The 111,056-nt window shown below is 66.9% G+C and carries 109 protein-coding genes and 1 tRNA gene (2 of these 110 running past the window's edge); 51 read left to right on the forward strand and 59 right to left on the reverse strand.

Annotated features, from left to right (window positions below; translation table 11 throughout):
* A protein-coding gene (gene ald / locus LGT36_RS12055; protein ID WP_226095853.1) for an alanine dehydrogenase crosses the window boundary here: on the reverse strand, nt 1-655 show its 5' portion. The gene continues 437 nt to the left of window position 1, outside the view; only the first 655 of its 1,092 coding nucleotides appear in the window; it begins with the start codon at nt 653-655; its stop codon lies off the left edge, out of view.
* Nucleotides 656-765: 110 nt separating this feature from the next.
* Between ald and LGT36_RS12060 the strand changes: the two genes are divergently transcribed.
* Entirely contained in the window at nt 766-1,299 is a 534-nt protein-coding gene (locus tag LGT36_RS12060; protein ID WP_226095854.1) for an Lrp/AsnC family transcriptional regulator, read from the forward strand.
* A 16-nt stretch (nt 1,300-1,315) separates the two neighbouring features.
* On the opposite strand, the gene LGT36_RS12065 is transcribed toward LGT36_RS12060, so the two are convergent.
* The gene (locus tag LGT36_RS12065) at nt 1,316-2,614 is read right to left on the reverse strand and encodes an MFS transporter (RefSeq protein WP_226095855.1); all 1,299 of its coding nucleotides are present in this window, start codon (nt 2,612-2,614) and stop codon (nt 1,316-1,318) included.
* Nucleotides 2,615-2,722: 108 nt separating this feature from the next.
* Between LGT36_RS12065 and LGT36_RS12070 the strand changes: the two genes are divergently transcribed.
* The 4 genes from LGT36_RS12070 (at nt 2,723) to LGT36_RS12085 (ending at nt 5,592) form a co-directional block, all read left to right on the forward strand.
* Nucleotides 2,723-3,352 (forward strand): DUF805 domain-containing protein, encoded by a 630-nt coding sequence (locus LGT36_RS12070; protein WP_226095857.1) that lies wholly within the window; start codon nt 2,723-2,725, stop codon nt 3,350-3,352.
* 6 nt (nt 3,353-3,358) lie between these two features.
* Nucleotides 3,359-4,024, forward strand: coding sequence for a LysE family translocator (locus tag LGT36_RS12075; RefSeq protein ID WP_226264647.1), 666 nt, complete (start codon nt 3,359-3,361; stop codon nt 4,022-4,024).
* Between the two features lie 70 nt (nt 4,025-4,094).
* The gene (locus LGT36_RS12080; RefSeq protein ID WP_226096431.1) at nt 4,095-4,763 is read left to right on the forward strand and encodes an SDR family oxidoreductase; all 669 of its coding nucleotides are present in this window, start codon (nt 4,095-4,097) and stop codon (nt 4,761-4,763) included.
* A 154-nt stretch (nt 4,764-4,917) separates the two neighbouring features.
* Nucleotides 4,918-5,592, forward strand: coding sequence for a TetR/AcrR family transcriptional regulator (locus LGT36_RS12085; RefSeq protein ID WP_226096432.1), 675 nt, complete (start codon nt 4,918-4,920; stop codon nt 5,590-5,592).
* 110 nt (nt 5,593-5,702) lie between these two features.
* On the opposite strand, the gene LGT36_RS12090 is transcribed toward LGT36_RS12085, so the two are convergent.
* Both LGT36_RS12090 and LGT36_RS12095 read right to left on the reverse strand, forming a co-directional pair.
* Nucleotides 5,703-6,797 carry an inositol-3-phosphate synthase gene (locus LGT36_RS12090; protein ID WP_226096433.1) on the reverse strand — a complete coding sequence of 365 codons (1,095 nt, stop codon included), beginning with the start codon at nt 6,795-6,797 and terminating at the stop codon, nt 5,703-5,705.
* Nucleotides 6,798-6,811: 14 nt separating this feature from the next.
* On the reverse strand, nt 6,812-7,384 hold the full coding sequence (locus LGT36_RS12095) for a PadR family transcriptional regulator (protein WP_226096434.1): 573 nt from the start codon (nt 7,382-7,384) through the stop codon (nt 6,812-6,814).
* Nucleotides 7,385-7,619: 235 nt separating this feature from the next.
* On the opposite strand from LGT36_RS12095, the gene LGT36_RS12100 reads away from it, so the two are divergent.
* Nucleotides 7,620-9,908: a transglycosylase domain-containing protein gene (locus LGT36_RS12100; RefSeq protein WP_226096435.1), complete on the forward strand. Its 2,289-nt coding sequence runs from the start codon at nt 7,620-7,622 to the stop codon at nt 9,906-9,908.
* 65 nt (nt 9,909-9,973) lie between these two features.
* Entirely contained in the window at nt 9,974-11,203 is a 1,230-nt protein-coding gene (locus LGT36_RS12105) for a hypothetical protein (RefSeq protein WP_226096436.1), read from the forward strand.
* Nucleotides 11,204-11,225: 22 nt separating this feature from the next.
* Here the strand turns inward: LGT36_RS12105 and LGT36_RS12110 are convergent, their stop codons facing one another.
* Nucleotides 11,226-12,266, reverse strand: coding sequence for a GNAT family N-acetyltransferase (locus LGT36_RS12110; protein ID WP_226096437.1), 1,041 nt, complete (start codon nt 12,264-12,266; stop codon nt 11,226-11,228).
* A 168-nt stretch (nt 12,267-12,434) separates the two neighbouring features.
* On the opposite strand from LGT36_RS12110, the gene rpsF reads away from it, so the two are divergent.
* The 5 genes from rpsF (at nt 12,435) to dnaB (ending at nt 15,803) form a co-directional block, all read left to right on the forward strand.
* Nucleotides 12,435-12,725, forward strand: coding sequence for a 30S ribosomal protein S6 (gene rpsF, locus LGT36_RS12115; protein WP_226096438.1), 291 nt, complete (start codon nt 12,435-12,437; stop codon nt 12,723-12,725).
* A gap of 34 nt (nt 12,726-12,759) precedes the next feature.
* Nucleotides 12,760-13,254, forward strand: a complete 495-nt coding sequence (locus LGT36_RS12120) for a single-stranded DNA-binding protein (RefSeq protein WP_226096439.1) — start codon at nt 12,760-12,762, stop codon at nt 13,252-13,254.
* A gap of 46 nt (nt 13,255-13,300) precedes the next feature.
* The gene (gene rpsR / locus LGT36_RS12125; protein ID WP_226096440.1) at nt 13,301-13,537 is read left to right on the forward strand and encodes a 30S ribosomal protein S18; all 237 of its coding nucleotides are present in this window, start codon (nt 13,301-13,303) and stop codon (nt 13,535-13,537) included.
* A gap of 11 nt (nt 13,538-13,548) precedes the next feature.
* Complete coding sequence (gene rplI, locus LGT36_RS12130) at nt 13,549-13,995, forward strand: 50S ribosomal protein L9 (protein WP_226096441.1); 447 nt, start codon at nt 13,549-13,551, stop codon at nt 13,993-13,995.
* A 446-nt stretch (nt 13,996-14,441) separates the two neighbouring features.
* Complete coding sequence (gene dnaB / locus LGT36_RS12135; RefSeq protein WP_226096442.1) at nt 14,442-15,803, forward strand: replicative DNA helicase; 1,362 nt, start codon at nt 14,442-14,444, stop codon at nt 15,801-15,803.
* 63 nt (nt 15,804-15,866) lie between these two features.
* On the opposite strand, the gene LGT36_RS12140 is transcribed toward dnaB, so the two are convergent.
* Nucleotides 15,867-16,331 carry a cupin domain-containing protein gene (locus LGT36_RS12140; RefSeq protein WP_226096443.1) on the reverse strand — a complete coding sequence of 155 codons (465 nt, stop codon included), beginning with the start codon at nt 16,329-16,331 and terminating at the stop codon, nt 15,867-15,869.
* 125 nt (nt 16,332-16,456) lie between these two features.
* Here LGT36_RS12140 and LGT36_RS12145 point away from each other — a divergent pair, with 125 nt between their 5' ends.
* From LGT36_RS12145 to LGT36_RS12155, 3 genes are all read left to right on the forward strand, one after another.
* Nucleotides 16,457-17,245 carry a carbon-nitrogen hydrolase family protein gene (locus LGT36_RS12145; protein ID WP_226096444.1) on the forward strand — a complete coding sequence of 263 codons (789 nt, stop codon included), beginning with the start codon at nt 16,457-16,459 and terminating at the stop codon, nt 17,243-17,245.
* A 59-nt stretch (nt 17,246-17,304) separates the two neighbouring features.
* Complete coding sequence (locus LGT36_RS12150) at nt 17,305-17,904, forward strand: redoxin domain-containing protein (RefSeq protein WP_226096445.1); 600 nt, start codon at nt 17,305-17,307, stop codon at nt 17,902-17,904.
* Between the two features lie 155 nt (nt 17,905-18,059).
* Nucleotides 18,060-18,671, forward strand: a complete 612-nt coding sequence (locus tag LGT36_RS12155) for a redoxin family protein (RefSeq protein ID WP_226096446.1) — start codon at nt 18,060-18,062, stop codon at nt 18,669-18,671.
* 4 nt (nt 18,672-18,675) lie between these two features.
* On the opposite strand, the gene LGT36_RS12160 is transcribed toward LGT36_RS12155, so the two are convergent.
* The 3 genes from LGT36_RS12160 to LGT36_RS12170 all read right to left on the reverse strand — a co-directional run bounded on the left by LGT36_RS12160 (nt 18,676) and on the right by LGT36_RS12170 (nt 23,003).
* The gene (locus tag LGT36_RS12160; protein ID WP_226096447.1) at nt 18,676-19,566 is read right to left on the reverse strand and encodes a cytochrome c biogenesis CcdA family protein; all 891 of its coding nucleotides are present in this window, start codon (nt 19,564-19,566) and stop codon (nt 18,676-18,678) included.
* A 142-nt stretch (nt 19,567-19,708) separates the two neighbouring features.
* Nucleotides 19,709-22,228, reverse strand: a complete 2,520-nt coding sequence (locus LGT36_RS12165) for a lysylphosphatidylglycerol synthase transmembrane domain-containing protein (RefSeq protein ID WP_226096448.1) — start codon at nt 22,226-22,228, stop codon at nt 19,709-19,711.
* Nucleotides 22,229-22,298: 70 nt separating this feature from the next.
* Nucleotides 22,299-23,003, reverse strand: coding sequence for an MOSC domain-containing protein (locus LGT36_RS12170; RefSeq protein WP_226095437.1), 705 nt, complete (start codon nt 23,001-23,003; stop codon nt 22,299-22,301).
* A 325-nt stretch (nt 23,004-23,328) separates the two neighbouring features.
* Between LGT36_RS12170 and LGT36_RS12175 the strand changes: the two genes are divergently transcribed.
* Both LGT36_RS12175 and LGT36_RS12180 read left to right on the forward strand, forming a co-directional pair.
* The gene (locus LGT36_RS12175; protein ID WP_226095436.1) at nt 23,329-23,871 is read left to right on the forward strand and encodes a sigma-70 family RNA polymerase sigma factor; all 543 of its coding nucleotides are present in this window, start codon (nt 23,329-23,331) and stop codon (nt 23,869-23,871) included.
* A 1-nt stretch (nt 23,872) separates the two neighbouring features.
* On the forward strand, nt 23,873-25,132 hold the full coding sequence (locus LGT36_RS12180) for a hypothetical protein (protein WP_226095435.1): 1,260 nt from the start codon (nt 23,873-23,875) through the stop codon (nt 25,130-25,132).
* On the opposite strand, the gene LGT36_RS12185 is transcribed toward LGT36_RS12180, so the two are convergent.
* A complete protein-coding gene (locus LGT36_RS12185) occupies nt 25,129-25,974 on the reverse strand; it encodes a CPBP family intramembrane glutamic endopeptidase (protein ID WP_226095434.1) in 846 nt (281 codons plus the stop codon). The genes LGT36_RS12180 and LGT36_RS12185 overlap by 4 nt on opposite strands.
* A gap of 78 nt (nt 25,975-26,052) precedes the next feature.
* Between LGT36_RS12185 and LGT36_RS12190 the strand changes: the two genes are divergently transcribed.
* Together LGT36_RS12190 and LGT36_RS12195 are read left to right on the forward strand one after the other, a co-directional pair.
* Complete coding sequence (locus LGT36_RS12190) at nt 26,053-26,616, forward strand: RNA polymerase sigma factor (RefSeq protein WP_226095433.1); 564 nt, start codon at nt 26,053-26,055, stop codon at nt 26,614-26,616.
* A gap of 1 nt (nt 26,617) precedes the next feature.
* Nucleotides 26,618-27,385, forward strand: a complete 768-nt coding sequence (locus tag LGT36_RS12195; protein ID WP_226095432.1) for a hypothetical protein — start codon at nt 26,618-26,620, stop codon at nt 27,383-27,385.
* A 28-nt stretch (nt 27,386-27,413) separates the two neighbouring features.
* On the opposite strand, the gene purB is transcribed toward LGT36_RS12195, so the two are convergent.
* Both purB and LGT36_RS12205 read right to left on the reverse strand, forming a co-directional pair.
* A complete protein-coding gene (gene purB, locus LGT36_RS12200; protein WP_226095431.1) occupies nt 27,414-28,853 on the reverse strand; it encodes an adenylosuccinate lyase in 1,440 nt (479 codons plus the stop codon).
* 51 nt (nt 28,854-28,904) lie between these two features.
* The gene (locus LGT36_RS12205) at nt 28,905-29,300 is read right to left on the reverse strand and encodes a phage holin family protein (RefSeq protein WP_226095430.1); all 396 of its coding nucleotides are present in this window, start codon (nt 29,298-29,300) and stop codon (nt 28,905-28,907) included.
* A gap of 36 nt (nt 29,301-29,336) precedes the next feature.
* On the opposite strand from LGT36_RS12205, the gene LGT36_RS12210 reads away from it, so the two are divergent.
* The 6 genes from LGT36_RS12210 (at nt 29,337) to LGT36_RS12235 (ending at nt 36,215) form a co-directional block, all read left to right on the forward strand.
* Nucleotides 29,337-30,431 carry a histidinol-phosphate transaminase gene (locus tag LGT36_RS12210; RefSeq protein WP_226095429.1) on the forward strand — a complete coding sequence of 365 codons (1,095 nt, stop codon included), beginning with the start codon at nt 29,337-29,339 and terminating at the stop codon, nt 30,429-30,431.
* Nucleotides 30,432-30,515: 84 nt separating this feature from the next.
* Nucleotides 30,516-31,277: a hypothetical protein gene (locus LGT36_RS12215; protein ID WP_226095428.1), complete on the forward strand. Its 762-nt coding sequence runs from the start codon at nt 30,516-30,518 to the stop codon at nt 31,275-31,277.
* A 133-nt stretch (nt 31,278-31,410) separates the two neighbouring features.
* The gene (pdhA, locus tag LGT36_RS12220) at nt 31,411-32,541 is read left to right on the forward strand and encodes a pyruvate dehydrogenase (acetyl-transferring) E1 component subunit alpha (protein ID WP_226264648.1); all 1,131 of its coding nucleotides are present in this window, start codon (nt 31,411-31,413) and stop codon (nt 32,539-32,541) included.
* Entirely contained in the window at nt 32,538-33,605 is a 1,068-nt protein-coding gene (locus LGT36_RS12225; protein WP_226097348.1) for an alpha-ketoacid dehydrogenase subunit beta, read from the forward strand. The genes pdhA and LGT36_RS12225 overlap by 4 nt, the downstream gene beginning before the upstream one ends.
* An 8-nt stretch (nt 33,606-33,613) precedes the next feature.
* A complete protein-coding gene (locus LGT36_RS12230; protein WP_226097347.1) occupies nt 33,614-35,137 on the forward strand; it encodes a dihydrolipoamide acetyltransferase family protein in 1,524 nt (507 codons plus the stop codon).
* Nucleotides 35,138-35,231: 94 nt separating this feature from the next.
* Entirely contained in the window at nt 35,232-36,215 is a 984-nt protein-coding gene (locus LGT36_RS12235; protein WP_226097346.1) for an IS481 family transposase, read from the forward strand.
* A 43-nt stretch (nt 36,216-36,258) separates the two neighbouring features.
* Here LGT36_RS12235 and LGT36_RS12240 read toward each other — a convergent pair whose 3' ends face one another.
* Nucleotides 36,259-37,662 (reverse strand): UTP--glucose-1-phosphate uridylyltransferase, encoded by a 1,404-nt coding sequence (locus LGT36_RS12240; RefSeq protein ID WP_226097345.1) that lies wholly within the window; start codon nt 37,660-37,662, stop codon nt 36,259-36,261.
* Between the two features lie 53 nt (nt 37,663-37,715).
* Complete coding sequence (locus LGT36_RS12245) at nt 37,716-39,515, reverse strand: MDR family MFS transporter (protein ID WP_226097344.1); 1,800 nt, start codon at nt 39,513-39,515, stop codon at nt 37,716-37,718.
* A gap of 400 nt (nt 39,516-39,915) precedes the next feature.
* Here LGT36_RS12245 and LGT36_RS12250 point away from each other — a divergent pair, with 400 nt between their 5' ends.
* The 5 genes from LGT36_RS12250 (at nt 39,916) to lepB (ending at nt 47,802) form a co-directional block, all read left to right on the forward strand.
* Complete coding sequence (locus tag LGT36_RS12250) at nt 39,916-41,757, forward strand: cytochrome c oxidase assembly protein (RefSeq protein WP_226097343.1); 1,842 nt, start codon at nt 39,916-39,918, stop codon at nt 41,755-41,757.
* 1,398 nt (nt 41,758-43,155) lie between these two features.
* A complete protein-coding gene (locus LGT36_RS12255; RefSeq protein WP_226097342.1) occupies nt 43,156-45,264 on the forward strand; it encodes an EAL domain-containing protein in 2,109 nt (702 codons plus the stop codon).
* A gap of 42 nt (nt 45,265-45,306) precedes the next feature.
* The gene (locus tag LGT36_RS12260) at nt 45,307-46,581 is read left to right on the forward strand and encodes a DUF4190 domain-containing protein (RefSeq protein WP_226097341.1); all 1,275 of its coding nucleotides are present in this window, start codon (nt 45,307-45,309) and stop codon (nt 46,579-46,581) included.
* 120 nt (nt 46,582-46,701) lie between these two features.
* Nucleotides 46,702-47,307, forward strand: a complete 606-nt coding sequence (locus tag LGT36_RS12265) for a DUF6448 family protein (RefSeq protein ID WP_226097340.1) — start codon at nt 46,702-46,704, stop codon at nt 47,305-47,307.
* 9 nt (nt 47,308-47,316) lie between these two features.
* Nucleotides 47,317-47,802 carry a signal peptidase I gene (gene lepB / locus LGT36_RS12270; protein WP_226097339.1) on the forward strand — a complete coding sequence of 162 codons (486 nt, stop codon included), beginning with the start codon at nt 47,317-47,319 and terminating at the stop codon, nt 47,800-47,802.
* On the opposite strand, the gene LGT36_RS12275 is transcribed toward lepB, so the two are convergent.
* Together LGT36_RS12275 and LGT36_RS12280 are read right to left on the reverse strand one after the other, a co-directional pair.
* A complete protein-coding gene (locus LGT36_RS12275) occupies nt 47,759-48,436 on the reverse strand; it encodes a Crp/Fnr family transcriptional regulator (protein WP_226097338.1) in 678 nt (225 codons plus the stop codon). The genes lepB and LGT36_RS12275 overlap by 44 nt on opposite strands.
* A gap of 74 nt (nt 48,437-48,510) precedes the next feature.
* Nucleotides 48,511-49,968 (reverse strand): arsenic transporter, encoded by a 1,458-nt coding sequence (locus LGT36_RS12280; RefSeq protein ID WP_226097337.1) that lies wholly within the window; start codon nt 49,966-49,968, stop codon nt 48,511-48,513.
* 113 nt (nt 49,969-50,081) lie between these two features.
* Here LGT36_RS12280 and LGT36_RS12285 point away from each other — a divergent pair, with 113 nt between their 5' ends.
* Entirely contained in the window at nt 50,082-50,426 is a 345-nt protein-coding gene (locus LGT36_RS12285; RefSeq protein ID WP_226097336.1) for a helix-turn-helix transcriptional regulator, read from the forward strand.
* 45 nt (nt 50,427-50,471) lie between these two features.
* Here the strand turns inward: LGT36_RS12285 and LGT36_RS12290 are convergent, their stop codons facing one another.
* The 4 genes from LGT36_RS12290 to LGT36_RS12305 all read right to left on the reverse strand — a co-directional run bounded on the left by LGT36_RS12290 (nt 50,472) and on the right by LGT36_RS12305 (nt 53,184).
* The gene (locus LGT36_RS12290; protein ID WP_226097335.1) at nt 50,472-51,389 is read right to left on the reverse strand and encodes a diacylglycerol kinase family protein; all 918 of its coding nucleotides are present in this window, start codon (nt 51,387-51,389) and stop codon (nt 50,472-50,474) included.
* A gap of 112 nt (nt 51,390-51,501) precedes the next feature.
* A tRNA-Gly gene (locus LGT36_RS12295) sits at nt 51,502-51,575 on the reverse strand.
* Between the two features lie 50 nt (nt 51,576-51,625).
* Nucleotides 51,626-52,555: an aldose epimerase gene (locus LGT36_RS12300; RefSeq protein WP_226097334.1), complete on the reverse strand. Its 930-nt coding sequence runs from the start codon at nt 52,553-52,555 to the stop codon at nt 51,626-51,628.
* A 71-nt stretch (nt 52,556-52,626) separates the two neighbouring features.
* Entirely contained in the window at nt 52,627-53,184 is a 558-nt protein-coding gene (locus LGT36_RS12305) for a hypothetical protein (RefSeq protein ID WP_226097333.1), read from the reverse strand.
* A gap of 230 nt (nt 53,185-53,414) precedes the next feature.
* On the opposite strand from LGT36_RS12305, the gene LGT36_RS12310 reads away from it, so the two are divergent.
* Nucleotides 53,415-53,657, forward strand: a complete 243-nt coding sequence (locus LGT36_RS12310; protein WP_226097332.1) for a DUF6458 family protein — start codon at nt 53,415-53,417, stop codon at nt 53,655-53,657.
* Nucleotides 53,658-53,671: 14 nt separating this feature from the next.
* Here the strand turns inward: LGT36_RS12310 and LGT36_RS12315 are convergent, their stop codons facing one another.
* The 11 genes from LGT36_RS12315 to LGT36_RS14190 form a co-directional block, all read right to left on the reverse strand.
* Nucleotides 53,672-54,949, reverse strand: coding sequence for an MFS transporter (locus LGT36_RS12315; RefSeq protein WP_226097331.1), 1,278 nt, complete (start codon nt 54,947-54,949; stop codon nt 53,672-53,674).
* Between the two features lie 87 nt (nt 54,950-55,036).
* Entirely contained in the window at nt 55,037-56,026 is a 990-nt protein-coding gene (locus LGT36_RS12320) for an NAD(P)-dependent alcohol dehydrogenase (protein WP_226097330.1), read from the reverse strand.
* 76 nt (nt 56,027-56,102) lie between these two features.
* On the reverse strand, nt 56,103-58,277 hold the full coding sequence (locus LGT36_RS12325) for an MMPL family transporter (RefSeq protein WP_226097329.1): 2,175 nt from the start codon (nt 58,275-58,277) through the stop codon (nt 56,103-56,105).
* 261 nt (nt 58,278-58,538) lie between these two features.
* Entirely contained in the window at nt 58,539-59,219 is a 681-nt protein-coding gene (locus LGT36_RS12330; protein WP_226097328.1) for a DUF4386 domain-containing protein, read from the reverse strand.
* A gap of 140 nt (nt 59,220-59,359) precedes the next feature.
* Entirely contained in the window at nt 59,360-59,605 is a 246-nt protein-coding gene (locus LGT36_RS12335) for a helix-turn-helix transcriptional regulator (protein WP_226097327.1), read from the reverse strand.
* A gap of 1 nt (nt 59,606) precedes the next feature.
* A complete protein-coding gene (locus LGT36_RS12340) occupies nt 59,607-60,101 on the reverse strand; it encodes a hypothetical protein (protein ID WP_226097326.1) in 495 nt (164 codons plus the stop codon).
* The gene (locus LGT36_RS12345; RefSeq protein ID WP_226097325.1) at nt 60,098-60,592 is read right to left on the reverse strand and encodes a hypothetical protein; all 495 of its coding nucleotides are present in this window, start codon (nt 60,590-60,592) and stop codon (nt 60,098-60,100) included. Before LGT36_RS12345 ends, LGT36_RS12340 begins: the two co-directional genes overlap by 4 nt.
* 397 nt (nt 60,593-60,989) lie before the next feature.
* The gene (locus LGT36_RS12350) at nt 60,990-61,595 is read right to left on the reverse strand and encodes an ATP-binding cassette domain-containing protein (RefSeq protein WP_226097324.1); all 606 of its coding nucleotides are present in this window, start codon (nt 61,593-61,595) and stop codon (nt 60,990-60,992) included.
* Entirely contained in the window at nt 61,592-62,386 is a 795-nt protein-coding gene (locus LGT36_RS12355) for an ABC transporter permease (RefSeq protein ID WP_226097323.1), read from the reverse strand. Before LGT36_RS12355 ends, LGT36_RS12350 begins: the two co-directional genes overlap by 4 nt.
* Nucleotides 62,364-63,407 (reverse strand): ABC transporter substrate-binding protein, encoded by a 1,044-nt coding sequence (locus tag LGT36_RS12360; RefSeq protein WP_226097322.1) that lies wholly within the window; start codon nt 63,405-63,407, stop codon nt 62,364-62,366. The genes LGT36_RS12355 and LGT36_RS12360 overlap by 23 nt, the downstream gene beginning before the upstream one ends.
* A 14-nt stretch (nt 63,408-63,421) precedes the next feature.
* The gene (locus LGT36_RS14190) at nt 63,422-66,598 is read right to left on the reverse strand and encodes an NAD(P)-binding protein (protein WP_304515551.1); all 3,177 of its coding nucleotides are present in this window, start codon (nt 66,596-66,598) and stop codon (nt 63,422-63,424) included.
* Nucleotides 66,599-66,850: 252 nt separating this feature from the next.
* On the opposite strand from LGT36_RS14190, the gene LGT36_RS12380 reads away from it, so the two are divergent.
* Complete coding sequence (locus LGT36_RS12380) at nt 66,851-67,732, forward strand: helix-turn-helix domain-containing GNAT family N-acetyltransferase (RefSeq protein ID WP_226097321.1); 882 nt, start codon at nt 66,851-66,853, stop codon at nt 67,730-67,732.
* 15 nt (nt 67,733-67,747) lie between these two features.
* Here LGT36_RS12380 and LGT36_RS12385 read toward each other — a convergent pair whose 3' ends face one another.
* Complete coding sequence (locus tag LGT36_RS12385) at nt 67,748-68,161, reverse strand: DUF1801 domain-containing protein (protein WP_226097320.1); 414 nt, start codon at nt 68,159-68,161, stop codon at nt 67,748-67,750.
* Nucleotides 68,162-68,170: 9 nt separating this feature from the next.
* On the reverse strand, nt 68,171-68,782 hold the full coding sequence (locus tag LGT36_RS12390) for a GNAT family N-acetyltransferase (RefSeq protein WP_226097319.1): 612 nt from the start codon (nt 68,780-68,782) through the stop codon (nt 68,171-68,173).
* Between the two features lie 183 nt (nt 68,783-68,965).
* On the opposite strand from LGT36_RS12390, the gene LGT36_RS12395 reads away from it, so the two are divergent.
* The gene (locus tag LGT36_RS12395) at nt 68,966-70,579 is read left to right on the forward strand and encodes an ABC-F family ATP-binding cassette domain-containing protein (protein WP_248642086.1); all 1,614 of its coding nucleotides are present in this window, start codon (nt 68,966-68,968) and stop codon (nt 70,577-70,579) included.
* Nucleotides 70,580-70,583: 4 nt separating this feature from the next.
* Here LGT36_RS12395 and LGT36_RS12400 read toward each other — a convergent pair whose 3' ends face one another.
* Nucleotides 70,584-71,639 carry an aldo/keto reductase gene (locus tag LGT36_RS12400; RefSeq protein ID WP_226094681.1) on the reverse strand — a complete coding sequence of 352 codons (1,056 nt, stop codon included), beginning with the start codon at nt 71,637-71,639 and terminating at the stop codon, nt 70,584-70,586.
* Nucleotides 71,640-71,740: 101 nt separating this feature from the next.
* On the opposite strand from LGT36_RS12400, the gene LGT36_RS12405 reads away from it, so the two are divergent.
* Nucleotides 71,741-72,544: an HAD family hydrolase gene (locus LGT36_RS12405; RefSeq protein WP_226094680.1), complete on the forward strand. Its 804-nt coding sequence runs from the start codon at nt 71,741-71,743 to the stop codon at nt 72,542-72,544.
* A gap of 32 nt (nt 72,545-72,576) precedes the next feature.
* On the forward strand, nt 72,577-72,987 hold the full coding sequence (locus LGT36_RS12410; RefSeq protein ID WP_226094679.1) for a MerR family transcriptional regulator: 411 nt from the start codon (nt 72,577-72,579) through the stop codon (nt 72,985-72,987).
* A 79-nt stretch (nt 72,988-73,066) separates the two neighbouring features.
* Here the strand turns inward: LGT36_RS12410 and LGT36_RS12415 are convergent, their stop codons facing one another.
* The 4 genes from LGT36_RS12415 to LGT36_RS12430 all read right to left on the reverse strand — a co-directional run bounded on the left by LGT36_RS12415 (nt 73,067) and on the right by LGT36_RS12430 (nt 75,517).
* Nucleotides 73,067-74,095 (reverse strand): hypothetical protein, encoded by a 1,029-nt coding sequence (locus LGT36_RS12415; protein WP_248642088.1) that lies wholly within the window; start codon nt 74,093-74,095, stop codon nt 73,067-73,069.
* Between the two features lie 4 nt (nt 74,096-74,099).
* Nucleotides 74,100-74,720, reverse strand: coding sequence for a hypothetical protein (locus tag LGT36_RS12420; protein WP_226264444.1), 621 nt, complete (start codon nt 74,718-74,720; stop codon nt 74,100-74,102).
* Nucleotides 74,721-74,814: 94 nt separating this feature from the next.
* Complete coding sequence (locus LGT36_RS12425) at nt 74,815-75,168, reverse strand: nuclear transport factor 2 family protein (RefSeq protein WP_226094669.1); 354 nt, start codon at nt 75,166-75,168, stop codon at nt 74,815-74,817.
* Between the two features lie 76 nt (nt 75,169-75,244).
* The gene (locus LGT36_RS12430) at nt 75,245-75,517 is read right to left on the reverse strand and encodes a hypothetical protein (RefSeq protein ID WP_226094670.1); all 273 of its coding nucleotides are present in this window, start codon (nt 75,515-75,517) and stop codon (nt 75,245-75,247) included.
* 86 nt (nt 75,518-75,603) lie between these two features.
* On the opposite strand from LGT36_RS12430, the gene LGT36_RS12435 reads away from it, so the two are divergent.
* Complete coding sequence (locus tag LGT36_RS12435; RefSeq protein ID WP_226094671.1) at nt 75,604-76,026, forward strand: hypothetical protein; 423 nt, start codon at nt 75,604-75,606, stop codon at nt 76,024-76,026.
* Nucleotides 76,027-76,039: 13 nt separating this feature from the next.
* Here LGT36_RS12435 and LGT36_RS12440 read toward each other — a convergent pair whose 3' ends face one another.
* The 4 genes from LGT36_RS12440 to LGT36_RS12455 all read right to left on the reverse strand — a co-directional run bounded on the left by LGT36_RS12440 (nt 76,040) and on the right by LGT36_RS12455 (nt 79,863).
* On the reverse strand, nt 76,040-77,158 hold the full coding sequence (locus tag LGT36_RS12440; RefSeq protein ID WP_226094793.1) for a winged helix DNA-binding domain-containing protein: 1,119 nt from the start codon (nt 77,156-77,158) through the stop codon (nt 76,040-76,042).
* A 101-nt stretch (nt 77,159-77,259) separates the two neighbouring features.
* Nucleotides 77,260-78,186, reverse strand: a complete 927-nt coding sequence (locus tag LGT36_RS12445; RefSeq protein ID WP_226094794.1) for an NAD-dependent epimerase/dehydratase family protein — start codon at nt 78,184-78,186, stop codon at nt 77,260-77,262.
* 114 nt (nt 78,187-78,300) lie between these two features.
* A complete protein-coding gene (locus tag LGT36_RS12450; RefSeq protein ID WP_226094795.1) occupies nt 78,301-78,891 on the reverse strand; it encodes a TetR/AcrR family transcriptional regulator in 591 nt (196 codons plus the stop codon).
* 33 nt (nt 78,892-78,924) lie between these two features.
* Nucleotides 78,925-79,863 (reverse strand): EamA family transporter, encoded by a 939-nt coding sequence (locus tag LGT36_RS12455; protein WP_226264443.1) that lies wholly within the window; start codon nt 79,861-79,863, stop codon nt 78,925-78,927.
* Nucleotides 79,864-79,909: 46 nt separating this feature from the next.
* Here LGT36_RS12455 and LGT36_RS12460 point away from each other — a divergent pair, with 46 nt between their 5' ends.
* The 4 genes from LGT36_RS12460 to LGT36_RS12475 are packed head-to-tail and all read left to right on the forward strand — an operon-like array spanning nt 79,910 to nt 82,110.
* The gene (locus tag LGT36_RS12460) at nt 79,910-80,401 is read left to right on the forward strand and encodes a MarR family winged helix-turn-helix transcriptional regulator (protein ID WP_226095548.1); all 492 of its coding nucleotides are present in this window, start codon (nt 79,910-79,912) and stop codon (nt 80,399-80,401) included.
* Nucleotides 80,402-80,454: 53 nt separating this feature from the next.
* Nucleotides 80,455-80,796 carry an ArsR family transcriptional regulator gene (locus tag LGT36_RS12465; RefSeq protein ID WP_226095547.1) on the forward strand — a complete coding sequence of 114 codons (342 nt, stop codon included), beginning with the start codon at nt 80,455-80,457 and terminating at the stop codon, nt 80,794-80,796.
* A 55-nt stretch (nt 80,797-80,851) separates the two neighbouring features.
* Entirely contained in the window at nt 80,852-81,862 is a 1,011-nt protein-coding gene (locus tag LGT36_RS12470) for an SRPBCC family protein (protein ID WP_226095546.1), read from the forward strand.
* Complete coding sequence (locus LGT36_RS12475) at nt 81,859-82,110, forward strand: DUF4287 domain-containing protein (protein ID WP_226095545.1); 252 nt, start codon at nt 81,859-81,861, stop codon at nt 82,108-82,110. Before LGT36_RS12470 ends, LGT36_RS12475 begins: the two co-directional genes overlap by 4 nt.
* 81 nt (nt 82,111-82,191) lie before the next feature.
* Here the strand turns inward: LGT36_RS12475 and LGT36_RS12480 are convergent, their stop codons facing one another.
* From LGT36_RS12480 to LGT36_RS12505, 6 genes are all read right to left on the reverse strand, one after another.
* The gene (locus tag LGT36_RS12480) at nt 82,192-83,316 is read right to left on the reverse strand and encodes a DNA topoisomerase IB (RefSeq protein ID WP_226095544.1); all 1,125 of its coding nucleotides are present in this window, start codon (nt 83,314-83,316) and stop codon (nt 82,192-82,194) included.
* Between the two features lie 129 nt (nt 83,317-83,445).
* The gene (locus LGT36_RS12485) at nt 83,446-84,267 is read right to left on the reverse strand and encodes an ABC transporter permease (RefSeq protein WP_226095543.1); all 822 of its coding nucleotides are present in this window, start codon (nt 84,265-84,267) and stop codon (nt 83,446-83,448) included.
* A gap of 14 nt (nt 84,268-84,281) precedes the next feature.
* Nucleotides 84,282-85,118 (reverse strand): ABC transporter ATP-binding protein, encoded by an 837-nt coding sequence (locus LGT36_RS12490; protein ID WP_226095542.1) that lies wholly within the window; start codon nt 85,116-85,118, stop codon nt 84,282-84,284.
* Nucleotides 85,115-85,681 (reverse strand): TetR family transcriptional regulator, encoded by a 567-nt coding sequence (locus tag LGT36_RS12495; RefSeq protein WP_226095541.1) that lies wholly within the window; start codon nt 85,679-85,681, stop codon nt 85,115-85,117. The genes LGT36_RS12490 and LGT36_RS12495 overlap by 4 nt, the downstream gene beginning before the upstream one ends.
* A gap of 121 nt (nt 85,682-85,802) precedes the next feature.
* The gene (locus LGT36_RS12500) at nt 85,803-86,273 is read right to left on the reverse strand and encodes a hypothetical protein (RefSeq protein WP_226095540.1); all 471 of its coding nucleotides are present in this window, start codon (nt 86,271-86,273) and stop codon (nt 85,803-85,805) included.
* Between the two features lie 131 nt (nt 86,274-86,404).
* Entirely contained in the window at nt 86,405-87,214 is an 810-nt protein-coding gene (locus tag LGT36_RS12505; RefSeq protein WP_226095539.1) for an SDR family oxidoreductase, read from the reverse strand.
* 160 nt (nt 87,215-87,374) lie between these two features.
* Here LGT36_RS12505 and LGT36_RS12510 point away from each other — a divergent pair, with 160 nt between their 5' ends.
* Together LGT36_RS12510 and LGT36_RS12515 are read left to right on the forward strand one after the other, a co-directional pair.
* Nucleotides 87,375-87,803 (forward strand): cupin domain-containing protein, encoded by a 429-nt coding sequence (locus LGT36_RS12510; RefSeq protein WP_226095538.1) that lies wholly within the window; start codon nt 87,375-87,377, stop codon nt 87,801-87,803.
* A 131-nt stretch (nt 87,804-87,934) separates the two neighbouring features.
* Entirely contained in the window at nt 87,935-89,221 is a 1,287-nt protein-coding gene (locus tag LGT36_RS12515) for an ATP-binding protein (RefSeq protein WP_226095537.1), read from the forward strand.
* Between the two features lie 4 nt (nt 89,222-89,225).
* Here LGT36_RS12515 and LGT36_RS12520 read toward each other — a convergent pair whose 3' ends face one another.
* Both LGT36_RS12520 and LGT36_RS12525 read right to left on the reverse strand, forming a co-directional pair.
* A complete protein-coding gene (locus LGT36_RS12520) occupies nt 89,226-90,290 on the reverse strand; it encodes an NAD(P)-dependent oxidoreductase (protein ID WP_226095536.1) in 1,065 nt (354 codons plus the stop codon).
* A gap of 230 nt (nt 90,291-90,520) precedes the next feature.
* The gene (locus LGT36_RS12525; protein WP_226095481.1) at nt 90,521-91,093 is read right to left on the reverse strand and encodes a TetR/AcrR family transcriptional regulator; all 573 of its coding nucleotides are present in this window, start codon (nt 91,091-91,093) and stop codon (nt 90,521-90,523) included.
* 154 nt (nt 91,094-91,247) lie between these two features.
* On the opposite strand from LGT36_RS12525, the gene LGT36_RS12530 reads away from it, so the two are divergent.
* A complete protein-coding gene (locus LGT36_RS12530; RefSeq protein WP_226095482.1) occupies nt 91,248-91,832 on the forward strand; it encodes a dienelactone hydrolase family protein in 585 nt (194 codons plus the stop codon).
* 53 nt (nt 91,833-91,885) lie between these two features.
* Here LGT36_RS12530 and LGT36_RS12535 read toward each other — a convergent pair whose 3' ends face one another.
* Genes LGT36_RS12535 through LGT36_RS12545 form a run of 3 tightly spaced genes read right to left on the reverse strand, consistent with a single transcriptional unit; the run spans nt 91,886 to nt 95,147 of the window.
* Complete coding sequence (locus tag LGT36_RS12535) at nt 91,886-93,697, reverse strand: carbohydrate-binding domain-containing protein (RefSeq protein WP_226095483.1); 1,812 nt, start codon at nt 93,695-93,697, stop codon at nt 91,886-91,888.
* Between the two features lie 11 nt (nt 93,698-93,708).
* Nucleotides 93,709-94,446, reverse strand: a complete 738-nt coding sequence (locus LGT36_RS12540; protein ID WP_226095484.1) for a polyphosphate polymerase domain-containing protein — start codon at nt 94,444-94,446, stop codon at nt 93,709-93,711.
* Nucleotides 94,443-95,147 carry a DUF4956 domain-containing protein gene (locus LGT36_RS12545; protein WP_226095485.1) on the reverse strand — a complete coding sequence of 235 codons (705 nt, stop codon included), beginning with the start codon at nt 95,145-95,147 and terminating at the stop codon, nt 94,443-94,445. Before LGT36_RS12545 ends, LGT36_RS12540 begins: the two co-directional genes overlap by 4 nt.
* A 317-nt stretch (nt 95,148-95,464) precedes the next feature.
* Here LGT36_RS12545 and LGT36_RS12550 point away from each other — a divergent pair, with 317 nt between their 5' ends.
* The 3 genes from LGT36_RS12550 to LGT36_RS12560 all read left to right on the forward strand — a co-directional run bounded on the left by LGT36_RS12550 (nt 95,465) and on the right by LGT36_RS12560 (nt 99,571).
* On the forward strand, nt 95,465-96,151 hold the full coding sequence (locus LGT36_RS12550; RefSeq protein ID WP_226095486.1) for a response regulator transcription factor: 687 nt from the start codon (nt 95,465-95,467) through the stop codon (nt 96,149-96,151).
* Nucleotides 96,148-97,842: a cell wall metabolism sensor histidine kinase WalK gene (locus LGT36_RS12555; RefSeq protein WP_226095487.1), complete on the forward strand. Its 1,695-nt coding sequence runs from the start codon at nt 96,148-96,150 to the stop codon at nt 97,840-97,842. The genes LGT36_RS12550 and LGT36_RS12555 overlap by 4 nt, the downstream gene beginning before the upstream one ends.
* 295 nt (nt 97,843-98,137) lie before the next feature.
* Nucleotides 98,138-99,571: an MFS transporter gene (locus LGT36_RS12560; protein ID WP_226095488.1), complete on the forward strand. Its 1,434-nt coding sequence runs from the start codon at nt 98,138-98,140 to the stop codon at nt 99,569-99,571.
* Between the two features lie 100 nt (nt 99,572-99,671).
* On the opposite strand, the gene LGT36_RS12565 is transcribed toward LGT36_RS12560, so the two are convergent.
* Complete coding sequence (locus LGT36_RS12565; RefSeq protein ID WP_226095489.1) at nt 99,672-99,992, reverse strand: hypothetical protein; 321 nt, start codon at nt 99,990-99,992, stop codon at nt 99,672-99,674.
* 715 nt (nt 99,993-100,707) lie between these two features.
* On the opposite strand from LGT36_RS12565, the gene LGT36_RS12570 reads away from it, so the two are divergent.
* Nucleotides 100,708-101,897, forward strand: a protein-coding gene (locus LGT36_RS12570) for an IS3 family transposase (RefSeq protein WP_370634249.1) whose coding sequence is annotated in 2 segments (ribosomal slippage) — nt 100,708-100,974 and nt 100,977-101,897 — 1,188 coding nt in all. Because the reading frame shifts where the segments join, the coding sequence is not laid out codon by codon here.
* A gap of 14 nt (nt 101,898-101,911) precedes the next feature.
* Here LGT36_RS12570 and LGT36_RS12575 read toward each other — a convergent pair.
* Together LGT36_RS12575 and LGT36_RS12580 are read right to left on the reverse strand one after the other, a co-directional pair.
* Nucleotides 101,912-103,351 (reverse strand): HNH endonuclease signature motif containing protein, encoded by a 1,440-nt coding sequence (locus LGT36_RS12575; RefSeq protein WP_248642090.1) that lies wholly within the window; start codon nt 103,349-103,351, stop codon nt 101,912-101,914.
* A 364-nt stretch (nt 103,352-103,715) separates the two neighbouring features.
* Nucleotides 103,716-104,270, reverse strand: coding sequence for a hypothetical protein (locus LGT36_RS12580; protein WP_226094880.1), 555 nt, complete (start codon nt 104,268-104,270; stop codon nt 103,716-103,718).
* A gap of 185 nt (nt 104,271-104,455) precedes the next feature.
* Between LGT36_RS12580 and LGT36_RS12585 the strand changes: the two genes are divergently transcribed.
* A complete protein-coding gene (locus tag LGT36_RS12585; RefSeq protein WP_226094882.1) occupies nt 104,456-105,985 on the forward strand; it encodes a hypothetical protein in 1,530 nt (509 codons plus the stop codon).
* Here the strand turns inward: LGT36_RS12585 and LGT36_RS12590 are convergent.
* A complete protein-coding gene (locus LGT36_RS12590) occupies nt 105,982-106,965 on the reverse strand; it encodes a hypothetical protein (protein WP_226094883.1) in 984 nt (327 codons plus the stop codon). The genes LGT36_RS12585 and LGT36_RS12590 overlap by 4 nt on opposite strands.
* Nucleotides 106,966-107,124: 159 nt before the next feature.
* Here LGT36_RS12590 and LGT36_RS12595 point away from each other — a divergent pair, with 159 nt between their 5' ends.
* On the forward strand, nt 107,125-108,132 hold the full coding sequence (locus LGT36_RS12595; RefSeq protein ID WP_248642061.1) for an IS481 family transposase: 1,008 nt from the start codon (nt 107,125-107,127) through the stop codon (nt 108,130-108,132).
* Between the two features lie 33 nt (nt 108,133-108,165).
* Entirely contained in the window at nt 108,166-109,788 is a 1,623-nt protein-coding gene (locus LGT36_RS12600; protein WP_226094707.1) for a hypothetical protein, read from the forward strand.
* Here the strand turns inward: LGT36_RS12600 and LGT36_RS12605 are convergent.
* Entirely contained in the window at nt 109,785-110,222 is a 438-nt protein-coding gene (locus tag LGT36_RS12605; protein WP_226094709.1) for a DUF4190 domain-containing protein, read from the reverse strand. The genes LGT36_RS12600 and LGT36_RS12605 overlap by 4 nt on opposite strands.
* A 76-nt stretch (nt 110,223-110,298) precedes the next feature.
* Nucleotides 110,299-111,056 carry the 3' portion of an MFS transporter gene (locus tag LGT36_RS12610; RefSeq protein ID WP_226264498.1) on the reverse strand. Its footprint extends 580 nt past the window's final position, so the window shows 758 of its 1,338 coding nt (coding positions 581-1,338); the start codon falls outside the window, past its right edge — the gene reads right to left on this strand; the stop codon is at nt 110,299-110,301.

The following is a 111,056-nucleotide window of genomic DNA, read 5'->3' on the forward strand; positions in this document are numbered from 1 at the left end:
TGGAGGCAACGGTCCGCACTCTCCCGCGCAGCACGTCGTCGATGTGGCGCAGCCGTGGAACCGACAGGTCAAGCACGGTGACGTCGGCGCCCATCCCTGCCGCCTGGCCGATCGCACCCCAACCGGCGACCCCTGCGCCCAGCACCGCGACTTTGGCGGGCCTGACTCCCGGGACTCCAGAGATGAGCACGCCCCGACCGCCTTGGCTCGACATCAGGTGGTAGGAGCCCACGTGCGCTGCCATGCGCCCCGCCACCTCGGACATGGGCGCGAGGAGAGGGAGCGAGCCGTCCGCTAACTGCACGGTCTCGTACGCGATGGCGGTGGTGCCAGATTCGACGAGCGCGCGAGTGAGGGGCTCGTTGGCAGCGAGATGAAGGTACGTGAAGAGTGTGAGGCCGGCGCGCAGGTAGCCAAACTCCGACGGAATCGGCTCCTTGACCTTCAGCACCGTCTCGCAAGACCACGCATCCTCGACGCCGACAATGCGGGCGCCAGCGTCGACGTACTCGTCATCGCTCAGAGAACTGCCTTGCCCTGCTCCCGCCTGGATCAACACGTCGTGTCCGGCCGCGACGAGCGCGTGGACACCGCCGGGCGTCACGGCGACGCGGGTCTCGTTGTTCTTGACCTCAGCAGGGATGCCGATGCGCATGGTGGTCTCCTTGGGGTTGCGACCCACCCTTCAAGTTTCGAAGATTCTGCGCCGATTGCAACCGGTCTCGCATATCCTCTGTGCAACTGCCGGAAATGGAGAAGAATGCAATGAATTCAACGTCCCATGAGGCCCTTCCGCCGACGAATCTTCGGCTCGACGCCCTCGATGAACGCATTTTGTGGGAGCTCACCAAGGACGCGCGGCTGCCCAACGCGGCGCTGGCCGAACGCCTCCACGTCTCCGCCTCCACCACCCACGCGCGAGTGCGCGCCCTGCGCGCGGCAGGCATCATCAAGTCGTCTCATATCGAGGTGGACTACGAGGCCCTCGGCTTCACGGTTCAGAGCATCGTCGCGGTCAAGCTCAGGGCCCAGGCGCGACCGCAGGTCAAGTCCTATGCGCGCCAGGTGATCCAGTTGCCCAACGTGTTGTCGGTCTACTTTGTGGGCGGGTCCTTCGACTTCCTGATCCACGTCGCGTGCACCTCGACCTCTCAGTTGCGCGACTTTGTGGCGAGCAACCTGAGCATGGATCCCGTGGTCGCCTCGACGGAAACCCACCTCGTGTTCGACCACCTCATCGGAGCGGAGCACAAGAAGGGCGCCGACGGCTTGGCCGCCATGCGTAAGGCCCTCGCCTAACGACACGCCGGGCTTCTCAGGCCTCAGCAGTGATGTGCGGAACGCGAGGCGCCCGCCAATACGCGGCCGCGCACGCCGCGTAGGCGACCACGAGCGCCGCCATCACCAGTTGCGAGTAGCCATTCGCGGGCAAGACCAAAGCGCCGATGAAGGCCGCGCTGATGAAGGCCGTGTTGTAAGCGACGTCGTACAGGGCGAAGGCTCGGCCGCGGAAGGCGTCGTCCGTGTCCCGTTGCACGATCGTGTCGACCGCGATCTTCCCTCCCTGGATGCCGAAGCTGACAATGACGGCGGCGCTGAGAAGAGCCCAGGGCTCGGAGGACACGGCCAGCAGTGCCTGCCCGGCACCACCAAGGGCGAGGCAGACGATGACCCAGTCGTGGCGCTCAATCCGGTGGGAGAACGCTGGCGTGACCACGGCGGCGAGACCAAAGCCGACGGCGGCGAAGCCGACCACGATGGCGAACTTGCCGATAGCCCCCTCTGGGTCTGAAGGGTCGTCCAAGACGTTGCGCGAGATGAGGATGGACGCGACAAACATGAGGCCGTAGAGCAGGCGTGCCGCGGCCATGACTCCGAGTGCGTGGAAGGGAGTGGCGCGCTGCCGTAGATGTCGGTAGCCGTCGCGCAGTTCTTTGACGACGTGCGCAGCCTCCTCAACAACGTGCTCGGCCTCGAGCAGCTTCACCGGCCCGAGCGAGCGCTTCGACAGCGCCGTTGCCGCCCATGAGGATAAGCCGAACGCCAGGCCAGCGGCACCGAGCGCGAGCAGCGCCTTGTGGTCGTCCGAGACGCCCGGCACCACGAAGGCGACAATGCCGCCGATCGTCCCGCCAAGCGCGGCGGCGATCGTGCCCAGCGTCGGCATGATGGCATTGGCCGCGAGCAGATCATCCTTGTCGACGACCTGCGGGATGCCTGCTGACAGCGCGGCAAGCAGGAAGCGATTCACCGACAGCGTCGCCAACGCGAGGACGTAGAGGGAGAGCCGCGGCGCATCGGCGACCACGGCTGCCACGATGGCGCCCACCATCGCGAGGCGCATCATGTTGCCAGCCAAGACGATCCGCTGCCGATGCCACCGGTCAATGAAGGGGCCGACGAAAGGCCCGATGAGCGTGAAGGGCGCAAACAGCACGGCGAAGCCGATCGCGATGTCGGCCGGCGTTGTCGCGTTCTCGGGCGAGAAGAAGAACGCGGTGGCGATCCCAAACTGAAAGGCCCCGTCCCCCGCCTGTGAGACCACGCGCACCCGGGTGAGCCGCCGAAAGCCCTGAGACTTCCACAGGTGGGCCAGGTCGGAGGAGTAGGACATGGCATAAGGCTAGGGCGTCGGGTATGTCACTCTCGCCGCAGCCACTGACGTGCTCGCCTGCGCCGCCGAACGCCACTAGCGTGGTGCCACACGTGAAAGGTGGCACCCATGACATTCGGTCAGGCCGTCAAGTCGGTCCTTGGGCAGTATGCGGTCTTCACTGGGCGCGCGCGGCGTGCCGAGTACTGGTGGTTCGTGCTCTTCACCAACCTGGTGCAGATCCCCGTCCAGGTGATCTTCTTCATCGCGTACTTTGCAGCGTTCTTGCCCGCGCTTGACCAGACGAACGCCGACGGCAGCATCGCCTCTGGATCGGCTGAGGACATCAATTGGGGCCTCCTCGTCGGTGGTGCCGTGCCGTGGGTGCTCGTGACGCTCGCGCTCATCATGCCGTCGATTGCCGTCACCGTGCGGCGCCTTCACGACACGGGACGCTCTGGCGCCTGGTACCTCCTCGTGTTCGTTCCTGGCGGCAGCATCGTGGTGCTCGTGTTCTCGTTGCTGGAGGGTGACGCTTACGAGAACGCATACGGGCCGGACCCCAAGGCCGCCGAACGGTACGTGGGCCCCGGTGACGGCCAGCCCCAGCAGTATGGCCAGCCCCAGCAGTACGGCCAGCAGGGCCAGCCACAGGCGTACCCGCCGCCCCCAGTTCAGTCCTTTCCCCCGCCCCCGCAGGGTCCGCTGGCTCAGCCTCCCGCTCAGCCTGATGACCCCTTCGCCGCTCCGGGTCGGTAACCCGTGATGTCGGCAGGCACGCTCGCCGCTTTCAGCGCGCTCGCGTTCGTGATCATCGTGATCCCCGGCCCGAGCGTCCTGTTCATCGTGGGCAGGGCTCTGCAGCACGGCAGGCGAGACGCGCTGCTGTCCGTCGTGGGCAACACGGGGGGAGCTCTCGTCCACGCGATCCTGGTGGCCGCGGGCATCGGCGCCGTCATCGCGGCGTCGTCAATCGCCTTCGTAGTGCTCAAGTTCGTGGGCGGCGGCTACCTGTTGTACTTGGGTATTCAGGCGGTGCGGCATCGGCGCGAAGGCCTCGACTTCGCCGCTGGCAAGGATGGGCAGGCGGCCGACGCCGTGGTCGCCTTGCCCGACAGGCCTTTGCGGCGAGTGCTGGGCGAGTCTTTCGCGGTGGGCGTGACCAACCCCAAGACGCTCGTCTTTGTGGCGGCGGTGCTGCCCCAGTTCGTCGACCCCGCAGCGGGCCCGGCGTGGACGCAGATTCTGGCGCTGGGGGCCCTCTTCGCCGCGATTGCGTTGGTGAGCGATGGCGCGTATGCGCTGGCGGCGTCAGGTGCGAGGAACTGGTTCGCGCGCTCGCCTCGCCGTCTCGCGCGCATGCGCGCCGCCGGGGGCGTCATGATCGGATCGCTCGGAGTGGTGCTGATGGCGTCGCGCCGCGTGGCCTGAGCCGCGCCCGGCTCTCCCAGGGAGAGACGACGAGGGGAATAGGCACGGTCGCCGCGTCGTCACAGTGGGTATGACACTCACAGGAACCCCCACCCGCGTGGCGATCGTTGGCGGCGCTGGCAAGGTATCGCGTCAGTTGATCCCCCTCTTGCTCGAAGCTGGCATCGAGGTGGTGCCGCTCGCGCGCCGCGATGAGCAGTTGGCCGAACTCAAGCAGGTGGGTGCGGAGCCGCGCAGGCTCGACATCGAGGAGGCATCCGCGGACGAGTTCTTGGCGGCCTTCGAGGGCTGCGATGGCATCGTGTTCTCCGCGGGAGGCGGCGCTGACGGCAACGCCGAGCGCAAGCGCACGGTTGACCTGCAGGGCTCGCTCAAGTCGATGGAGGCCGCGAGGGCGCTGGGCATTGATCGATTCGTGCAGGTGTCCGCCATGGGCGTCGACCAGCCGGTGGAGGACTCGGCGAGCGAGGCGTGGAAGGCCTACGTGCAGGCCAAGAGGGACGCCGACGCCGCCCTGCGCAACACGCAATTGGCATGGACCATCATTCGGCCGGGCGGGTTGACGGACGACGATGGCACCGGCTTGGTGACGCTGGCGAGCGAGGTGGAGCGAGGGACGGTTCCACGCGCCGACGTGGCAGCCGTGATCGCGGCGTGCCTGACGAACGAAAACGCTGTTGGCCAGCAGTGGGAACTCGTGTCCGGCTCGACCCCGGTGGCCGAGGCGGTCTCCGGGTAACTCAAGGCCCCGCACTTCAGGAAGCCCCGGTCGCTCCGGCGACCGGGGCTTTGCCATGCGTGCGCTCCACGAGCGGGCTTGCACTCCTGGGAATGAACACGTTCAGTCGCGACGTTCATCAGGTATCGACTGAACACGTTCAAGGGAGCGCCCCATGCCCACACTCGACAGCGCCACGCGCGAGCGCATCGTTGCCGCCGCATCAGAACTCATCATGGACCGCGGCTACGACAAGACGACCATGCGCGGCATCGCGGAGCGGGCCGATGTCTCGCTCGGCAGTGCCTACTACTACTTTGGCGGCAAGGAAGAGCTCGTCCAGGGCTTTTACCTGGACATCGCGCGGCGGCATCACGAGTTGCTGCAGGGGCGGATCGCAGGGGTGACGTCGTTCAGGGCTCGGCTCGACGCGTGCTTCGAGGCGTTCCTGGACGCTTCGGACGAGTATCGGTCCATCTCCGATTCGCTGCTGAGCCTCGCGATCGTCCCGACGAGCCCACTCAGTCCCTTCAGCGCGCAGAGCCGCCCGGCCCGCAATCAGTTCTTGCGCACCTTCGAGGAGCTGGTCGAGGGCTCTGACCTCAAGACCGATCCGCGCTTGCGCGAGGCCCTGCCGGAACTGCTGTGGATCATCCAGATGCTGGTAGTGCTCGGCTGGGTGCAAGACCTGTCCGCGGGACAGCGGGTGACCCGGACCGTGGTGAAGCGCTTGGTGCCTTCGCTCGCTCGGCTCTTGACGGCCGCCAGGCTTGCGCCCTTCCGACCCTTCGTGACCGACGCGCTTGAGAGTCTCGCGATGGTGCGCCAGCGAAGCTACAGCGTCGTGTAGAGACACAGCGGGGAGCAGGGACCGCAGCGGTACGGCGCCATATGACGAGGAATGCAAAGGGCCGGGCCACCAGAAGGTGACCCGGCCCTGTTGCTGCCAGTGGGGAACGCTTAGCGCTCGCGCGTACCCGCGATGAACTCCTCGAGGTGCTGGCGGCCGAGGGTGTCCTCGGTCTGCACGGGCGGGGACTTCATGAAGTAGGTCGCGGCCGACAGGATCGGGCCGCCGATGCCACGGTCCTTGGCGATCTTCGCGCAGCGCATCGCGTCGATGATGATGCCTGCCGAGTTGGGCGAGTCCCACACCTCGAGCTTGTACTCAAGGTTGAGGGGCACCTCGCCGAAGGCCGAACCCTCGAGGCGCACGTAGGCCCACTTGCGGTCATCGAGCCATGCCACGTAGTCGGACGGGCCGATGTGGACGTTGCGCGAGTTCTTGAGGCCGGCCAAGGGTCCGGTGTCGATGTTCGACGTGACGGCCTGGGTCTTGGAGACCTTCTTCGACTCGAGGCGCTCGCGCTCCAGCATGTTCTTGAAGTCCATGTTTCCACCGACGTTCAGCTGGTACGTGCGGTCCAAACGGACGCCGCGGTCTTCGAACAGGCGAGCCAGCACGCGGTGCGTGATGGTGGCGCCCACCTGGGACTTGATGTCGTCGCCCACGATCGGGACGCCCGCGTCCTGGAACTTCTTGGCCCACACGGGGTCGGAGGCGATGAACACTGGCAGCGCGTTGACGAACGCGACATTCGCGTCGATCGCGCACTGGGCGTAGAACTTGGCGGCCTCTTCGGAGCCGACGGGCAAGTAGCAGATCAGCACGTCGGCCTCGGTGTCCTTGAGGACCTTCACGATGTCGACGGGAGCGTCGTCTGCCTCGACGATGGTCTCCCTGTAGTACTTTCCGAGGCCGTCAAGGGTGTGACCGCGCTGGACCTGGATGTCCGTCTTGGGGACGTCACAGATCTTGATGGTGTTGTTCTCCGAGGCCTGCGTCGCCTCAACAAGCTCCTTGCCCACCTTGAGCGAGTCAACGTCGAACGCCGCCACAAACTCAATGTCGGAGATGTGGTAGTCCCCGAGCTGGACGTGCATCAAGCCAGGAACGGTGTCCCCAGGCTTGGCGTCCTTGTAAAACTCGACGCCCTGAATGAGGGACGTCGCGCAGTTACCCACGCCCACGATGGCAGCGCGCAACTTGGCCATTTTTGTCTCCTTGTCTAGCCCGCGGATGCGGGATCGTCCTTACCGCGGGTTGCGGATCGTTCGTCTTCGATGAGTTGGTCGAGCCACTCGACCTCACGCTCGACCCGTTCCAGCCCGTGCCTTTGCAGTTCGGCTGTGTAGCGGTCGTGGCGTTCGCGCATGGCCTTCAGGCCCTGCGAAATCTCTTCCAGTCGCTCGGACAGACGGCTGCGGCGTCCTTCGAGAATGCGCAGTCGTGTGGCCGAGTCGGTCTTCTCAAACATGGCAAAGCGCACGTCAAAGGCGTCGTCGTCCCAGGACGATGCTCCTGACGACGCGAGCTCTTCAGCAAGTTGGGCGGTGCCAGCGTCGGTCAAGCGGTAGGCAATGCGCGAGCGCCTGTTCGTCGAAGGGTCGGTGCCCTCGTCGTCGACCGAGATCAGTCCCTCAGCGACCATGCGCTTGAGTGCTGGATACAGGCTGCCGTAGCTGAGCGCGCGGAAGGGGCCAAGGGAGGCCCCGAGCCGCTTGCGGATCTCATAGCCATGCAGCGGCTTCTCTGCGAGGGTCCCGAGAATGGCGAGGGTGAGCACGTCGGTGCGTCCCATTGCCATCCTCTCGCTCGCTCGATCGTGCGCCGATGCATCGGCGCGGTGTAAAGAACAGTTATATCGCCCCGATACATCGAAAGCAAGCCTGAGACGCGCCTCAAGGAAGAAAAGCCCTGATGGGTGAGGGAATCGCCTGCCCACGCGTCGGCCGTGACAAGACTGCAACCGCATCGTCGCCAAGGCGTAGCCGTGGGAACCAGGCGTCGCGGCCCCCCGTTCGTACACTGACATGGTGAGTGAGAACGGCCGACAGCCGCAAAGAAGAAGCACCCGACCCGCTAGCGGCGCCTCGGGGGCCCAGCCGACGCGACGCACAACCAAGCCGCCGAGCGTCCAGCCGCGCTCGGGCGTCGCGAGAACATCCGTCAAGAACCCGAGCGCCACGACGCGCACGGGGGCAGGCAAGGGCGGTACCGGCGGCGGCAAAGGCGGCGGCAGGGGGGGAAACGGCGGCAAGGACGTGCGCGTCGACAAGCACGGCGAGCCCATCCCCGCGTGGAAGTTCTGGCTGCGCCGCATCGGCGTCGGCGCTCTTGCTGCGGGTCTCGCGACGGCGCTCCTCGGGTTCATCGGCCTGTTCATCCGCTACCAGATGCTTGACGTTCCCGAGCCGGACGCCTTCGCACTCCAAGAGGCGTCCACCGTCTACTACGCGGACGGCACCACGGTGATGGGTCGCCTAGGCGAAGCCGAGCGCGACATCATCGACATTACGGACCTTCCTGATTACGTGCCGAATGCCTTCGTCGCGGCAGAAGACCGCAGCTTCTACACGAACCCCGGCGTGGACTTCGTGGGGACGGGCCGCGCCCTGGTGAAGACCGTCGTGTTTGGCAAGCAGCAGGGCGGATCCACCATCTCGCAGCAATATGTGGAGCGTTACTACGTTGGCGCGACGACGACCGACATGGTCGGCAAGATCGACGAGGCGCTGCTGGCCCTCAAGATCAACCAGACGCAGGACAAGGAAGAGATCCTCGGCAACTACGTCAACACTGTCTACTTTGGCCGTGGCGCATACGGCATCGAGGCGGCGGCCCGCGAGTACTACGGCAAGCACGCTTCGGAACTCACTGAGTCCGAGGCGGCCCTGCTCGCCGGCATCCTTCCCGCGCCCTCGCGTTGGGACCCCCGCCTCAATCCTGAGCAGGCCGAGTACAGGTGGAACTATGTGCTGGACGGCATGCTTGAGCTGGGGTACATCGAGGCCGACGATCGCGACAGCATGGTCTTCCCCACCACGATTGAGTACTCCAACAACGACATCTACGGGGGCACCCAGGGCTACCTGCTGCGCGCCGCCATCGAGCAGGTCGAGAAGGAAACGGGCATCACCCAAGAGGAGATCGAGACCCAGGGCCTCAGTGTTGTCACCACCTTCGACCTCGCGACTCAGCAGGCGATCGAGGCGGCGGTGGCGCAGATGCCGGAGGACGCAGCACCCAACCTCAGGGTCGCGGCCGTCACCATGAATCCGGAGACGGGCGCTGTGACGGGCATGTACGGCGGCGCCGACTATCTGCAGGTCCAGCGCAACGCCGTCACTCAAGACGTGGCGCAGGCAGGCTCGACCTTCAAGCCCTTCACTCTCGTCGCCGCGCTGGAAAGCGGCATCTCGCTTGATTCGGTCTACAACGGGGCCAACAGGAAGACGGTCCCTGGCTTTGATGGTCCCGTCACCAACTACGCGGGCGAGAACTACCGCGATATTGACTTGGTGCAGGCGACCGCCAGTTCGGTAAACACCGTCTATACCCAGCTGAACGTGGAGGTCGGTCCAGACAAGACGCGCGAGGTGGCCGTGAGGGCGGGTATCCCAGAAGACACCAAGGGCCTCGGGGACAATCCTTCTAACGTGCTTGGCTCCGCTTCGCCCCGCGCGCTTGACCTCGCATCCGCGTACTCGACCTACGCCACCGGTGGGCTGAGCACCGAGCCGTACATGGTGGCCCAGGTCATGCTTGCGAACGGCGATCTTTACTACGAGCACCAGTCGACTCAGGATCGGGTGTTCGATCCAGACGTGATGGCCGACGCGACCTATGCGATGCAACAAGTGGTCAACTACAACTCGGGTTCTGGCCACTTCGCCGCCGAACTCGGGCGACCTGTCGCCGGCAAGACGGGAACCTCGAACGACAACCGCTCGGCGTGGTTCGTCGGCTTTACGCCCCAGCAGGTCGGGGTGGTGGGCATGTATCAAGTGGGTCCAAACGGCGAGGAAGAGCAGATCACCCCGTTCGGAGGCTTCCCGCAGATCACAGGCGGTTCCATGCCGGTGCGCATCTGGACCTGGATGATGGGCCCGATCCTCCAGGATCTGCCCGTCGTGGACTTCCCGCCGCGCGCAGGTGTGGGCACGGCCAATACTCCCGAGCCGAGCCCGACGCCGTCACCCACTCCGTCGCCAAGCCCCGAGCCGAGCCCGACGCCGTCACCCACGCCGTCGCCAGAGCCGGAGCCGGAACCGACGCCCACTCCTGAGGTGCCTCCCGTGGTGGATCCGCCCCCGGCGCCATGACGCTTCCGCTGCGGTGAGTACCCTGGCACCACCGCCTTGCACGAACAACCCTCACGGAGAGTGACATGAGCGCTCGCGCCGCCGCGCCTGAAGTTGACGTCGTCTTTGTCGGTGCCGACATCGGGGTGTACGCCATGGCCCGTGCTTTTCACGCGCGCACCGGCAGGCGATCCACGTTGGTCGCAGGCAAGGCGCTCGCGGCCGTACGGTACTCCTCGATTCTTGACGTGGTCACGCTCGCCGACGCGCTTGACGAGGCGGAGATCATCGCGACTCTCACGAGGGTCGCCGAGAGCAGCGCCAGGCCAGTGATCTTGCTCACCAACTCCGACCACTTCGCGGGCATCATCGCGCGTCACGAGGACGCCCTGAGGAAGCTGTACTTTGTGCCGATGCCGTCGCTCGAGACGATCGACAGAGTGGCCGACAAGACGTCCTTCATGTCCATCTGCACCGACCTTGGCATCCGGGTGCCTCAGGGCATCACGGTTGACCTCAGCGCGGCTGATTGGTCGGAGCCCGCTCTCGACGGGATGACCTTCCCCTTGATCGCCAAGCCAGCGGTGTCTGCGGAGTACGTCGACGTGAAGTTCGCTGGCAAGAAGAAGGTGTTCGTGTTGGACACCCCCGAGCAGGTCGGCGCGCTGTGGACCACGCTCCGGGGTGCGAACTACCCTGGCGAGTTCCTGTTGCAGGAGTTCATCGCTGGCGGCGACGAGACCATTAGGTCGGTCACGATGTACGTGGATGGTGCCGGCAAGGTGTCCTTGAAGTGCGCCGCCCAGGTGCTGCTTGAGGAGTGCGCTCCCCACAAGTTGGGAATCCCCGCCGCCATGATCACCATGGTCGACGATCCCCTCTTCGATGCCGCCGAGCGATTCCTCTCAGCGGTCGACTACCGCGGCTTCGCCAACTTCGACGCCAAGCTCGACCCCGTGACGGGCGAGCCGGTCTTCTTTGAAGTCAACACACGCATCGGCCGCAACAACTTCTACGTCACTGCCGCAGGGGTCAACGTCATGGATCCCGTGCTCGACGACTTTGCCGGCGTCCATGACGGCACAGTCAGGGTGCCTCAGGGCGTCATCCTGTATTCGACCGTGCCGCCGCTGTTGCTCAAGCGCTACGTGACGGACCCTGCGCTGTGGGCACGCGTCAAGAGCGTCATGAAGGCAGGCATCGCCCGGCCGATGATGTACCGAGGGGACCGGTCAGCCAAGCAGCGCCTTCATGCCTGGCTTGCGGAGTGGGCGCAGTGGCGCACCTATCGCAAGTACCGCCCGCAAGCGTCGTGAAGGGCTGCGCCCGGACGACGCTCTAGCGCCTCCCGCGCAGCGCCCGCTTGGCAGCGAGCGCCAAGGAGAGGCCTCGGTAGGTTAGCTTCTTGATGGGCACGTCCCACGAGGGGGCGACGGGGGTGGTGGTCTCCGCGAACTGAAGTTTGAATTGGCGCACGCCCATGAGTTGCGGCGCCTTGGCCGAGCCGACGCCCATCATGTCGTAGCGCTTGCCGCCCTCAGCCTTGAGGGACATCAGGATGTGCCACTTGAGGCGCAGCGCCGCATTGGTCTCGAAGCCCTCTGCGTTTGACGCCCCGTAGTAGTCCTGGCCAACGCCGTCGTAGAACGTCGAGAGCACCCACGACACGGCGCGGCCTGGCTCGCCAGGGCCATCGGTGCGCCGCGCCACGAACAGTCTGGCGGCCTCGCCGAGCGCGGTGAGCATGGTGAAGTACACGTCGGCTGGATAGATGCCGAAGGAGTCACGCACCGCCGTCTCGCGGTAGATCTCGTACAGTTCCGCGAAGTCCTCGCGGGAAATGTCCCGCTCCTCGCTGAGTGCGAAGCCCTCGTCCCGCAAGGTGCGCCGCAGCTTCTTGCGGCCGGTCTTGCCCATGGCGGCCATCACGTCGTCCTCTGAAGGCGTCAGGTCCACCTCGACCGTCTCGTCGTACGTCACCGACTGGAGAACCGGGCGGAGGTCTGCCGCCTCGTCGTGGAAGTGCAGGCGTGCAAAGGCGATGTGGGGCGCGTGACGCGCGAGGTGGTTCCGCAAGGCTTCGCGCAAAGACTTCTCAGCCTCTGGCGTCGGTGAGGCGAGCCAGACGGGACCGTGCTTCGCCCACAAGTAGCGGAAGCCCCTACCCGTGTATTCGGTGAGCGCCATGACTGCGACCGCTACGCCGTCGGCGTTGTAGGCCGCCAGGCGACCCCATGGCGTGCGTCCCGCGATGGCGGCGTCGAAGGCGTCCCAGACGCCTGCTTGCTCGACCGGCACCGGCTGGCCCGCAGCATGGACGAGCTCCTCCAGCGTCGTCGCGTCGATCGGCTCGAGCCGGAACGGTCCTGTCTCAGTCACGCGTCGAGCCTACTGGCGCTGTGGATCATTTCCCGTGGACTGCCCCGACAAGGTACGCTTGCTGATCGTGGTTTGGCCCGTCCACCTGGGCGGTCCGCCACTACTTGCGTCACCCTCCTGCTACGGAACGTCCGTAGCCGTTTTAGTCCAGAGGAGGTGGGTTCTTACATGCGCCAGTACGAAATGATGGTCATCCTCGACCCCGAGATCGATGAGCGTACGGTCAAGCCGTCACTCGAGAAGTATCTCGCCGTGGTCACCAATGACAAGGGCACCGTCGACAACCTCGACGTATGGGGCCGACGCCGTTTGGCCTTCCCCATCAAGAAGAAGAGCGATGGCGTCTACGCGGTCATCAACTTCACCGCGGAGTCCGCTACGGCGAAGGAGCTCGAGCGTCAGCTTGGTCTGAACGAGACCATCCTGCGCCTCAAGCTGCTGCGTCCCGACGCTCACTAGCACCGGAAACTCCACGAGACGACAGGGATAAGACATGGCAGGCGACACTCAGATCACCGTGGTGGGCAACCTCACCGGAGACCCCGAACTGCGATTCATTCAGTCAGGGGCAGCAGTGGTGAACTTCACCGTCGCGTCCACCCCCCGCACGTTTGACCGTCAGTCGAACGAGTGGAAGGACGGGGACACCCTGTTCATGCGCTGCTCCCTGTGGCGCGAGGCCGCTGAGAACGTGGCCGAATCGCTCACCAAGGGCATGCGGGTCGTCGTGACCGGCAGGCTGGTGTCGCGCTCGTGGGAAGCCAACGGCGAGAAGCGCACGGTCATGGAGATGCAGGTCGACGAGGTCGGCCCGTCCCTCCGTTACGCCACTGCCAAGGTCACGCGCACTCAGCGTGGCGGTGGCCAGGGTGGCGGCGGTGGCTTCAGCGGCGGCGGTCAGGGCGGCGGCTACGCCAACGCCCCTGCCGGCGGTGCTGACAACGACCCGTGGGCATCGGCTCCGTCCTCAGACGAGCCTCCGTTCTAACAGCGACGACGAGTCGCACCACTTCTTGATGTAAGGAAAGACAAGCATGGCAAAGATCGACACGCGCAAGCCGCGTAAGAAGGTCAACCCGCTCAAGGCCGCCAAGGTCAAGACGATCGACTACAAAGACACCGCGCTGCTGCGCAAGTTCATCTCCGACCGCGGCAAGATCCGTTCGCGCCGCGTCACGGGTGTCACCGTTCAGGAGCAGCGCCAGATCGCCCGCGCCATCAAGGTCGCGCGCGAACTCGCCCTGCTTCCCTACGCCGGCTCCGGCCGTTAAGGGGAACTGACATGGCAAAGATCATCCTCACGCACGAGGTTGCCGGTCTCGGCACCGCGGGCGACGTCGTCGAGGTCAAAGACGGCTACGCCACCAACTTCCTGATCCCCCGCAAGCTGGCCACGCCGTGGTCTGCAGGGGCAGAGAAGTCCATCGAGTCAATGCGCAAGGCGCGCCGCGGTCGCGAACTGGCAAGCATCGAAGAGGCCCAGGCGGCCCGCGATGCCCTCCAGTCGAGCCCCGTGACCGTCCAGGCCAACGCCGGTGAGTCCGGCCGCCTCTTCGGTGCAATCACCACGACCGACATCGCGGACGCCATCGGCACCCGCGCGCTCGTGGACAAGCGTCGCATCCAGATCGGTCAGCCGATCAAGGCGCTTGGTGACTACCAGGTCAAGGTCGCGCTGCACGAAGGCGTGACGGCGACGGTTGCCGTCAAGGTGGTAGCCGCCTCTTAACGGGCGATTCGACACGCCCCGGGCGTCCCCATTCTCGCTCTTGCGAGAGGGGATTCTCGGGGCTTTGTCGTCCCTGCCCGCCGTCCCGTCCACGCGCCCATCGAGCCACACGCGACACGCCGGGTCGCGACACGCCGACGATTTCTCCCCGGGGTTTTCCCCATGCTGACCCCTCTCAAAAGCCCTGGTAAACATGCCTCTCTTGACGCTGGGCCTTCGCAACTCACAGGCTCATCCACAGGAAGCGCGCGACTGTCCCCATGCGCGGGAGCCTGTGTCCACCGCCGTCCACTGGCCGTCCACTGAGACTCGGTTTGTGGCGCGCGGCGCGCCTTCACTACGGTGACGTGGCACACCCAGGTGGCGGGGTCTTGTCTGACCGACGTGGGACGCTTGTCTCATCACCACGCTGGGACCAAACGCAACAGAATGGAGGCGGATAGCGCGTGTCAGTAGACGAACTCGAAGCCTCCTATTCATCGCGCGGTCTCGAGCGCACGCCGCCACAGAACCTGGACGCGGAGCAATCGGTTCTTGGCTCCATGATGCTCTCGAAGGACGCGATGGCGGATGTCATCGAGTCAGTGCGTGCGGATGACTTCTACAAGCCCGCTCACGAGACGATCTTCGACACGGCGATCACGCTGTACAACTCCGGAAACCCCGTCGACGCCCTCACCGTGGGCGCGGAGCTCCAGAGGTCGGGTCAACTCGCACGGGTGGGTGGCGCGGAGTACCTCCACACCCTCATCTCGATCGTCCCGTCAGCCGCCTCGGCTGGTTACTACGCGCGTTTGGTGCGCGAACAGTCGATCCTGCGCCGCCTTGTTGAGGCCGGCACCCGCATCGCCAACATGGGTTACGACGCCGACGGCGCTCAAGTGGACGACGTTGTCGACAGCGCGCAGGCCGAGGTGTTCGCCGTCACCGAGCGGCGCAACTCCGAGGACTACCTGCCCATCGGCGAAGTCATGGAGCATACGCTCGAAGAGATCGATGCCGCCTCGAGCCGCGACGGCCAAATGCTCGGCATCCCCACGGGCTTCAGGGACCTGGACGACCTCACGGGCGGCTTCCAAGCGGGACAGATGATCGTGATCGCGGCCCGTCCGGCCATTGGTAAGTCGACGCTCGGCCTCGACATCGCGCGGGCCGCCTCGATTGGCGCAGGCAAAGCATCCGTCATCTTCTCGCTCGAAATGAGTCGCGAAGAGATCACCAAGCGCATGCTCTCGGCCGAGTCGAAGGTGAAGCTCACCCAGCTCACCAAGGGTCCGATGAACCCGAACGACTGGGAGCGCCTTGCGAGCACCGCGGCTCGCATCGCCAAGGCGCCCATGTTCATCGATGACAGCCCCAACATGTCCCTCATGGAGATCCGCGCGAAGTGTCGTCGGCTCAAGCAGCAACACGGTCTCAGCCTCGTGGTGGTCGACTACCTCCAGCTGATGTCCTCAGGGCGCAAGGTCGAGTCTCGTCAGCAAGAGGTCTCCGAGTTCTCGCGCGCGCTCAAGTTGCTGTCCAAGGAGATCCAGGTGCCCGTCATCGCGATCTCACAGCTGAACCGTGGCCCAGAGCAGCGCACCGAGAAGAAGCCGATGCTCTCAGACATGCGTGAGTCAGGCGCGATCGAGCAGGACGCCGACATCGTCATCCTGCTGCACCGCGAGGACGCCTACGACTACGAGAACCGTCCAGGCGAGGCGGACTTCATCGTGGCCAAGCACCGAGGCGGTCCCACCAAGACCATCTCGGTCGCCTTCAAGAAGGACTACGCGCACTTCGCTGACATGGCTCCGGACTTGTAGCGGTCGTTCTTCGCGCGCCACCCCCTGCCACGGGGGCGGGTGCGGGCGGCCGTCAGGCCAGAGTCAGGCCTTCTTGTCTGGACGCTCCGAGCCGGGCTGTACCGACCACTCGGCAGGCTCGTCGTCTGTTTCGTCGTCGTCCGCCTTGGTGACGTGAATCTTGCCAGGCGCGTGATGCTGGGGGGCGTAGATCGTGTACACCTGCATCGGCTCATCGCCGATGTTGGTGATGTTGTGCCAACTTCCCGCGGGCACCAGCACGCACCAACCGTCCGAGACCTCCTGATCGAACGTCAGGTTGTCCTTGCTGGGACCCATCTGGGCGCGACCCTTGCCGCCATCGAGTCGGATGAACTGGTCCGTCTCAGGATGCGCTTCGAGGCCGATGTCCCCTCCGACAGGAATCGACATGAGGGTGACCTGGAGGTACTTGCCGCTCCACGCCACCGTGCGGAAGTTCGAGTTCTCGAGGGTCTCCGTCTCGAGGTCGAACGATTGCGGATCCGGGCCGATGTCCTTGATGGTCATGATGCGAACTCCTTGGTAGGCGCCTGATTTCGACCCTAACACCGGGGCGCGAGCGTTGTCGGGTGTGGGGCGGCTATGGTCGGGATGTCCGCCGCCTCGGCGCGAAGGAACAAAGGAGGCTCCCGATGGTGAACCCGAATGCGCTCCGCATCGGCATGGGCCAAATACTCGTGATCCCTGGTGCTGTGGACGACAACCTGACCCGCGCCGTCCACATGATCGACGAGGCCGCCCGGCAGGGGTGCGCGATCGTCGTGCTGCCAGAGTGCCTCGACGTGGGCTGGACCTCGGCCATGGCGCCTGCGCTCGCTCAGCCGATTCCTGGGCCAGCGGCGGCTCGCTTGGCAGCAGCGGCGGCCGCAGCCGGAGTGATGGTGGTCGCAGGCCTCACGGAGCGCGATGGCGACCACCTCTTCAACGCCGCAGTGCTGATCGGCTCCGACGGCGCCATCCTTGCGAAGCATCGGAAGATCAACGAACTGGACTTCGCACGCAAGGTCTACCACGCGGGGACATTCTTGCAGGTGGTCGAGACGGAGCACGGCGTGATCGGCATCGACATCTGCGCCGACAACGCCTACCCGTCGCTCGCGTTGGGAAGGGCCCTCGCCGCCATGGGAGCACAGATCCTCTTGTCGCCCTGTGCGTGGGCGGTGCCTGCTGACTTCGACAACAGCGTCAGGCCCTACGGCGATGAGTGGGTCACCGCGTACGGCGCTCTCGCGCGCGAAACGGGGATGCCAGTGATCGGCGTCAGCAACGTCGGCCCCGTGGTGGGCGGCGAATGGGACGGCTGGCGTTGCATCGGGGCGTCGCTCGCGGTGGGACGGGACGGCGAAGTGGTCGCCCAGGCGCCCTTCAGCGACCGCGACGAGCAACTCGTGGTGGTCGACATCGCTCTCGATCGCCCATAGCCCGCGGGAGCCCTCGACTTGTAGTCTGAGCGGCACACCCCATGAAGGGAGCGTCAGCCATGACGCCCATGTCCCGCCCCGCTCCGCTCGTCGCCCTCACGTTGGCGGCACTTGCCCTGGTCGCGTGCGGCTCCCCTGCCGACGAGCCCGTCGACGCCACCCTTGATCCGGCGACGCCTGTGGCCGCTGCCGCCTCGCACGACGTCACGCCCACGACCGATGCTGACTGGGCGAACCCCGACGCCCCCGACCTGTTCAAGTTCATGGCGACCGACCTGATCTCGGGAGAGCAGATCGACGGCACCGACCTGCTGTACAAGGACGTGGTGCTGTGGTTCTGGGCACCGTGGTGCCCCATTTGCGACGCGGAGGCTGGCGCCCTGGTGAACGCCATGAAGGAGTTCCCGCCCGACGTGACGGTGTTGGGCATCGCAGGGCTTGGGGACGTTCCCACGTCGGAGACGTTCATCGCCGACCACCCTGGGGTGGAGCAGTTCGCCCACATCTACGACGAGGACGGCTCGATCTGGCAGGGCTTCAAGGTGACCGGCCAACCGACGCTGGTGCTCATCAACCAAGACGGGGAGTCGCAGTCCTACTCGGGCGGCTACGGCAAGAACGACATCGTCGACAAGGTGGCGTGGTTGGCGGAGGGGTAGGTGGACTGCGCCCTTGCGCGGCGTCCCCTCGCGCAGGGGTGCCGTGTGCGGGCCCATCCGGGGCCGCGTTCACTCCGAATGCACGGTGTGCGTTCGTTGACGTACCCGTGTCCCCAGGTGCCCTCCGAGGGCTCCCGTCGAAAGGCAATGTCGAGATGAGTGTTCGCTTCGTTCCCCGCTGGGCGGTTGCCGCAGGCGCCGCCACCGTGCTCCTCAGCAGTTGCGCCACGAGCGAGCCTGACCCTCAGAATGCCTCGGTACCGCCAGCGATGGAGGACGCGGCGACGTCTCCTGACGCCACGCAACACGCGACAGGCGACGACGACGCGATGGTCGGGGAAGCCGACGACGTGGTGGTCAACGACAAGCTCACATTCCAGGCCACGACCGTTTCCGGAGAGGCCTTTGACGGCACCGATCTCGCGGGGACCGACACGATCCTGTGGTTCTGGGCGTCGTGGTGCCCCACGTGTCAGGCTGAAGCGCCGGGCGTCGCCGCGGCGGCGGCACAATTGCCAGAAGGCGTGACGATGTACGGCGTCCCTGGCAAGTCTGACCAAGCCGGCATGGAGAACTTCATCGACTCCTATGACCTTGACGGCATCGAGCACATTGTCGATGGCGATGGGAGCCTGTGGTCAACCTTCGAGGTTCCGTACCAGCCAGCGTTTGCCCTGATCAATGACACCGGCGAGATCACGGTGATCCAGGGCTCGATGGGACGCGACGGCATCCTCGATGCGGCGAACTCCCTGCTGGAGGGTTGAGACCTCAGCGGCTCACAGCGTCGGTGCGACGGGCGTCGCGCCTGGCGATCAAGAACACCGCGACGACGGCGGTAGCGACGAGCGTCACCAGCGTCACCAACACTGGGGTGCCCCAGTCAGCGATTCCGCTGGAGATCGAGCCCTGAATGCGCGAAGAACTGAGCAGCACCTCATCGAGGGCACGCACTCCGTAGCGAGGCAGGATCTCGGCGAGCCCGTACAGGATCACCCAGGCTCCCGCGAGCACCATGATGACACCGCCGGTGCGCAGGATGGCGCCGGTGCGCTTGCGTAGCGCCTTGCCCACGGCCGCCCCCGCAAACGCGGCCCCGAGCGAGACCACCATGACGGACGTGCCCATTCCGGTTCCGTAGATCACGAAGGGTGCCACGGCGCCGACGGGCCCCGACGCGTCGAGTGACTGGGTCACCACTGCGAAGAAGGGGGCGATGGTGCAAGACAGGGAGGCGAGGGCAAAGGAGACGCCGTAGAGCACTTGAGACCACGCGTCGGCCTTGGGTGCGCGACCGGAGAGTGTCCTCACGCGCAAGCCAGGCACCTCGTGACCCAGGGCCATGGCGATGCCGAAGCCGATGAGCACCACGCCCAGCGTCACTGTCACGTAGGGCAGGTACGGCAGCACCGAGCCTTGAAGGGCCACGTTGACCGCCCCGAACAGCAAGCCGAAGCCGGTGAACACCGCGACGAATCCTGCGGTCATCGCCAGGCCAAAGACGACGGCGCGGCGTAGCGCCTGGGCTCGGGTGAGGCGTTCGTCGGCGCTGCCAGTGACAATCACCGTGATGTAGGCGGGAAGCAGCGCGAAGCCGCACGGATTGAAGGCGGCCACGGCCCCGAGGAGGAGGGCAAAAGCGGCGGCGGTCGAGTCGATCATCGTCGTCTCCCTCTCGGTGCTCCGCCGGGGCGCGGCACGCACTGCGTCAGAGCCTATTCTCTGCCGCCGCCCGGACGGATGGGTGGAGCGAGTGGAACGCGCCAAGAGGAGCCGCGCCTATGACGCGCCCGTTGCGAGTCCGCTACAACTCGCCTGTCCGCTGCAGGAACCTCATGGCGAGGTAGCCCAGCGGGATGCGCGCCCAGTAACTGAAGAGGCGGAAGAGCACCACGACGGACGCCGCGATCTCCTTGGGAAGGCCGGCAGAGATGAGCCCGGCGGTGAGCGCACCCTCGACCACGCCTAGGCCGCCAGGAGTGGGCACGATCGCGCCCGCAGCGTTGCCGAGCAAGAACAGGACGGTGACGTCGATGAGGGCGAGGTCTTGGCCGAAGGCGCGAAGAGTCGCGTCGAAAGCGCCGACGTAGGCGATTGTCAGCAGCAGATTGCCACCGAGCCCGAGGGCGAGACGCCATGGCTGGCTCAGCACTTGAGCGAGGCGAGGCCACGTCTGACGGACCAAGGGTCGTAGCCTCCCGAGAGCCCATCCACGCACGCGAGGAACGACCATCGCCAATGCGATCACGGCCGCCGTTCCCACCACGCCGACGAGCACCGAGCTCGAGGGCAGCGCCGCGAGGGTGCCCTCCGAGCCGGTGATGAGCGACAGCGTCACGAGGCCGACCACGGTGACCACCACGGCGCTCACCTGGACGAGCGCGACGGTCGCGACGGCGAGAGGGGCGGACACCTTGCGACGAGTTAGCAGCCGCATGTTGAGTGCGGCGGGGCCAACCCCTGCAGGGGCTGCGAGCGCGAGGTAGGCGGCCGCGACCTGAGCGAGCAGGGCCCTGCTCCACGGAAGCTTGATGGGCGAGAACGCCATGAGGGCGACGGCCGCGCCAAAGAACGTGGCCATCGACCAGCCGAGAGCGACCAACAGCCACCAGGGGTTGGAATCGCTCAACGCACCAAGGACGTCCTCCGTGTTGAACGACGCGAACACCAAGTAGGCGGCGACGATGCCAGCGGCGATCGTGAGCACGGTGCGCAGTCCAAAGCGAGCGATCTTGTCCGGCTCGACGTCGGCATCGGGCAAGCGCTCGACGATCTCTTTTCGTAGCCCGCCAAGGTCCACGTCGGAGGTGCTCAACGCCGCGCGTGTCGAGCGCGGGAGGACGATCGTCTGCAGCATCGGCGCGAACTGCTCCACGCCCTCGTCCCCGAGAGCCCTGAAGGCCGCCGCGACCGCCCGGTCTGCGCCCACGATGGGCGCGAGCATCGCGACGAGCTGCGCCCTGTCGATCCTCTTGGCCAACTCCGAGGTGGCGACCTCGCCCAGTTCCCAACTCGTGAGCCACACCGTCGGGACGTCTACCAACTCGTCGTGACCCACCATGACGGTGTCGGCACTCAGTGAGCGATGCGAAATGCCGACCTTATGTGCCTTCAAGACTTGGTCCCAGACGGCGTCGACGGTCTCGTCGGTGACCTCGGCTGAGTCGAATTGCGACAACGGCCTGGCGGAGAGCGGTCGCTGGTAGATCACGATCATCGTGTCGCGTGCCTGAGACATGCCGAGCACCCTGGCCGTGTGGACGCCGGCTCCTCGAGCGGCGTGAGAGACCAGAGCGGTCGCCTCCGCGGAGTGGCGCAAGGACACATCCGCGCGGGCGTCGATTCCGCGCAGTCTCAGCGAGGACCACAGTTTGGTGAGGAAGCCGGCAGCGTGTTGGTCGGCGTCGAGAGCCACCACGATGAGGTGATGGTTCTCGATCGTGGTGAGGGCATACACCCTGCCATGGCGGGTGCGACCGAGAGCCGTCGAGAGCTCGTCCTGATCCTCATCGGTAGCCTCGCCGTTCGGGTCGGCGCGCACGAGGCGCTTGGGGATGAACCCTGCCCTCTCGATGCCCTCCACGAGCGAGTCGCCGTAAGCGCGGTCGGTGGTCGAGCCCAGTGCGTAGCGCAGCCCAAGGCCAGCAAGGCGCCCGATGAGCACCGTGATGAGCGCGGCGGGCAGGGTGACGATGCCGGAGATGACGGCTACGGCCAGCGCGGCCCACAGGATGTTCCACGAGATGGTGAAGGTGCGCCGAGTGCCTCGCCTGCCGGCGACCGTGAGCAGCGCCGCGACCCCGGCGATGTAGGCGGGGAGGGTGACCTCGGCGTCGTCGCCGAAGCCGACGGACAGCGACCGCACCACCTCGTCGGAACCGACCGCCTGCGCGAGATAGACGGCGCCGACGGTGAGCGCGAAGCCCGCAGCCGAGGACCCGATGGCCTCGAGAATGCGGCGGGGCTCGCGGCGCAAAGCGAGGTCGACCACCACGGCGGCTGGCAGCACGAGCGTGACGATCCCAGAGAAGAGGTTGACGGGCGCGACCAGTAGCCGCTGCAGAACCTTGGAGATGCCCTGAACGTCGTCAGTGATGCCTTCGGTGGTGCCGTGGGCGTAGGCGCCAAGCAGCAGCACCAACACGATTCCCAGCCCGACGCCCAGCAGGCTGATGAGGTCGGCCATGCGGTGGACGCGCGTCTCCGGGTCGTCGACGATGTGCACGGCTCGTGGGGTGGTCTTGGAACGGGACGACGCTGGAGAGGAGGCCGCGGAATCGCTACGGGCGCCGCCCGGCGATGCGGGCGGTACGTCGGCGGCCATGAGGCGAGTCTAGAGTGGGCGGCGGCCTATCGGCACGACGCCGATGGCGGGTCTGCGGACGGGCTGGGGGCTACTGATCGCCGGCCGGTTGCAACGTGACCTCGTCGCCGACGGCGACCGCCCCGCGAGACGCGACATCGCAATAGACGGCGAGGCGAGCGTCTCGCCGCTGACCCAAGGGAACCAGCCACTGCGTCGTGCCCTCGACGCCGTCTTGAGCCAGGTCTACCGTGCGGCACCGCAAGAGCCGGCCCATCGGGTTCAGGAGCACGCCGCCGATTTTGATGGTCGAACCAATCCAGCCCTCTTCTTCGAACGGCTCCGTCGTTTCGACCACGATGTTGACCCGGAGGCGCCGAGGGTCGGCGTCCACGCCCAACTCCCGCGCGCACCACTCAAGAGTTGCCGTGCCCACCAGCGATACCGCGCCGTCGTCAAAGTGAGGAACGTCCGTCTCGTGGGCGACGCGAACCTGGGTGCCGAGGGCCTCGGTGAGGGCGGCGTCGACGGCGGGGTTGCCTGCGTCGCCGATGCGACCGGAGGCGTCGGCGATCACCACGCGCCGGCCCTCGGTGCGGGCTTCAAAAGCGAAGATGCCGTCGTTCCTGGCCATGCGCTTGGTGTTCTTGCCTGACAGGAGCTTGTCATCGGCGTCCCTCACCGCGAAGATCCGGTCGCCTGAGATCCCTCTGGTCACCACGTGCGCGACGGCGAGCGACTCGCCGCCCATCGACTTCACAGGGTATCGGCGCAGAGACACAACGCGGAGGCTCATTGACCCAGACTAGGGGTGCAAACGGGCGGCCCCCGCCCCTGCGTCGCCCTGGCCCTCGCGTCGGCCCCGCCCCCGCGCCGGCCCCGCCCTCGCGTCGGCCCCGCCCCCGCGCCGGCCCCGCCCCCGCGCCGCGCCCGCCACCCCGCCCAAACAGACACTGCGAACCAAACTGGACGACGACACCCCGCGGCCGACGCTCGGGTGGGGCCCGCGTCGGCCTGTCGCGCGCGAGATCGGTTCGCAGTGTCCGGCACGCGGGAGTTGCCCCAACGATTCGCGGCCCTCACCTCGTTCTCAGGGTGACAATGATCCACAAGGGGGTCCGATGGCGCGCTGGGAGCCGATGCTCGAGCAGGTGATGCGCGAACGCGCGCCTCGCCTGTTGGCTTACGCGGCGATGCTCACGGGAGACGACGCCGAGGCTCACGACGTGCTTCAAGACGCCCTGGTGCGAAGCTTCTCGCGCGGGCGGCGATTCGACCACATCAACGCGGCGGAGTCGTATGTGCGGCAGGCGATCGGCAGCGTGGTGATCGATCGCTCCCGCAAGCGCCGGCCGGTGCCGCGCGCGCCAGAGGATCATCCGCACCTGCCAGCGCCCTCCTCCGACCGTGACACCGTCATGGACGTGAGGCGGGCGTTGCGAGAACTAACCCCCCGGGAGCGCACGTGCATCGTGTTGCGTTTCTACGACGACCTGACGGTGCCGCAGATCGCCGCGAGGCTCAATCTGGCGAATGGCACCGTCAAGCGCTACCTGTCCGACGCGTCGGCGCGCTTGGCGGGGATCTTGGGGACCGAGGTCGACTGGGACAGCGGTCAGCAGGTGGTGCGCGTCGTGGTGCATTCAAGTAAGGGAAGGAACTGACATGGATGACTTCAGGGACTTGATGACGGCGCAGATGGACGACGCCGCGGCGAGGTTCGCGGACGAGGACTTCGCGGCGCTCTACGGCGGTGCGGTGGTGAGCAGGGTGCGCCGACGGCGGACGGTGCGCGCGGCGGGCGTGGGCGGAGGGACGATGCTGACGGCGGGAGCGCTCGCGCTCGCCGTGACGCAGTTGCCGGCAAACCGCGCCATGAACCCTGCGAGTGGCGGCCCGTGCGTGACGATCACACCCTCCGTGACGGAGTCGCGCCAGCTTGAGACGCAGGCAGACGGCGGCTCGTGGGTTCTCATGGACAGCAGCACGGGGGAGATCATCGTCTCGGCGGAGTTCCAGGCAGACGGCGCCTGGTTGGTGACGCATGCCTCCGGGCTCACTGAGGTTGCCGAAGTGAGCCCAGCTGGCACCCTCGTGATTGCGATGGACGACGGCGGGGTTGTGACGCTTGCGGTCCCCGCGGACAACGACATTGTCGAGGGCAGCTTCGTGGCACCGCCCGCTGAGGAGGGCGCGACGGGGGAACCCAAGACCGTTACTTCCGGCGACTGCGTCACCGAGAGCCCTTTGCCGACTCCCAGCGCTTTGGAAGAGCGCCCGTCCGCCACGGCGGCGCCAAGCCCGACGGTTGCGGCGCGGGTCGAGGACATCACGAGCCCCTTCCAGTGCGGCTTCGAGTTCCCTGTTCCCGAGTACGCGACGGAGCAACTGTCCATCGCGGTGGAGCCCGTGTCCAACCAAGAGATCGGCGCGGAGCTCAACCGCAGGTTTGGCGCCGGCGCGCCGGCGTCCGAGGTGGAAGCGGGCAATGGCATGTGGGCCACCATCACAGGAATGCCCGGCGGGTCGGGCGCAATCGTCACGGAGACGAGCGTGCTTGATCCCCTCGATCCTGGCCGCACCTACGTCGCTGGCAGGCAGTGGACGGAACGATTCATCGCGGAAGGCGTGTCCGTTGTGGGCACACGTGACGGCACCGTCGTGACGACGGTGGTTCCGGAGGAGTCGGGCCTCACTCCAGGGTTCATCTCCGACCGAGTCCGCGAGGGGGCCGACCTCGAGGCCTTCGTCTTTGACCGCACCGCACTCATAGCGTGCGACGTTGACGTTGACCTCAACGTCGATTCCCTGTCCTACTATCTGGTCGCTGGCTATGCCATTGGCGACGGCTCGACCGTTTCCGAGCCGATCTATGCCTGGCAGGAGGCGCCCGCGCCGGTCTTCGGCGCGGACGTGAAGCCCTAGACGTTCAGCCAATCGAGCAACGACTCGGGCGCGACCTCTGGCCCCACGAAGGCGACCACGTCCATGAGCGAGTGCGCCGCGATCATCGGCAGCAGCCGGCCGGTGCGGTGATAGGCCCAGGCGAACACGAGACCCATCACCACGTTGCCGAGCGCCATGGGCCAGCCTTGGTACAGGTGGTACGCGCCGCGTAGCACCGCCGACGTGATGATGATCGCCGTTACGGACCACTTCAGGTCCTGCAGCCTGGTCATGAGGTAGCCGACCACCAGCACCTCTTCGAGGATTCCCCACGAGGCGGCCGCCATGAGCAGGATGGTGGCGGCCCACCACTGATCGGGGAGCCCGGAGGTGTCGACCCGGACGGTCTGGCCGATCGCGCGACCGAGCGCGTACAAGCCGATCCCCGGTATCCCGATGAGCGCGGCCAAACCGGCACCGAGGGCGAGATCCTTGCCCCAGCGTCGGCCGTTGCCCGCCAAACCGAGGCGCCGCGCCCAGCTGCGCCCGTGCGTGGACAAGAGGTAAAGCGCGAGGAGCACCGGCACGAGCCGGAAGCCAATGGCGAGGATCTGGCGGATCAGGTCGAGGTATTCGATGTCCGAGCGAGAGGGGTTGACCTGGGCAGTCTGGCCGCCAATTGCAACCTCTCGTTGGTAGCGCTCGATCAGGTTGATGATGGCCCACACGGCCGCTTGGCCGAGGCTCAGCGCGAAGACGATGATGATCTCGGCGCGAATGCGGCTAGGCGTCTCGGTGGGGACGGGGCCTGGGTCTTCTATCACGGGGGTGTTGGTCGCGGCTGCTGGGGGCGCGGCGGTCCCGGGCGCGGCATCGTTCATGACGCCCACTGTAATCAGCGCGCGGCGGCAACCCTGCGACGCCACCCAACGATCAGTGCCACCACTCCCGTTGTGTGCGTGACAGGCTTAGCGACGGAGGCGGATGTGGCACGGTGGGAGCCGGTACTCGACCAGGTGATGCGGGAACGCGGCGCCGGTCTGCTCGCCTACGCGCGGCTGCTCACGGGTAGCGAGGCCGAGGCGGAGGACGTGCTGCAGGATGCCCTCGTCCGCTCCTTCTCAAGGGGCCGCGCGTTCACCCACGTCAACGCCGCGGAGGCGTACGTGAGGCGAGCCATCCCTTCCGTGTTCATCGACCGCTTGCGACGTCGGCGCACGCGTGACGGGGCCGACGAACGGCAGGCCCGCTCCACCGGGGAGGCCGTCGAGATGGGGGACCGTGACGCGGTGCTCGACGTCCGCGCGGCGCTCGCGAGCCTGCCCCCACGCGAGCGAGCTTGCACGGTGCTGCGCTTCTACGACGACCTCACGGTGCCGCAGATCGCGACCCAATTGGGGCTCGCCGAGGGAACCGTCAAGCGGTACTTGGCCGACGCGTCGGCGCGGCTGGCCGGGGTGCTCGGAGACCACGACGACGACCGAGTGCCGGTCGTCACCCACTCACGGACGGAAAGGCGCTGACATGGGGAACTCATTTCACGCAGCAATGGACGACCTGGTGGCGGACGACGCGTCGCGCATGTCAGGAGCACGGTTCGCCGATGCGCGGGGCGCGAGCATTGCGCGCAGGGTGCGCACGCGCCGGACGGTGAAGGCGGCAGGCGTCGGCGGGGCGTCCGTGGTGGCCGTTGGCGCGCTCGCGGTGGGAGCCACGCAGGCGCCTTGGCGAGCACTCGACCCGCAGAGCGCCTCCCCTGAGCCCGCGATAGCACTGAGCTCGCCTTTCGAGTGCGGATTCGTCATGGATTCGCCTGTGCACACCAGCCGGAGCGTCGAGGTCAAGGCCTCGGGACTCACCACCGTGAGCGCTGCGGAGGCGGCGACGCAAACAGTCACGGCGCCGGGCCACGGGAGCGTCCCCTTCGTCGAGGCGCGCGGCCTGCACGATCCCGACGAGTACTCTGCGGGGGTCATCGGTGATCCGAGCAGTGCCAGGGGCGGCAGGGGCGACACGGCGATCGGCGTTGGCGTGGTTCTGGTTGAGAGCGGGGTGGTCGTTGGAACGCAAGACGCCAATACGCCATTGGTCCCATATCCCGTGGCACACGGGCTGGTGGACGACGACGGGGTGAGTGTCTACGTTGTCGATCCGGCGTACTTCTCCACGTGTCCCGGGGTCGCTTCCCTCGAAGACGCGGTGATGTACGCGGTGGCGGGCAGTATCACCTTCGGTTTGAAGTCAGAGCCTGCCGCGCTCGCGTATGCCTGGCAGCCGCTGACATCGCCGTAGCGTTCCGCGACCCGGCGAGCGAGTGTGCCTACGCCAAGTATTCGTCCACCAGTTTCTCTGCCAAGCCGACGTACGACGCTGGAGTCAGGGCGATGAGGCGCTCGGCGGCGTCGGCGGGAAGGCCAAGTCCTGCCACAAAGGTGCGCACGTCGTCGGCGTTGATGCGACGGCCGCGCGTGAGGTCGCGCAGAGTCTCGTAGGGGTTGTCCATGCCGGGCACGCCGGCGATCGCGGCGGCGCGCATGGCCGACTGGATGGGCTCGGCGAGCACCTCCCAGTTGGCGTCGAGGTCGGCCTCGAGCGCGGCGGGGTTGACGTCCAGGCCGGCGAGTCCGCGGCGCACGTTGTCGATCGCGAGCAGCGAGTGTCCGAACGCGACGCCGATGTTGCGCTGGCTGGTCGAGTCGGTAAGGTCGCGCTGCATGCGGCTGGTGACCAGGGTGGCGCCCAGGGTGTCGAGCAAGGCGGCGGAGATCTCGAGGTTGGCCTCGGCGTTCTCGAAGCGGATGGGGTTGACCTTGTGCGGCATCGCGCTGGACCCGATCGTCCCCTGGCCGCGCACTTGCGCGAAGAAGCCCAGCGAGATGTAGGTCCACACATCCGTGGCCAGGTTGTGCAGGATGCGGCCAAAGCGGGCGACGTCTGCGTACAACTCCGCCTGCCAGTCGTGCGACTCGATCTGCGTGGTCAGCGGGTTCCACGCGAGGCCCAGCCCCTCGACAAAGGTGCGAGACACTTCGACCCAGTCGGTACCGGGCACTGCGGCCGCGTGGGCCCCGAACGTCCCTGTCGCGCCGTTGATCTTGCCCAGGTACTCGGCGCCCTCGACGCGACGTAGCTGGCGCGTCAAGCGGTGGGCGACGACTGCGAGCTCCTTGCCCAACGTCGTCGGCGTGGCCGGTTGGCCGTGGGTGCGGGCGAGCATCGGCTGGGACTTGGCGGCACGAGCCATCTCCGCCAACTCGCCCACCAGGCCCTGCGCGGCGGGCAGCCACACGTCGCGCACTGCGCCCTGAATCATCAGCGCATACGACAGGTTGTTGATGTCCTCCGACGTACACGCGAAGTGGACCAGCTCGCGTAGCGGCTCCAGCGAAGTGCCCGCGATGCGCGCCTTGATCACATACTCGATCGCCTTGACGTCGTGCACCGTCTCGCGCTCAAACGTGGCGTGCTCGGCGATGGTTGTGGCGTCGAAGTCTGCGGGGATGCCGCGCAGCAGCTCAGTCTCGGTCGCGGTGAGCGCGCGCACCCCCGGCACCGCGCCCACCTCGCACAGGTGAATGAACCACTCGACCTCGACGTGCAGGCGCATGCGGTTAAGCGCCGGCTCTGACAGGTAGTCGACCAGCCCGGCGACGGCGCCGCGGTAGCGGCCGTCGAGCGGGCCGAGCGCGATGGCCGGCTCCAGGCCCGCGAGGGACACCGTAGGGATCAGCGGATGGGCGGCAGCATTCGGCGAGGTCACGGCGTCATTGTTTCACGGGAAACACTCCGCGCCAGGGAGTGGCGGCTCGCGCTAGTCCTTCTTCTTGGCGCCGGGGATGATCGCCTCGAGCAGGCTGCTGACCAGCGCGATCACGACGGCGGCGAACAGGGTCTTCCAGAAGCCGCCCACCGTCAGCGTCGCGAAGTCGATCTTGTCCGTGATCCACGACGTCAGCCACAGCATGAACCACGCGATCACGAACGAGAACAGCCCAAGCGTGAGGATCTGCACAGGGAACGTCAGCACCTTGATGAGCGGCTTCAGGATCGCGTTGAGCAACACCAACACCACGCCGATGCTGAGGAAGACCAGCGGCCGATGCCACCAGTCTCCGTTCTCGCCACCGGTCACGGCAATGTCGAGAGGCAGTTCGGTGGCCACCCACACGGCCACTGCGGCAATCGCTGACTTGATCACAAATCTCATGCATCGATTCTGGCACGGCGCTGGCATGCTTGGACAATGGTGCTACCAGAACCTTTACCCAACGTTTCCTCGTTGCCGCGCTACGTGCCCGGCGCTCGCGGCTCCGCTTCGGGCCCCGCGCCCATCAAGCTCTCCTCCAACGAGAACGCGCTGGCGCCGTTGCCTTCCGTCGCGCAGGCCATCGCCACCGCTGGCGGCTCGGTCAACCGCTACCCCGACATGTTCGCTGGGGAGTTGGTGAACGCGCTCGCGGAGCGTCAGGGCGTGGCACCGGAAAACGTCATCGTGGGTGCCGGCTCGGTGGCGGTGCTCGCGCACCTGCTCCAGGCCTACGCCGGGCCAGGCCGCGAGGTCGTCTATGCATGGCGCAGTTTCGAGGCCTATCCCATTCTCACGGCGCTTACCGGAGCGACCCCCGTGACCGCGCCCCTCGCGCCGGACGGACGGCACGACCTCGACGCGATGGCCGCGCTCATCACGGATGACACGGCAGCGGTGATGGTTTGCTCTCCCAATAACCCGACCGGGCCCGCGGTCACGGCCGACGAGTTTGCCGCGTTCGTCGACAAGGTTCCGCCGTCCGTCCTTGTCGTTCTTGATGAGGCGTATGTGGAGTTCGTGACGGACGCTTCCGCCGTGGACGGCAACCGCTACATCGGCGACGACGCGTGGAAGGCCCATCCCAACGTCGTCGTGCTGCGCACCATGTCAAAGGCCTACGGCCTGGCCGGCCTGCGCGTCGGCTTCGCCTTTGGCCTGTCCGATGTGCTCGCTCCTGTGCGTGCGTGCGTGACGCCGTTCTCGGTCTCCTCGGTAGCGCAAACGGCGGCTCTCGCCTCGCTCGCGGCACAGGACGAGTTGTTGGCGCGCGTGGAGGGCATCGTTGCCGAGCGGGAGCGCGTGGTCGCGGCCCTTGCCGCCGACGGCTGGTCGGTGCCCGACGCTCAAGGCAACTTTGTGTGGATTGGAGCCCGGGAACGCACCGGTGAACTGGTCGCGCACCTCGGCTCCCAGAGCCCGGCGATCTTGGTGCGACCCTTCGCTGACGAGGGGGTTCGCATCACGATCGGGGACCCAGAAGAGAACGACGCCGTGATCGCTGGACTCGCGGGCTTGGGCTGGCGCGTGTAGAAACGAGGTAGGTGCAGGTGGCGTCCCCGCTGCCAGTGCCCGACGGAAGTCGTCACGACTGACGCCCCAAGGAAAGGACCGATCATGCTTAGCTCTGTCAGGGTTTTGGCCCCAGAAGACAGCGAGGAGGTGGGCACCAGGGTCGCTGATTTCCTTGAGACGGCAGGGTGGACCGCCCTCATCGTGTCCATCGCGGTGCTCGTTCTCACGCTCATCGTGGGCGTTGCCATCGCCAAGAAGGCCGGCTACTCGGGATGGTGGGGAGCGCTCGCCGTACTCGTGCCCGGCCTGGGGTTCATCCTGTTCCTGTTGTTCGGCATGTTGAAGTGGCCGGCGCTCAAGGAGCGTGACGAGGCGATCGGCGTGATCGAGGCGAACGACCTCATGTTGCCCAGCAGGGAGCGCGCCGCCATCAAGGAGGCCGAGCGACGCAAGCAGATCGAAGAAGAAGCCAGGCGTCGCATGGACCAGGCGCGGCTGGATCGGGAGAAGGCCGAGGCGGAGAGCGCGAGGTATCGCAGGGTTCAGGCCGACAAGAACGCGACCGCAGCGGTCACTCCCGGCGCGGCGACGGCTGGTCCGCTTGCTGCGGCACCCGCAACTCCTGCCCAGAAGCAGCTTGCCGATCCCCCTGCCCCCAAGCCGGGCGACGGCCCTGCGGCCCCGCCGCCGGCCAAGGGCACTGAAGGCGCTGCCGACGCTCCTGCCGCCAAGCCTGCCGATGGCGCTGCCGACGCTAGTGCCAACAAGCCCGCCGACGCCGACTCGCGGAAGCCGCGCAGCACAGCGACCAAGAAGCCCGCAGCGAAGGCCCCTCCGGGTCAGGGGCCAACAGAGGACAAGTAGGCCTGGGCGGCCGCTCCCGTGGGTCGATCACTTGCCAACCTACGGAACCGTAGCCTACGCTTGCGTAGGTTACCGAGCGGTGCCTCCGCGCGGGACCACTGACCCACATCGTTGAGACCGCAAAGGGGTGCGCATGGCAGGCATCGGGCCGCTGTCAGAAGAGGGACTCGTCCGCCTCCTTGACCACAAGGGCGAGCGAGTCGAGGATTCGAGGTTTGGTCCCTACGCCGCCGACATCACGGCCGACGACTTGCGCGGCTTCTGGCGCGACATGATGCTCACGCGAGCCTTCGACAACGAGTCGACCAGCTTGCAACGCCAGGGCGAACTGGGCCTCTGGGTCGCCTCGCTCGGCCAGGAGGCCGCCCAGATCGGCTCCGCGAGCGTGTTGCGCGATCCCGACTACGTGTTCCCCAGCTACCGCGAGCACGGCGTCGCCTTGAAGCGCGGTATCGACCTGCCCGAGATCCTGCGGACCTTCCGCGGCCACCAGCACGGAGCGTGGGACCCGGCGGCACACAACTTCCACCTCTACACCCTGGTGATCGGCGCGCACTCGCTGCACGCCGTCGGCTACGCGCAAGCCATGGACTGGGACGGGCTGGTCGGCTCCGGCAAGCCCGAGTCCGACGGGGCCGTGATCTGCTACTTCGGAGACGGCGCGACCAGCCAGGGCGACGTCAACGAGGCGCTCATCTTCGCCTCGGTGAACAACGCGCCCATCGTGTTCTTTGTGCAGAACAATCAGTTCGCCATTTCCGAGTCCACCACGCGCCAGTCCAAGGTGCCGCTCGCTCAGCGGGCCGACGGCGTGGGCATGGAGAACGTGAGGGTCGACGGCAACGACGTCATCGCCGTGCACGCCGTGACGGCGTGGGCCATGGAGCACGCTCGCTCTGGTGCCGGCCCTGTCATGATCGAGGCCCTCACCTACCGCATGGGCGCACACACCACGTCTGACGACCCCACCAAGTACCGCACCAGGGCCGACGAGGACTACTGGCGCGAGCGCGACCCGATCGCCAGACTCGAGGCTCACCTGAACGCCCTCGGCGAGTTGCCTGAGGAGTTCGTGGAAGCCGTCGCGGCCGAGTGCAAGGAGATGGGCAAGCGCACGCGCGAGGCCGTCCGCTCGTGGCCCAAGCCCCCCAAGCACCTGATCTTTGAGCACGTCTACGCGGAGCCCCACGCTCGCGTCGAGGCGGAGCGCACCTGGTTCGAGAACTACGAGGCGACGTTCGCCGACGCGGAGGTGGCCCGATGACCGCAACGTTGCCTTCACAGGACCAGGCCGCCTCGGAGGCGCCCACGACGGTGCGCACTCTCACCCTCGCAGGCGCCATCAACGCGGGATTGCGTGCCGCCATGGATCGCGACCCCAAGGTCGTGCTGATGGGCGAGGACATCGGCGCGCTCGGCGGAGTGTTCCGCGTGACGGACGGATTGCACAAGGACTTCGGTGAGCGCAGGGTGATTGATACCCCGCTAGCCGAGTCTGGCATCGTCGGCACCGCGATCGGCATGTCGATGCGCGGCTACCGTCCGGTGGTGGAGATTCAGTTCGACGGCTTCATCTTCCCCGCCTACGACCAGATCACCACGTCGCTCGCCAAACTGCACTACCGCTCTCAAGGCCGCGTCTCGGTGCCCGTCGTCATCCGCGTGCCCTACGCCGGAGGCATCGGCGCGATCGAGCACCACTCGGAAAGCCCAGAGGCCCTGTTCGCGCACACGCCAGGCCTCCGCATCATCACTCCAGCCACGCCTCAAGACGGCTTCGACATGATCCAGCAGGCGATCGCGTCGCCGGACCCGGTGATGTTCTTCGAGCCCAAGGCCAGGTATTGGGACAAGGGCGAGGTGGACACCGCACGCGTGGCCGGCCAGTTGGGCGCCGACGCTGGCGCTTCTGCGGGCACAGCGGAGATGAGCAGTGCCCGCATCGCGAGCCCTGGCACCGACGTGACGCTGCTCGCATACGGGCCGACGGTGCGGCTGGCTTTGCAGGCTGCCGCCGTCGCGGCGAAGGACGGCATTTCGGTGGAGGTCATCGACCTGCGGTCCATCTCGCCGATCGACTTTGACACCGTGATCGCCTCGGTCAAGCGCACCGGGCGTGCAGTGGTGGTGCACGAGGCGCCCGTGGCCTTCGGCACCGGCGCCGAGATCGCGGCCCGCATCAACGAGCTCGCCTTCTTCCGGCTCGAGGCACCCGTGCTGCGCGTGGGCGGCTTCCACACCCCGTACCCTGGCTCCACCCACGAGCACGACTACCTTCCCTCACTCGACCGAGTGCTCGACGCAGTCGACGCCGTGATGGCCCACTAGGAGTTCCGATGCCCAAGTTCCAGAGTTTCCCGTTGCCAGACGCGGGCGAGGGTCTTACCGAGGCCGACGTGGTGACGTGGCGCGTCGCCGTGGGCGACCGGGTGGAGATCAACCAGCCACTGGTCGAGATCGAGACTGCGAAGTCCCTGGTCGAGCTGCCGTGTCCTGTTGATGGGATCGTCACTGAACTGGTGGCGAGCGAGGGCGATACCGTCGAGGTGGGCTCGCCCATCTGCATCTTCGACATCGACCCCGACGGTCCGCCGGCGCCCGAGGGTGAGGCCCCCGCAGTCGCCGACCCGCCGCCTTTCGCGGACCACGCCGACGCCGCCCCCACCGCCCCCACCGCCCCCTCGAACCCCGCCGCCCCCTCGGACACTCCGAACCAAACCCGGGCCGACGCGCCGACCGGAACCGGCGTCGGCGAGGCTTCTCCCGGCGTGTCAGGCGCCAATCCGGTTCGTACTGTCGGGCAGGGTGGCGGGGCAACGGCCGACGCTGGGGGCACACAGAACGAGGGCTCGGGCGCCGTGCTTGTGGGTTACGGCGTCAAGGCCGACGCGGTGCACCGCCGCCCCCGCAACGTCGAGGTGGTGGAGCAGATCGGCGGCGTAGGCGACACCGACTACCCCGTGCTTGCGAAGCCGCCGGTGCGCAAGCTCGCCAAGGAGTTGGGCGTCGACCTCACCACGATCACTCCGTCCGGCCCAGGAGGGCTCGTGACGCGGGGGGACGTCGAGCAGAAGGTCAAGGCCACTGCGGCGCAGAGGCTCGCCACCTACGCGAACGACGATCAGCCGTGGCTCGAGACCGGCTACTCGAACGACGACGGCCGCTCGACGCGCGTTCCCGTGAAGTCCGTGCGCAAGCGCACGGCCGAGGCGATGGTGCAGTCCGCCTTCACCGCGCCGCACGTGACGGAGTTCCTCACCGTTGACGTGACCGAGACCATGAACCTGGTGGCCAAGCTCAAGGCGGACAAGGACTTCGCCGACGTGCGGGTCACCCCCCTGTTGTTGGTCGCCAAGGCGCTGTTGCTCGCGGTGCGTCGCCACCCCGAGGTCAATGCCTCGTGGGACGACGAGCGTCAAGAGATCGTCTACAAGCACTACGTCAACCTCGGCATCGCCGCGTCGACGCCCCGCGGCCTCGTCGTGCCCAACATCAAGGACGCCCACCGGCTGCCCCTGCACGCGCTCGCGACCGAGTTGCAGCACCTCACGGCCGAGGCACGCAGCGGCAGGGTCCCGCCCGCTCGCATGGCCGATGGCACCATCACCATCACCAACGTGGGAGCGCTCGGCATCGACACAGGAACCCCGATCCTTAACCCCGGTGAGTCGGCGATTCTCGCGTTTGGCGCGATCCGCCAACAGCCGTGGGTTCACGAGGGCGAGATCCAGATTCGCTGGGTCACTCAACTCGCGCTCAGCTTTGACCACCGCTTGGTGGACGGCGAACTGGGCGCGCGGTTGCTGTACGACGTGGGCCGCGTGATGAACGACCCGGCTCACGGGTTGGTCTGGGCCTAGCTGTACTGACCCGGATCGTTGTTGACGTAGGAGAGACCTCCGGGGTCGAGTTGGAGCTGTCTAGTTCTTCAGCTCGATTCCACGGAGGTCTCTCATGTCCCACGCTAATGCCCGCCTGACTCCGGCCGGCAGACTCGTCATGGTCCAGCGCATCCAAACTGGTCGCGCAGTCGCCCATGTTGCAGCCGAGATGGGCATCTCACGCACGACCGCGTGGCGGTGGTGGCGTCGGTTTCGCGAACTTGGCCCGGCGGGCATGGTCGACAGATCGAGTTGCGCCCGCTCGCACCCATCCCGCACGAGTGCGTGCATCGAGACACGGGTGCGGATCATGCGTCACCTGACCCGACGCGGCCCGGTGTTCATCGCAGGCAAACTTGGGATGCACGCCTCAACCGTTGGTCGCGTCCTTCACCGTCACACAGTGCCGTTGCTTCGGGACATCGACCCGGTCACCGGGACGGTGATCCGTGCCGTCCGCCGCTCCGCGCGGCGTTACGAACACGACCATCCGGGCTCCCTGATCCATATCGACGTGAAGAAACTCGGACGCATCCCAGACGGCGGTGGATGGAGGTCGGACCCGACACAGAGCCCCGCTGTTCATCGAACGTCCCATCACCAAGTCGGCTACGACTACATCCACACCGTGATCGACGACCACTCCCGCGTCGCCTACGCCGAGATCCACGACGACGAGAAAGGCACCACCGCAGCAGGTGTCCTCGAACGCGCGATCGCGTTCTACGCCACGCTCGGCGTCAACATCGAACGCGTCATCAGCGACAACGCGTTCGCCTACCGACACTCCACCGCATTCCACGCCGTGATCGCCGCGCACGGCATCACCCAAAAGTTCATCAAGCCCCACTGCCCCTGGACCAACGGGAAAGTCGAACGCCTGAACCGGACCCTCGCAACCGAATGGGCTTACGCCCAGCCCTGGACATCGAACACCGACCGCGCGTCCTCCTTGCAACCATGGCTCGACCACTACAACCTAGACAGAGCCCACCTCGGCATCGGCGGAGCCTCACCCATCGACCGAATCAACAACGGTCGAGGTCAGTACACCTAGCCCACACCGCGGCGTCGGCCGTCGCCTGGGCTGGCGAGGGGGCTCAGCCCTCCATCACCACGCCGTCGAGCAAGGCGCCGTCTGGCACCGCATTGCGCTGCCCGTCGCTGTCCTGCAACACCACGGTCCCGCGCACAATGACGCCCTTGCCGAACGTCCAGTCGCCCTTGACGGTCAGCGACGATGCCTCGCGTAGTGACGGCGCCCCGTGCGGGAAGCGGGCGTCAAAGTCGGCCATCGTCTTGTAGAAAGCGGGGTCGAGGTCCACGAGGGGCGCCCGGCGCACCGCTAGTCGCAGGGCCCCGTCGTCCTCGAGCTCGTAGGCGTCGGAGCGCAGCACCAGCAGATCGTTGGTGGTCTTGACGGGCAGGAACCTGTCGCGGCCCACCACGATCGCGGTGGCGCCCTCGAACACCTCGATCGCGGCACCCATCGCCGTCTCGATCTGGAAGACCTGCGGCGACGCCTTATCCGTCGGGTCCACGTTCTTGGTGTTGCGGATGAGCGGCAGGCCGAGCACGGCGCCCCTCTCGGTGAGCGCGGTATTCAACTTCTGCAGGTCCCACCACAGGTTGTTGGTGTGGAAGAACGGGTGGTGGTGTTCGTCGGTGAAGAAGTGCATCTCGTCTTCGGCCGTCTGCGCGGTGTCGCGCAGGATCAACTGACCGTCGGCCTTGCGCACCGCGAGGTGGCCGCCCTTGCGGTCTGCGGCCGTGCGCTCGCACAGTTCTGCGGCGTAGGGCGCGCCTGACGCAGCGAACCAGCCGGCGATGCGCGCGTCGGGGACGGCGCCGAGGTTGTCGGAGTTGGACACTGAGGCGTAGCGGAAGCCCGCCTCAAGCAGGGCATCGAGCACGCCAGACGCAAGAATCGCCGTGTAGATGTCGCCGTGGCCGGGAGGGCACCACTCAAGGTCAGGGTCGGCTGGCCACTCGACGGGTGTGAGACCGTCCACGAGCAACTTGGGCTCCTTGTTCTGCACGAAGTCGAGCGGCAAGTCGTCAAGTTGAAGGCCTGGGTGCGCAGCAAGCGCCGCGAGAGAGTCGTCGCGAGTGCGGAACGAGTTCATCAGCACGAGCGGCAACTGAGCGCCGGTGGCAGCTCTGGCCTTCTGCACCTGCCCGACGATGACGTCCAGGAAGCTCTGCTCGTTGCGCACGGGCAGGAGCGACTTGGCCCGGTCCATCCCCATCGAGGTGCCGAGACCGCCGTTGAGTTTGATGACCGCGGTCTTCGCCAGGGCGGCCTTGCCCGCCTCCTCGTCGACGGCGACATTCGCGAGGTGCGTGGGGTCGGTGAGCGGCTCGATGGTGTCCTCGAGGATCAGGCCGGTGGCCCCCGCCTCAAGTTCGCCGTAATAGTGACTGAAGACGTCGATCGCGGCCTGGTTCACGCCCGCCGCGCGCATCTTGTTCTGGGCAGCTGTCAATCCGGGTGCATCGCTCATACTCCGAGACTAGAGAAGAGACCCGCCTTCGCGCGATTCTTCGCGACAGCCGGTTACGCCTCCGGTCGGCCCGACGCGTCGGCTGGTTCGGTAGCGTCCCCGTCCCGAGCGTCGGCCGTGGCGTCCTCGCGACCCTCACCATCAACGTCGGCGCGACCCTCGCCTTCAACGTCGGCGCCGCGACCGCCGGCGGCCTTGGCCGCCTCCTCGTCCCGCATCGTCTCCAGGCCGGACTTCTCCTGCAGCGGCACGTGAGGAATGAACAGCGCGAACAGCAGCCCGCCGATGGCAATGAAGCCGGACATCAGCAGCACTCGGGTGATCGCGTCGGCGAAGCCCTCTCGGATGGGGGCCGCGAGTACGGGGTCGGCGTCCTGAAGGAACGACGTGTCGTCGAGCGACAGGCCAGCGTCCTCGCCTGCGTCAAGAGTGCCTGCTTGAAGCGTCGCGATGATGGCGGCATTGGTGGGGTTCTCGGCCGTGGCGGGATCCGCGATCACCTCCTGGAACTGCGCGGTCTGGGACGCGGCGGAGAGTTCGTCGCCAATGTCGGACGCGACGGTGCCGAACATGACGGAGAGGAACACGGCCGTGCCGAGCGAGCCGCCGATCTGCCTGAAGAACATCACGGAGGCGGAACCGGTGCCCATGTCGCGTGGCTGCACCGCGTTCTGCACGGCGAGCATGTTCGGCTGCATCACGCCGCCGAGGCCGAGTCCGAACAGGGCGGCGCCGACGAACAGGTGCCACAGCGGGCTGTCGGCCGAGAGCGTGGACAGGTCAATGCAGGCGATGACCAGCAAGGAGGTGCCGATGATGGGGAAGATGCGGTAGCGGCCGGTCTGGTGGATAACCCGCGCGGAGATGCCGGCCATCATCATGATGCCGATCGTCATGGGAAGCATCGCGAGGCCAGAGGCTGTGGGCGACATGCCCTTGGAAATCTGCGTGTAGAGCGGGAGTCCCGCCATGCCGCCGAACATCGCGAAGCCCATGATGAAGTTGAGGCCGGTCGAGACAGAGACGGTGCGGTTCCTGAAGATGCGCGGCGGGAGAAGGGCGTCGTCGCCAGCGACCAGTTCGGCGCGCACAAAGCCGACGATGCCGGCGAGGGCGAGGCCGATCAGCGTGAGTACGAGCGGGGACGTCCAACCCCAGTCCCTGCCCTGCTCGACCACCAGCAGCATGGGCACGAGCGCGATCACCAGCGTGGCGACGCCCCACCAGTCGATGCGCACCCGCTTGTGGGTGGCTGGCAGGTGGAGCACGCGCAGAATGACCATCAGTGCGACCGCGCCGAGCGGCACGTTCATGAGGAAGATCCAGCGCCAACCGGCGAAGCCGAGCAGCTGGTCGGCATCGGCAAAGAACCCGCCGAGCACAGGCCCAAGCACTGAGGCGACGCCCCACACTACAAAGAAGAACGCCTGGTACTTGGTGCGCTCGCGGGGCGAGAGCATGTCGCCAAGAATGATGAGCGCGAGGGCCATGAGGCCGCCGGCGCCAAGACCCTGAACGCCACGGTAGGCGGCGAGTTCGTACATCGAGGTGGCGGTGCCGCACAGCAGCGAGCCCAGCACGAAGGCGCTCAGCGAGAACACGTACAGCGGCTTGCGGCCGAAGATGTCCGAGAGCTTGCCGTACAGCGGGGTGGAGATGGTGGCCGCGATCATGTAGGCCGTGGTGACCCACGCCTGGAGGGTGAGGCCGTTGAGGTCGTCGCCGATGGTGCGGATGGCGGTCGCGACGATCATCTGGTCGAGCGCTGCCAGGAACATGCCCACCATGAGGCCGCCGACGATGAGGTTGATCTGGCGGCGACTCAACAGCGGTGCTGGGGCGTTCGTGGTCACACTGGTTCCTTTCAGGCGCCTGCTGACGATGCGGCGGGGACTGCCGCGGCCGTGCGGCGGGGTTGGCACGGGGCGGGGTTCGCTCGCGGCGTGCAACGGAGGCAGTCTACGCTCCGTGTGACGCGCCCCGCCGTCGGCCGCGCCCCAACCCACCCCACCGTCGGCCTGGCCCAGCCCGCCCCGCCGTCGGCCGTGCCCCAGCGTCGGCCGAAACCACGCCGCCCGCACCCACCCCCCGCAAATGGCTTGATCTGTACCGCGACACGCCGCGGCGCGCCCACAAGTGGCTTGATCCGTACCGGCGCCACGGCGCCGCGGTACAGATTCAGCCACCAACCGCCTGGCAGCCCCCCGGAGCGGTACGAATCACGCCATTTGCTGGGACGCCTACGCTAAACACATGATCCTGGTGACTCTCGCCGCCATTGTCCGCGACGTGGGCGTGGCAGCGGTGGTGGGCGGACTCCTGATGGTCGCCGCCGTGGTGCGCGGTGCCGCCGCCGAACGAGCGGCCCTCGTGGCACGCATCGGCGCGCTCGTGTGGGTCGCCGCCGCGAGCGTCTTCCTGATCGCCTCTTACGTTGACATCGCGCAAGTAAGCGTCACCGCGCCAGACTTCGGCAGCCAGCTGTGGAGCTTCGTCGCGGACATCGACCTTGGCCGCGCGTACGGACTCAACGTCCTCGCCGCCGTGGTGACCTCGATCATCGTGACGCTGGTGCGCACGCCCTCGGAGGCGGCATGGGGGCTGGTGCCGGTCGCCTACGGGCTCGGCGTGCAGGCGATGACGGGGCACGCGGCTGGGGCGGAGGACCACCACCTGGCCGTGACCTCGCTCTATGTGCACCTCGCCTCGTCCGCCGTGTGGCTAGGGCTGCTCCTGGTCGTGTTCGTGTCGCGCAAGCCGCTGGCCGGCGACGCCAAGGCCGCCGTGCAACGCGTCTCGCGAATGTCGCTGTGGGCCGCGTCGGCGATCGTGGCAACCGGCGCGGCGAACGCGTGGCTGCGCGTGGGCTCCGTGACCGACCTGGCAACCACCACCTACGGCCGGATGCTGGCGCTCAAACTGCTCCTCATGTCAGGAGTTATTGCCTTGGCCGCCTGGCACCGGCGCGCGACGATGCCACGCCTGACATCGGCCGACGTGAGGGCCAGGTTCTACCGAGTGCTCGCCTGGGACGTGGCGCTCTTGGCAGCGGTGGCTGGCATCGGCGGCGTGCTGTCGCGGACCGCGCCGACCATCCCCGTCGTGCTCGTCCCCGACCCCACTCCCGCCTTCGTCTTGACCGGCTATCCATTACCCCCACGCCCCGACGCGCTGCAATGGATCCTTCAGTGGCGACTCGAGATCCTTTCCGCGATGGTGATTCTCGCGCTCGTCCTGGTGTATCTGCGCTGGGCGAGCAGGCTGCGCCGACGCGGTGACGACTGGCCGTGGCAACGGACCGCCGCGTTCCTGGTGGGCATGGCGGGAATCGCCTGGATCACTCAAGGTGCGCCGGCTGTCTACGGAATGGTGACCTTCAGCGGGCACATGATGGAGCACATGCTGCTGGCCATGGCGGTGCCGCTGCCGATCGTCTATGCCGCACCGGTGACCCTCGCACTGCGCGCCCTTCCGAGCAGGGGTGACGGCACTCGCGGTCCTCGCGAGTGGATGCGGACCATCGTGGAGTCGCGGTGGATGCGCTTCATCGCGCACCCCGTGGTGGCTGCGGTGAACTTCGCCGGCTCACTCGTGGTGTTCTACTACTCACCGCTATTCGAGTTCGCGCTACGCAACCACGCGGGGCACTTGTGGATGATCGTGCACTTCACGCTCGCCGGCTACCTGTTCGCCAACGCCCTGGTGGGAATCGACCCGGGGCCAACCCGCCCCGCGTATCCGATGCGCGTGCTCTTGCTCTTCGCGACCATGGCGTTCCACGCCTTCTTTGGCGTCGCGCTCACCTCCTCAGAGGTGCTGCTTGCCCCCAGGTGGTACGGGCTCATGGGCAGGGATTGGGGCGCCGACGCTATTACCGACCAGCAGTACGGGGGTTCCATTGCGTGGGGGCTTGGCGAGCTTCCCGTGCTCATCCTCGCGATCGGGGTGCTCGTGGCGTGGCGACGCGCGGATGCGCGTACGGCCAAGCGCAAGGACAGGGAGGCAGAGCGCTCAGGCGACGCGGACTTGGGTGCCTACAACGCGATGCTGGGCGGCCTCGCGGCGTCAGAGGACGAGAGGCCGCCCTCTCGCTAGCGACAAGGGCCGACCGCGCGGCCGAGGCAAAACGGCGCCGACGCCGTTGAATCATTGCTCGCGACCGTATCCACAGATTTTGTCCACAGCGGTGTGAGCAACACGGGAACGCCCTGGGAAAGCCGGTGGATAGAACTGTGCACAGCGGATGTGAAAAACTCCTGCCCATTCTGCCTTGCGCACGGTGCCTCACCTCCGCTACTACTGGGGAATCGAGGTATTCACCACTCGTGTGATCGGGGTTTCGACTCCGGTCATCCACACTGAGTTTGGGCGCTGGCAGGTCAGGGTCGAGGCAAGGGGGAGCGGGGGGTGAGGTCCTCGGACGCGTCGGACAACGGCAGTCCACGTCGCGAGGCAGAGTCTCGGCTCTGCGTCTCGAGCTGTGGGTGACGGCACAGGGACTGGCGGCTCCTCGCGTCGACCGATAGGTCGTCTTCTTCGGAAGGCGAAGCCGTAGCGTCAATCACGGCCGTCGGCGGTGCTCCACGGGGCAGCGTCGAGAACTTGAGGTCATGGCAGGGCCCCTCGAGCGCTTACATCGAGGGGCCCTTCGCCTGTCCCCACCAACGGTGCCCTTCCACGAGTAGTGCGCCATGTCGCATGTGCGGCGCCCCGGCTGAACGCCGCGCGGCGCTCCTCGGGCGAGTGCAAGTGGCCAACGCCACTGAGAAAGTGCCCGCGCGAACGCGGACAAGGAGCCGACCTTGGGGCCTTGCGCGCCTCGTCAACCGGGCTTCCCTCCACAGATTTCCTCCACAGCCCGGTGGATTTCTTGCTACCAGACCGGCAAAACGGTGGATAAACCTGTGCAATAAAAGTGGAAAAAGAAAACGTCGATTTCCGCTTGCGCAGGCCATTTCGCAGGAGTAGACATGGCTTATTCGAACCGCACGAAGAGGAACAAAGTGGTCGGGGCAACCTGGCCACAAAGGGACTTGAGTCGGATCGGAGTGGTTCACAGGATGTTGCTCCTGCCTCGCGGGATCTCTTCGGAGAAGACGCGGGGGCCGTCAGTCACGAGGCGGCAGCGACGGGCCGTGAATCGCAGAGTGAGGAGGGTTCCGCTTGCGGGGCTCGCCGGTCGGATTCGTTATCCATCGGTTGCGTCAGGCGCCTAGCGCGTGGCGTGATCCTCGACTCAACAGCAAGGCCCCCCGGACGCTTACTCCGGGGGGCCTTTGCTGTATGTGACGAAACGGATGAGACCGGCTCGCTCACACAAACGCTAATCCCACGGCCGGCTCGTGCGGCCCTGCGACACGCGCTTCGCCGCAAGTAGCGCCTCCACGACTCGCCTCCACGCCGGCCAGTTCCGCCGCGCTCCTCGTGAACTAGGCTCACAGGTAGGCGGGGGTGACCGATTTGTCACCTAAGCCGTGAGCGGAGGAGGTGTTCGTGGGCGACACCGAGCGCGACAGCGAAGCCGCTCGTTCCGAGTCAGCGGCGGAGCGACTCGCGCGCCTTGAGACGATTCTTGAACTCGCGCCCGTCGGCATCGGCCTGGTGGATTTTGAGGGCCGCACCACCATGACCAATAGCGCCCTCCACCGCATGCTCGGCTACAGCGCAGAAGAGTTTGCGACGATGCCGTGGAAAGAGTTCACGCACCCTGACGACATCGAGCCGAATGCGGTGCTGTCCCGCAAGCTCGCCGCGGGGGAAATCGACCACTTCACGATGGAAAAGAGGTTCCTTCGCAAAGGCGGAGGCTACCTGTGGACCGCCCTGACCGTGTCGCTCGTGAGGCGTGCGGATGGCACTCCCGATTACGAGATTGGAATGACCCTCGACATCACCAAACGCAAGCGCCTCGAGAGCGATTTGCGTGCGGCGGAAGAGCAGTTCCGACTTCTCGTCGAGCGCGTTCCTGCCGTGGTGTACGCGATGGAGGTGGGCGAGCAGACCACGGGGAGCTACGTCAGCCCCCAGATCGCACGCATGCTCGGCTTCGCCCCGGAAGAGTGGCGAGAGGATCCCGAGCTCTGGATCCGGCAGCTCGATCCGGCTGATCGCGACGAGGTGCTGGCGAGCAGGCTGCACATGATGCACGCGACCACCGACCCCGAACCGCGGTCCGACACGTACCGCCTCCACCGTCGCGACGGCACGGTCGTGTGGGTGCGAGACGACACCATGGTGCTCCGCGACCAGAACGGCGTGAAGTCCTTGCACGGCGTCATCGTTGACGTGACGCAAGAGAAGGACCTGGAGCAGCGCCTGGCGTATCAGGCCTATCACGATGCGCTCACTGGTCTTCCCAACCGAAGCCTCTTTCGCGAGAGCGTCTCCAAGTCGCTAGCGACCGCGGGCGATGCGGACCGCCGTTGCGTGGTCATCTTCATCGACCTCGACCGTTTCAAGACCGTCAACGACAGTTTCGGCCATGCCTCCGGCGACGAGGTGATCAGGGCGGCGGCCCGCCGCATCGACGCATGTGCGCGCGAGGGCGACACGGCAGCACGTCTGGGCGGCGACGAGTTTGCACTCTTGCTCAAGAACTCGGATGTGGAGCAGGCGTCGGCGCTTGCCAATCGGATCCTCGTCGCTCTCCACGACACCCCGATCGAGTTCAGCGGCGGCACTGTCTTGGTGGGGGCGAGCATCGGTATTGCCGCCGCGGGCCCTACGGACACGACCGAGACGCTCCTCCGCAACGCCGACCTTGCGATGTACGAGGCGAAGCAGCGTGGCCGCGGCCGCCACACCGTGTACGAGCCGGGAATGCACAAGGGCGCGGTGGCGCAATTTCGTCTCGCCGCCGCCCTCCAGGTGGCAGTCGCGGCCGAGGCAATCTCGCTGGTCTATCAACCCATTGCCAACCTGCATACCGGCGTCGTCGTCGGCATGGAGGCCCTTGCTCGGTGGAACGACCCCGACCTGGGTGACGTCCCGCCCTCCGAGTTCATCCCCGTCGCAGAGCAGACGGGCCTGATTCAAGAGATCGGCAGGCAAGTCGTGAGGGGGGCGTGCGGTGATCTTGTCCGGTGGCGCCGGGAGACGGGCGGCCATGCGTACGTCAGTGTCAACGTGTCGCCTCTTCAACTTGACGACGACGGTTTTGCTGGCTTTGTGGTCGCCACTTTGGCGGAGCATCAGTTGGAGGCGGCAAGCCTCGTGCTTGAGGTGACGGAGGGGCTGCTGCTCCACGAGCACAGCCGGGAGACCCTGCGGGAGCTGCGTGCGCTGGGAGTCCGCGTGGCGATTGACGATTTCGGGACCGGCTACTCCTCGCTCAGTTACTTGAGGGAGTTGCCCGTGGACATGGTCAAGCTCGACCAAGGCTTTGTGAACCCCGCGGTGCCAGCGGTGGGAGACTTCGCCTTCCTCCAGGCGGTAGTGCGGCTCGCGGAGACCCTCCACATGGTGACCGTTGCGGAGGGAATCGAGACGTCTGCGCAACTGAGCGAACTGCGGTCGATGGAATGCGCCCTCGGACAGGGCTACTACCTCGCGCGACCAGGGCCGATCGCGCGCATACCGACGTCGCTGACCACGTTGAGCTAAACGTGGACGCGTTGGACGGGCGGCGGCTCCTAGATCGCTAGCATGAGTGCATCAGCGGCGGATGAGGGGCGCAACGTGAGTGACCACAACCAGTACGACCCCTTCGCGTCGCCCGACGCTCAGCCGGGTATGGGCGAACCGTCGCGTGACGGCCAGGCACCGTCCGGCCAGCCGGGGATGAGTGAACCTTCGCACTACGGGCCGACGCCGTCGACGCAGCCCGGTATGGGCGATGTGGCGCCGATGCCTGACCAGGGGTACGCCTACGGCACCGGATCCGCCTACGGCTACGGAGCGCCATCACCTTACGGCGGCGCGGCGCCAGCGAGCTCGAGTCAGAAGAACTACCTCGGCGTCCTCTCGCTGGTCTTTCCGTTCGTGTCCCTTGCCCTAGTGGGCATCATCATGGGCCACTTGGGTCTGTCAGCGGTGAAGAAGGGGACGGCCAATAATCGTGGCGTGGCGCTCGCCGGCACCATCGTGTCCTGGGTCTTCACCGTGGTCGGCGGTCCGATCGTGCTCGCTGCTATTGCGCTACCGCTGTACGCCAGCCAGCAGGACGAGGCATACGAGGCGGAGGCAAAGTCCGACCTCCTCAACATCAGGGTCGCGGTGGCAAGCCACTTGGTCGACAATCTGGATGCGCCCGTGGTGTCCATCGACGGCGACCATTACTCGGTCGGCGACCAGACGGTGCCCAAGTCGCATTCCGTCGAGGATGTCGAGTTGGTCATGCTGGACGGCGGCGAGTACGACATCGACTTCTGCGTGGCCGTGACCTACGACGGCGGCAAGGAGTTGTCGCTGTCAGAGTCCACCCGCTTTGTCGAGGGCCTTTGCCCCGAAGCCACGGAGAACCCCGACCTGGTCAGCGGTGACGGCAGCGACGACGATGCGGTCACCCCGCAGCCCACCGGAGGCACGACGGAAGCCGACGTCGTGCCCTTCACCGATCTCGCCGTCGGCGATTGCATTGCCGACCCTTACGACAACCTGATGGAAGACCCTTCTGGCGGCACCTGGATCACCGGCGTGACCATTGTCGACTGCGCCGAGGAGCACTACGGCGAGATCTACGCGGAGTTCGACGTGAGTGCGGACGCGTACGTCGAGGACGACATCTACGACCAGGCAGACCAGCTGTGCTACGACGCTTACGAGGGCTTCATGGGCATCGGCTATGCCGACTCGGTGTACTACTACGAGCCGTATTACCCGAGCCCGCAGGGCTGGAAGCTTGGCGACAGAGAGACCACGTGCGTTGTCACGTCACTCGAGTCGGACACGGTGGGGAGCCTGCAGGGCTCCGGCCTCTAGTTGCTGTGATCAGGCTCGCTCGTCGCGGGAGTCAGGTTCGCCCTGTGACTTGATCTGCGTCAAGGCGTTCTCGCCACCGTCTCCGTAGCGTCGGGGGTGACTCAACAGAAGGAGCACCCCATGTTCACTCAGAACATCACCACCCTGCTGGCCCATCTCAGGCCAACCGACGTCGAAGCCCACTGCGACACGGCCGATGGCCCGGCCGCCACAGACGGTCGCAAGGCCCTCGACACCGGCAACATCAATCACGCGCTCAAGTGGATCCCGGCCGAGGGCGAGGATGAGTTACGCGGCGTGTTCAGCAAGGCGTTGCGAGTGAGGACGCTCGGGGCCGATGCGGGCGACCTCGCCGACCGACTCTTCCTCGAGACCCTTGTCCGCCTGCACCGCATGGGTGAGGGGGTTGGCTTCACCGGCGTGCAACCAACAGGCACCGCCATTGATCCGGTGGTCAAGGCCGCCGACGAGGCGCTCGCCTTTGGCACGGACGATCGCCTGTTGCCGATGGTGCCCGAGGAGCGCCGGGAGGAACTCCACAGGCGCTTCCACGCCGCGAACGCCGCCGCTTCCTTTGACGCCGACGACGTGGCGGCTGGCCGTCGTTACCTCGCCGCTTACGTGGACTTCTTCAAGTTTGCCGAGGGCGACGACCACGATCACGGGCACGACGCTCGGGGCGGGCAGTGCCACGACCCCCGGCAAGTACCTGCCCACGCCCACTAGGACGGCGCGATGAGTCGACTCGTCAGAGTGGTCGGCGGCTCCATGGCTCCCACCTTCCGCCCGTCCGACCTGCTGCTCACTCGGCGGGTCGGACGCGGCGGCAGGGGCGTCGGACGTGGGGAAGTGGTGGTGTTTCGACACGGCGGTGCGGTGATGATCAAGCGCGTGGTGGGCGTCGGCGGCGACAGGATCGCTCTGGAGGCCGGCAAGCTGACGATCAACGGGGATCCCGTCGACGGCCAGCCCGCTGTGCGCGGGGCCTACCGGCACACGTGGACGGTCCCGCCCGGCACCTACTTCGTGGCCGGGGACAACGCTGCGGTGTCCGATGACTCGCGCGTGTGGAGCGAGCCCTTTGTGGGGGCCGCGCATGTGCAGGCAGTGGTGACACGCAGGCTGGCGCAATGGCCGGCGCGCTCGCCGCTTCCTGGGTGGCGCGGAGTTCGCGGTTTCATGCGCCTGCTGCGAGCTGCCGCAACGCGTCGGATCGCGTGATGGAGACTGATCGTCCCGACCCGATCCTGATGAGTCCCTGCGTGGCGAGCGACGCGAGCGCGCGGCTGAGGCTCTCTGGCGTGGTGTCGATGAGCGACGCGATGTCCTTCTTGGCCATCGGCAGATGTACAGTCTGAGCGCCGTCGACATTGGCCCCCGGCAGGCCGAGCAAGTACCCGGCGAGACGGCTCTCGACATCGCGCGATGTGAGCGAGTTGAGGCGGTCTTCCGTCGCTGCCAGCCTTGCGCTCACGGTCGCGAGCATCCGCACCCCCGTTTCCGGGTACTTGCGTACCAGCGCCAGGAGGTCATCGTGACGGAAGGCGCAGACCTGACAGTCGTCCAGTGCGGCGGCAAAGTCTCCAGGGGGTTGACCGGTGAACACTGCCGTCTCTCCTGTGAACTCGCCGGGCCCCAGGACCCTCACCAGCTGCTCCGTTCCATCGGGGGAGATACGGAAGATCTTGAGGCGGCCCGTGTGCACCACGAGCAGGCGGGCGGCCTCGTCCGAGGCGGAGTACGCGAGCTCGCCCACCTGCAGGCGCACCGGGCGGGCCACCCCGGCGACGCGCCGTTGCTCGTCCTCCGTGAGTCCGGCGAAAATCGGCACTCGCGTGACGCACGTGTCGACCATCGTGACAGCGTATCCGGCGAGGCGGCGAGGCGGCGGTGCGGACGCGGTGGCGCAGTGGTCCCGCTGCGGCCCTGTTAGGCGCCGATCAGGCTCAGCCAACCGACGAGCGCGAGCAGCGTGATGGCCAACACGGGGATGGTCAGGACGATGCCCACCTTGAAATACGTTCCCCATCCGATGTGCATCCCCTTGCGGTCGAGCACGTGCAGCCACAACAGCGTCGCGAGGCTGCCGATCGGAGTGATCTTGGGCCCAAGGTCGGAGCCGATGACGTTGGCGTAGATCATGAACTGCTGCGTGAGACCCGTCGCGCCTGACGCCTCAATGCCGAGCGCGGCTACCAGCACGGTGGGCATGTTGTTCATGATGGAGGACAGGCCCGCGACGAGGAACCCAGTTCCCCCCGCGGCCGCGAGAGGGCCATGGTCGCCGAACCACGCGAAGACGTCGCCGAGCGAGTCGGTGAGTCCTTGGTTGCGCAGCCCGTAGACCACCAGGTACATGCCAAGGCTGAAGAGGACCACCTGCCATGGCGCCGACTTCAGCACTGGCATCACGGGGATGCGGCCCGGCGCGGTGGCAACGGGTGCTGCGGTGGAGCCGGCGGCCCCGGCGTCGGCGTCGCCAACGCCCTCCACTTCGATCAGGGCGGCCCGAGCGTCGGCGTCGCCGGCCCCTGAAGATACCTGGGCGTGCGCGTCGACGGGCGCCGTCCTTGCGAAGGCCCAGGTGGGCTTCCTGGCCGCGATCAGCAAGATCGCGACGGCGCCGAGCCCGGCGACGGCGGCGATGGGAACGCCGAGGGGGTCGGCCGCGAAGTAGCCGACGAGGAGGGCGGCCAGCACCACCCACCCAGCCCTGAAGGTGAGGCGGTCGTGGATGGCGTCGGCCGGCCGCGCAAGGTCGGCGACGTCGTACCTGCCGGGGATGGACTTGCGGAAGTAGATGCGCAGCACAAGCAAACTCGCTGCGAGCGAGACGATGCTCACCGGGATCATGACGAGGGCGTAGCGGGCAAAGCCGATGTCGAAGAAGTCGGCCGAGACGATGTTGACCAAGTTCGACACGACGAGCGGCAGGCTGGTGCTATCGGCCACGAAGCCGGTGGCCATGACGTACGCGAAGGCGGCCTTGGGGTCGAACTTGAGCGCCAAGAGCATCTGATAGACGATCGGCGTCAGGATGAGGGCAGCGCCATCGTTGGCGAAGAAGGCTGCGATCGCGGCCCCAAGAACGACGATGAGGTTGAACAGCATCCGCCCGTTGCCGCGGCCCCACCGCGCGACGTGCAGGGCGGCCCACTCGAAGGTGCCTGCCTCGTCGAGCACCAGCGAGATCAGGATGATGGCCACAAAGGTGAGGGTCGCGTTCCACACGATGACCCACACGTCTGGCACGTCGCTGAACTGCACGACGCTGGTGATGAGCGCGAGCGCCGCGCCGCCGAGGGCGGTCCAGCCGATGCCGAGCCCGCGCGGCTGCCAGATCACCAGAGTGAGGGTCAGGACGAAGATGATGACGGCGATCAACAAGGGCTTTCTCCACGTTCTGGTCAGGGGTAGAGCGACTCGGGCGCCGAGCGGGACTCACACACATCATGATCCGCTGATATAACGCTTCACTGATGCACGGTAGCGTATGAACCATGAGCCAGGTCACCACCCCTACACCGCGGGTGCCGTTCCCCGCTTCTCTGGCAGGCCAGTTCGCGCTGCTCGCTGACCCGTTGCGGCTGAGGATCGTGGAGGCGCTCGCGAGTGAGCAGTTGTGCACGTGCCACCTGATCGACGTCACTGGCGCGCGCCAAAGCACCATCAGCAATCAGTTGCGGGTGCTGCGGGAGGCCGGCGTGGTGACCAGCGAGGCGGAGGGGCGTTACACCTGGTATCGGCTTGCGCCCGGCGGATTCGCCGACGCTCTACGCGCCCTGTCAGGGGTTGTCATCCAGGGGCCCGAGGCTCCACGGCTGCGCCCCGCCTGCGCGACGTGAGGGTAGTGCCCGCGCATCGCCGCGTTGCCAGCGGGTCTTGCGCCGTCACTCGCGAAGCTCGCGGCGCCCCGCCTCGCCGTCAGGGCTTGGCACGGGAACGCACAGCGTGATCGACTTTGGGCGCACCTTGATCTTGAGTTTCTTTGCCTTCTTGCGGACTCCCCCATCAAGCTCGTAAGCAGTCGGTTTGTCAAAAGTCACCTTGATGCGCGATCCGCGCGCGGTGACAACAAACGGGGAGTTCTCCGTGCGGCCCAACACCATCGTGCCGAGGGTGCGAATCCACTGCGCTTGACTCTTTGCGGTGACGATGCCGACCTCGAGGAGGCCGTCATCCGGGCGCGACCCGTCGAACACCTCGACCCCGCCGAAGACCTCTCTCACGTTACCCACCAGCACACACGTGATCTTGCCCTCGTGGAACTTGCGACCCTCCACCTTGACCTTGGCTTTCACCGGGCTTGCCTCAAGGTTCTTAGCGCCCGACCACAGGTATGCGGCACGTCCAAAGCGGTCCTTCAGCCCGTCATCGGCGCCTTGGATCATCAAGGCGTCGAGCCCCGCGCCGGCCATCACTGCGAAGTGCTCGCCGTTGACCTTCCCCGTGTCGAGGGCCCGCCGCTCTCCGTGAAGGCCGATTTCCACGGCTTGCGAGACATCTTGGGGTATTCCGAGGTTGGTGGCGAGTAGGTTCCCCGTTCCAGCGGGCAGGATGGCGATGGCCGAGTCGGAGCCAGCCACGACGTCAATGCACCGCCTGACCGTGCCATCGCCGCCCCACACAAAAATGATGTCGGCGCCCTTGGCGAGGGCCTGCTTCGCACACTCCGGCGCCTGCTTACCCCTGGCGACCTCGTACCACAGGGGTTCGGGGAATCCTGCGTCGTGGAGGACGCTGCGCAACTCGCCAAGTCCTCCACCAAAAGTCTTCTTTGCGTGGGCAACGACAGCAATAGTGGTCACAGTCATCCTTCCGCGGGGACCGCGTCCCCGGCTAGGCGTCCTGGCGTGAGTCGGATGCATGGGCGGAGGGCTGGCAGGGTCGACGTGCGGGTTGTTTGCCAGCGACGATATGTGGAGCGGGTGACGGGAATCGAACCCGCGCTATCAGCTTGGGAAGCTGAAGTTCTACCATTGAACTACACCCGCATGCGCCCTGGGCGCGGTACCCATTCTAGGCCCACACGCCAAGCGGGACGTCAAGCGCGAGGTTGGGCCACCAGGGTGAATGCCGTCGACCTGGTCTCGCCGGGCTGCACGAGGAACACGCCAGTGCCCTCCGCCCCTTGAGCCTCGAGGTTGAATCCGTCGTTCCCGTTGGTCACCGGCTCGACCGCAAAGTACGGCACGTCGACCGGCAAGTAGACCACGGCGTGCTCGAGCAGGGCCCCGGCCTCGATATCGACCGTCAGGGCTCCCGGGTAGTCGATGGTCGCCAGCGTGGAGGACGTCCGGTGCGTGAAGCAGCCGTCCATGAACTCCTCGCCCAAAGGCTTCATGTCGCGGAAGTCGAGGCGGCCAGAGACCTCTTGAGGGGCCCCTGTCGGCAGGCAGCCCACTACCGGGTAGGAGGTCATGCAATTGATCTGCAACTGCGTCGGCTCCCCGCCGGTCAACTCACGTGAGGCAAGCTCCCTGACAAAGTACGGGTGGTGACCAAGCCCTGCCGGGAACGTCTCGTGCGCGTCGTTGGTGATCTCCATGTGCCACGTGAAGCGCTCTTCGTCCAACTCATACGTGAAGCGAGCGGTGAACGGCCACGGGAAGTTGACGCCGTACACTCCGCGCGACACGAACTCGAGCGTGGCCGACGTGGGCGTCTGCTCCACGACCGCCCACGGGAACTCGATGCCCGTGCCATGAATCGCGGTGCCATCTTCGAAGTTGACGCGCAACTGGTATGTCTTGCCCGCCCACTGGAACGCGGCGTCCCTGATGCGGTTCGACCACGGAACCAAGGGGAACGACGCCGTCGACCAGACGTCGTCAAGGGCGTCTGCTTGGGTGGGGCGCAGCACGTCGACCCACTCGCCCCCTACCCGCACGCGGCCGAACGCGACGGAGCCGCCGGTGGCGGGAACGAGCCCCACCTGCCAGTAGTCGTTTTCCAGGGTGACGATGTTGGTCATGGTGACATTGTGACTGATGAGACCCGCGCCAGCCCCGACCTAGTGCCCAGCCGTGTCGCGAGCGTCATCGGCTACCGGTTCTGAAGGGCGTCGAGGCCCACCGCAACGGCCTGCAGCAGACGGGTGTCGTAGCCCTCGGCCGTGACGGTCACTTGGTACGTGTCGCGCAGGCCCCACTTGCGGACGATCTCCATGACGGGGCGATCTTGCGCCAAGAAAGCGAAGTCATACGGAATGAAGCCGAAGTCTGTGAAGCGCCGAATGATGGCGTACACGGCCGACTTCTCTTGGCCCCTGACTTGCGGCTGGCCCGGCTGGTCGATGAGCCACGTGGAGTTCAGCAGCGAGGCCGCGAAGTCCTTGTGGAAGGTGCCGATGGCCTGGCCTGCACCGTCGTACACGTCCACAACGGACCTGATGTCGAGCACGTTGCGCGCCTTGAACGTGAACAGCACGCTGCTCTTGGAGTCATCGGTGTAGAAGACCACCTCTTCACGCATCTTCATGCGCTTCTGCTGGGCAAAGCCAAGCATGGAGGTGGGCTGCCATTGGGCGTCGACGCTCCAGATCTCGTATCGGTTGACCATCGCTGCAAAGCGCTGCTTGATGAGGAAGTTCTGCTCTGTCATAGGGGCGACGTTAGCGTGACCACGGCAGGCTCAGCGCCAGGCGCGCGAGGCGGCCGACGCTGGGCGGGGCAAGTTGGCACGCTGCGGCCGCAGCACGGCCCCTTACGGGAGGAATGCTCGCTTTGCACGCCGTGTTGCCCCTAGTAACGCCCTTGTGGCGGACGCCGTCCGGCGCCAACGTCGGGCGCGCGTGGCACGACCGTGGCACGACCGAAAGACAGGAGGAACTCATGGCTATCGGTACCGGCATTTTCTTGATTGTGGTGGGCGCCGTGCTCACCTTCGCCGTCAACGCCACCGTGGATGTGGTGAACCTGGATGTGATGGGCTGGATCAGCATGATCGCTGGTGCGCTCGCGATCATCGTCTCGCTGATCGTCAACGCCCAAAGCCGTCGGACAACGCACCGCGAGGTCTACCAGGACCGCGCCGCGACCCAGCGGCCGCCAGAGTCAGGCACGCGCGGCGTCTAGGCGAGGTCGGTCCCTTAAGGGTCCGGGATCTGGACCTCGGGGATCGCGGTGACCTTGAGGAACGGCCGTCGTGGCGACAGCGCCACGTCGAGCCGTCCCTTCACCACTTGCCTCGCCAAGACGGCCACCACGACCGCGAGCGCTGTGATCGAGCCAACGGCAATCGCGAGCCTGGGCCCAAGGTGCTCGCCGACCCAACCAACGGCGGGTGAGCCCAGCGGGTTCGCCCCCATCAGGACCATCATGTAGAGCGCCATGACGCGGCCCCTCATGGCAGCAGGCGTGGTGGTCTGCACCGTCGCGTTCGCCGCGGTGAGCATCGTGAGGGCGGTGAAACCCACAGGGATGCCCGAGAGTGCGTACGTCCAATAGGTCGGCATGACGGCCATCACTGCGCTCGCGGCAGCGAAGCCAGCAGCGGCCATCACGACCAGCCGCGCCGACGGCGCCTCGCGGCGAGCCGCCATAATCGCGCCAGTCAGCGACCCGATCGCGAGGATTGTGCCGAGCATTCCGTACGCCTCGGGCCCCTTGTCGAACTCGATGCGCGCCATCATGGCGCTCGTGAGTTGTAAGTTGAGACCGAAAGTGGACACGACGCTCACCACCACAAAGATGATCATGAGGTCGCGCCGCCCCCGCACGTAGCGGAGGCCGTCGATCACCTGGCCCGGCGAGCGCGGCGCGCGCTCCTGGGCGTGGAAATCGCCCCCTCGCATCACGGCGAGCGCGACGAGCGTGGCCGCGAACGTCGCCCCGTTGATGATGAACACCCAGCCGGTGCCGACCACCGCGATCAGTACTCCGGCGACTCCTGGCCCGATCAGACGTGCCGCGTTGAAGGATGCGGAGTTGAGGCCGACGGCGTTGGCCAGTTGCTTACGAGGAACTAGGTCCCCGACGAAGGTCTGGCGCGCCGGGGCGTCGAAGGCGGTGACGATCCCGAGGGCAAGGGCAAAGCCGTAGACGTGCAGGAGTTCTGCGGAGCCAGCTAGGACGAGAACGCCGAGGCCGAGCCCCAGTGCGCCAGAGAGCGTCTGCGTCACCATCAGCATCTTGCGGTGGTCGACCCTGTCGGCGACCACGCCCGTGAACGGGCCGAGCAGCAAGAACGGGAGGAACTGCAGCCCCGTCGTGATACCTACCGCCACGCCAGAGTCGTCGGTGAGCACCGTCAGCACCAGCCAGTCTTGGGCGATGCGCTGCATCCAGGTGCCGAGGTTCGACACGAGGGCGCTGGCGAACCAGAGCCTGTAGTTGAGGATGCTGAGCGAGCTGAAGGTGTTTCTCATTCCTAGTGGGAAACGGTACGCCTCCGCCAGGGCATTCCTCCGTCCTCAAGTCCCGGCGACCCGGCCCCGCTACTCAAGCCCGGCTGGCTACGGCACCGAGACGACCACCTTGCCTCTAGCATGACGCGAGGCGACGCGCTCCATTGCCTCGCGGCCGTGGGCCAGGCTGAACATCGTGTCGACGGGAACCGTCAGGGATCCGTCGGCGAGCATGTCCGCCAGAAGGGCGAGATCCTCCCGGTTCGGCGACGAGTAGAAGGAGCCGATGCGCTTGCGGAGCACCTTGCCCCGCCACATCGCCTTGACCACGCGGGCGAGGGCTCCACCATCGGGGCCTCGCTCTCCGCTGTTGGGCAGCAGGATCCCAGTGGGGGTTGTGAGCTTCTCCAGCGCGAGCATGCGGTCTGCTCCCACGTTGTCGAAGATGAGATCGAAGCGCTCCTCCAGATCGAGCACGCTCTGGGTTGCGTAGTCGATGACGCGGTGTGCTCCGAGGTCTCTTACTTGCTGCGCCTTCGCTGCGGAGCACACCCCCGTCACGGTGGCCCCGGCAGCGGCGGCCATCTGCACCGCGAAGGAGCCGATGCCGCCGGCGGCGCCGATGATCAGCACGTGGTCGCCGGGCCCAACCGGCCGCACCCTCAGCCCATGGAGCGCCGCGAGGCCCGCCATCGTCGTGCCCGCCGCGGCCTCAAAGGTGACGCCCGCCGGGATCCTCGCCAGGTCGTCGGCCGCGGCAAGGGCATACTCGGCGAGCGATCCCCTGCCCGCGCCGAAGACCTCGTCGCCCACGCTCCACTCGGTGACGTCGGCGCCCACCGCCTCGACCACGCCGGCAACGTCGCTGCCACGAATCGTGCGGCGCGGCCGACGCAGTCCCAACCCCAGGCGGACGACGCCCGGTCTGCCTCTGGTGAGGAACACGTCGGCCGGGTTCAGAGCCGCCGCCTTCACGCGGAGCAAGACGTCACGCCGGCCGGGCGTCGGGACAGGGGCGAGACCGGTGGTGAGCACGTCTGGCTCGCCGTAGCGGTCGTGCATGACGGCGGTCATGGTCGTGGTGCGGGTGGTGATCATGGTCCCTCCAAGGGGGATTGAGTGGTGCCGCGCGCCGCCGACGCTGGGATCGGGCCGGCGGCGCGCCGATGGTGGGCTAGACGAGGGCTGGCTCGCGCTCGCCGTGGGGCTCCTCGAGCGCTGGCGCGGGGTGCTCGTGGTGCTGGACTCGCGGGAGCCATTCAAGCCACGACGGTAGGTACCAGTTCGCCTTGTCGAGCCACGTCATGGCGGCGGGCACCAGCAGGATGCGGATGATGGTGGCGTCCAGTAGCACGCCCACCGCGAGCCCGAATCCCCATTGTGAGAGCTCGGGGATGGACGCTGAGGCGAAGCCACCGAACACGCCGATCATGATGAGCGCCGCGCCCGTGATGAGCGGACCGGTCTTGGAGACGCCCTCGATCACGGCCGTGCGGGTATCGCCCGTCGCGTCGTACCGCTCCCGAATCCTGCTCAGCAGGAACACGTGGTAGTCCATAGAGAGCCCGAATACCAGGGCAAAGACCATCACTGGCATGTACGGAGAGATGCCGTCGACGGTGGGGAGGCCGAGCGCGTCTCCCCAGCCCCACTGGTACGTCGCGACGAGCGCTCCGAACGTAGCCGTGGTGCCGATCAGGTTCATCAGGATGGCCTTGAGGGGCACCACCACCGACCTGAACATGACGAGCAGGAGTACAAAGGTGATGCCGAGGATGAAGGCGACGGCCCACGGAGCGCGGCTCGCGATCAGCCCGTAGTTGTCGTACTCGGCAGCCCGTGCGCCTCCGACGAACGCCTCGGCTTCTGTGCCGTCGAGGTGCAGGGGGATCAACTGATCCCGCAGTCGCTCGATCGCCTCGCCGGAGGCAGGGTTGGCTACATCGAAGGTGTCGTGAGTGTCGATGAAGGTGGCGCCGTCGCGCGCATCGACGGTGGTTCCTGCGAAGCCGGGATCGGCCTCGATGTCGGCCGCGAGCGACGCGATCTGCGCATCGGAAGCGCCCGTAATGGCCACCGTGGTGGCGGCGTCGGTGAAGCCGAAGTCCTCGGTGTAGACCACGTTGGCCTTGTTGAGCACAAAGTCGTCCGGCCAGGAATCAGGGGTGGGCATCGCGAACTGGAGCGACAACACCGGGGCCGCGACGATGCCGAGAGTCACGAGTCCAGCCGCGGCCGCGGAGCCTGGTCGGCGGGCAACCCAGGTGGCAAGCCTGGTCCAACCCTTTGACGTCTCGCCGGGGTGGCGCATCGGCAAACGCCAGGCGTTCACGCGATGCCCAAGGAGCCGCAGCACGGCCGGCAGCAAGAACAGGGCAATCGAGACGGCGGACAGGGCCACGGCGATGATCGCGATGCCGATGCCGAGGAATGTGTTCTGGGGCAGCAACATGAGGCCGCCGATCGACGCGACGACGGTCAGGCCGGAGGTCAGGACTGCGCGGTTTGCCGTGGAGCCAGTGATGGTGACGGCGTCGAGCACGCTGTGGCCCTTGGCGAGTTCCTCCCTGAAACGCTGCACCGTCAGCAGCGAATAGTCGATGCCAAGCGCGAGACCCATCATTCCCACAAAGATGGTGAGGCTGTCGGAGACCTCCGTTCCCGACGAGGCGAGCACCCTCGATGCGATCGCGCCAAGGCCCAAGGCGATCACCATCGAGCCGAGCGCCACCAGCAGGGGCAACCCTGCGGCGACCACGGCGCCGAAGACGAACACGAGCACCACCAGCGCGACCGCAATGCCGATGCCCTCGCCGCGCGCCAGGTCCTTGTTCGCCAGGTCGTTGAGGGCGAGCTGGGTGGACTCTGGGCCGGAGACGAAGGCGTCGACGGTCTCGGTACCTGCGGCGTCGGCCGCATCGACGACCTCGCGCAAGGTCTCGAGGTCGGCCTCGACGGTGAAGTCAACAATCGCCGAGCGGTCGGTAGGGGCGACGACGGCGTCGGCAACCGACACGTCGGCTACCCCGTCGATGTCATTCATGGCGGCTACGGCGTCGGCGAGGACCGCATCGAAATCAGCAGAGCCGGCCGTGGCCGTGTGGGACGTGACGATGAGTTGCTCCGCGAAGCGGTCGGCGTCGCCGTCGCCCACGCGATGCTGCTGGTCGAGCTCGTCGGCGCGATCGGCCTCGGTGGTCACCAGGTTGATCTGGGCCGGGGTCACATACGAGTCGATCGAGCCGGCTGCGGCTCCTGCCGCGACCATCGCGAGGATCCAGCCCGCGACGGTGAGCCATGGCCTGGTCGCGGCCGTTCGGGCGAGACGCCCTGTCAAGGAGACATTCATGTTGGTGCCTTTCGTGTCTCGCGGGGCGGGAGCCTCCGCGTTTTTGGGTGTGCTGAGTAGAGGTGGGGTGTGCTGAGGGTGGCGGGGGGTGAGGGTGGTGGGGGTGACGCGCCGACCGCGCCGACCGCGCCGACCGCGCCGACGCTACGAACCGTGATGGGCGTCGACTCGCCGAACAGAGCCTTGGTTCAGGCCCGGCCCCCGGCGTGTCCGGGAGAGTTTTGGTTCGTAGCGTCGCGAACTAGGGCTGAGGGGTGAGGGTCACATTGAAGGTGCCGGGCGGATGCCCTTGACCAGCAGGTAGCCGATCATCCAGAACTCGCCCACGGTGGCGGGGAAGGCGAGGCCTTCTGTCACAGCGCTGGGGGCGTCGGCGATGCCGTAGGCGGCCAGACCGCTCAGGACGTAGCCGACGCCGCCGACCACCAGGATCCATCCCATGACTCGCGGGAACCTGCCCGAGGTGAGCGCCACCCAGCCCATCGGGATCAGCCACAGCCCGAAGAAGAGGTTGCCCATGCCCCACGAGCTCGCGGAGAGCTCGTACAGGAGTCCGACCGTGCCTGCCGCGTCTCCGCCGGGTGCGAGGTGTGGGTCAGCGGCGACCGCGTTGGCGGTGGCCATGAACGCACCCGACGCCATGATGGCGACGGCATTGACCATGCCGAACGTGGCGGTGGCGTAGGCGGCGGTGGGGTTGAGGGGCCGGAATAGCTTGAAGAAGAACACGGCCGCTAGGGCTTGCGTGACGACGATGCTCATCTCGAGGAGTACCAGTAGGTGCGCCTGTGCGGCATGGTCGGTGAGGTTGGCGAGGGTGGCCGCAGGGCTATCGGCATCGGTGACCTGGGGGCGCAGCACCAGGAACCCGAGCATGCCGGTGATGGCGAGCCCCAGGTACCAGGCGCCTGCAGCGCGAGCGGTCTTGATGGTGTCAGTCATGAGTTTCTCCTGAGAAGTGAAGCGTTTTTGGGTGAGCGAGGAGGAGGTCTCGTGCCTCTCGGCTCGCTGGTGAGGTCGTTGGTTCGGCGGGGGCTGGCGGCTGGTGGCCGGATTGCGGGCCTATTGGCGGCCGTTAGCCCCTAGAGGGAAGGCTGATTGTCGGTGCCTCCCGTCTCGTAGGAGAAGACGTCGTCAAGAGGGCGACTGAACACCCTCGCGATCTCAAAGGCCATCTCGAGCGAAGGGGAGTACTTGCCTTGCTCGATCGCGATGACGGTCTGGCGAGTCACCTTGAGCCGGTCCGCCAGGTCGGCCTGCGTCATCTCTCCGCACTCGAAACGGAGCGCCCTGATGCGGTTGGACACCTTGGTGGGTTTGGGGGCCATGTCAGAAGCCCCTGCGGTATGCGGCGATCTTGGTGAGCGTCTCGACGTACGCACCGACGGTGCCCGCGAGGAACACGAGGTTGCCGATCCAGAACAGGTCGGCGCCGATCATGGCCAAGACGAGCACGCCGAACATGGCTGCGCCACTGGTGGCAGCCGCGCGGCGATCTCCGAGACGCTTGATGTCCTTGTCGCGCAGGTCACCCTCAAGCTGGCCCTCGGGGTTGATACCGCGCGCCGCGAGACCGACGGCTCCGCCGATCGCGCCGACAATCGAGCCGACGATGGTCCCGACAATCGAGAAACCGAGCGTCCAGAGCATCGGCGTGATCCACGAGACGTCCTCGATGGGCTGGGTGATGGCGCGCGGAATGACGATGGCGAAGTACGTGACCGACGTGATGGTGACCACCACGAGGTAGACCCAGACGGAGCGTTCCTCTGCGGTCATCACGACGGGATCGTCGTCACCCGGTGCGCGCAGTTCGTGGCTCATCGGTCCAATCCTTCCGTGTAGGCCGCGAGCGTTGTCCCCGACTGCGTGAGCGACCCAAGGAAGCTGCCGACGAAGAGAACGTGTACTGCCCAGAAGGCATCGGCGCCGAGCGCGAGCATGATCATGGTGACAAGGGCCGCCAGGCTGGTCAGGCCACCGCCTGCGGACTCCGACCGGCGCATGATCTCCGCATCGCGCTCGTCGGCGATGATTTGTCCGCGCAGGCGCCACCGCTCCAGGCCGTAGAACACGGCGTAGAGCGCCCCGCCGACGCCCACCATGAGCAGCATCGGGCCTTGCCACGCCACCTTGGTGACCGAGACGTCGTCCGTGAGCGCGCGGGTGACGACGACGATCGAGTAGGCGGCGAAGGCTGCCACGCCGAGGATCATGCCCAGAAGTTGGTGCCGGTGTTCGAAGCCCATGGCCGCGGATTCCTTCTCGTTGCTGGCGGCAGCGGTGACGGCTGCCGTGTCAAACTTTGTTGACATGCTCAAGGTAAGGCAGGTTTGACATCATGTCAAGAATTATTTACATGAGGGTGTCGGGGGCGTGTGGTGCCGGGGCTGTCCGGCGTGGGGGCTGTCTGCCGTGCTGCGCCCTCGCCCCGCCGCCGTGCTCGCCGCGCCACGCCACGCCGCGCCACGCCACGCCCCGCCACGCCACGCCCCGCCACGCCGCGCCACGCCACGCCCCGCCACGCCACGCCACGCCACGCCACGCCCCGGACAGTACGAACCGTAGCGGTGCACGACACGCCGGTCCCGACGTCGAGTGGGCGGCGATTCTCGGCGTGTCACGGTCAGAACGGTTCAGAGTGTCGGGGTTGCGGGCGGGGGCGCGGCTCCAGGCTTGCCAGCGCGCCCGGCTGGGGGGTGGCCGCGCGATCTAGAGGCCGAGCCCGGGGCTGTGGCGTAGTCGCACCACGCGTGCGCCAAGCAGTTCGGCTTCCACGGGGTCATGCGTGATCAGCACCGCGGTCCGCCCTGCCAGGCGCTCGCGCACATAGTCCATGACGGCGGGCTTGGTGTCGGCATCGAGGCCAGTGAAGGGCTCGTCGAGCACGACCAGGTCGGCGCCAACGGCAAGCGCCCGCGCGATCGCGACCCTCCGGCGCTGGCCGCCCGAGAGTTCGCGCACGGGCTTGGACAGGTCAGCCTGCTCGAGCCCGACCAGCCCCAGTTCGGCCTCCGCGGTGCCGCGCTGCGAGCGCTCTAGCACCAGCCTCACATTCGCGACGGCATCGAGGTGCCCGCACAGCCTGTCCTCTTGGAACGCCGCCGCGCGCCGCAAGCCGTCGAGCCCGGAAATGCTCCCCACGTCGGGCGTCTCAAGCCCTAGCAGCAGCCGGGCGAGGGTGGTCTTGCCGACTCCGTTCGGGCCCGTCAGTGCCGTCACGGACCCCGCCTCAAGGACGAGGCCGACGCCATCGAGCACCGTGTGGCTTCCGTAGCGCTTGGTGACGGAACGCAGCGTGATCGGTTCGCCGCTCATGCCGGGCTCCGTTCGAGGCGACCGGGGACGCGCCGCAACAGGCGCAACACGGCGGCCTCGCACGCCATGCTGAGCACCACGATCACGAGGGTCCACGCAAAGAGGTCTTCCGAACTGAGGAACAACTTGGCCTGGTATAACTGCTCGCCGATGCTGCCGTCTGCCACGCCGATCACCTCGGCCGCGACGCCACTCTTCCAAGCAAGGCCGACGCCGATGCGGCAGGCAGCGGCGAAGAACGGGAGCACGGCCGGCACGTCGATAGCGCCAAACCTGCGGACGAAGGGCACGCGAAACACGCGTGCCGTCTCGAGCAGCGACCGGTCCCTGTGCCTGATGCCTTCGAGCACGTTCGCGTACATCACGGGCAGCACCATCAGGAAGGCGACGATCGCCGAGAGTTTGCTGGTGTCCGTCCACAACAACAGCAAGATGATGAAGCTCACCACCGGCGCGCTGCGAATCGTGGCGATGAGCGGCGACACCAACACGTCGACCAACCGGGAGGCGACGGCCAGCGCAGCGAGCAGCGCCCCCACTACCGCCGCCGCAACAAAGCCGATCGCGATCCTGGCGAGCGACCAGCCAACGGTGGCCCAGAAGTCGGCCGTGAATGCGAGCTCGCCGAGCCGCGTCACCACCGACCAGGGCGAGGCGAGCAGGAACTCCTTGTTGACGCTGAGCGCTGCGATCTGCCACACGGCCACCCAGAACAGGGCGGCCAGCACTGGACGTCCCGCGCGCTTGGCGCGCGCGAGCGCCTCGCCGCTACCCGCCGTAGTAGAAGTCATCTCCAGGCATTGTTCCACCGACGGACTTGGGGTCGGCATCGAAGAGCACCTGCAGGTAGCCGCTGAGCGACGTCTTCATCTGGTCGCCAGCCACGAAGGTGATGTAGCAGAACGGAATGGCCTTCTCCGCAAGGGCGGGATCGGGGACGATGCCAGCGTCGACGATGAGCGGCGCGGCGTCGGCCGGGTTCGCGTTGACCCATTCGGTCGAGGCCTCGTAGTCGGCGAGGAACTGGGCAATGGCCTCGGGGTTCTCTTCGGCGAACGCGTTGCGCACCACGACGACGCCGTTGATGAGTTGCGAGTCTGGCGAGACGGCGGCCCACTCCTCGGTCAGGTCAAGAGCGACCCGCAGGTCGGGGCTCTTGGCCGAGGCAATCGTGACGAACGGCTGTGGCAGCACCCCGACCGAGCCAGGCGTGGTGGCCAGTTTGGCGACCACCTCGGTGTGCTCAGACAGGTACTCCACGGTCACGTCGACGCCTGGCGTAAGGCCCGCTTCGGTCAACAGGTAGTTGAGGACGTACTCGGGGGAGGCGCCCTTGCCGGTGCTGTAGATCGTCTTGCCGGCCAAGTCGCTCATGGACTGAACCGTCTCGCCCGATTCCACGATGTTGAGAACACCAAGGGTGTTCACCGCCATGACGGAGATCTGCGCGTCGGTGCCCTTTGTCTTGTTGTAGAGCACCGCCGCGAGGTTCGACGGCACGAGCGCGACGTCGACCCCACCTTGAGCGACCAAGGGGACAACCTCGTCGGGCGAGCCGTACATCGTGACCTGGTAGTCCTCCGCCGCCGTTCCCTCGGTGACCTCGTCCATGAGACCCACAAGCCCCATCGTCGTGGGGCCCTTCAGCGACGCGATCGTGATCGTGATTGGGTCAGGAGCAGGCGCCTCTACTTGAGCGACGCTGGTCGCGGTCGGTGAGGGCGACGGGTCTACGGCTGCGGTGCTGGAACCGCACGCCGCAAGCGTGCTCGCGACGAGGAGGGCGCCAAGGGTGGCGAGGGACGTTTTCATGAGGGTGGGACCTTTCAGGGCTTGGGGATGACGTCCGCGCGGAACGGTGCGTACGTGGTGTGCAGAAGGTCGTGTGCGAGGTGCGAGTTGGGCTCGCCGTAGAAGTCCTCGTACAGGCGCAGGATGTCGGGGTTCTTCTGCGAGTCCTTGAGCGCCATGTCCTCATCGATGTTGGACAGCACCATCGTCTTGATGCCCGTCTCGCCCTGGTGCTTGGGCTTCGGGTGGCCGGCGCCATTGATGCAACCGCCTGGACAGGCCATGATCTCGACCAAGTCGAAGCCCATGTCGTCGCCCGCGAGTAGGTTCTTGATGACAGCGTCGGCGTTGCCAAGCCCCGAGATGGCCGCGATCCGCAGCGTGCGGCCGGGAGCCTCGACGGTAGCGACCTTCACGCCTGGGTAGCCCTCGACAGGTTCGAAGTCGAGACGCGTACGGAGCTGTTCGCCAGTGAGCTTCTCGACAGCCATACGTGTGGCGGCCTCCGCCACGCCGCCGGACGAGCCGAACAGCACGCCAGCGCCGGAGACCTGCTTGTACGGGGCATCGAACTCCGCCGGCGTGATGTCTTCCTTCTCAAGGCGCAGCATCTGCACCATCTCGAGGAACTCGGTGGTGGTGAGCACGGCGTCGACGTCGCGGATGCCCTCCGGAGCGAACTCCGGGCGAGCGGCCTCGCTCTTCTTAGCCATGCACGGCACGATCGACACGGTGTACAACTCGTCGAGGCTGATGCCCTCGCTCTTGGCGAAGTGCGCCTTCACCGTCGATCCCATCATCTGCTGAGGCGACTTGCAGCTCGAGAGATGAGGGATGATCCCTGGGTAGCGGCGCTCGGCGTAGTTGACCCAACCGGGGCAGCAGGATGTGTAGAGCGGCATCGGTGCGCCGCCCTGGAGACGTCCGAACAGTTCGGTGGTCTCCTCCATGATCGTGAGGTCCGCGGCAAACACGAAGTCGAAGATCTTGTCGAAGCCGATCTTCCTCATCATGCCTGCGATGAATGGCGCGGCCTCTTCATGCGTGAGGCCATACTCCTTGGCTATGTGCGCGCGCACGGCGGGGGCGACGAAGCCCACGACCTTCTTGGAAGGGTCGTTGATCGCGGTGAACACGTCGCCGCGCTCGCGCTCGTAGTCGAGTGCGCCGGTGGGACATGCGCGCACGCACTGTCCACACGAGACGCAGTCGGTCATGTTGAGCGGCTCGCCCGTCGAGGTGCACACCGCCAGTTGTCCCTGACGGAACTGGAAGGCGAGCACGCCTGGGCCCATGATCTCGGAACATGCGGCGACGCACAGTCCACACGAGATGCACTTGTTCTGGTCGCGGATGATGAATTGGTGGTCGCGCACGATGGGAGTGCGTGGGCGGACGTGAATGGTGGGTTCGAACACCACCTGGTGAGAGGTGGCCTCCTTGCGCAGCGAGCAGCTGTTCTGTGCGGAGCAGCCACACGTGAGGCAACGGGCTGCCTCGGCTTGAGCCTGAGCGGCGGTGAGGCCAAGTTCGACCTCCGGGAAGCCGTCCAGCCTGTCCTCGACCTCGAGTTCCGCCATGACGGCGCGTGCGAGCGACGGGAAGTCCTCGAACTCGGCCTGCGGCAGGTCCTCAAGGGAACCGCGCGAGCACGAGTAGTCCTCGTGGCTTGGCTTGATGTAGCCCTTGGTGACGAACTCGCTGATGGCCTCTGCTGCGCGACGCCCCGCACCAATGGCCGCGACGACGGTCGAGGGACCAGTCACGCAGTCGCCGCCCGAGAAGATCTTGGGCTCGGACGTCTGCATCGAGTAGCCGTCGATGTCGATGTCGCCCCACTTGTTCAGGCGAACGGGAAGGTCGTTGTAGAGGAAGCCGGTGTCGGTGTTCTGGCCGATGGCGCCGATGATGGTGTTGGCTTCGATCACGAAGTTGGAGCCTTCGACGGGCACGGGACGACGACGGCCTGAGCGGTCTGGCTCGCCCAGTTCCATGCGCATGCAGTGCAGCGCCTTGATGCCGTTCTCGGCGTGAGTGATGCGCTGGGGCGCGGCGAGGAACACCATCTCGACGCCTTCGCGAAGCGCTTCGTGGACCTCGATCGCCTGGGCGGGCATCTCTTCTTGAGTACGGCGGTAGACGAGCTTGACTTCCTTGGCGCCCTTGCGAAGGGCGGCGCGCGCACAGTCGATGGCTGTGTTGCCGCCACCGATGACGATGACGGTGTCGCCGACCGGGGCGTCGTTGCCCTTGGTGACGTGACGCAAGTAGTCGATGCCGAGCTCGACGCCTTCGGTGTTGTCACCGTCGATGCCGAGTGGCGTGGCGCGCCACGAACCGATTGCGAGGTAGACGGCGTCGAAGTCGCGCTTGAGGTCCTCGAGCTGCAAGTGCGTGCCGAGGCCCCTGTTGCACACGATGTTGACGCCCAGCGCCTCGATGAGCGCGATCTCCTTGTCGAGCGTCGCCTTGGGCAGGCGGTACTCCGGGATGCCGTAGCGCATCATGCCGCCTGGCTCCGGCTGGTTTTCGAACACGGTCACGCCGTGGCCGGCGATGGCCAAGTAGTTGGCGGCGCTCAGTCCGGAGGGGCCAGCGCCGACGATGGCGATGCGCTTCCCGGTGTGCTCGGCAACGCGCGGGCGCCACGGGTCCTTGCGAGCCATGTCCCAGTCGGCGGCGAAGCGCTTGACGGCGTTGATGGCGACCGGGTCGTCTACCAGGTTGCGGCGGCACTCGTCTTCACAGGGGTGAGGGCACACGCGGCCGCACGCCGACGGGAAGGGGTTGCGGTCCTTGATGACGCGGATCGCGGCCTCGAAGTTGCCGTCTGCGACGTGCTGGAGGTAGGTCTGGATGTCGATGTTCGCGGGGCAGGTCTGCACGCAGGGTGCGACGCAGTCGGCGTTGTGATCGCACAGCAACTGCTCGAGGCGCACCTTGCGGTAGGCCTCCAAGCGGTCGGTGTGAGTCTTGACGACCATGCCTGGCACGACGGGAGTGATGCACGCCTTCACGTCGCGAGGGGACTCGTCCCCCATCTCCACGACGCACAGTCCGCAGCTGCCGTTGGCGCGCTTGAGGCGCACGTCATTGCACAGCGAGGGAATCTCGATGCCCTCGTTACCCAGGGCCTGCAGGATGTTGAGTCCCGCCTCGACCTCGATCTCACGGTCATTGACCGTGACGGTCACGCGCTCTGGTTGTGCCATGTCGCCCACGATGTCCTCCGACTACGTTGTCAGTGAATTGGCGCGACCGATGGTCGCGGGACGTGCTGCCGTCGGTCATGGGGTGACCGGGTGCGTTCTTTGCACCAGTTCCCACGCTAGAAGGCGGCGACGCGGGATTGTAGGGACCTGTGTCCCTGGGACCCCGGGACCAGAGGGTCCCGGGCGCAAAGGAGCGGTGCTAACGAAGAAGAACTGTGGCGCAAGACAAGATAGTTGACTAAAGTCAACGGTATGCCAGAGCGCCACGTCCAGACCTTTCGTCAGTTTCAGCGGGTGGTGACCCGCGAGGTGGGCGCGCTCCAGGATGACTTCCTGGGCCGCGGCCGACCTTACGGGGCGTCCCGTTTGCTGTGGGAGATGGGCGACGGGCCGGTCGAGGTTGCTTCGCTGCGAGAGCGGCTTGGCCTCGATGCCGGCTACGCCTCGCGGCTCTTGCGCCTGCTCGAAGGCGAGGGGCTTGTCGAGGTGCGGCCCAGCCCCGACGACGCCAGGGCCAAGGTCGCCTCCCGGACCGCCGCCGGCGCGGCAGAGGTGGCAACGCTCGATCGCCTGAGCGACGATGCCGCCGAGGAGGTGCTGGGCGGCTTCACCGACGACGAGTTGGCCGAGATTGACTCCGCCGCCCGCACCCTGACGCGCGCGCTCACCAAGAGGCACCTCTCCATCGAGACGGTCGACCCCGAGTCGCGAGACGCGCGGTGGTGCGTCGGCCAGTTCTTCGCCGAGATCGACGCCCTCTTTGACACGGGCTACGACCCCGCCAAGGCGGTCGCAGTGGGAGCGGCGGATCTGACGCCGCCACATGGCGCATTCCTCGTGGCGCGGCTGCACGGTCAGCCCGTCGGTTGCGGAGGAGTCAAGCTCCCGCCGGGTCAGCCGGCCTTTCTGAAGCGCATGTGGGTCGCCCCTTCGGCGCGCGGCCTTGGCGTGGCAGGCCTCATGCTCGACCGGCTTGAGGCCCTTGCCGTTGCGGCCGGGACGACGGCGGTGACGCTCGACACCAACTCCCGGTTGACCGCCGCAGGTCAGTTGTATGCGTCACGCGGGTACAGGCAAGTGCCCGATTTCAATGGAGAGCCCCACGCCGACCGGTGGTACCGCAAGGAGCTCTAGGGGAACGGCGGCAGCTCAGGACTCGTAGAGCTTTGGCCTTTCAAAGCCTCGCTTGACCAGGGCCCGCAACACGGCGTCGTCAATGGCGTCGAGCTTCTTGACGTAGACACATCCAGCGCCGACGGTGTGAGGGCCGAGGTCGGCCAGCATGGCTTGAGCACGTTCGTCGTCTTGAAGGCCGTAGAGCGAGAGTGCGCTCTTGCGGGGCGAGAAACCCACGCGGAAGAACTCGCCCTTTCGCCCGCTCGGATAGCGGTATTGGTAGGCGCCGTAGCCGATCATGCTGGGGCCCCACATCACGGGAGCGGCGCCAGTGACCTCGGTCATGAGAGCCAACAGGCGCTCGCCCTCAAGCCTGCGTTTGGCCGGCTCGACTGAGGCGAGGAATTCGGCAGGGACTTGGTCAGTCGGCGCAGTGACATTGGCCATGCAGAAATGCTACGACGTACCGCCCCCCAATATGGTGTGTCGGGCGAACGTCACGTTCTTCTCGTCCTCGCCGACGGCGACGAACCCCACCTTCGGATAGAAGGCCTGCGCCTGCTCATTCGCGCGCGGAGCGACCAGGTGGACGCCGTCGACGCCCTGCTCGGCGAGCTGCGCCATCAGGGTGTCCATCAGCCGCCTGCCCCAGCCGGCTCCCTGAAGCTCGGGAAGCAAATCGATGTGGAGGTGTGCGGGGTACTCCGCGACCGCGTCGGACAAGCAACGCTCGGGGTCCGCAGCCGCGGGAAGCAGCCAACCGTCATCTGCGGTCTTGGCGACGTGGCGCTCGCCGCGCTCCGGCCACCACTGCGTGCTGAACCACCGCTGGAACTCTTCGGTGTCGGCGGCCGCCACGACGTAACCCAACACCTTGCCTCCCACGTCCACCACCCAGGCACTGCAGGAGGGGCCGTGCAGGTATGGCGAGGCGTAGACGTCGGCGAGCACCGTGTCGTCGCCAAAACGCCCGGCGGCATCGCCACCGTCGGCGCCCGTCAGGAGGCAGACCCTTGCCATCTGCTGCTCGTCGGCTGGAGTGGCGGGGCGAATGCGTGGCGTGGTCATAAGCCCAGGTTACGGCGCGCGCGTCGCTGTGTCAGTGACCTTTTCCGCGCGACGTGCCTCGACGCGTGCGCGCGGCCCGGTTACAGTGATCTGACCACGACCAAGGAGAAACCGATGAAGCACTAGGGATGCCAGCTCTGTCTGGCCACGGCGACCACCGCTCCAGACGTCAAGGAATCCCTCATGCCATCGACCCTTTCTTCCTCCCACCTGTCGTTCTCCTGGCCAGACGGCCGCACCGTCTTTCGCGACCTTTCCTTCTCCCTGCCTCACGGGCTGTCGGGGATCGTCGGCCGCAACGGCATCGGCAAGACGACCCTTGCGCGACTCGTCACGGCCGACCTCGAGCCCTCTTCCGGTTCCGTGACCCGTCCCGAACGCCTTGCGTACGTGCCGCAGCACGTGGCGCTCGCGGTGGACGACGCCGTGGCCGACGTGCTCGGCATCGGCGCCACGGTGCGGGCCCTGCGCGCGATCGAGTCGGGTTCAACCGAACCCGCCGACTACGACGCCGTCGCCGACGACTGGCTGGTCGAGGAGCGCGCCCACGCGACGTTGGACGCGCTTGGCCTTGGCCATCTCGGCCTGGACAGGCGGGTGGGCCAGGTGAGCGGGGGCGAGGCGACGCTGCTTGCCGTGGGCGCTGCCCTCTTGTCGGACGCCGTCGTGTTGCTGCTCGACGAGCCGACCAACAACCTTGACGCCGACGCGAGGGAGAGGCTGATCGCGGCGCTCACCCAGCGCCGTGGAGCCGTTGCGGTGATCACGCACGACCGCTCGGTGCTCGACAGGGTCGACCGCATTGGCGAACTGCGTGAGAAGGCGGATGGCACCACAGAGTTGCGCTGGTTCGGGGGCGCGCTCGCGGCCTTCGAAGAGGCGGTGGCCGCGGAGCGTGAGGCTGCTCGGCAGGCCGTGGCCGGGGCCGTGGCGCACGCGGCGCGTGAGCACCGCGACCTACGGGCGCGCATCGAATCGGCTGGTAAGCGTCGCCAGCAGGCGGCATCGGCCAGGACGAATGCCAAGGTGACGCGCGCGGGCGTGAAGGTCAAGACGGATCAGGCGGCGCGCACGGAGGCCAGGGTGCGCAAGGTGCATGAGGACCGACTCGAATCTGCCACGGCAGCGCTCGTGGACGCCCGCTCCGCCATCGAGCGCGACAGGTCGATCCGCATCGAGTTGCCGCTGACCGCCGTGCCTTCGCGGCGCGTCGTCTTCAGGGCGAGGGGTCTGGCCACCCGGATGGGACCGTGCGGGGATCTCGACATCGTGGGACCTGAGCGCATCGTGATCGCGGGTGCGAACGGATCAGGCAAGACGACGCTGATCGAGACGGTCTTGGGTATGCGCACGCCCGCGGCTGGCGAGGTGAACGTGGCGGTGCCAGCCGGTTACTTGCCGCAGCGGCTGACGCTGCTGGATGACGCGATGAGCGTCGTTGACAACGTGGCACGGTACGCGCCAGACGCTCCGCCTCAAGAGGTGCGCGACCAGTTGGGAAAGTTCCAGTTCAGAGGGGCCGCGGCCGACGCGGTGGCGGGGACTTTGTCAGGCGGCGAGAGGTTCCGCGCGGCGCTCGCTTGCGTGCTGCTTGCACGTCCGGCGCCGCAGTTGTTGGTGTTGGACGAGCCGACGAACAACCTCGACTTCGCATCCCAGGAGCACCTGGAGCAGGCGCTCGAGGGGTACGGCGGTGCGCTGCTGGTGGTGAGTCACGACCCCGCGTTCGTCGAGTCCGTCGCCCCCACCAGGAGGTGGACGTTGGGCGACGGACTCGACGACGCGCCGTTGCAGTGACGCGTTACGCGCCAGCGGCCTCCAGCACGGACAGGTGGTCGGCGGTCAACGTCACGTCGAGCGCCTCGATGCACTCGAGGTACTGGTCAAAGGTGCGTGCACCAATGAGTGGCAGCGCCCGCGGGGAGTCCTGAGCCAGCATCCACGCGAGCACCACTTGGTTGCCCGTCGCTCCCGTCGCCCTGGCCACGTCGTCGACGGCGGCGAGCCTGGCATCGGCGTCGGCACCGCGGTAGTTGTCCATCGCCCAGAAGTCGTCCGCTCGCTTGGCGGGGTCCGAGTACACGCCCTTGAGCACCGGCGAGTAGGCGACCAGCTGGAGGTCGTCGTAGGTGCGCAAGTAATCCAGTTGCTCGTCGCCGGGGATCGACAGGTTCTCCACTCCCGCGCGCTTGCGCAGGTAGCTGTGCTGTTGCTGGAGCGCAGCAGGCTGGGGCCAGCCGTTGGCCTCGGCCACCGCCCTGATCTGCGCTAGCCGCCACGTCGACACATTGGACCATCCGTATGCCCCGATGCGGCCGTCGGCGACGAACGACGCGAAGGTGCCCACCGCGTCGGCGAGGGGGGTGCGGCGATCGTCGACGTGGTTGTAGTAGAGGTCGACGCTGTCGACGCCGAGCCGGTCGAGAGAAGCCGCGAGCGAGCTCTCCAACACGTCAGGCGCTGCGCCGACGAACTTGGTGCGGGCGACGGTCCAGTCGGGGGTGCCATCGGGGTTCCACACGCCGTCAAGGTCGGTGAGCGTCGCCGTGCCCTTGGTGGCGAGGTAGGTCGCTTCCCTGGTGCCGGCGTCGGCGAACCACCTGCCTAGCAGGGCCTCGCTGTGGCCGCCCATGTCACCTTTGACCTCCCACCAGCAATAGCAGTTGGCCGTGTCGATCATGCCGCGCGCGGGGCTGCCGTCAGGCGCGGTGTAGCGGGGGGTGACCTCGGTGATGAAATGGTCAAGGATGCGCCGCGACTCATCCTCTGGAGTGCGGGTGCCCATGATCATGGCACCCAGCGCGATGGGGGTCAGGTAGGTGTCTGTGGTTCCGAATCGGAATGCTTGAGTAGTCATGTTGCCGACGCTAAAACTTGGAGCGCGCTCGAAGTCAAGGGCGAAGTTGTCACGTCTTGAGTCCCGGTCGCCGGGTGGGCGCGGCACGTACCCTTGCTGACGTGAAACTTGTGGGTACCGACATCGACGGCACGATCCTTCCTCCCTCTGGCGAGTTCTCCGAGCGCACCAGGGCCGCGCTCGCGGCGCTCGAACCGGCGGGCATTCCTTTGGTCCTCGTCACGGCGCGGCCGCCTCGCTGGGTGGACGCGATCGCGGCCTCCCTTGGCGTGACGGGACTCGCGGTGTGCGGAAACGGTGCGGTCGTGTACGACATGGGCGAGCGCAGGATCGTGGATGCCGAGGGAGTGCCCACCGAGCACCTCTTGGCGATTGCCGAACGCTTGCGCGCGGCACTGCCCGGCGTCGTGTTCGCCGTCGAGTCGCCTAGCGGCTTCTCACGCGAGCCCGGCTTCCCGCTGAGCGAGCACAACCTCGCGCCGCACCCCGTCGCCCCGTTTCATGAGCTGCCCGCCGTGCAGGACGGCACAGTTTTCAAGGTGCTCGCATTGCTGACTGACGGCGATGCCGACGACATGCTCGCCGCGGCCCTGCCGCTGTGCGACGGCTTGCTAGAGGCTTCGCACAGCGCGAGTGTTGCCCCTTTGATTGAGCTCGCGCCGCTGGGAATCACCAAGGCCTCCGGACTCGCGCGCCAGGCGGAGCGGTTCGGGGTCGCTGCTGCCGATGTGGTCGCCTTTGGCGATGCCCCGAACGACATCCCGATGCTCGCCTGGGCTGGATCGTCCTACGCCGTTGCCAACGCCCACGCCGACGTTCTCGCGGCGGCGCAGCACCGCACGGCGGCGGTGGGAGACGATGGGGTGGCGCAGGTTCTCGAGCGGCTGCTCGCCGCTACCTCTTGACTTCGAGTGCACTCGAAGTCCTACCGTGAGGCATGACCGGTTACACGATTGACCAGGCGGCCGAGCGCATGGGGCTGTCGAAGCACACCCTTCGCTACTACGAGCGGGAGGGATTGCTGCCCCCGATCGAGAAGGCCGCCAACGGGCATCGGCGCTACACGGACGACGACCTTGGCTGGGTCAAGTTCCTGCAGTTGCTGCGCGGCACGGGGATGCCGATTCGCGAGATGAAGGACTTTGTCGCGCTCACGTGGGCAGGGGATCACACCGTGGCTGATCGGGTCGAGGTGCTGATGAGGTATCGCGTGGAACTGCGGGATCGCATGGCGCGCGACAAGGAGCACATGGCTTTCCTCGATCACAAGATCGGTGTCTACACCGACATGCTGGCCGCCAGGGAGGCGACGCCCGAGGACGTGACGGGGCGCACCGTCGGCGCCTAGCGACTCTTAGGCGGCCGTCGGGGCACCGACACCTAAAGGCAACTGGGAATCCCTTCCGCTGCGGCCACGCTTGAGGCCTCTATAAGCTGGGCTTGCGTTCGGGGTCTGTCCAGCGTTTCTCGGCGTCGCGGGTGGTCAGGTAGTCGTCGATTTTGTTGTCGGGGATTTGGTAGTTGAGGATGCCGTCTCCGTCGGGGTCGAACACGGTCTTCTGGTTCCCACCACCTTGGGTGCCGTTGACACAGTTGCCGTCGAGGTCGCAATCGACCCGGTGGGTGTGGGGGTTGTACACGTGCACCGTGGTGGCACCGGATGTGGTGGTCGCGGTGCCTGGTGCGTCCCTCCAGGTGGCGCCACCGTTGGTGGTGAACTCACCTCGCCACGTGGTGGTGAGCGTGAAGGTGGTGCGGTGTTCAGGTGTGCGGGGGAACGTGAACGGTTCACCCCCGTCCGCATAAGGCTTGCCAGGGTCGGTGGAGGTCCACACCGTGCCGTCAGTGTTGGTCCACGTATACAGAGTGGGCACGGCCCGAATCGTCACAGGGGTGCCCAGCAAGGTGACGTCCATCGTCCGCGGGTTCGTATCCACGATCAGGTTCACACCGAGCTCAGCGACCGCGTACCCGCCCTCGGGTTGCACGTCGTAGGTGTTCGGCGCGATCGGCATACTCGCCCACGCCTGCTCCGCGAGCGATAGGAGGATGTCCTCTGCACACTGATAGCCGCTTGCAACTTCCCATGGCGCGTACGTCCCGTCATCACGGAGTCGACTCACCAGCCACGGGGCTAGGGTCGCCGAACCGTCATCGCAGGTGGTCGGATTGGGGATTTCGCCGGTCGCACAGGTGGGCATGCCCGCACCATCTGTCGTGACTCTCATGGACGAGAGATCACCGATGAGAATCATCCAGTCGACGCATAACGGGTGCCGCACCCACCGGTCTCCAGAGCCGGAACTTGAGGCCGGAGCGCCTTGTGAAGCCGCCTCCCGGGAGTCATATGCATCGATGTGAGCAGGTTGATCCTCGTCGTCGATGGTGCTGGCTCCAACAGCGGGAAGAATCAAGCGGAACACGAGCAGGCTTGCAACCACGCGACGGGATCGCATTTGGCTAAGCATCTTCATCGAAGTCGAAGTCGACCTCGTCAATGACCCAGTGTCCGTCGGCGTACTCAAGTCGCAACTTCACCAAGCCTGACTCAGGTTCTGCAGAGTCGAGGATCTCGCCACTTGGCCCGTAGGTCACGGATTCGGACACCGAGAACGCCTCTGTCACATAGGTGTACCCATCTTCGCGAAGCCCTCCCTGGGCCAGTGGCCAAGAGAAGTCAAACTCACTGCCGACTGAATACGCTTGGGCGGCCCGAGTCTCGTCCATGTTGTCGAGCGCGTTGTTGCAGAATCCGCAGTTCTCTCCTGCCAATAGAGAGAAGAGCTCGCCGCTAGAGCCATCCTTGGCGAATAGCTCGGGGTACAGATTCAAGAAGAATCTTGCGAACTGGGTCGCGGAGAAGAAGTCCTCGCCCCGCGCGTTTTCGGGGATCTGCTCGAGCAGTTCCTCTTCAGGAGTCACGCTTGGCGTCGGACTTGGCGACGAGACAGGCTCGGCAGTCACGGGGGCCGTTGGAGTGGTCGTCACGATCGCCCCTGGATCGTTCGAACACGATGACAGAACAGCAGCCGCGCCCCCCACGAGGACAGCGACCGCTGCAACACGCAGCAGTCGAGTCATGCCCGAGACCATATCGGGCAAATCACCCCCGCGGTACCCCAAGACTGGGGTCTGTGGAGAACGCGGTGCCCTCGATTGCCCGCGTATCGGACGGCTACATCTGCGCGAGCTCCGTCTGTTGATGGACCACCATCTGCCAGGCACCCGATGCGTGCGAGTACACCGACGTGACCATGGCGCGGTACGGCTGGCCGTCGCGTTCAGCGTCGGCGCGGTACGAGATCGTTGCGGCAGCGTCGCCCAAGACGTGAACCTGGATGTCGTTGAAGTCGAAGCTGCTCCACGGTTCTGCCGACGCCAATCCTGCCTTGGTGGCCTCCTTGTCGAGGTGGCCGAAGGAGAAGACGCATAGGCCGTCGTCCGCCATGTGCGCGTCGTAGAAGTCAGTACTACCTGAGGCTCCCCAGAAGCCGCGTTCCAGTTCGAGAAGGTCGTCAATCAACGCCATGGGTGCGCTCCTTCCGTCCTTTCCACCCTAGGCAGGGTTCTGCCCGACTTCCAGTGGTGAGGGTGAACCCGAGTGCTCAGTCGAGTCCCGCTCCGCGATGACTGTGGCTAGCCCTCAACTCGAGGCCATAGGTGGTGCGCAACTGTTCAAGGGTGGCGAGCGTGGCTGGGTCGGAAATCGCAGTCTTGCCCTCGATGCCATGCAAGACCAAGCCCTCGACGAGGCTCGACAGAGACATCTCCTTGTAGTCAGCGAAGGCGCGGAGCACCTTGAGCAGCGTGCGGTCGAGCCGCAGGCCCGTCTGGACAGGGTCGCGGTCAGGAAGGGAAGCGGGGGGTACATCGCTCATGCCCTGATGGTACCAATGTACCGAAATCGCGCGGGAATGGTACCGTGGTACCAACACACCGCCCCAGCATCACGAAGGAGCACACCATGGCCCAACGGGTCACGCGAACCGCCAGTTTTGACCTCAGCCTCGATCCAGACCGCGCCATCGAGCTCTTCACCGCGGAGGGCGAACGGAGTTGGATTCCCGGTTGGGAGCCCGAGTATCCCGAGGATCGCGCCATTCACGACGCGGTCGGCACCGTGTTCATTCGCCGGGATCCCGCGGGGGATCAGACCTTCGTGGTGATTGCGAACGAGCCGCTACTGCGCCGCTACACGCGCCACACCGAGGGCTTCACCACCGGGATCATCGAGGTGAGCTGCGAACCGTTTGGGAGTGGCACCCGTGTGACGGTCACCTTCGATATGACAGCGCTCTCGGCCGAAGGCGCGGCATGGCTCGATGAACTCGACGCCGATTACGAAGGCACGTTGAGGCAGTGGCGCGACTGGATCGAGCCCGAGTAAAGGTGGGGCCGCTCTACGAGTCGGCCCATCGCACCTCGAGCGGCAACTCGACGTAGTGCGCGTACTCCTGGGCGGCGTCGGCAATGCGCGCTTGGGCGGCGGGATTCAGGGCGGCCAGTGGCGTGACCTCGATGCGCACCGAGCGCGTCATCACGGTGCGCGACCATAGCGCGACGACGCGGCCGTCGTCGATGACGGTCGGCTTGAAGACGCCGTTGTTGCCAGGCACCACCGCTCCGTGGTGGGCCGGATTGATCGCCCGCTCGTCTTGCGAGTAGCCCAGCATGAACTCGTCGAAGCCTGGCAACAGCCGCGTGGGCGCGACGTCGGGCGGGTCCAAGACTGCGGCCGAGACCCATGCAGGTCCGGCGTCGGTGATCGCCTCGACGATGCCTTCATCGGACGACACCGCCGCAGCAAGGCCCGCACGACAATCGCGCAGGCCGAGCCCCGTCCAGCGAGACATCTCGCGGTCGGTCACCGGGCCATGCCCGCGCACATAGGCGGCGGCCACGAGCGCGAGCGCCTCATCACGCGCAGGGGCCCGATGCTCTGGCGCCCACGTGTCGAGATCAACGAAGGTCTGTTCCTTGCCTTGCGGCGGCCCGCCAGCCAGATACCCCAGTTGCGAAGCGAACCAGAGCAAGTGATAGCCGCGCTGGTTCTCTGGCGCGATACCGGCGTCGTCAAGCGCCGCGAGGCAGGCTTTGCGAGTCACGGGACCGTCGGCGTCGGCAACCAGAGCGGCCAGCACGTCGACCGCCTGGTGCGCCACGTTCTCCGGAAGCCCGAGGAACTCTCGCCGCTTTGCGGCGCCGGCGAGGGCCTTGCCTCCCATGAGCTCGAGCATCCACTTGGCGTCGCGCGAGGGAATGAGGTGCAAGGTTCCGCGCATGGGCCAGGTGCGCACCACATCGTGGCCGCGGAGCTCCGTTGCGGTGACCTTCTCGGTGTCGCCCGTGCGCAGCCCGAGCGACCACGCGACGCCAGGGGCGTCTTGAGCCTGCATGGCGAGAAAGTGCTCGACGACTCCCAGCGCCGTGCGTGCGGGATCGGCGGCTGCGTCGATCAAGAGCGAAGCGAGACGGGCGCGGTCCACGTCCGCGCGGGACAGCGAGAGCGGGGTTGCCATACGTCAACGTTACGGTGTGGGTGCGACGGTGGGCGTGGCGTCCGTCAGCGTCGGTGCGTTGGCGCGCCGGAGACGTCGCCGAGTAGCGCCACCAGCGTGAATCAGTCCTTGACGGCCTCGGCCATCTGGACCACCGCGTCGTCCCACGAGGTGGCGCCAAAGCCAAAGGCCTGCTCAAACTCGGCCGACGACACGATGAAGGGCTCGTCAAACTCGTACATCATCTCTTCGCTCTCGCGCAGGAGCGGCATGAAGATTCCGAGTCCGCGCAGCGTGATGCCGCGCAAGGCGCTGACCTTCGGTTCGCCGCGCTGGCCGAGAGCTTCCCACAGCCTCGCGACCATCTCTGCTTGAGTGATGGGCGTCATCACGGGGGTGATCCACGCGCGTCCCCAGCCGTGCTCGGAGGTGCCGATGGCGGCCATCGCGAGCGCGGCGTCGGGTGCGTAAGAGAAGGAGTGCGGCTGGTCGGTGCGCCCCAGGACCCGCGCGGGCCTGCCCCTGCTGATCTGGCCCAAGACGAGGTTGCGGAACAGCTTGTAGTCTGCGCCAACGTAGTTGGAGGGGCGGGTGAGGGCCACCTGGACGCGGCCATGTGCGTGCGCCGCGAGTGCCTCGTCGGCCATGGCGATGCGGACCTTGCCCTTACGGGTGGTCGCCTCGCGCGGGCTTGAGTCGGTGATGGTGTTGCCGAGCGGCTTGCTGTAGCCATAGAGGTTGTCGGCGAGCACGACGCGGGCGCCCACGCGGGCCGCCGCCGCCAGGATCGAGCGTTGCAGCTCCGGGAATTCCTCTTCCCAGCGGTTGTAGGCGGGCTGGGTGACTTGGTAGACGACGTCGGCCCCCGTCAGCGCCGACGCTGCGGAGGCGGGGTCGGACAAGTTGGCACGGCTGAGCGGGATCGCGGGGTGCAGGGAGCCTCTCTTGCCAGAGCGGTTGACGGCGCGCACCTTGCGGCCTTGGGCCGCAAGGTTGTGGGCAAGAGCAGCGCCGACGGCGCCGGTGCCGAGGACGACATGGCTGGGCATGGATTTCCTTCCCGCAAGAAACGGTGTGGGCTAGATCAAGAGGGGTGATCGCTGGTGGGGGCGGTGCTGCGTAAGGGGCGGTGCTGCGAAAGGGGTGGGGCCGCGCAATGGGGGCTAGGCGAGGGTCGCGATCACCGCCTCCATCAGGCCGTCTGCGCGGGCACGCACAGACTGGGGATCGAGGCCGCTGATGGAATCCGGCATGGCGATGGCGAGGGAGACCACTCCGTGGAGTACGGCCCACAGCCGATGCGCGGCCTCCCTGGGGTCGCCTGGCGACAGCTGGCCGGCGTCTTGGCACGCCTGGACGACGCGCACGAGGCTGGCGAAGGACTCGGGGTCGCGAGCGGCGTCTGGTCCGAGCGCCCATTGATGGGGGCGAATCATCATGACGTCGTAGTGCACTGGGCGGCTTAGCGCGAAGTCGACGTACACGCCGCCGAGTTGTCGCAGACCATCGAGTGGCGTCTCGGCGCCCCGCATGGTGGCCTCGATGCGCGCGCCGAACTCAGCGAAGCCAGCCTCGCAGGCCGCATGGACGAGCGCGTTCTTGGAGTCGAAGTGGCGGTAGAGCGCGGTGGCAGACACGCCGACGTCTTTGGCGATCTGGCGCATGGAGACGCCGTCGATGCCTTCCTTCGCAAACGTCGCGGTGGCCGCCTCCAAGATGGAGGCTCTCGCGTCGCCGTCGACAAAGGGGGTCACAAGACCGACCATAGTTAACGGCGTAAACCCGAGTCAAGGTCGGCGGTGTGACAGACCCTCAGCCGCGTGCTGCCGGCGCGCGATCACCAGCGCGGGCTCGCCGCCTGGTTGCTTCGAGATGGGTTTCGCCGTGACGCCCACCACCGCGACGGCACCGAGCGCGAGTACTCCACCGGCCACTTGGAGCGCGGTGAGCGACTGCCCGAGCGCGATCCAGCCAATGGCGGCGGCGCTCACGGACGCGAGCAGCGACAAGAAGGTCACCACCGAGGCCTCGAGTTTGCCAAGGCCCCTGAACCACAGGGAGTACGCGATGACGGTGCCGACGATGCCGAGCCACAGGTAGCCCGCAACGTTCGTGAGGGTCATTGGCGCGTCTGGCAAGCCCTCGATGGCAGCGATGGGCAGCAAGAAGATGCCTCCGGCGGTGAGCTGCCACGCCGTCATGGTGAGCGGAGGGACGGCGGGTCCCCACGCCTTGGTGAGCGCGACGCCGGCGGCCATGAGCATTGCGCCACCGATCGCGGCGGCCACGCCCACACCATCGAGTCTGGCCGCCGGGGTGAGGACAAGAAGCGCGACACCGGCCACGCCGGCGACGCCTGCCGCGACCTTGACTCCCGTCGCGCGCTCTCCCAGCCACAGGTGCGCCACCATGACGACGATCAGGGGCTGGATCGCGCCGACGGTGGCGGCGACTCCGCCTGGCAGGCGGTACGCGCCGATGAACAGGAGCGGGAAGAAGGCGCCGACGTTGAGCGTGCCGAGCACCGCAGCCTTCCACCACCATGCGCCGCGGGGAAGGGTGCGCGTCACGGCGAGCAGGATGAGCCCAGCGGGCAGCGCGCGGAGCAGTGCGGTGAGCATGGGCGCGCCCGCGGGCAGGTACTGGGACGTGGTGATGTACGTGGTGCCCCAGACGATGGGGGCGATCGCGGTCGCGGCGATCAGCACTGGACGATTGCTAAGCACTTAGTGATAATAACTCACCGCTTAGCAAATGGCTAGGGTGGGGTACATGGCTGATCACGTGGATCTCATTGTCGAGCAATGGCGGTTGGTGCGCCCTGACCTTGACCCCTCGCCGATCGCTGTCTTTGGCAGGCTGTCGCGACTGAGCCGCGCCGCAGAGGCGCGCATGAACGAGAACTTCGCGCATCACGACATGGACAGGTCTGCCTTCGACGTGTTGGTCACGCTGAGGCGCAATGGTGAGCCGTATCGCCTCACGTCCCGCGAGCTTCAGTCGGCTGCGATGGTGTCATCCGCGGCGGTCGCCCAGCGCCTCAACCGCCTGGAGGAGCGCGGCTGGGTGCGTCGCTCCACCAATGCGGACGACGCCAGGGTCACGGACGTTGTTCTGACCGAGGAGGGCTTTGTTGCCGTCGAGCGGGCGATGCCCGACCACGTGGCCGCCGAGGCCGCCATGCTCGCGAGCCTCACGCCGGCCGAACGTGAGGAACTGGCGCGGCTGCTTGCGCGAGTCCTGCAGGACGTCGGCGCCGGGTAACGCCGAGCGACACCTCTTGACACCGCGACCACGGCGTCGTAACGTACAACCAAATGGTTGTAGAAACTGAACTCACCGACGACGAGGTCGACCGCATCTTTCGGGCCCTCGCCGACGCGACGCGCCGCGACATTGTGCGCCGCACCCTCACCTCACAAGCCACCATCTCCGAGCTTGCCGAGGACTACGCGATGTCTTTCGCGGCCGTGCAAAAGCACGTGGCCGTGTTGGAGAAAGCCGACCTCATCACCAAGCGCACTCAAGGCCGTTCAACCCTGGTCACCGCGAACCCCATCGCGATCGCGAGAGCCAAGAGCCTGCTCGACAACTACGAACAGTTGTGGCGTTCGCGCATCGACAGGCTCGACACCCTGCTCGCCAAGGACTCCCCCTAAGCCTCCCCGGCGTCGTCCCCCGCCCCGCCAAGGCACCCCACGAAAGGTCCCCATCATGCCCATTACGTCAGTCACCAAAGACCCAGAGGCCCTCACCATGACGGTGGTCGCTGAGTTTGCCGCGCCAGTCGAGCGCGTCTGGGACGCGTATGCAGACCCCCGCCAACTTGAGCGGTTCTGGGGCCCCGTCGAATGGCCAGCCACCTTTAGCAGGCATGACTTTGCCGTCGGCGGCCAGTCGCACTACTACATGACCGGGCCGAACGGTGAGAAGGCCGGGGGCTATTGGCGCTTCACTGCAGTCGAGCGCTACCGCTCGTTCTCGGTGGTTGACGGCTTTGTTGACGAGTCGGGAGCGCCGAACGATGCCATGCCCTCAATGGACATGACGCTCGACTTTGAGCCGGCAGGCGGCGGGACTCGGGTCACGACCACCACCACCTTCCCCAGTCTCGAGGCGCTCGAGGAGCTCACGGCGATGGGCATGGAGGAAGGCATGCGCTCTGCGATGAGCCAGATCGACGACGTACTGGCCGACCTCGCCTCTTTCGCGGCGAGCCGCGCCACCGAGGCGCAGATCCTGTCCGACACGCAGGTGCGTGTCTCCCGCGTGATCCGCGGCACCGTGGACCAGGTGTGGCGCGCTCACCACGACCCCGACCTCATGAAGCGGTGGTTGCTTGGCCCTGACGGTTGGGAGATGACCGAATGCGTGGTGCCGGCCGCCGTTGGCGACGAGCACCGCACGTGGTGGAAGCCGGTGGCCGGGGCGGACGTGCCGCCCGAACAGGCCGAGGGCTTTGGGTTCGACGGCGTGCTGCTCGAACGCATCGACGGCGTGCGCGAGACCAGCACCGAACACATGATTGGCACCGATTACCCCGCGACTACCAACGAACTCACGCTCACCCCGGTGGGAGGCGGGACGCTGCTCAGCATCGTCATCACGTACCCGAACGCCGAGGTGCGAGACGCCGTGCTTGCCACCGGTATGACCGACGGCATGGAGGCCTCCTACGCCAGGCTTGAGACGCAGTTGGCCACGGCCAGCGCGGGCGAGCAATGACGGACACACGGCTTGCGGTGCCGCCTGCTCAGTCGGGCGAGACCATCAAGGGCCCTCGTTCGTACTTCGCGAGCATCGAGAAGACCTACGGCCGGCCCGTGCAGGACTGGGTCGACCTCACGGCCGAGCGGCTCGCATCGGGCGCCAAGCACATGGAGGTTGTCGCCTGGCTTAAGTCGGAGCACTCCATGGGTCACGGTCACGCCAACGCGGTGGTCGCGTGGGTCAAGGCGAAGCTGGGCGCCTAGCGAACCCTCCTGCGGGGCACTCACGCACCCTAACCGTGCCTCCCTCCCCTCCTGCGGGGCACTCACGCACTCTCTCGCCACTCAGGCGGCGGCCCTGCCGCGCTTACCGCGGCTAGAGGTCGTGCCCGCCAAGCGCCGCACCCGGCGAGCCGCGGCCTCGGGTTCTTGCGTGAGCAGGGCGAGGACCGCTTGCTCGAGAGCCTCTTGCGCTTGGGCTGGGCGGGCGCCGGGAGGGGCGCCAGGAGCCGACGCCTCGCCAAGGGCGTCCACCACCGGCGCGAGCGACACCCCGTCGTGCCACAAGTCGATCACCCGCGGGTCGACGTATGACGCTCGCGCGACGGCAGGGGTGTTGCCGAGCGCCTCGGCTACCTCCCGCATGGCAGCGGCGACGATGCGCTTGCGAGCACTGGGGGACACGTGGTCGGCCGGCGGGGCGTCGCCAAGGGCGCGCGCGGCCAAGACTGTGCCATGCCACGTGCGAAAGTCCTTGGCGCTCGCCTCCTGGCCCAGCACGTCGTGAAGGTAGGCATTGATGTCTGCGCTCGTGATGTCATGCCAAGTCGCTGGGGGCGCCTCGTCGCGCCACGCGAGAAGCTCGTTGCCACCAGAACGCCGACGCTTCATCGTGGCGAGCGCCGCCTCGCACTGCGGGTCGTTGAGCACCACGTGGCGCCGGATGCCCGACTTGGCGACGTAGTCGAAGACGAGGCCGTCAGCGCTGACGGTCACGTGGTCCTTGAGCAGGGTCGCGAGACCGTAACTGCCGTTCGCCGCCGCGTATGCCTCGCCGCCGACCCTGAACAGACCGAGGTCAAGCAGCCGGAACGCGACGGCAAGCGCGTGGGCCCGCGAGAAGTCACCTCGCTCGAGATCCTGCTGGACATGCTCGCGGGCGGCTGGCAACGCCTTCGCTATGTCGAGAATGTGCTGTCGCTTGGTCCGCTCTTGGCGTTCGCGCCACCGCGGGTGGTACAGGTATTGGCGCCGCCCAGCGGCATCGGTGCCGACGGCCTGCAGGTGACCAGTGGGGCTGGGGCAAATCCACACGTCTTGCCACGCTGGCGGAATCACCAGTTGCTCGATGCGCTCGCGGTCTTCTCCGGAGACGGGCTCGCCCGAGGCGTGCACGTAGCGGAAGCCCCTGCCTCTGCGCAGGCGCCGGATGCCCGGTTCCGAGGGTCGAGAGGTGCGTAGGCGCGGCATGACTTGAGGTTAAGCAGGCTCGCGCTGGCGCGCTCGTCGAAAGGCTTTCTTGCTTCTTTGGCGGGCCCCGGCGTCGGCGTCGGCCCGGCCCAGCGTCGGCGTCGGCCGCGGTGTCAGCGTCGGCGTTGGTTAGAAACGACCCTTGCCGGCGAACGCCCGCACGGCCGCCCACGCCCCAAGCCCCGCGAACGCGAGAGCCCACAGCAATTGCGGGACGCCGACGCTCGTGGCGGCTTCGTCTCCACCGGCACCAGCCCACAGCGCGGGAGCCACGTAGGGAACCCATCGGCCGAGGCCCAGGCTTGCGAGGATCTGACTCGCGGCCACCACGGCGATGATCCCGCCGAGCGCGCCGATGTACCCGCGAGAACGCACCGCCACCCAGCCGAAAGGCAGGCCGAGCAGGCCCATCAGCACGCCGGCAACGCCGTCTCGCGCGAGCACTACTAGCAACTCCCCCGTCACGGCTGCCCCCTCCAGGCCAGCCGTGGCCGCAATCGCGAGCCCGAGGGTCGTCAGGGCCACTGCAAACGTCACGCACGCGACCGCCCACGCGGCGGCGACCATGACCTTCGCCCACCCAAGCTGAGCGCGCGAGACTGGCAGGGCAAAGAGCGAGCCGTAGGTGCGGTCGGCGAACTCTCGGCCAAAGAGCCACGCGACGGCGAAGCCTGCCGCGAGCACCATCACCACCGTCAGAATCTGGCCGACGAGCGCGCCGACGGCGTCCCCGAAGGCCCCCTCGACAAAGGGTTCGAACTTGGCGGCTGAGGTACCCGTGATCGCCCCCGAGCGGGCGAGCGCCACCATGCCGATGCCGAACACGGGGGCGGCCAGGACCGCGAGGGCGGTGGCGACGCGGGCGGTGGCCGAGCGGGAGAAGGTGGCCCACTGGAGGGCGAGGGCCGTGCCCATGTCGGGCGCCGTGCTGACGCCGAGGGTGGTTCTCATGCCGTTCGCCGTGCTCATGCCGCGGCCCCCGTTCCGTCCGCGCCGGCGGAGCCGGCCCCGGACCCTGCGTCGTCCCTGCCTGCGGGCTCGCTGCCGGCGCCCGCGTCATCCGCCTGTGCCGTCCGTTGCGCGCGAGCCTGCTCATCCCATGCCCGCACCGCTTCGAAGAACCGGCGCTCCAGGTCGACCTGGCCAGGCTCCAACTCCCCGATCACGCGGCCGGCGTGCACCACGGTGATGGCGTGGGCGATCCGGGAGACCTCGTCGAGGTGGTGGCTGGACACCAGCACCCCCGCCCCACGCGCGGCCGCGTCGAGCAGGCAGTCGCGGAGCAGGAGAACCCCTGCGGGGTCGAGCGCGTTGGTTGGCTCGTCGAGGATGAGCACGCCGGGACGGTGGGCCACGGCGCACGCCAACCCAAGTCGTTGACGGTTGCCCAGCGACAGGCCGCGGGCCTTCCGATCCGCCCATTGCCGCAGGTCGAGCTGGTCGATCCACTCGTGAGCAGCGACCCGCGCCTCCTCCTTGGCGAGGCCGTGCAGGCGAGCCGCCATGACGATGTTTGCGAACACGGTGAGCTCTGGATAGCCGAAGGGCTCGTCCACGACGTAGCCCAGTTGCGCGAGGTGTGAGGCGCTTGCGGCCGCAATCGGAGTGCCGAGCAAGAGCGCTTGCCCCGCGTCGAGTTGAGTCTGGCCAACGAGGGCGCGCATGGCGGTGGTCTTGCCCGCTCCGTTGAGGCCCACGATGGCCCGAATCTGGCCTGGCTCGACGGTGAGCGAGAAGCCGGTGAGAGCGTCGTGCTCGCCATATGCCTTGGTCGCGTTGCGCAATGCGAGGGCCGCGCTCATCGCGCCCCGATCCCTGGGACGACGATGTGCAGGGCTCCCGCCACGGCGTCGGCGAGGGTGTCGTTGCCGTCGCCGGCGGCCCACTCGAGAAGGGCGGTCATGACGGCCCCGAGGCAGCCGGCCGCGGCGATGCGCAACTCGCGCCTTTCGTCGTCGGTCGTCGCAATGTCTCTGATGGCGTCCTGTGTGGCGCGGGTGTTGGCGGCCATTCCTGCCTCGAGGCGGGGGTTGCCCAGAGCGATGCGGATGCGGCGGCGGGTGGCGTCGTCTTCTGCTGTGTCGAGGTGCTGGAGCACCGAGAGAAGCCCGGCGGCGATGCGTTCGACCGCAGGCAGCGAGCGGTCTTGGGTGGCGACGGCTTGGGCGATCAGTGGGTCGAAGGGGTCCTCAAGGAGCACGGCTTCCTTGGAGCCATACAGCCGAAAGAACGTCATGTGCGAGACGCCGGCGGCCGCGGCGATCTGCTCGACCGTGACGTCGTCAAATCCGCGCTGCTCGAAGAGATCGAGGGCGACGGTTTGAAGTCGGGCCTTGGTGGCCGCGCTACGGGCGGAGAGCGTCATGCCTCAAATGTTAGTGACTAACAAATGGTTGGTCAAGACCCCAGGCGGGTTCTGGCGGCCTGGCGGCCTGGCGGCCTGGCGGTCTGGCGGTCTGGCGGCCTGGCGGCCTGGCGCGGGAGGTCTACCCTTCGCGGCCCAAGTACGGCGTCGGCTGGGTCTGCTCGCCCTCTGGTCCGAAGAACTCGATGCGACACATGGCGCGCACCGCGGCCACGAACCACTCACCGATCATCTCGTCGTACTCGCCCTGCACGCCTGAGAAGCCCACGGCGAGCCCGTCGCGGAGAATGCCGCCCGGCCACTTGATGTCGCCAGGCCGGTACAGGTGGGACATGTCAGTGCGTAAGCGAGTGGTGTCGACGCCGGTACGAAGAGCGAGGCGAGCCTTGGCGGTCGCGTACTCGTAGAAGTCGCCGGGATCGTCGCCAAGGTGGGCAAGGAAGAGCGGCTCGCCGTCGGGGTCTGCGGGATTCAGTAGTGCGATGGCGCCGATGTAGCCGTTGAAGATGTCCTGCTCATAGGCATAGCGGATGGACGGTTGGAGCGTGTCCCATGCGCGGGCGCAGATCTCGGTGGTCAGTCCTGTGAACATCGGCGTTCCTCTTTCGCTGATCGGGGCGGTGGCGAGGCGTGATCGCTGCCATGGCCGCTGCCATCGGTGCTGCCATTGTCGCGTCTTTCTGGCCGTGCGCGTCCGGCGGAGTGTCCGTCACGCCAGCCGCCTCAACCGGCCGGCACCGCTTTGTCGCGTGCGAAGGAGCCCGCCACCATGCGCCGGAACAGACCAATGCGGGCCGAGCGGGGCAGTGTGCGCAAGAGCACCCTGTTGGCAGATCCGGCGATGTGCGTGCGCTTGCCAGCCTCGAGTGCGGCGATGCCTTCCCTCGCCACGTCGTCGGCGGTCATGGTGCCGCGGGGCACGTCCTCTTCCGCCACCATCGCCAGCATCCCCGGCGTCCTGGTGGGCCCGGGCAGCAAACCGGTGACGCGCACACCAAAGGCTGCCATCTCGTGATGCAGTGCCTCGGAGATGGCCAGCAGGTACGCCTCGGTCGCCGAGTTGTTGCTCAGGGCCGGCACGCCCTGAAGCCCGCCGGTCGAAGAGACGATCAAGATGGCCCCTGCACGGCGTTCACGCATGATGCCAGCGAAGTGGTGCAGCAGCACCAGGTTGTTGCGGACCTTGACGTTGACACACTCCAGGTAGTCGGCGAGGGCAATGTCCGTGAAGAGGCCAGGGGAACCCTTGCCGGCGGTAGCGACAAAGACGCCGACGCTCTCGCCCTCGATGGCAGCGATGATGCTTTCGGCGGCGTCTGGTTGGCCAAGGTCGGCGCGCAACGTCCGAGCCTCGACGGAGTGGGTGCGCTGGAGCTCTGCGACGGTCTCGGCCAGGCGAGCTTGGTCGCGGCCCACCGCGATGATGTTGAAGCCGCGCTGGGCAAGCTGGAACGCGTGTGCGCGGCCGATGCCGGACGAGCCTCCGGTGACGAGGGCCCAGCGGCCTTCACGGTGGGGCGACAGGGTTGCCATGGTTTCCTCCTGGTGGTTGTTGACATCACGGGAACATAGTGAGACCACTATATATTTCCAATTGAGTGCGAAGAAAGGGGTGACGGCCCGGGGCTTGTCGTACTGGGGCCATCCACCAGCCGTCCAAGGCGCCACGGGCGGACAGTGGCAGACTGGCTGGATGAGCGACTTTCAGAAGATCGAGATCGGCGGGCTCGACGACTGGCGAGCCCACTACGGCGGCTTTGTGCCGGAACGTTCGCGCGATGGGCGCAGGGTGCTGGATCACGAGTTGCCGATGCAGTTCATCGGCGTGACGGCTAACAGCCTGGAGCCCGGCGAAGAGGCCGGCTACTGGCACACGCACTCCTCGGACGAGGAGCTCTACATCTTTCTGGCCGGCAGCGGCCAGATGGGCCTGGACGATGCCGTGGTTGACGTGGTGCCCGGAACGGCCATCCGCGTGGGCCAAGGCGTCGCACGCACGTGGCGCGCCGCGCCCCACAGCGAAGGCAACTTGCGGTGGCTGTGCATCAGGGGTGACGGCGGCCCCCTCCCTCACCTGCCCGACGACGCGAAGCGGGACGAAGACCGGCCGATGCCCTGGTAGCAGGCGGGGCTGGGACAGTGGCGTCCCGAGCGTAGGGTGCTTCGGCGCTCGACGACACAGCCGCATCCGGGGCCTAGCCAACACATACCCAAGGGGGTATGCTCTGGCGGCACAGCCTGAGGAGGCCACAGATGACCGGCTGGCGCATCCGAGACATCCACGCCGATGACCTCGACGGCGTGCTGCGCCTATGGGAGCAGCAGCGGGCGAGCGGGATCGAGCCGGTCTATGCGCTCGCAGAGGTGCTTTCGTCGTGCGCGGAAGACATCGCGGTGGTGGCGGTCGCCGGTGACCTGATCGTGGGCGCGGCCGTGGTGCGCGAGGCGCACAACCAGGCTTGGGTCGTCTTCCACGCCGTGGACGACGAGTGGCGCGACCGTGGCATCGGTTCGGCCCTCCTTGGCGAGCTCGAGGCGAGACTGGCTGGCCACAACCCGGCGACCCTGTCGGCGCTCGTTCCTGTCGAGGTGACGAGGCTCGATGCGTTCCGCAATGCGGGGTTCGTGGAGAAGAAGGCTTTGAGGTACTTCGAGCGCACCGTGCCCGTGCAGCGCGCCGAGTACACCCAGTTGGAGGCGCTCGGCGGCAGGATTCTGCCGCGCGGTTTGTGGGACGCGGTCGGAGGCATGCGCCGCGAGAAGGAGATGTTGGAGAAGCGACTTGTGATGCCGCTTGCCCGACCAGCGATGGCGGAGCAGTACGGCGTGGCTCCGCCGCGCGCCGTCGTCCTCTTTGGGCCGCCGGGCACGGGCAAGACCACGTTTGCCAAGGCGATCGCTTCGCGGCTTGAGTGGGCGTTCGTGGAGGTGTTTCCCTCGCGGCTGGCGGCCGACCCCGCGGGCTTGGCGGGCGCGCTGCGGGAGACCTTCCAGCGCATCGCCGAACTGGAGCACGCCGTGGTGCTGATCGACGAGGTCGAAGAGATCGCTTCGCATCGCCGCGGGGATCCGCCGTCCCCTTTGCAGGGTGTCACCAACGAACTTCTGAAGATCATCCCGGCGTTCAGGGACCGCCCTGATCGGCTGCTGGTGTGCGCGACCAATTTTGTGCGCTCCCTCGACAGCGCGTTCCTGCGTCACGGTCGCTTCGACTACGTGATTCCCATCGGGCTGCCTGATACGGAGGCGCGGGCGGCCATTTGGGAACGGTTCGTGCCGGAGGCGTCCGTGGGAACGGTGAACGTGCCGGCGTTGGTTGAGGCGTCGGATGGTTTCACGCCAGCCGACATCGAGTTCGCCGCGCGCAGGGCGTCGCAAGCGGCGTTGGAGGAGGCAGTGGAGGGAGACGCAGAGCAGGCGCGGCCCGGCGGCCCGACCACGCAGCACTATCTGGAGGCGATCGGCACCACCAGGGCCACCGTGTCTGCCGAGGTCGTGCACGAGTTTCTCGAAGACATCGACGCGATCGCGCGCCTCTAGCGTTCTACGCCTGTGCGAGGGCAGGCCACGCATAGCCTCCGGCCCTGCGGTCGAGCACCGAAGCGTCGACCACCTCACGCCAGTCGTCTGAGCCGGCGTAGCCCAACAGGTCGCGGGCCTTCGTGTCCGCCATGTGCCAGTTCTCGCCCACAAACACGAGCGAGCGGGTGAGGAACGGCGCCCGGCCAGGCAGTACAGGATGCAGCGCCTCCATCATGGTGGCGAAGCCATAGGCGGCACGCGTGGGTACGGAGTAGGCAGGTAGCGGGACGCCGGCGGACGACGCGATGCGCGTGAAGACCTCTCGCGCAGTGGGTTGCTCGGCACCCACGATGTTGATGGATTCGAAAGAGCTGAGCCGAGCGGTGTCGACGGTCGCTGCCAGGGCGAAGGCGCGGCCCATGTCGGCTCCTGATACGAGGGGCAGGTGCGCACGCCCGTGATCGACCCACGGCACCTGGCGGGTCTTCAACCGTGGAATCAGAGCGGCGACCAGGCCAAGCGCGTTTCCCTGACCGATGAAGTGGCCGAGCCGCAGGGAAACCATGTTGGTGTTGCCGTGGAGCGCAACGTCCCGCATGTGAGACTCGACGCGGGTCATCGCCACGTGGTGAGGCCAGAAAGCGCGACCATGCGCGGGCGAGTCGTCAGGGACAAGGCTGGCGCCGGTTGCCGGGGTTCCGAGCGCCACAGTGCTGGCGGCGATGAAGCGGCCAGCGCCGGCCGCGACCGACTGGTCGATGAGGTCGAGGTGCGGCACCTCGAAGCGCTCACGTTCCTCTCGAGGGTGACCCCAGAAGCTTGACCAGGTTCCGGCGTGAATGACCACGTCCGCGCCGCGCACCACGGTGCGGCGGTAGTCGGGGTCCGTGAGATCGCCGACGCGGGTGTCGCCTTCGAACCAGGAGGGCAGTCGCGAGGTGTCGCGCACGGCGGCGACGAGGTGCACCGGCTGGGCGCGCAGGGCGTCGAGGATGTGTCCGCCGAGAAAGCCTGTGGCTCCGGTGACGACGATGGTGGGAGTACTTGAGGACATGACGGCTCCGTCGGTGGGAGGGGTGATCGACATGGCTAGTATATATAGTTTACTCACTATGTAAGCAAGTTGCGGAGGTATTGGGGGTGGCCAGGCGGGCGGGTGTACTGGGGTGCCCGGGCGAGTGGGGTTGTTGGGGGTGCCCGGGCGAGCGGGGGTGTTGGGGGTGCCCGGGCGAGTGGGGTTGTTGGGGGTGCCCGGGCGAGCGGGATTGTTGGGGGTGCCCGGGCGAGCGGGGGTGTTGGGGGTGCCCGGGCGAGTGGCTAGTCGCCGCTGCGGCGGATCCAGCGCTCCAGGTGTGCCGCCTCGCGCTCGAGCGGCTCCGCGCTGTCGAGCGCGTTGCTCAACGCCGCGGCGCCTTGGATGACGGCCACGAGGTGCATGGCACGCGCCCGTGCCGCAGCGTCGGCGAAGCCCAGCTCCCTGAACTCGCCAGCCGCCCAATCGATGAGCGCGGCAAATACCTTCCCCGCCTCTGCGCCCAAGGAGGGCGAGTGCTTGCCTAGCTCGGCGCAGACGGACCCAAGGGGGCAACCGAAGGCCCTCACGGCGTCGGCGTCGTCCAGGTACGAGCCCAGAAAGGCCGCCAGCCTGTCCTCTGGCGTTGCCAGATCGCGCCAGTTCTGCATGGCCCCGAGGTAGCGCTCGGAGAGCCGGTCGACAACGGCCTGACCCACGTCGTCCTTGGTTTTGAAGTAGTAGTAGACGGAACCGGAGGCGACGCCAGCGTGTTCCGCGATGTCTGCGATCGAGGCGCGCTCAAAGCCTCGCCGGTACGCAAGGTCGAGAGCGGCGTCGGCAAGGCGTTCGCGCTTGTCGGTGGCGGGGCGCGGCATGGGTCCTCCTGCAAAGAGAGCGAGTCAACTCAGTATCCACCCTGCGCGAACAAGCGCCCACAGCAAGCCTTTGCAGGGGCACGCAGGAACGATGCGTGCGACACTGCTAAGAGGGTGTGTTGAAGACATGCACTCCCACAGGAGGTCCAGACACATGGTGAACGTCTTGCTCACGCATTCGGCGCTCGGACTCGAAGTCAACGTCGAGTTGTGGGCCGAGTGGCTTCGGGTCGAGGGTCACGAGGTGATCACCCCTGACCTCTACGGGGGCGATACGTACGACACCCTCGAGGCCGGAGTGCGCCGTGCCGAATCGCTTGACATCACCAAGTCTGGTGAAGCACTCCAAGCGATGGCGAGTGAGCTGGAGCACCCCGTGGTGCTGATGGGCTTCTGCCTTGGCGCAGCACTGAGCGAGATGGCGGCACTGACGGAGAAGGGGATCTCGGGACTCATCATGGTGGGCTCGGCGTCTTCGCCGGTGTGGTTCGGCAACCCGTCGTGGCCGGAGGGTCTGCGCGCGCAGTTGCACTACTCGGCAGAAGACCCGTGGATCGAGCGGTCCGAGGTGGCGGCCCTGGCGGAGCGCGCGCCTGCGGACGCCCTTGACGTCTACGAGTACCCGGGTAGCGCCCACCTGTTCGCATTCCCCAACTACGTCGAGTACGAGCCTTTGGCCGCCGATCGCTTGCGGACCGCAGTGCGAGCGTTCCTGAACGAGATCGACGAGGCGGCATAAAGGCCGACGCACGGGGCCGCTTGGTACGGCACCCGCGCGTCGTCTTTCACTCATCAGGAGGCGGCGAGGGTTCCTAACTCCGCGGCGCCGGAACTCGTACCACCGAACGTCGCCGTGCCCACGCTGGTGCCGCCCGAAACTGTGCCGCCCGTCGTCACCGTATAGGTTTCGCCGGAGGTGATGCCTGCTGCCGACACGACGAGCGAAGACATGGACTTCTCTGCCACGTACGAGACGACGGCGTTGCCCTTCGCGTCGATGACCGTCACTCGAGTCTGCTCCGAAACCTGGTCACCGAGGCCGATGGTCAAGAGGCCCTGACCCGCCGTGGTGGGGGCGGCGGTCTGATCGGTAAGACCGGTCGCCACCAGGCTGCCGCCTTCAATTGCGAACGTGCCATCGACATCCACTGACGAGTCACCGCCGCCCGCCGCCGCACTGGTCGTGACGACGATTCCGCCGGTCATCGTGACGTCTGCGTTCGCGTCAAGACCGTCCGCTCCCGCCGAGATGAGCAACGTTCCGCCGCTGATTAGCAGGGAGCGGCCATCGGTCGAACCCGCGCCTGGGAAGCCGGTCCCCTGCGCGCCACCACCGCCGGGAACCCTGCCCCCAGTTTCTGCGCCACCTGTCCCGTCGAGCGCTGGATCACCACTATCCGTGGAGCCGGGCACCACGTCAGCGGGCCTGTCGGGTCGGGTAGGCATTTCGCCAGGGACGAATCCATTCGCATTGCCGCCTGCGCCCATGCCGCCCATCGGGCCGCCGCCCGACTCCACCCCGGGTCCGCCCGAGACGTTGATGCCGTCGTCGGAGGCGACCACTGAGATCGTCCCTCCTGCGAGGACCATGACGGCCGCCTCCAGCCCCTCATAGGACTCGCTGACCGTCACCGTGCCAGAAGCCACGCCCATGAAGCCTTCCGTGTGAACGCCGTCGTCGCCTGCCGCGACGGTGACTTCCGCATCGGCGATACTCACCTGCCTGTAGCCCTCGATCCCGTCGGCGCCGGCGGTGACGTCGATGCTCCCCCCCGACATCCACACCACGCCGACGGTCGCCGATGCGTCCACGCCGCCGTCCTCGTCGTCGGACTTGAGGCCGTCGCCGCCAGCGTTGACAGTGACCGTTCCGGACAGGACCACCAGGTGATCCTTGCCTCGGATGCCGTCGTCGGCGGCCGTGACTGTGACATCGCCGCCGTCGAGCACAAGCGAGTCCTTCGAGGTGATCCCGTCCTCCGCGACGGCGTTGACAATCAGCTCGCCAGGGCCACCGATCCAGAGGTCGGCGGTCGAATACAAGGTGGCATTCGGAGCGTCCACCGCCGCTTCGTCCACGGCAGCGCCCTCGGCGTCCGCCAGCGTGTTGGTCGAGCCGGAGGCGAGGTAGATCTGGACGTCGTCGGCGTTCGTGACGAGCAGGGCTCCCACGTCGGGCGACGTCACGTCGACCCCGTCGAGAATGAGCGTCACGTCGTCCTCTTGGGCGTCGACCACAATGCGGCCAGCGCTCAGGGTTCCTGTGAGGCGATACACACCGCCCTCTGTCACGGTCACGGTGTCTCCGTCGACGCTCACTCCTGCAGCGCCAGACGTGCCACCGTCCGCCAGGGTGACGGTGACGGAACCGCTCGTCTCGACGTCGAAGTCGGCGATTCCTAGGTCTTCGTAGGCCAGCTCTGTGAGGTCGGAGATGGCGACATACGACGTGGTGGTGCCCTCGGTCGCCTCGTTGGCGTCGGAGGCGGACGTCGTCTCGGCCGACGTGCTTGCCACGGCGTCGTCGATGGATGCGGCGCAGCCGCTCAAGGCCAAGGCGGCGGCGAGGCCCAGGGCTGCAAACCAGCGAGTGGGGTGGGTCATGAGAAGTCCTTTCAGGCGGTCGCGAGGTGGCGGCGCAGAGTTCGGTGCCAACGATTGGCGGGAAGTTCGGGATGGAGCGCGGCCAGCGACGTCGCGTACTTGCTGAGCCGCGCGGGTCGGATTCCCCTGGCCCACAGGGCGCGGTCGATCGGTCCGGCTGCGCCTGCTGACTTGGTTTCGACGATGAGAGCGGTGCCGTAGTCGAGCCGGGTGCCGGCATCGTCGGCCGCCTGGACGTCCTGATCGACAGTGATGCGCCCTTGAGCGTGAAGCAAAGTGACGCGGGCGTACGTCGTTTCGAGAGCGGCCGTGAGCTGGGCGGCGTGGGGCGCGACCAGTGGGAAGGTTCCGGCGAACGCGACGACGTCGGCGTCGGTGGCGCTGCCGTCGAGCCACATGCGGTGCTTGACCGTGTGCCCGCGCGCCGACCGCAGCTTCACCTCGACGGCGGCCGCGCCCGTGTCGGAGTACTCGCGGACCCTGACCTTGAAGCGGCGAGGCCGGCGATGGGCGGCCGCGTGGTAACTGTCGAGCGCAGGCGTGTCGTAGTAGAGGGAGCGGTAGCGCGCCACTCGAAGGCCGTCGATCTCGAGGGCCCGCAACTCCCTGGCATGGTCGGTGAGCACCGAGGCCCAGGTGTCGCCATCGACCACGTACTTGCGGTCGACCCTTGTTTGGAGGGAGGCCTGCACGTCGAGTTCGGCGAGGGTGATGGTGGGCAGGGCGGCCACGATACGGCGCCAGGTCATCGTGACACCTCGGCCGCGTGGGCGGGGATGGGGTAGGCGGCGTCGGCTTGGGCAGCGTCGGCTTGGGCGGCGAAGCCTGCACCGGCGAGTCCCGCAACGCTCCCACGCCCGCCGTTTGCCGGGATGGCCTCGCCGGGCGACTGCGCGTTCGGATCGGACTCGACGGCGTCGTAGCGCACGTCACACACGGTCGTATCTGTCACGAAGTCGACCTTGCGAATCGTGATCCGCTTCACCGGCGCCCCCAAGACGGCTTGGGCGAGATCGCGAGCCGCGTCCTCGTGGGCCACTGCGCGGTCCAGCACCAGCACGTGCTGACGACTACGCCGGAACAAACCAGGGTGGTCCCCTGCCGCCAGCACGGCGAGCAGCACCACCATCAGGGTGAAGCTGACGGCCACCGAGATCGACGGGAACCCGCCAAGCAGGCCCAGCGCGATCGCGGTGAAGTAGTAGGCGATCTCTGCGTGATCCATTTCCGCTGACCGGAGCCGGATGATCGACAGGACAGCGAAGATGCCGAGCCCGAAGCCGAGCGACAGGTCGGTGGTGGCCATCGCGTAGGTCACGCCGAGCACGCCCACGTTGATCGCCAGGAACGGCGCGATCATGTCGCGGCGCCGGTGGCGAGGAAAGTACAGCCCGAAGACCATGACGATCATGGCGATCAGGTCGGCTGCGATGAAGACGAAGACGGGCATCGGTTCCTCCGGTGAGTGATGGCGCCCCAGCGGCGCCTGTTGGGATTGATCCCACCGGAGGAACCTCAGAATCAGCGCAGATGCTCAGCACAGTTCCGGCAAGGTCGGCTTCGCGGTGTTCGTAGCGCAACCCTTCGCCGCCCGGGCCGTCCGCGTCGCTGGCGTCCGGTCGCCGCCCGGGCCGTCCGCGTCGTCGGCGTCCGGTCGCCGCCTCGCCCGTCCCCGTCGCTGGCGTCCGGTCGCCGCCTCGCCCGTCCTTGGCATTCCCGCAGCCCCCTCTGAGCAAATCCGGAGAATCGAGTGCTTGACTGAGCGGCATGAACAAGCGACGCATCCTCGTGATTGACGATGAGGACAACCTGCGGACCATGCTCGTGGCCGCACTCAAGTTCGAGGGCTATCAGGTGGCCCAGGCCCCCGAGGGCCGCACCGGCCTACGCGCGGCCAAGGAGTTGCGACCCGACCTGATCGTGCTTGACGTGATGATGCCGGAACTCGACGGCTTTGGGATGCTGAAGCGGCTACGTGAGTCGGGCGATCGCACACCGGTGATCTTCCTGACCGCCAAGGACACTACGGCCGACGCGGTGGCCGGCTTGGGCTTGGGCGCCGACGACTACCTGGCCAAGCCCTTTGCCCTGGAGGAGTTGGTAGCGCGCGTGGAATCCGTGATGCGACGTGTCGACGCCTCGGCCACGGCGTCGTCCGTCATGACTCTTGCCGACCTCACCCTGGATGACGTGGCGCACGAGGTGACCCGAAACGGCCGTGAGATCCACTTGTCGCCTACCGAATACAAACTGTTGGCGTTCCTCATGGCGAATACGGGACGGGTGATGTCACGCGGCCAGTTGCTCACGAACGTGTGGGGATACTCGCCGGAAGACGATCCCTCCGTCGTGGAAACGTACATCGGGTACGTGCGCAAGAAGGTTGACTGCTCCGAGCCAAAGCTCATCCACACGGTGCGCGGCGTGGGTTACACGATGAAGGTGGCCCAGTGACTCGGGCAGAGGCCGACGCCCGAGGGGCCGGCGCACGAGCGGCCGGCGCTCCTCCCGTGCGTGCCACTCAGTCCGGCGGCAGGGGTGCGACTCGCGCCCTGTCACTGCGTGCCCGGGTGCTGGTGGGTCTGACCGTGATAGCTGTGGTGGCCGTGGCGGCGGCGGTGGCGGTCACGCTCACGACCGAGCGTTACATGATTAGCCAGATGGACGAGCGCCTCTTGGCGTTCTCGGGGCCAGCGCGCATGGTGGCGCCCGATGGGGACTACCCCGTGCCCGAGCTCGGCGAGGACTCCGTGCGCCAGGACCTTGAGCACGAGGAGCCCGACGGGCAGGAGTGGTGGGACGAGCGTCCGTCCGACGCGGTGAGGGGCGCCCTTACGCTCGGCGGTACGTTCGTGGTGAAGTTTGAGCCCAATGTCTATGGCGAAGACGAGGACGACTTTGGAGCTCCCGACATCGACCCGGCTGAGTTGAGCCGGGATGAGTTCACCTATGTGACGGCGCGCGCGCCGGGCGACTACGAGTACCGGGTGCTCGCCAAGCCGGTGCCCGGCGGCTGGGAGATTACGGCCCTGTCGCTCGCAGGCGTCGAGTCGACGGTCGGTCGCCTGATCGTGATCGAGGCGGCGGGGATCGGCGTGCTGTTGATCGGGCTCGGCCTGGTCGCCTGGTGGGTGATCAGCCTCGGAATCAGCCCGATGCGCCGCATGGTCGACGCGTCCACGCGGATCGCGAACGGCGATCTTGGCGTGCGGTTGGAAGGCGCTTCGAGCGGCACGGAGTCGGCCGCTCTCGCGGCCTCGCTCAACGCGATGATCGGGCGTCTCACGGATGCATTGTCGGAGCGGGAACGCTCGGAGGCCCGACTTCGCGAGTTCGTCGCCGACGCCTCGCACGAGTTGCGCACGCCGCTCACCACCGTGCTGGGGTACGCACAGTTGCATCGCAAGGGTGCCTTGTCGCGCAAGGCCGAGCAGGCCGACGCGTGGGGGCGCACGGAGGCAGAGGCGACGCGGATGAAGCGCCTGGTTGAGGACATGTTGGAGCTCGCCCGGTATGACGCCGAACCCGAGATGCACTTGGCGCCAACCGACGTGTCGCTCATGGTGGCGGAGGTGCTCGCGGATGCGGCACACGCTCATCCTGAGGTGGCCTTCACGCACGAGGTCTTGGGTGGCGGAGCTGCCGAGGGCTCGGGGGCTGCTGAGGGGGCCGGGGTCGCTGGCCGCTCCGGAGCTGCTGAGGGCGCCGAGGTCGTTGAAGACGCCGGTGCTGCTGAGCGCTCCGGTCGCGCCGCTTCGGCGGTGCCAGGGTTGGTGACCGCCGACGTGGACGGCGACAGGCTTCGCCAAGCCATCATCAACGTCGTCGCGAATGCCGCCCAGCATGGGGCTTCTCACGTTGCCGTGGCGGTTGGTCTCGTGGGGTTGGGCGATGAACGCGAGGTGCGTATCGAGGTTGCCGACGACGGCCCAGGCATGACTCCGGAAGTTGCGGCCCGCGCGACCGAGCGGTTTGTGCGTGGAGAGACCTCCCGGTCGCGCGCGACGGGCGGCGCGGGGCTTGGGCTCGCGATCACTGCGGCGATCGTGGAGGCGCATCATGGTCGCCTCGGGATCACGACGGCCGAGGGCGAGGGCACGCGAGTGGACATCGTGCTCCCGCAGTCGCCCGTGGAGTCTCGCTAGAGGATGGTCTTTCCCGACGGCTGTCCCGTCTCGCTCGCACGTGCCTGCGGTAGGGAGGCGGGTGTCGATCGTCGGGAAGTGGGTGCGTGCGGTCCGAAAGCGAGTGCGTGCGGTCCGAAAGCGGGTGCCGATCGACGGGAAACGGGGCGCGCCCGTTATCGAAAACATCACTCCGTGCTGGTGGCGCTCAGCGGCGTGTGAGAGAATCTGATCGAAACGTTTCGATTCCGTGGGGTTCACGGTGTCTGCCAGCGGTCCGCTGCCTCGATGCCTGCTCCGCCTTTCCGCAAGGACCATGATGAACGCCAGCGCGCACGGCGGCGCTACCGCAGGCGACGCGCCCGACCCCGGCGTCGGCCGTGCGAACCCGGAACACCCCCGCGACGATCAGCCCGTATACGCGTCCCCCGTTTCGGGCGAGTCGCTGTTTGTCCCCGGCGAAGTGGACCCGGCGGTGGCTACCGGGTCGGCCCTCGACACGGGCGAGGTCGGCGAGGAGTCGCCCCTTGCGCCCCCCACGACGCCACCTGTCTCGCCAGCGCGGGCCAACGTGGTGCTGGTCGCGCTCGCGGTCTCCGCGTTCCTGTTCGTGACGAACGAGATCGCGCCCATGGGTCTGCTCACCACCATGTCGGCGGAACTGGGCCGGACTGAAGCGGAGCTAGGTATGGCGGCCACGATCTTCGCGATCGCCGTCATGTTCACCACCTTGCCGCTCGCAATGCTGACCACGCGCATGGTGCGCAGGTGGGTGCTGGTCGCGTCGCTTGGCGTCTTCACGGCTGGGACGTTGCTCGCGTCGGTGGCCGACACGTATGCGGTGTTGATGGCGTCGCGCGCACTCACGGGGATCGCGCACGCGCTTTTCTGGGCGGTGGTGACGCCTGCCGCGGCGGGGATGTTCCCGCTTGCGCAGCGCGGACGGTCGGTGGCGCGCCTGCTGCTAGGACCCGCACTTGCAGGTGTGGTGGGGCTGCCGGCGGCCACCTATTTGGCCCAGCAGACTCACTGGCATGTCCCTTTCTGGATTCTCACGGGCGGCGGCGTCTTGTTGGCTGTGGTGGTTGCGGTGCTGATGCCGAGCTTCCGCACCCAACAGGGGACGATGGTGCGCGGCGAGTTCCCGTCAATGCGCAAGTTCATACGGGTCATCTCCGCCACCGGGTTGATGACGGCGGCGATGGCGCTGACCTGGACCTACTTCAGCCCGTTTTTCACCGAGGTGGCGCGGTTTGCCGATGACACGATTGCGATCTTGCTGTTTGTCGGTGGTCTCACCGGTGTGGTGACCACCTGGTTCGCAGCTCGATTTGTGGACCGCTGGCCCGTCAAGTCGGTGGTTCTTGGATTTTCGCTGATCCTTGTGATGTGGTTCGGCTTGGCTGTGGGCGGGCAGTTCAAGCCCATTGCGGTGGCCATGATCGCGCTGCAGGGCGTCTCGTGGTCGATCCTCGTGATCGCGATGGTGAACTGGGCGCTGAGGCACTCGCCATGGACGGTGGATATCGGCAACGCGACCTACGCCTCCATGTTCAACGCGGGCAACGTGTTGGGGTCGCGCGTCGGCGCGGTGATGCTCGGGGCTTGGGGTGCGCGATGGCTTCCCGTGGCGTCGATGCTGCTCATCGCCGGGGCGCTTGCGTTGGTGTTGACGATGCCGCGCGGAGCGGGCGGTTGGCTGGGAAGCCGTTTGTGGGAGGGGCGCCGCGAACGGGTGCGAGTGCGCTAACGACGGCCGCGATCGGAGCGTGATGGGCAGGCGCGTTGCCTGCAGGTGGTGACATGGTTGCTGGCGTTCGGGCGACGGTGCGGTGGCGGTGCGGGCCGCTCTAGTCAGAGGCAGCGGTGGGTGATGCCTGCGGCGTGCCGCTCAGGGCGACTTCGCCTTCGGTCACGGTTGCCGGCGTGATGTAGGTGTCGCGGTCTCGGACCGGGAGGTTGGTGCGCTCGGGTTGCGGCGGCGTGACGGCGGTGCTGACAACGGTGATGTTGAGCAGGCCGTCAACTTCGCTCGCATACCAGTCGGAGAACTTCTGGGCGCCGGACACCAGCCACCCGCTGCTTATCGCCAGAAAGATGGCTGTTGCAACGGCGGCTCCGATCGCGACTTCGACGCCCCGCAGTAGGACGTCACCTCGCGACCACGCCATCGCTCCAACCCTCCTCAGGTCGTGGCCGTCGCCATCGCGAGACGCTTTCGCGCCTACCGCGAGGGCGGCGACCCCCCCAGATCCACTTTCAGTCCAACGGCCAGTCGTACTTCTCGGGCACGGCGCCGCTCAACCAATGCCTTCTAGTCTATGTAACGTACGCCCGGCGCAAAAGGTTGGGGCGCTTGGGCAGGGAATTGTCCCCATCGGATCTTGGTGGCGGCGGATGGGAGTCCGGCGGCAGCGGCCGCGGGCAGCGCCCCTGATGTCCCATAGTCGTATGACGTCGCGTGGGGCTATGGGCGGGGTCTACTTCGTGGGGAAGGGCTACCCGGTCTAAGTCGTGGGGAAGGGCTACCCGCAGGTCGCATGGTGATGCGGCGTGTTCGGCGGAGTTCTGCCGGGTGTTCTGACAGAGGACGGAGCTCTCCCCTTGGTTCCAGGGTTATACGGCACGTTGGGCGGAGTTCTGCCGGGTGTCCTGACAGAGGACGGAGCTGTCCCCTTGGTTCCAGGGTTATACGGCACGTTGGGCGGAGTTCTGCCGGGTGTCCTGACAGAGCACGGAGCTGTCCCTGGAAGCGGAGTCCTCCAGTGGGGCGGGGTTTTGGCGCAGGACGTAGTTCTCTCCTAGGTCTGCGCGTTCGGGACTGCTGAGGGTTGAGGTGACTCCTGACTTGTGGCGACGAGGGTCGCTGCTGGAAGGATGTTCCTTATGCCTAGAGCGTTTCCCAAGGAGTTCAAAGAAGACGTGTTGCGGGTGGCCCGTGACCGGGGTCCGGACACGTCGTTGGAGCAGATCGCGAAGGATTTCGGGATCTCGTCAACGTGCTTGCAGCGGTGGCTCAAGCAAGAGGCTGTCGATTATGGCCGTGCGGGTGGTGTGAGCACTGACGAGGCGGCGGAGAATCGTGAGTTGCGTCGCCGCAACCGTCTGCTGGAGCAGGAGAACGAGGTGTTGCGGCGGGCGGCAGCGTATCTGTCGCAGGCGAACCTCAAACTCGGTGGCTCACCAAAATGATCTACCCGCTCGTCCGTGAGCTGGCCGCGCGTGAGGCGCCCGTGAGGGTGCCGGTCGCGGTGACGTGTCGGGTGCTGAACATCGCCAAGCAGCCGTACTACCGCTGGCTCCAACAGCCCGTGTCCGAACGGGACTGGGTGGATGCTCACCTGGCCAACGCGGCCTTCGATATCCATCACGACGACCCTGCGTTCGGATACCGCTTCATCGCTGACGAACTCGCTGATGCCGGTTTCACGGCCTCCGAGCGCAGGGTATGGCGCGTGTGCTCCGAGCATGCGATCACGTCCACGATCCAGCGCAAGCGTCGTGGCAAGACCGGCAAAGTCGGCCCGCCCGTGCGTGACGACCTCGTGCGGCGCGCGTACAATTCCGACGAGCCTGATCGCTTGTGGCTGACGGACATCACGGAGCATCCGACCCGTGAGGGCAAGGTCTACCTGTGCGCGATCAAGGACGTGTTCTCCAACCGAATCGTGGGCTACTCGATAGACGCGCGCATGACGTCCGACCTCGCGGTCAACGCACTGCGGATGGCCGTCCAGCGACGCCGACCGGCCGGTCCTGTGACAGTGCACTCGGACCGAGGCAGCCAGTTTCGATCTAGGAAATACCAGCACGAACTCGACCGACACGGCCTCATCGGATCCATGGGACGCGTCGGAGCTGCAGGCGACAACGCCGCCATGGAATCCTTCTTCGCTCTGCTGCAGAAGAACGTCCTCAACAACCAGTCCTGGGCGACCCGTGAGCAACTCCGCATCGCGATCGTGACGTGGATCGAACGGACCTATCACCGCCGTCGCAGGCAACGCGTCCTAGGCCGATTGACGCCCATTGAATACGAAGCCATCATGGCTCCACAGGTCGCCCTCGCGGCCTAACCTACCGAGTCACCTCAACCCTCAGCAGTCCCTTCTGCTGTCCCTTGGTCGAGGGTGATGGCGGCGAGTGCGCCTGGTTGTGGTTGTTGGGTGGGGTCGATGGTGGGTGGTGGGATGAAGAAGGGTTGGCCGTTGTCGATGCGGATGCCCCAGTGTTGGCGGTGGATGTCGTGGTGGCATCTGGTGCACAGCATGATCCCGTTGTTCAGGTCTGTTCTTCCGCCGTGGCGCCACCACACGATGTGGTGGGCTTCGCAGTGTTCGGGTGGTGCGTGACATTTTGCGCAGCCCCCGTCGCGTTCGAGGAGGGCGAGGCGTTGGGCGGGTGTGAACATGCGGACCCGTCGGCCTTGGTCTAGCACGTCGCTGTGACCGCCAAGGATTTGGGGGATGACCTCTGCGTCGCCGGCCAGGCGCCGTAGTTCGCTCACGCTGACGGGTTGGGTGGTGCCGTCGATGCTGCCAAGTCCGGTTCCCGAGTTCAGGTCGGACAGTTTCATGCGCACCACCATCGTGGTGCGCACCCCTGAGGTTGCTGTCTCCTGGCAACCCAGTGCGTGGCGGGCCAGATCATGCAGGGCGTCTGCCCTCATTTGACCTGGAGTGCGCTGGTCCTGTTCGGAAGGGTCTTGGTCGCGGCGTCCACGGAACTGGTGGGTGACCATCTGTTCAATGACGGTGCGTATCGGAGCGGCTGTTACCGCATCCAAACGGGCGTTGAGGGTGACCATGCCGGTGTGGTCCTCAGACCACGACACAAACCTGTCCTCGAAATGACGTCTCTCACGGGCCTGGTGTCCTGGCAGGTCGGCCCTGGCGACGGCATGCTCAACTAGTCGGCGCACATCTTTCAGTGTCAACCCGACGGCTTTGGTCACCAGACGGCGCTCCAGGTCGTGAAGCTCACCACTAGTGACACGGTCGCTGAGGCGTTCCATACCGGTGGTGATCACCGCGACCGCATCGGTGGACAACACCCCATCCAGTGCTGCTTGAGCAACAGCAGGAAACCGAGGTGCCGCCGGTCCGGGGGTGAGGACGGCAGACGTGGCGTCCACGTGTGGTCCCAGGAGATCCGCCCCATCGGCGTCCGATACCGAGGCGTCCGCGTCGGCGAGTACTGGTTCTGGCAGTAACGCCCTTCCGGCTTCGATGGTCCGCATCGCTCCCGCCGTGGTGCTACCGGTGACGGAAGCGACCATCAACCCTGCGTTACCAAACCCCTGCCGACGTGCCAAACCACCACCAAACTGATCCGGGGTGGAGCGCCTGGACAGGTCACCTGCTACCCGTGCCCGCAACGTGTCAGACAGGCGGGCCACGGCCACAACTTCGTCCAGCACGGCAAGAAACTCGTCCTCACACAGTCCGGACACGTCACAGTGCACCAGGTCACGCAACAGCGCGCTCACCTGCTGCACTCGTGCCCGCTCCAGCACCGTCCGGTTGGTCATGACAAACAGTCAACCACCACCCCCTGACAACCACCTACCAGGCACGATATCCTGTGGACAAGCTCCATCACCCCGGCCTGGGCACGACACCACCCACCCACCAAACCCCACCCCGGCGTCGGCCCGGCAGGCACGCAAACCCCACCCCGGCGTCGGCCCGGCACAGCGAAACCCGGTACAAATCAAGCCACCAGGTGGCGGGCCAGGGGCCGACACGGTACGAATCAAGCCATTAGGTGGCGGGCCAAGGGCCGACACGGTACGAATTGAGCCACCGGCGGCCCGGACCCCCGCAAAAACGGTACGAATCAAGCCATTTGCGGTGGGGAGCGGTGGAAAGGCAGAGACCGGACGGAGCTAGCCCCTAGCGCCGCGTCAGCAGACCGTGCAACTCCCGCAGCGGCGGCTTCAGCATCTGCCGCACGATGAGCGGGTTCGTCCCTGAACCCGACACCATTTCCAAGGTGGCCTCAAGAAGGCAGTCGAATTCGGCGTCGGCGTTGCCAAGGGCCGCGTGTGCGTGCGCCAAGCCGGTGAGGATCGCGCCGCGCAAGGCGAGCACGGTGACCGGGTTGGTGGCGGCCTCGGCGAGCAGTTGGTACTGCTCCTCGGCCTTGGCGAGCACGGAGAGGGCCTCTTCGGCGCGCCCGGCCTCGACCATACAGCGGGCCGTGCCGACGCCGATGCGGATCAACTCGGTGCGCTCAAACTGGGAAGGCCCAGGCCCGGTGAGCACGTGCTCGGCGACCTGAAGGGCCTCTGTCCAGGTGGCCTCTGACTCGGCCTGCTGGTTGTCGAGCGCCAACTGCATCGAGTACCACGAGAGCCGCTGGGCGAGGTGGAGCGCGTTGTCCCGAGGCTGCCGGTCGAACTCGGCGCGCAGGCGCGTGACGTCCTTGCGGGTCTGCTCGAGGCTCATCTTCGTGAGTGTATGTGATCAATGTCACAGCCTCAAGAGCTCATTTCCGCGCGCGCGCCGACGATGGGGTGCGTTGAGGTGGTTTGGGCCATTTGAGGCGCGCACCATTGCGTTCTGGTTGCGTTTGATTGCGAGTTGGCATCGGCACTTGCGCCCTCAAGGCGGCGTGCCAGTAGTTTTCGGCTATGGGGGACTCACCACTTCGCATGGCGCTCAGATGGCTGGCGCATCCGCTGTCACTGGCCGCAATCGCGGTGATGGCGCTCAACGATCACGTGCTCAAGCAGGCGTACGGCACGTGGTGGACCGGCAAGTTGTCCGACGTTGCCGGGCTGATCTTCTTTCCCGCCCTGGTCGCGGTCGCGCTAGCGGGCGCCGCCCGGCTTGCGGATGCGCACATACCTCGCCTTGACCTCGTCGCGACGGCCGTCACCGGTGTCGGCTTTGTGTGGGTGAAGGCGACCGGGGAGGGGGCGAGCACGGCGTCGGCGCTGCTGACGGTGATCACTGGCCCCGGCATCATCCGCGCCGACGCTACCGACCTACTCGCGCTGCCCGCCTTAGGGCTGGCGGTATGGGCGGCGCGGGCATCGGCGCTCGAGGTGCGCGGCGGCCGGGAACGCTCGCGCAGGGCCGTTGGCGTGGTGGTACTCCCGTTGGCGCTGTTGGCGTCGGTGGCCACCACTGCTCCGGTGGAACCTAGCCCGGGCATCGTTGCGGACGACGCAGGCGCATGGTTTTGGCACGCGGATGGCTCGCTTGGCTATGACGGCGACCCCTACTACACGTACACGGGTGAGGGGTGGGAGCTGTTCTACGAGTACAACCCGGCCGAACCAGCCCAGTTCGCTCCGGATGCGCACCGCTCGCAATGGGAGGACTGCGTGCCATCGGATCCGACGGTGTGCTTTCGCGTCATGAACGGCGGCCACGGCGTCGAGGCGTCTCGCGACGGCGGCGAGACCTGGCGGGTTGACTGGGCCTTGACAGACGACGAAGTGGTGACGCTCAGCGAGGCATACGGCGTCCCGGCCCAGGAGTTCACCTCCACGGGAGTGGGCGTGGTCGAGACTTCCCGCGGCTTTGTGGTCGTGGCAAGCAATGGCAGGGACGGCTTCGCCGTGAGGGGCGAAGACCGTAGGTGGGAGCGCGTGGGGTTTGAGGCCATGCACTGCTGCGACTCGCTGGCCGTCGCTGACTTCGACACGGTAAATGAGTTGCCCCGTCCGCGCCCTTTACCTGTGGGATGGACCATGGGTCTGGTGCTTTCGACTCTTGGACTGCCGCTACTGGCCCAAATGCTGCGGCATGGACAGGTGTCTCGCGCGGGCGCGTTCGCCCCACGCGCAGGGGTGTTTTTCTACTTGATCGCGGCCGTTTCGGGAATCAGCGTCCTGGCGCGCAATACGGCGCGCGCGCCGCTGGCCAGTGATGACCTCGTCGCAAGTGCTGCCACCTGCGTGATCCTCGGCGTGCTTTGTGCGATGGCGGTAGTGGCGGCGACGGCGGCCTTCGGGCTCCTGCGCGCCGGAGCGGTAGGGGCCACGGTGCTGGGTTGGGTGCTTGGGGCGGTGGTGGTGGGAGTGGCGGCGGAAATGGTGGTACTCAACCCAGACAGTCAAGAAGCCATCGGCTTCCTGGCTCTCCCGGTTTTTCTTGCGCTGTACGTGCCCGTGGCGCGACGACTTCTAGCGAGGCACGTCGCGGCGGTCTAGGTCGACTTTCTGCGCTTCAGTCGTGATCCGACCGCGCCAGCGGCACCGCTCACCGCCCCTGCCGCGCCGGTCACCTTGCCCCACGCGCCAGCGCCAACGGCCGACGCTCCGCCCGCCGCCGCCTGCAACGCCCGGACGGCGCGGGACGCCTCGGCGCCCCCGGCCCCAGCGTCGTCCCCTGCCCCAGCGTCGGCCGCAGGCTTCCGAAACTCCACCAACGCATCGGGAAACACCGTGGGCGTCACGGGGAACGCGAGTCGCATCGCCTTGACCACGTCGCGCCCAAACGTGAAGGACCCCACCCCGCCCACGATGGCGCCTAGGCCGAACGGGATCGCCTTGCCAAGAGTTCGCGCGCCCACCATGCCGCTGGCCTTGAGCGCCTCGCGCGCCATGACGGTCGCGAGCGGCGCGAGCGCCGAGTCGGGCAGTTGCTGGGTGAGCACCTCACCCCAGCCGGTGGGCAGCGCCTTGCCGACGGTGCCGCGGGCTACGGTGCGCGCCCGGTTTACGCCGCCAGCGCCGGCGGCCTCGAGCACCAGCGCGGTGACCTTGCTTTGCGATTTCTGGCCCAGCAGCATGCCGAACACGAGCGGCCTCGCGCGCTCCGCGTCGCGCACCTCGATCCCGTGCAGTTCCGTGGCGGCCAGGACGTACAGGGCGCTGGTCTCGTAGAAGAACAACAGATCGCCGACGCCCAGGCCAAGGGCCAGCGGGATGCCGACGGCGGGGATAGCGGCCGACGCGCCGACGCCGGTGCTGGTGATCGTCACGGTGCGGACGTAGCGCTTGCCGAGCTCGTCGAGAATCTCTGCGGGGGTGGCGTCGGGCTTGTCGCGGCGCAGCGACTTGAGGTACTCGATCACTACGGGGCGTTGGATCGAGATGGCCTGGTAGATACGGGACTGCATGTCGTCAGACTTGGTGAGTTCGGTGGCTTGGGCGACCACGGCGTCGGGCGTTGGCTGATCCTTGCTCATGGGGTCTCCGATCGAGGGACGATCTTCAGCGTACGGCGACCCGGTGCTAGTTGTTGCGTCTCATGAGGTTGGTGACGGCGGGGCCGTGAGCGAGGGATAGGCCCCCAGGCAGGATGGAAGTACCACTACGACCGTTCTGACCAAAAGGACCTATCCCTCATGCACCACGCTAATGCCCCGCTCACTGCCGAAGGCCGGCTGCGTTTGATCCAGCGTTGCCAGCACCGTCCGATCGCTCACGTCGCCGCCGAGGCGGGGGTATCGCGGGCGTGTTTGTCGAAGTGGAAATCCCGGTTCGATAGCGATGGTTTCGCCGGGCTCGCAGATCGATCTTCGGCCCCGCATGCGCGCCCCACGATCACCGCGCCCGAGGTTGTGGAGCTGATCGAGACGTGGCGGCGCGAGCATCACTGGACAGCTCGGGCGATCCGCCGCGAACTGGTCGCCCACGGCCACGTTGTGTCACTGGCCACCGTCGGTCGGTGGCTGAAACGGTTGGGGATCTCAAGGTTGCGGGATCTGGACCCTGACGGGTCCACCAACCGGGTCGTGGGCACCATCACGGCACGTTTCCCCGGTCACATGGTCCACCTCGACGTGAAGAAAGTCGGCCGCATCCCCGATGGTGGTGGTCATCGTATCCACGGCCGCGGATCCGAGCAGCATCGCGCCACCGAGCGAGCCAAAGTCGCAGGCGCCAAAGCCGGCTACGTGTTCCTGCACTCGATCGTCGATGGGTACTCCCGCCTGGCCTACACCGAACACCTGGCCGACGAGAAAGCGTCGACCACGATCGGCTTCTATGCCCGCGCCCGCGCATTCTTCAAAGCGCATGGCATCGAGCGGGTCGTGACCGTCGTCACCGACAACGGAGCCAACTATCGGGCCAAAGACTTCATCCGGACCATCGCCGCGACTGCGTCCCGGCATCAATACATCCGTCCCTACACGCCCCGACACAACGGCAAAGTCGAACGCTACAACCGGATCATCGCGAACGAGTTGCTCTACGCCCGGATCTGGCTATCCGAAGCACAGCGCGCGGCCGCGATCGAGCGCTGGAACATCCACTACAACTACCATCGTGACCACACTGCCATCGGGGACCGGCCCCCAGCCTCACGACTCAAAGCCCGCGTCACCAACGTCATGAGCCAGAACAGCTAGTCCGCACAACCCCGCACACGCTAGTTTGCGTTCATGGGGGAATCGCCAATGCGCCAGGCACTCCGATGGCTCGCGCATCCGGTGTCGCTCGTGGCGCTGGCTGTGATGGCGCTGAACGATCACGTCCTCAAGGAAGCGTTTAGCTCTTGGTGGACCGGAAAACTCTCAGACGTGGCGGGTTTGGTGTTCTTCCCCGCGTTGCTGGGAGTACTGCTCGCGGGGGCAGCGCAGGTCGCGTCCGTGCGGGGTCGGGTCCGATCGGAGGCGGCATCGGCCGCGCGACTTCCCGTCGTTGCCGTCGCAGTGACCGCCGTGGGTTTCGCCTGGGTCAAAGCCACCCCGAGCGGCGCCTCTGCGGCATCTGACCTGCTGACTGCGGTGGCCGGCCACAGCGTCGTACGCATGGACGTCACCGACCTGCTCGCCTTGCCCGCGCTCGGTTTGGCCCTGTGGGCGTCGGGCAAGCGCTCCGCGACGCCCGGAGGCGCACACGGCTCCGAGCCGGACCAACGAGCGCTCCGCCGTCGCCGAGCAGTGGGGGCTGCCGTCTTCCCGCTGGCCGTCTTGGCGTCGGTGGCTACCGGCGCGACTCCTCCACACGCCGTGGTTATTCACGACGGCACCGACGCCTGGGCCGTCGGTCCGGGCCAGTGCGATGTCGCGCCGTGTGGGCCGTACGTCATGGAGGAGGGCGAGTGGGTGGATGCCCCCTCGTTCGAAGCCGACGGACGCCAACGTGAGATGTGCTCCCCCGATGAGCCAAACCGGTGCCTGCGCACGGTGCCCGGACGCCTCGCGGTGGAGGAAACGCGCGACGCAGGCGCGACGTGGACGGACGCGTGGGCTGCTGGCGAGGACGACGTCAAGGCGTTGCGGGATGCCTACGCACTTCCACCGGACGAGCCGCTGGAAGCCACTGGAGTCGCCTTCGTCGGGCCGGATGAGGCGGGCACGACTGATATCGAGGCCGTCGCGACTCTTGGACGCGACGGACTTCTGGTGCTCTCCAAAGGCGGCAGTTGGGAGCGGCGAGGATTTGCCGACCTCGAGTGCTGCTCCGCCTGGCCCCTAGCCGCATTGCCCACGCGCTGGATGCCGTACGGCGCTCTCGTGCCGCCCGCGGTGGCATGGGCGATCGCCGCGATGGCGTCGACTAGTGCGCTGATGCTGGCGCTGGCACGACGGCGCCTGGTGAGTCGCGAGGAGCACACCCCTTCACCGCGTGTCCGCCATGCGACCTGGTGGGCTGGAGGCACTGGCGCGTCTGCCGCTATGGCCGCGATCGCGTCGGGTCCGCTTGGGTTCAACGGGTCCGTCTACAGCGACCAATGGATGGTCCACCAAGCCCTCTCTGTGGTCTCCCTCTGCGCTGCGGTGCCGCTCGCTGTGATCGCGTTCTCCGTTGCGGGAGGTTGGACGCGTCGCCTGCGGTGGCGCCTCGCCCTTCTCGCAACCGGAGCCGCGGTCGTGGTGGGGGCGCTGGTCTATGTGGTGCCGGGAGATGGTTGGGCAGACGCGCTTGTCGGCCTCGTCACTGGCCTCGCGGGAGCAGTGGCAGGAAGCCGATTGCTTGCGCACGTGGCCGTGGCGTGGGGCCTGAGCCCCTTCCCGAGCAAGCCAGTGCCTGCGGAACCGCCTGCGCAGCCGCCAGCCTAGATCAGGAACAAGAACATCCACTTGATCAGCAGCGAGAACACCACGGCGATGATCGCGCACACCAGCCCGGCCGTCGCAGGCCCGCGGCCCACCGGCCCGTAGCCGTGGCGCTCGAACTGGTTGGCGTTCTTCAGGCCCACCGACGCGAAGATGATGCCAAGGATTGAGGGCACGAACAGCGTGTTGATGAACAGGGCGACGATGCCGAGCACCAGTCCTGCAGTTGCGGCGCCATTCGAGATGGTCCCGGCGGAGGGCACGGCGTAGGCGTGCTGAGGGTAGGCGCCCTGGCCGGGCATCGGGTGTGCCGAGTAACCGGGAGGAGGCGCGATCGACTGTGGTGCCATCCCGGCGAACGACGGCGGCGGGGGTGGAGCCGGGAGCGACGGTGGCGCCGCGTAGGTGGGCGGCTGCTCGGGCGGGAAGTCGGACATGTGCACCCCTCAGTAGTCACTGTCGCTGCCCACCGAACGTAGCACCGCTGGTTGTGGCGCGACCAGGACCCTCGAGTCACTGCGCGCGTCCGGCCTCCGGCAGCCCCGTGCCCACGACCGCCCCCGCCACGCCCAACGCGGCGAGCAGCAGCAGCGCGAACTCGTTGCCCAGCGCGGCCAGCGCCGCGGTGACCGCGCCGACGGCCAGCAGCAGCACCCCCATGATCGTGTTGGCCACCGCCACGTACTGGGTGCGCTGATCACCTTCGGCGATGTCCACCACGTACGTCTTGCGCGCCAGCCGCGTCCCCACATGGACCAGGGCGAGCAGCAGGTAGGTGGCGGGGGCAAGCCACACAGCGTCGCCGACGCCGGGGAGGGCGAGTAGGCCGAGGAATGCCACGATCACCGACGAGGCCGCAAGGGCGGCGCCGATCATGAGTCGCCGGGAGGATCTGTCCGCGAGCCGGCCGAACACGCGCCCGCCCACCAGTCCCGCCACGCCTTGCGCCATCACGAACAGGCCAAGCGAGGACAGCCCCGACTGGCCCTGCTGGACCCCTAGGCCCACCACGAACGGCGGGCTGAGCGCCGAGACAAGCAAAAGGGCCCGCGCGACAACAAACCGCCGGAACACCGCGTCGGACCGCCACAGGTGTACGGACTGCGAGGCCCAGCCGGGCTGGTCGGCGTCACCGTCACCCCCAGCGTCGGCCGTATTGCCGTCCGCCGCCGCGACCTCCCCGGCGGGCTCCCGGATGGTCCCGTAAATCACGGCCGCCACCACCCACGCGAGCGCCGCCGCGCCCAGCAGCGCGGCGAGCACCCCGGCCC

The organism is Demequina sp. TMPB413, assembly GCF_020447105.2.
In the GTDB taxonomy this organism is placed as follows: domain Bacteria; phylum Actinomycetota; class Actinomycetes; order Actinomycetales; family Demequinaceae; genus Demequina.

Coding starts and splice junctions, on each gene's coding strand:
- LGT36_RS12060 (WP_226095854.1), top strand. CDS start 766: ATGAATTCAACGTCCCATGAGGCCCTTCCGCCGACGAATCTTCGGCTC.
- LGT36_RS12065 (WP_226095855.1), bottom strand. CDS start 2,614: ATGTCCTACTCCTCCGACCTGGCCCACCTGTGGAAGTCTCAGGGCTTT.
- LGT36_RS12070 (WP_226095857.1), top strand. CDS start 2,723: ATGACATTCGGTCAGGCCGTCAAGTCGGTCCTTGGGCAGTATGCGGTC.
- LGT36_RS12075 (WP_226264647.1), top strand. CDS start 3,359: ATGTCGGCAGGCACGCTCGCCGCTTTCAGCGCGCTCGCGTTCGTGATC.
- LGT36_RS12080 (WP_226096431.1), top strand. CDS start 4,095: ATGACACTCACAGGAACCCCCACCCGCGTGGCGATCGTTGGCGGCGCT.
- LGT36_RS12085 (WP_226096432.1), top strand. CDS start 4,918: ATGCCCACACTCGACAGCGCCACGCGCGAGCGCATCGTTGCCGCCGCA.
- LGT36_RS12090 (WP_226096433.1), bottom strand. CDS start 6,797: ATGGCCAAGTTGCGCGCTGCCATCGTGGGCGTGGGTAACTGCGCGACG.
- LGT36_RS12095 (WP_226096434.1), bottom strand. CDS start 7,384: ATGGGACGCACCGACGTGCTCACCCTCGCCATTCTCGGGACCCTCGCA.
- LGT36_RS12105 (WP_226096436.1), top strand. CDS start 9,974: ATGAGCGCTCGCGCCGCCGCGCCTGAAGTTGACGTCGTCTTTGTCGGT.
- rpsF (WP_226096438.1), top strand. CDS start 12,435: ATGCGCCAGTACGAAATGATGGTCATCCTCGACCCCGAGATCGATGAG.
- LGT36_RS12120 (WP_226096439.1), top strand. CDS start 12,760: ATGGCAGGCGACACTCAGATCACCGTGGTGGGCAACCTCACCGGAGAC.
- rpsR (WP_226096440.1), top strand. CDS start 13,301: ATGGCAAAGATCGACACGCGCAAGCCGCGTAAGAAGGTCAACCCGCTC.
- rplI (WP_226096441.1), top strand. CDS start 13,549: ATGGCAAAGATCATCCTCACGCACGAGGTTGCCGGTCTCGGCACCGCG.
- LGT36_RS12140 (WP_226096443.1), bottom strand. CDS start 16,331: ATGACCATCAAGGACATCGGCCCGGATCCGCAATCGTTCGACCTCGAG.
- LGT36_RS12145 (WP_226096444.1), top strand. CDS start 16,457: ATGGTGAACCCGAATGCGCTCCGCATCGGCATGGGCCAAATACTCGTG.
- LGT36_RS12150 (WP_226096445.1), top strand. CDS start 17,305: ATGACGCCCATGTCCCGCCCCGCTCCGCTCGTCGCCCTCACGTTGGCG.
- LGT36_RS12155 (WP_226096446.1), top strand. CDS start 18,060: ATGAGTGTTCGCTTCGTTCCCCGCTGGGCGGTTGCCGCAGGCGCCGCC.
- LGT36_RS12160 (WP_226096447.1), bottom strand. CDS start 19,566: ATGATCGACTCGACCGCCGCCGCTTTTGCCCTCCTCCTCGGGGCCGTG.
- LGT36_RS12165 (WP_226096448.1), bottom strand. CDS start 22,228: ATGGCCGCCGACGTACCGCCCGCATCGCCGGGCGGCGCCCGTAGCGAT.
- LGT36_RS12170 (WP_226095437.1), bottom strand. CDS start 23,003: ATGAGCCTCCGCGTTGTGTCTCTGCGCCGATACCCTGTGAAGTCGATG.
- LGT36_RS12175 (WP_226095436.1), top strand. CDS start 23,329: ATGGCGCGCTGGGAGCCGATGCTCGAGCAGGTGATGCGCGAACGCGCG.
- LGT36_RS12180 (WP_226095435.1), top strand. CDS start 23,873: ATGGATGACTTCAGGGACTTGATGACGGCGCAGATGGACGACGCCGCG.
- LGT36_RS12185 (WP_226095434.1), bottom strand. CDS start 25,974: ATGAACGATGCCGCGCCCGGGACCGCCGCGCCCCCAGCAGCCGCGACC.
- LGT36_RS12195 (WP_226095432.1), top strand. CDS start 26,618: ATGGGGAACTCATTTCACGCAGCAATGGACGACCTGGTGGCGGACGAC.
- LGT36_RS12205 (WP_226095430.1), bottom strand. CDS start 29,300: ATGAGATTTGTGATCAAGTCAGCGATTGCCGCAGTGGCCGTGTGGGTG.
- LGT36_RS12210 (WP_226095429.1), top strand. CDS start 29,337: ATGGTGCTACCAGAACCTTTACCCAACGTTTCCTCGTTGCCGCGCTAC.
- LGT36_RS12215 (WP_226095428.1), top strand. CDS start 30,516: ATGCTTAGCTCTGTCAGGGTTTTGGCCCCAGAAGACAGCGAGGAGGTG.
- pdhA (WP_226264648.1), top strand. CDS start 31,411: ATGGCAGGCATCGGGCCGCTGTCAGAAGAGGGACTCGTCCGCCTCCTT.
- LGT36_RS12225 (WP_226097348.1), top strand. CDS start 32,538: ATGACCGCAACGTTGCCTTCACAGGACCAGGCCGCCTCGGAGGCGCCC.
- LGT36_RS12230 (WP_226097347.1), top strand. CDS start 33,614: ATGCCCAAGTTCCAGAGTTTCCCGTTGCCAGACGCGGGCGAGGGTCTT.
- LGT36_RS12235 (WP_226097346.1), top strand. CDS start 35,232: ATGTCCCACGCTAATGCCCGCCTGACTCCGGCCGGCAGACTCGTCATG.
- LGT36_RS12240 (WP_226097345.1), bottom strand. CDS start 37,662: ATGAGCGATGCACCCGGATTGACAGCTGCCCAGAACAAGATGCGCGCG.
- LGT36_RS12250 (WP_226097343.1), top strand. CDS start 39,916: ATGATCCTGGTGACTCTCGCCGCCATTGTCCGCGACGTGGGCGTGGCA.
- LGT36_RS12260 (WP_226097341.1), top strand. CDS start 45,307: ATGAGTGCATCAGCGGCGGATGAGGGGCGCAACGTGAGTGACCACAAC.
- LGT36_RS12265 (WP_226097340.1), top strand. CDS start 46,702: ATGTTCACTCAGAACATCACCACCCTGCTGGCCCATCTCAGGCCAACC.
- lepB (WP_226097339.1), top strand. CDS start 47,317: ATGAGTCGACTCGTCAGAGTGGTCGGCGGCTCCATGGCTCCCACCTTC.
- LGT36_RS12275 (WP_226097338.1), bottom strand. CDS start 48,436: ATGGTCGACACGTGCGTCACGCGAGTGCCGATTTTCGCCGGACTCACG.
- LGT36_RS12285 (WP_226097336.1), top strand. CDS start 50,082: ATGAGCCAGGTCACCACCCCTACACCGCGGGTGCCGTTCCCCGCTTCT.
- LGT36_RS12300 (WP_226097334.1), bottom strand. CDS start 52,555: ATGACCAACATCGTCACCCTGGAAAACGACTACTGGCAGGTGGGGCTC.
- LGT36_RS12305 (WP_226097333.1), bottom strand. CDS start 53,184: ATGACAGAGCAGAACTTCCTCATCAAGCAGCGCTTTGCAGCGATGGTC.
- LGT36_RS12310 (WP_226097332.1), top strand. CDS start 53,415: ATGGCTATCGGTACCGGCATTTTCTTGATTGTGGTGGGCGCCGTGCTC.
- LGT36_RS12315 (WP_226097331.1), bottom strand. CDS start 54,949: ATGAGAAACACCTTCAGCTCGCTCAGCATCCTCAACTACAGGCTCTGG.
- LGT36_RS12320 (WP_226097330.1), bottom strand. CDS start 56,026: ATGATCACCACCCGCACCACGACCATGACCGCCGTCATGCACGACCGC.
- LGT36_RS12325 (WP_226097329.1), bottom strand. CDS start 58,277: ATGAATGTCTCCTTGACAGGGCGTCTCGCCCGAACGGCCGCGACCAGG.
- LGT36_RS12330 (WP_226097328.1), bottom strand. CDS start 59,219: ATGACTGACACCATCAAGACCGCTCGCGCTGCAGGCGCCTGGTACCTG.
- LGT36_RS12335 (WP_226097327.1), bottom strand. CDS start 59,605: ATGGCCCCCAAACCCACCAAGGTGTCCAACCGCATCAGGGCGCTCCGT.
- LGT36_RS12340 (WP_226097326.1), bottom strand. CDS start 60,101: ATGAGCCACGAACTGCGCGCACCGGGTGACGACGATCCCGTCGTGATG.
- LGT36_RS12345 (WP_226097325.1), bottom strand. CDS start 60,592: ATGTCAACAAAGTTTGACACGGCAGCCGTCACCGCTGCCGCCAGCAAC.
- LGT36_RS12350 (WP_226097324.1), bottom strand. CDS start 61,595: ATGAGCGGCGAACCGATCACGCTGCGTTCCGTCACCAAGCGCTACGGA.
- LGT36_RS12355 (WP_226097323.1), bottom strand. CDS start 62,386: ATGACTTCTACTACGGCGGGTAGCGGCGAGGCGCTCGCGCGCGCCAAG.
- LGT36_RS12360 (WP_226097322.1), bottom strand. CDS start 63,407: ATGAAAACGTCCCTCGCCACCCTTGGCGCCCTCCTCGTCGCGAGCACG.
- LGT36_RS14190 (WP_304515551.1), bottom strand. CDS start 66,598: ATGGCACAACCAGAGCGCGTGACCGTCACGGTCAATGACCGTGAGATC.
- LGT36_RS12380 (WP_226097321.1), top strand. CDS start 66,851: ATGCCAGAGCGCCACGTCCAGACCTTTCGTCAGTTTCAGCGGGTGGTG.
- LGT36_RS12385 (WP_226097320.1), bottom strand. CDS start 68,161: ATGGCCAATGTCACTGCGCCGACTGACCAAGTCCCTGCCGAATTCCTC.
- LGT36_RS12390 (WP_226097319.1), bottom strand. CDS start 68,782: ATGACCACGCCACGCATTCGCCCCGCCACTCCAGCCGACGAGCAGCAG.
- LGT36_RS12395 (WP_248642086.1), top strand. CDS start 68,966: ATGCCATCGACCCTTTCTTCCTCCCACCTGTCGTTCTCCTGGCCAGAC.
- LGT36_RS12400 (WP_226094681.1), bottom strand. CDS start 71,639: ATGACTACTCAAGCATTCCGATTCGGAACCACAGACACCTACCTGACC.
- LGT36_RS12410 (WP_226094679.1), top strand. CDS start 72,577: ATGACCGGTTACACGATTGACCAGGCGGCCGAGCGCATGGGGCTGTCG.
- LGT36_RS12415 (WP_248642088.1), bottom strand. CDS start 74,095: ATGCGATCCCGTCGCGTGGTTGCAAGCCTGCTCGTGTTCCGCTTGATT.
- LGT36_RS12420 (WP_226264444.1), bottom strand. CDS start 74,720: ATGACTCGACTGCTGCGTGTTGCAGCGGTCGCTGTCCTCGTGGGGGGC.
- LGT36_RS12425 (WP_226094669.1), bottom strand. CDS start 75,168: ATGGCGTTGATTGACGACCTTCTCGAACTGGAACGCGGCTTCTGGGGA.
- LGT36_RS12430 (WP_226094670.1), bottom strand. CDS start 75,517: ATGAGCGATGTACCCCCCGCTTCCCTTCCTGACCGCGACCCTGTCCAG.
- LGT36_RS12435 (WP_226094671.1), top strand. CDS start 75,604: ATGGCCCAACGGGTCACGCGAACCGCCAGTTTTGACCTCAGCCTCGAT.
- LGT36_RS12440 (WP_226094793.1), bottom strand. CDS start 77,158: ATGGCAACCCCGCTCTCGCTGTCCCGCGCGGACGTGGACCGCGCCCGT.
- LGT36_RS12445 (WP_226094794.1), bottom strand. CDS start 78,186: ATGCCCAGCCATGTCGTCCTCGGCACCGGCGCCGTCGGCGCTGCTCTT.
- LGT36_RS12460 (WP_226095548.1), top strand. CDS start 79,910: ATGGCTGATCACGTGGATCTCATTGTCGAGCAATGGCGGTTGGTGCGC.
- LGT36_RS12465 (WP_226095547.1), top strand. CDS start 80,455: ATGGTTGTAGAAACTGAACTCACCGACGACGAGGTCGACCGCATCTTT.
- LGT36_RS12470 (WP_226095546.1), top strand. CDS start 80,852: ATGCCCATTACGTCAGTCACCAAAGACCCAGAGGCCCTCACCATGACG.
- LGT36_RS12475 (WP_226095545.1), top strand. CDS start 81,859: ATGACGGACACACGGCTTGCGGTGCCGCCTGCTCAGTCGGGCGAGACC.
- LGT36_RS12480 (WP_226095544.1), bottom strand. CDS start 83,316: ATGCCGCGCCTACGCACCTCTCGACCCTCGGAACCGGGCATCCGGCGC.
- LGT36_RS12485 (WP_226095543.1), bottom strand. CDS start 84,267: ATGAGAACCACCCTCGGCGTCAGCACGGCGCCCGACATGGGCACGGCC.
- LGT36_RS12490 (WP_226095542.1), bottom strand. CDS start 85,118: ATGAGCGCGGCCCTCGCATTGCGCAACGCGACCAAGGCATATGGCGAG.
- LGT36_RS12495 (WP_226095541.1), bottom strand. CDS start 85,681: ATGACGCTCTCCGCCCGTAGCGCGGCCACCAAGGCCCGACTTCAAACC.
- LGT36_RS12500 (WP_226095540.1), bottom strand. CDS start 86,273: ATGTTCACAGGACTGACCACCGAGATCTGCGCCCGCGCATGGGACACG.
- LGT36_RS12505 (WP_226095539.1), bottom strand. CDS start 87,214: ATGGCAACCCTGTCGCCCCACCGTGAAGGCCGCTGGGCCCTCGTCACC.
- LGT36_RS12510 (WP_226095538.1), top strand. CDS start 87,375: ATGAGCGACTTTCAGAAGATCGAGATCGGCGGGCTCGACGACTGGCGA.
- LGT36_RS12515 (WP_226095537.1), top strand. CDS start 87,935: ATGACCGGCTGGCGCATCCGAGACATCCACGCCGATGACCTCGACGGC.
- LGT36_RS12520 (WP_226095536.1), bottom strand. CDS start 90,290: ATGTCGATCACCCCTCCCACCGACGGAGCCGTCATGTCCTCAAGTACT.
- LGT36_RS12525 (WP_226095481.1), bottom strand. CDS start 91,093: ATGCCGCGCCCCGCCACCGACAAGCGCGAACGCCTTGCCGACGCCGCT.
- LGT36_RS12530 (WP_226095482.1), top strand. CDS start 91,248: ATGGTGAACGTCTTGCTCACGCATTCGGCGCTCGGACTCGAAGTCAAC.
- LGT36_RS12535 (WP_226095483.1), bottom strand. CDS start 93,697: ATGACCCACCCCACTCGCTGGTTTGCAGCCCTGGGCCTCGCCGCCGCC.
- LGT36_RS12540 (WP_226095484.1), bottom strand. CDS start 94,446: ATGACCTGGCGCCGTATCGTGGCCGCCCTGCCCACCATCACCCTCGCC.
- LGT36_RS12545 (WP_226095485.1), bottom strand. CDS start 95,147: ATGCCCGTCTTCGTCTTCATCGCAGCCGACCTGATCGCCATGATCGTC.
- LGT36_RS12550 (WP_226095486.1), top strand. CDS start 95,465: ATGAACAAGCGACGCATCCTCGTGATTGACGATGAGGACAACCTGCGG.
- LGT36_RS12560 (WP_226095488.1), top strand. CDS start 98,138: ATGATGAACGCCAGCGCGCACGGCGGCGCTACCGCAGGCGACGCGCCC.
- LGT36_RS12565 (WP_226095489.1), bottom strand. CDS start 99,992: ATGGCGTGGTCGCGAGGTGACGTCCTACTGCGGGGCGTCGAAGTCGCG.
- LGT36_RS12575 (WP_248642090.1), bottom strand. CDS start 103,351: ATGACCAACCGGACGGTGCTGGAGCGGGCACGAGTGCAGCAGGTGAGC.
- LGT36_RS12580 (WP_226094880.1), bottom strand. CDS start 104,270: ATGAGCCTCGAGCAGACCCGCAAGGACGTCACGCGCCTGCGCGCCGAG.
- LGT36_RS12585 (WP_226094882.1), top strand. CDS start 104,456: ATGGGGGACTCACCACTTCGCATGGCGCTCAGATGGCTGGCGCATCCG.
- LGT36_RS12590 (WP_226094883.1), bottom strand. CDS start 106,965: ATGAGCAAGGATCAGCCAACGCCCGACGCCGTGGTCGCCCAAGCCACC.
- LGT36_RS12595 (WP_248642061.1), top strand. CDS start 107,125: ATGCACCACGCTAATGCCCCGCTCACTGCCGAAGGCCGGCTGCGTTTG.
- LGT36_RS12600 (WP_226094707.1), top strand. CDS start 108,166: ATGGGGGAATCGCCAATGCGCCAGGCACTCCGATGGCTCGCGCATCCG.
- LGT36_RS12605 (WP_226094709.1), bottom strand. CDS start 110,222: ATGTCCGACTTCCCGCCCGAGCAGCCGCCCACCTACGCGGCGCCACCG.